The following is a 113,756-nucleotide window of genomic DNA, read 5'->3' as shown; positions in this document are numbered from 1 at the left end:
CAAGCCCGAGGGTCGTCTCGTCTTCGACGACGTGCATTTTCGCTACTCGGATTCGCCGAGCCAGTACGACGACCTGCTCGACGGGATCGACCTCGAGCTCGAGCCAGGGGAGACGATGGCGGTCGTGGGTCTCACCGGCTCTGGCAAGTCCACCCTCACCGCCCTGACCACACGGCTCTACGATGTCACCGGGGGCTCAATTCGACTGGACGGGGTCGACATCCGCGATCTCGCCAGGCTCGACCTGCGCACCCATATCGCCATGGCGTTCGAGGACGCGACGCTGTTCTCGGCATCCGTGCGCGACAACGTGATGCTCGGCCGCCCAGAGGGATCGGATGCCGACCTCGCAGAAGCACTCGACATCGCGCAGGCGGACTTCGTTTACGACCTTCCGTTCGGAATCGATACCAGGGTGGGTGAAGAGGGGCTGAGCCTCTCCGGCGGCCAGCGCCAGCGGCTCGCGCTCGCCCGCGCGGTGGCGGCCCGCCCGGAAGTGCTCGTGCTCGACGATCCGCTCTCTGCGCTCGACGTGGATACCGAGGCGCTCGTCGAGGCCGCGCTCCGCCGGGTGCTCGCCTCCACCACCGCGCTCATCGTGGCGCACCGCCCCTCGACGGTCATGCTTGCCGACCGGGTTGCGCTGCTCGAACGCGGCCGCATCACTGCCGTCGGTCGGCACAGCGACCTACTCCTCTCGAGCGACCACTACCGGTTCGTCATTTCGAGCCTCGAAGATGAAGAGAAGCGCGAAGCCCAGGAGGTCAACGCATGAGTACCGCTAATATCACCGGTGTCGAGGGCGAGGAGCGCAACGACTTCAGCAAGGTGGAGAGCCGTCAGATCAGGGACCGGTCGCTACGCCTGCTGAATTCCTTGCTGCGGCCGCTCTGGGCGCGGGTCACCCTCACGATCATCGTGGTGGTTATTTCGTCGGCGGCGCAGGTCGCAGGTCCCGCACTCATCGCGTTCGGAATCGATACCGGCCTGCCTGCCCTCGTGAAGCACGACTGGGTGCCGCTCGGCTTCGCCGTCGGGGCCTACCTCTTCACCGGGGTGATCGGGGCTGTGCTGATCGCCTGGTACACCGTGCTCACGGCGCGCATCAGCCAGGCGATCCTCATCGACCTGCGTAAACGGGTGTTCCTGCACACGCAGCGCCTGAGCCTCGAATTCCACGAGAGCTACACCTCCGGTCGCATCATCGCGCGCCAGACCAGCGACCTCGATGCCATTCGCGAACTGCTCGATTCGGGAATCAACCAGCTGATCCAGGGTGGGCTGTACATGGTCTTCATCGCCGTGGCGCTGTTCTCGATTGACTGGGTGAGCGGAATCGTGTTGTTCGGTTCGCTTGTCCCTCTCGGCTTCCTCATCCGCTGGTTCCAGGTGCGCTCGCAGAAAGCGTTCCGCGAGACGCGCACGACATCAGCTCGCCTCATCGTGCAATTCGTGGAGACGATGACCGGCATCCGTGCGGTGAAGGCGTTCCGTAAGGAGAAGCGAAACGAGACCGAGTTCGCGGGGCTCGTGGAGGACTACCGACTGGCCAACCTGCGCACTATCAAGCTCTTCGGAGTGCTTGACCCCGGCCTCGTGCTGATCGGCAACGTGGCACTTGCCGTAGTGCTGCTCGTCGGTGGCCTGCGTGTGGCGGGCGGAGGCCTCGCGATCGGCGTGCTGCTCGCTGCGCTGCTCTACACGAGATCGTTCTTCGCACCCGCGCAAGAGATGGCGATGTTTTACAACTCGTATCAGTCCGCGACGGCAGCGCTCGAAAAGATCTCAGGCGTCCTCGAGGAACAGCCGAGTGTGCCCGACCCCACGCGCCCGATCGATCTCTGGCAGGCGAAAGGGGAGCTGAATTTCGAGGAGGTGGAATTTGCCTATCAGGCCGACCGGGTGATCCTGCCACACTTCGATCTGGCCATCCCCGCCGGACAGACCATTGCGCTTGTCGGATCGACAGGGGCGGGCAAGTCGACCCTGGCGAAGCTCATCGCGCGGTTCTACGACCCCTCGGACGGCGTCGTCTCGCTCGACGGCGTCGACCTTCGCCGGCTGCATCCGAAGGATCTGCGGCGAGCGATCGTCATGGTGACGCAGGAGGCCTACCTGTTCTCGGGCTCGGTGAGCGACAATATCGCACTCGGAAAGCCCGAGGCGACCGCCGAAGAAATCCGCGCAGCCGCACAGGCCGTGGGCGCGCACGAGTTTATCCAGTCTCTGCCGAATGGCTACGACACCGATGTCAACAAGCGCGGTGGTCGCGTCTCCGCTGGCCAGCGGCAGCTGATCTCGTTCGCGCGCGCGTTTCTCGCCGACCCGGTTGTGCTGATTCTCGACGAGGCCACCGCGTCTCTCGACATCCCGAGCGAGCGGCTGGTGCAGGAGGGTCTGCAGACCTTGCTGGCCGACCGCACGGCGATCATCATCGCGCACCGTCTCTCGACGGTGGCGATCGCCGATCGAGTGCTGGTGATGGAGCACGGAATCATCGTGGAGGATGGCGCGCCGCGTGACCTCATCGCGGGAACCGGCCGCTTCGCGAAGCTGCACGCGGCCTGGCGGGAGTCGTTGGTCTAACACGGTGGCGCTGGTCTTCGGCCGACTCGCAGGCAGTGCGCGGTGGTTCGGGGACAACACGCCCGGCGAGACTCACGTTCCACAGGGAGATGTCCTGCACCAGTGCGCTCCCGTTCTGCAGGACATCGTCCTGCGGAACGGGAGCGCGCTGGCGTTGTTCGTCCCACCCGCAGTTGCCGGGCGGCCCGGTGCCCCAACCACCGTGCATTGCCTGCGAGTGGTGAGGGTCGACCGCGGCAATCATAAATGGCACGCGCGGGATGACCGCTACGGTCGCCAGCGCGCGGTCGCGAAGTCCACCCGAAATGACCCGGATGCCGACCACGTCAGCGGCGTGCCCTCGGCCCGGAAATGCTCGAGAGCCCGCGACTCGTGATCGACCGCGGGGAGCCCGCTCGCCCGGATGACGCGCCACCACGAAACATCCGACCCGTAGTAGGCCATGGTCTGGCCGACCGCCCGTGCGGCGCGCGATCCTACGGCGGCGGCGACATCGCCGTAGGTCATCACCCGACCGCTCGGGATGGACTCGACCACCGCGAGCACCCGGGAGACGAAGTCGTCTGAGGGCCCGACTATGGCCGGTACTCCGGTGGGCGGGGCGTCGGTGGGCGGGGCGTCGGTCGGGTCGGCTCCGGGTTGCGACGTGAGAATCCAAGGAGCACGGCCGTGACGATCCGTATGAGCGATGCGCCGATGCCCGTCAGAAATCGGATCACAGCCCAAGCTCCCCGATCTTCTCGCCGTACTGCGTCTCGCCGACCACAGTGAAGCCGGTGTGCAGGAAGAATTGCTCCGGTCCCTCTTCGCCCTCTTCCCAGATCGCGGTGATGCGATCGAAGCCGCGTTGGCGGGCCTCCTCGGCGAGCGCCCACACCGCGAAGCGCCCCACCCCGGTGCCTTGAGCGTCCGCGGATACGGTGACGCGCCAAATGCAGCTGCGGAATTCCTCCTGGGTGGCCTCCGGGTCGAAATTGCCCCGGATGAAGCCGACCACCGTGTCGCCGTCGAGCACGACCCGCGGCCAGGATGTCACGGGGCTGAGGTACGCATCCGCGATCGCATACGACGGTGGAGTGACGAACTGCTCCTGCCCGCGTCGAAGTGTGAGGCTGTTGGCGGCAACGATTGTTCTCGCCGACAACTCTTCCAGTCTCAGTTCAGCCATGAGCACAGGGTAACCCCCGGCACCGATTCGGGGTAGTCCAAGTCGTCGTTGGTCCGAAAAGTATCTCGATGTCGAGATACTTTTCGGAAACCGGTAAGCTTGCACGCGGTGCGCAGAATGCCCCGTCGGGTAAGGAGAATCGGTTGCCGAAGAGCCAGGTTGAAAAGATCAAAGTAGTGGGGACTGTCGTCGAACTGGACGGCGATGAGATGACGCGCATCATCTGGCAGAAGATCAAGGACACCCTGATCCACCCCTACCTCGACATCGACCTCGAGTACTATGACCTCGGCATCGAGCACCGCGACGCGACGGACGACCAGGTCACTATCGATGCGGCCCAGGCCATCCAGAAGCACGGGGTCGGCGTCAAGTGCGCCACCATTACGCCCGACGAGGCGCGCGTCGAAGAATTCGGTCTCAAGAAGATGTGGAAGTCGCCGAACGGCACGATCCGCAATATTCTCGGCGGCGTGATCTTCCGCGAGCCGATCATCATCTCGAATATCCCGCGCCTCGTTCCCGGATGGAACAAGCCGATCATCATCGGACGCCACGCGTTCGGCGACCAGTACCGCGCCACCGACTTCCGCTTCCACGGAAAGGGCAAGCTCACTGTTGAGTTCACCCCCGAGGATGGCTCGGAGCCGCTCAAGTTCGAGGTCTACGACGCGCCAGGCGACGGCGTCGCGCAGGTGCAGTACAACCTCGACGACTCGATCCGTGACTTCGCCCGCGCGAGTCTCAACTACGGCCTGACCCGCAACTACCCGGTGTACCTGTCGACGAAGAACACGATCCTCAAGGCCTACGACGGCCGGTTCAAGGACATCTTCGAGGAGATCTTCGAGGCGGAGTTCAAGGGGAAGTTCGAGGCAGCCGGTCTCACTTACGAGCACCGCCTGATCGATGACATGGTGGCTTCCGCCATGAAGTGGGAGGGCGGATACGTCTGGGCCTGCAAGAACTATGACGGCGACGTGCAGTCCGACACCGTCGCACAGGGCTTCGGCTCTCTCGGTCTCATGACCTCGGTGCTCTCAGTTCCGGACGGATCCGTCGTCGAGGCCGAGGCTGCTCACGGAACGGTGACCCGTCATTACCGCATGCACCAGCAGGGAAAGCCAACCTCGACCAATCCGATCGCGTCGATCTATGCCTGGACTCGCGGCCTCTCGCACCGCGCAACCCTCGACGGCAACCCCGCTCTCGAGGAGTTCGCCACGACCCTCGAGGATGTCGTCATCAAGTCGGTCGAGGCCGGCCACATGACGAAGGACCTCGCGGCCCTCGTCGGACCGCACCAAAAGTGGGAGACCACGGAGGAGTTCCTCGACACTCTCGACAAGAACCTGGCTGCCCGCCTGGGCTAGTTGCTCGGTGATCCGGAGATCGTGGTCTCGCCGCGGACGAAGTGTCCCCCGATTGCTCCCACTGTGGACGAACGGGGGACATTCCTGTAACGGAAGGGTAACGAGCTATCCCCGAAACAGGGGTAGAACTCTAGGTTGAAACCACCACGCGCAGTTCCCGTCTGCCCGGCAGAGATTCACCTTCCACGAAAAGGACCTATCTGTGAGCATTCGGAAAGTACTGAGCATTCGGAAAGTACTCTCGACCCTCGGCGTCGCCTCCCTCATGGCGGGAGGGGCCCTCAGCGCCTCAGCAGCCCCCACCGGAATCGGAGGGCAGCACCAGACCACCTTCACGCCCGGACGCTACATCGTGACACTGGCCGATCCGGCCGTCGCAACCTATCGCGGCGGGGTCAATGGTTATGCGGCAACCAAGCCGGATGCGGGCAAGCAGCTCAATGCACGGGCCACGGCCGCCCAGACCTATTCCCAGTACCTGGTGACTCGGCAGAAAGATGTCGCGAACGCCGCGGCTGTGAAGATCGACCAGTCCTACACCCTGGCTCCGGATGAGCTCAAGCACGTGACGGCCACTCCGTCCACTTCGTTCCTCGGCCTCGACGGCACGGGCGGCGTCCGGGACAAGATCGGCGGTCTCGACAAGGCGGGCAATGGCATCGTGCTCGGTGACCTCGACACCGGAATCGCACCGGAGAACCCCTCCTTCGCCGGCTCGACGAGCCCAACGAAGCGCTACGTGGTCATCGTCTAACCGCTCCATCGACGGGGGCGTGTTGCTGCGCCCCCCTTCGTAGGCTTTACTAACAAACATGACGCAGCCAGTGGACGGCACGGAATCGCCGCGCGCGCGTGTTTCGTTCCTCTCCCAGAGCAGCACAGCGGCTTCCGGGCGGGCCTTGCGGCCCAGCGCCAAGGTGCTGCCGGAACACGCTCGCGGACACAACCGTGCCCTGGTGCTTCAGTCGCTCTTCACGACCGGACAGCGGAGTCGAGCGGATGTCGCACGCAGCACCGGACTCACCCGCGTCACCGTGTCCGAGCTCGTCACCGAGCTCATGGCCGAGGGGCTTCTCGTGGAGATTGGCCAGCGTGGGGGTGCCCGACCCGGCAAGCCGGCGATCCTGCTTGACATCGATCACTCCTCGTTTCAGGTCGTCGGCGTCGATCTCAGTGACTTCGCGGTGTTCCGCGGTGCGGTGCTCGACCTCCGCGGTAACATCGTGCGGCGAGCGGAGCTGCCTCTCACGGGGATCACGGGGCAGGCCGCGCTCGACCGGGTCGTCGCTCTTACGGAGCGTTTGCTGGCTCTCGTCTCGGCGCCTCTGCTCGGTATCGGGGTGGGGTCGCCTGGCATCGTGGACCTCGCCGGGCTCGTGGTGACCGCGCCGAATCTCGAGTGGACCAACGTGCCGCTCCAGGCGTATCTTTTCGAGCGATTCGGGGTTCCGGTGGTCGTCGCGAACGATGCGAATGCGGCCGTTCTCGCGGAACACAGCTTTGGCGACGCCCGGGAGGACCTGATGCTCGTGCGAATTGGCCGGGGTGTCGGCGCCGGATTGCTGCTGGGCGGCGGCCCGCTCTACGGCAGCCGTTTCGCCGCGGGCGAGATCGGTCACGTCGTTGTCGGCACTGATGGCGGCCAGCAGTGCAGTTGTGGCAAACAGGGGTGTCTCGAAACCTGGATCGCCGTGCCAAGGCTTGAAGCGAAGCTGATGGATGCTCCCTCCGAGGCGGGACGCGATGACGTGTTGCGCGAGGCGGCCGGCCGCCTTGGCATCGCACTCGCTCCGATTGTCGGCGCGCTCAACCTTGGCCAGGTTGTGCTGAGCGGTCCGGGACAGATACTCGGCGGTCTGTTCGTCGACGCGACCCTTGAAACGATCCGCAGTCGCACGATGGCCCCGTTTCATGGGGACCTGACGTTGCGCCTGACGACCCTCGGGGATGACATCGTGCTGCGCGGTGCCGCAGTGATGGTGATCTCGGCCCGGCTGGGTGTCTCCTGACCTTTCGCTCGAACCATCCACGTTAGTAAGCTCCACTAACAAATACATCGCAGAAAGGAACCCGGTGTCCAAAACCGTTACGGTGAACCCCCTCGGCGCCATCCTGCTTCCTGGCTTCACCGGAACGACCCTGCCCGATTGGCTGGCGGCACGTCTCCGCGACGGTCTCGCCGGAGTCTGCCTGTTCGGGCCGAACATCGCCTCCCCTCGGCAACTCCGCACGCTCACCGCCGCTATCCACGCGGCGAATCCCCTCGCGATCATTGCCATCGACGAAGAAGGTGGCGATGTCACGCGGCTCCACGACCGTCTCGGTTCGCCGTATCCGGGCAACGCGATTCTCGGACGCATCGACGACGAGGAATACACTGCGGCGGTGGCGACCGCTGTGGGCTGGGAGCTCCGTGGGGCGGGGTGCACTCTGGATTTCGCTCCGGATGTCGACATCAATTCCAACCCGGACAACCCGGTGATCGGGGTGCGCAGTTTCGGTACCGATCCCGAGCTCGTCGCTCGTCACAGTGCCGCGTGGGTGCGGGGACTTCAGTCGACGGGTATCGGGGGCACTGCAAAACACTTCCCCGGACACGGCGATACCGCGCTCGATTCTCACCTCGACCTGCCGGTGATCACCCGGTCGCTCGACCAGTTGCGCGGACGCGAGCTTGTGCCGTTCGTGGCGGCCATCGCCGCGGGGGTGCGGACGATTATGACCTCGCACATCAGCGTGCCCCTGCTTGATCCGGTCTTTCCTGCGACATTCTCGTCCATCGTGCTGCAGGGACTGCTCCGCGACCAACTGGGGTTCGAGGGAGTGATCGTGACTGACGCACTCGACATGGTGGGAGCAAGCGGTGAGATCGGAATCCCCGAGGCCGCGGTGCGTGCGGTGATCGCGGGCTGTGACCTGCTCTGCATCGGCACGGAAAACTCCGGCGAGCAGCTCGATTCGATTGAGCGGGCGCTCGTTTGCGCGCTCGATGACGGCAGGCTGGACCCATCCCGTCTTGCTGATGCCTCGGCACGGGTCATCGGTCTGGCGCAGGAATTGGCCGACGAAGTATGCCGCATTCCACTGCCGGAATATACGAAGCAATTGGCGTTCCCGCGTGACCGCTCTCGCGCGGTTTTCGAGACTGCGGCCTACGAGGTCTCCGGGCTCGCAATCGAGCCGCGGCGCTCCATCGTCATGATCGAGACCGCGGCTAACATCGCCGTCGGGGGATCCCCCTGGGGTCCTGCAGCGGCGGGGGCCTCGGTGCACATCGTGCGTGAGGGAGACGTCATCGACCTGCCAGAGGGCATGCAGCCGATAGTCATTGGCAGGGCGAATCATCGGCGAGAGTGGGTGCGAGAACTCATCGACGACACCCGTCGGAGACATCCGAGCACGATTGTCGTAGACATGGGCTGGCCGGGCGAGGGACGACACTACGCCGATATCGCCACCTTCGGAGCCTCGCGGCACCTTGGTCTTGCGCTGCTCGACTGGCTGGAAGGGCAGGTACGATCATGAGAGTCGGAGTGGATGTCGGCGGCACCAAGACGGATGCCGTTGCCATCGACGAAACGGGCGCGGTCCTGCACCGGGTGAGGGTGTCGACCGGCTTCGGCCCGGCTTCGGTGATCGAGACGACCGCGGGGGTCGTCAGCGCCCTTGCCAGCACCCTGCGGGTGCCCGTCAGCGCATTCGAATCCGTGGGTGTTGGGGTACCAGGAGCCGTCGACAGCGCCAGCGGGCGGGTCTCCCACGCGGTCAACCTCGGCGTGGACGAGCTCGAACTCGGCGAGGAGCTCGCGCGCGTACTCGGAGTGCGAGTGCGCGTCGAGAACGACGTAAACGCCGCAGCCCTCGGGGCATTTCACCTGCTCGCGCTGCCGCCCCGAGCATCCATGGCGTATCTCAATCTGGGTACAGGCCTCGCCGCCGGCCTCGTGCTCGACGGCCGATTGTGGCGAGGGGCGCGCGGCACGGCGGGGGAGATCGGGCACATCCCGGTCGATCTGGACGGCCCGCTCTGCCAGTGTGGGCAACGCGGATGCCTCGAGATGGTCGCTTCAGGATCCGCTGTCTCGCGGCACTGGCCGAGCGAAGCGGCCTCGCCCGTTCAGGCACTCTTCGAGGCAGCGGAGGCCGGAGAGCTTCTCGCAATAGAGGTGCGGCAGCGGTTTCTTGCGAATGTTGCCTCCGCCGTGCGGGTGCTCGTGCTGAGTGTAGACGTAGAGACAGTCGTGATCGGCGGCGGCATTAGCTCCCTTGGCGAACCCCTGATCGCGGGAGTGCGCGCTGCGCTCGACGGCTGGTCGGTGAGTTCGCCGTTTCTTGCATCACTTCGACTCTCCGAGCGTGTGCGATTGGTCCCACCGGGGATCTCCGTGTCGGCGATCGGGGCGGCACTCGGGGGCGCCGACCCCGATCAGGGATGACAACAACGAAGGGTACCGACTGATGGCTGAGATCGTGATTGTGGATGGCACCGAGGCGGCCGGCGAGCTAGCGGCAGATGCCATCCTCGCGCTCGTGACGAAGAGACCGGACGCGGTGCTTGGCCTTGCGACCGGATCGACTCCGCTCGGGGTGTGGCGAGCTCTCGCCGCGCGAAGGGCAGACCTCTCCGGCGTGCGCGGCTTCGCGCTCGACGAATACGTGGGGCTCCCGGAGGGGCATCCCGAGAGCTACCGGGAAGTCATCACGCGGGAAGTCATCGAGCCGCTCGGGCTCGACGCGTCGCTGGTGGCTGTGCCCGGGCATCTCGGGCCGATCGAGACCGCCGGTGCGGACTACGAGCGGGCGATCCGTGCGGCCGGGGGAGTGGACCTTCAGGTGCTCGGTATCGGCACAGACGGACATATCGGCTTCAACGAACCGGGGTCGTCATTCGAATCTCTCACTCGTGTCAAGACACTGACACAGCAGACCCGCAGTGATAACGCGCGGTTCTTCGCTTCGGTCGAGGAGGTACCCGTGAACTGCATAACGCAGGGACTCGGCACCATCCGCCGGGCTCGACATCTGGTGTTGCTCGCGTTCGGGGCTGGCAAAGCCGCGGCGATCGCGGCTGCGGTCGAGGGGCCGGTGACCGCGAGTGCGCCGGGGTCTGCGATCCAGCTGCACCCGCACGTCACCGTGATCGTGGATGAGGCCGCGGCATCCGCCCTCGCCAGCATCGACTATTACCGGTACGCCTGGGCGAACAAGCCGGGGTGGGAGGGGCTGTAGGCCCCTACTGTTTCACGCCGGCGGCCCAGACCTCGGTGACCCCCCAGTGGTGGTCGAGCAGCACCGCATCGGCGGCGTAGCCCGGCGCCAGATAGCCGAAGCGGTGCCCGTAGCCGAGGGCAGTCGCGGGTGTCGTCGTCAGGGCCCTGACGGCGTCCTGCGGTGAGACACCCGCCGATTCGATGGCGCAGCGCAGGGCGGCGTCCTGGGTGAGGGTGGAGCCAGCGATTGTCGAGGTGCCGGAGAGCACGGCAAGCCCATCGCGCACGGTCACATTGAGGGAGCCGAGGCGATAGTCGCCGTCGTCCGAGGCCGCGGCCGCCATCGCGTCGGTCACGAGAGCCACGCGGCCCGGTGCAGAACGGAACACGAGGGCCGCGACATCCGGATGCACATGGAGCCCGTCGAGGATCAACTCGAGAGTGACCCGATCATCTTCGAACGCGGTGATGATCGGTCCGGGTGCCCGATGGTGGATGCCCGGCATGGCGTTGAACACATGGGTGAGCAGGCGCGCACCGCGGTCGAACGCCTCGCGGGCGAGGTCGGCTCCGGCATTGGTGTGGCCAATGGCAACTGTTACGCCGTTCTCAACCAGCACGTCGATGGCTTCGAGTGCCCCCTCCCGCTCGGGGGCGATCGTGATCTGCCGAAGGGTGCCGCCGGCCGCGCCAAGCAGCTCTTCGATCGCCCAGGGCAGCGGGTCGAGAAGAAATTGCGGGTTGTGGGCCCCGCGGCGGTCCGAGGAGAGAAAAGGGCCCTCGAGGTGTGAGCCGAGCACGAGCGGGTCCGAAGCGACGAGTTCCGCGATCACGCCGAGGCTCTCCCGCAACTGGGCGACAGGGTTGGCCACCAGGCTGATGACGGAGCGGGTGGTCCCGTGCGCGCGGTGCGCGGCGAGTGCTGCCGAGATCTCTTCCCCGCCGTCGTCGAAGGAGTGTCCGCCGCCGCCGTGGGAGTGGAGGTCCACGAAACCGGGGACGAACCAGTGCCCGTGCACGTCCACTCGATGATCGGCGTCGGGATGCGGTGTGCCAGAACCCACCGATTCGATGGTGTCACCGCGCACGAGCATCCAGAAATCATCGATCTGGCCGTGCGCGTCGAGCTTCTGCGCCCCGTGAAAGAGAGTGGTCATTGTTCTGGTGCCTCCTGTGGCGTTGCCCGTGCTGTCGCTTCGGAGGCGATCTCCGCGCGACCGTTCAGTACGCCACTGATCGCGGCGAGGATGCCGAAGGTCACGCCGACGACGGGGTAGCCGATCATGAACCAGACCGCGACCGCGGCGCCCATCACGAAGATCTCCACGAGACTCCGACCGACGATATCGAGCGGAAAAACCGCCTTCGGCGAGCGGAACATGGCCCAGACGACGGCGGCGAAGACGGGGGCCCCGACGAGGAAGAGTAGACCAGGCCAGGGGAAGGGCCAGGCCAGATAGCCCCAGAATCCGAGGGAGAAAAGCGCGAAGAGTTCGAGGGCGAAGCGGAGCACGTTGGTCGGCCGGAGCCGAACTGCGGAAGCCCCTGGCATCGTCACCCTTCAACAGTAGCGACGCATTGGCAGGCTGTCGTCAGTGTCGCGGGCGTATGCTGATGAATTGAACAGGTCTGAACAGGTGCACTACAGGGCCGCGATGAACACCAGGAGGAATTCCGTGAGCAAGACCGATACCCCCCGCGATACCCGAGACGTGCGCGGCATCGAACTCAACGGCATCAACACGATCCATGAGTCGGAACGCAAGGGCACAGCCTCTAGCCTGTTTTGGCCGTGGTTCGGGGCGAATGTCTCGGTGCTCGGTATCGGCTACGGCGCATTCGTGCTCGGATTCGGTATCTCGTTCTGGCAGGCCACACTCGTCGGAGTGATCGGCATCGTCGTCTCTTTCCTGCTCTGCGGCATCATCGCTCTCGCCGGAAAGCGCGGCTCCGCGCCGACGATGGTGCTGAGCCGAGCGACCTTCGGCGTTCGGGGCAATCGTGTGCCCGCTGTGCTGTCCTGGGTGCTAACCGTGGGCTGGGAAACCGCGCTCACCGCATTGGCCGTACTCGCGACATCCACCGTTTTCACCGAACTCGGCTGGGATGGCGGGATTGCCACGAAGATCGTGGCTCTCATCGTGGTGGCGGCCCTCATCGTCGCGGCTGGCGTCGTCGGTTTCGACCTGATCATGAAACTGCAGGTGTGGATCACGGTGATCACCGGTGTGCTCACCGTCGTCTACATCGTGCTCGCGCTGCCGAACATCGACCTTAAGGCGATTGCGGCCATTCCCGCCGGTAACCCACAGGCCGTGATCGGGGCACTCGTGCTCGTACTCACCGGCTTCGGACTCGGCTGGGTCAACGCGGCCGCCGACTACTCACGGTACCTGCCGCGCAGCACGAAGAGCTCGTCTGTGGTGGGATGGACGACCTTTGGCGCCTCGGTCGCGCCGGTCGCCCTTCTGGTGTTCGGCCTGCTCCTTGTCGGATCGTCGAAAAAGCTCAGTGACGGCATCCTCATCGATCCCATCGGTGCTTTGACGACGATTCTGCCGGTCTGGTTCCTCATCCCGTTCGCCATCGTCGCCGTTCTCGGACTCGTCGGTGGTGCAGTGCTCGACATCTACTCCTCCGGGCTCGCTCTGCTGAGTGCCGGCATCCGCATCCCGCGGTATGTCGCCGCCGGTGTCGACGGCATCGTCATGATCGTCGGCGCGGTGGTCGTCGTCTTCTTCGCCACCAACTTCATCGTGCCATTCCAGGGATTCCTGATTACCCTCGGCACCCCGATCGCCGCGTGGTGCGGCATCATGATCGCCGACGTGATCCTGCGTCGAAAGAACTACGCAGAGGCCGACCTGTATTCGGCGTCGGGCCGCTATGGCGACATCCGCTGGCTGCCCATCGGCCTCATCGTGGTCGGCACAGCACTCGGCTGGGGGCTTGTCACCAACGCCGCCGCCACCTGGCTCACCTGGCAGGGCTATCTGCTCGGGCCGTTCGGACTCGGGGGGCGCGAAGGACCATGGGCGTATGCCAACCTCGGTGTACTGCTTGCGTTGCTCGTCGGATTCTTGGGAATACTTGTCTTCGGCCGGGGTGCCATTCGGCGCCAGGAGGCGCTGCCGATAGAGGAGCCTGCCCAGCCGGTCGAAACCGCCCGTCGATGACCGAGCCCTGGCTTGTCGTGATCGACATGCAGGTGGTGTTCGGTGACCCGAGCAGCGCCTGGTTCACCCCGGGCTATCCCGCAATCGAATCGACCGTCGCGAAACTGGTGGAGCACTTCGGCGAGCGGATCGTGCTCACACGCTTCATCGCCCCGGAGCATCCCACTGGCGCATGGGTGCCGTATTACGAACTGTGGCCCTTCGCTCTCGTGCACCACACCGATCCGCTCTACGACCTGATGCCAGCCTTCGCCGGCACGGGGCACCCGGTGATCTCCCGCACCACCTTCGGCAAGTGGGGCGACGAGCTCTCCACGATCATCGGACCGGATGCCGCGGTGGTACTCGCCGGCGTCTCGACCGACTGCTGCGTGCTCTCGACCGCCCTCGCCGCGGCGGATGCCGGTGTGCGAGTGCTCGTGGTGCGGGATGCCTGCGCCGGACTCAGCGACGTCGACCACCAGCGTGCTCTCGATGCGATGGCACTTTACGGGCCGCTGATCGAGATCACGAGCGCTGATGCGGTGCTCTCCGTATGAGGGTGACGGGCAACCCGAGGGTCTCCGGGCTCAAGCACGAGGAGATTGCCCGCATCCTCACCGACGAGGTCCGTAGCGGGCAGGTTGCTTACGGGGTGAGGCTGCCCGGCGAGACAACCCTCGCCGAACGTTTCTCGGTGAGCCGTAACACCGTGCGTGCCGCGCTCACCGAGCTGGGCCGAGCCGGGCTGATCAGCACGCGTTCGGGCAAGGGCTCGTTCGTCACCTACGACGGGCGACCCCTGAACGTGCGCCTCGGCTGGGCGCGCGCACTCCAGGAGCAGGGCCTCGACACGATCGTTCGGGTCGAGCGCGCCGAAGAGGTCGAGGATGCCGCGCTCGCCGCTGACCTCGGTGAGCCGAGTGAGCGATTCATCGCCATCGACCGCCTGCGTTCGATCGTGGACGGACCGGTGATCTCTTACGAACAATCCCGCGTGCGGGCGACCCCCCGGGTTGCTGATGCCGTTTCGGCGGGAAAGGCCGCGGGATCGCTGACCCGAATGCTGCTCGAGACCGATCTCATCGCGTCCGGCGGCGAGCAGTGGGTTGAGGTGCGGATGCTCGATGAGGCCGAGGCTGCGTTGCTCGGCCGCGCCACTGGCGCCGCCTTCCTCTGGTCACGCTGCGTCACCCGCAACGCGGTCGGTGAGCTGGTGGAGCAGGTGGAGAGTCTGCTCGATCCCGCGTATTTCAGCCTGCACTTTCAATTCTCCTCACAAGACTGAGACGGGCATGACGCAGCGCGATCGGGCGGTTGGCGCCCTCTATGGACTGGCGATCGGCGATGCTCTCGGCATGCCGACACAGTTGATGTCCCGCACCGGGATCGCCGAGCGATACGGGGTGATCGATCGGTTTCGAGCAGCGGATGCCTGGCATCCGCTCGCCGGCGGATTGCCCGCCGGGCACATCACCGACGACACCGAGCAGGCCCTGCTGCTGGCGCGGCTGCTGATCGAGGGTCACGGCCACGTGGCCCCCGGCATCTTCGCCCGTGCTCTGGTGGAGTGGGAGGACGACATGCGCGCGCGCGGCTCGCTCGACCTGCTCGGCCCCTCCACGAAACGTGCCGTGCAGGCCGTGCTCGACGGGGAGCCGCTCGCGACGGCGGGGCGATTCGGCACTACGAACGGTGCGGCTATGAGAGTAACGCCGGTCGGCATCCTTCGGACGTGGCAGCCTACTGACATCTTTGTCGACCTGGTCGCTGAAACCAGCTTCGTCTCCCACAACACCGGTGTCGCCATCGCCGGGGCGGCCGCGGTGGCCGCGGCAGTCAGTGCCGGGATCGATGGTGCCAACCTCGAGGGGGCCGTCGAGGCGGCAGTCGAGGCCGCGCAGATCGGCGCGAAGCGGGGCTACTGGATCGCCGCAGCGGATGTCGCCAGCCGCATCCGTCTCGCGATCGACCTCGCCGACCCCGCCGACGTCGACGGAAGCCTCACCCGTCTCTACGAGATCGTCGGCACGAGTCTCGCGACGCAGGAATCCGTTCCGGCCGTGTTCGGTATCCTCGCCACTTTTCCGGATGACCCGTGGAGTGCCGTCTGCTCCGCTGCCTCGCTCGGCGGGGATAGCGACACTGTCGCGGCGATGGCCGGGGCGATCGGGGGCGCCCTGCACGGCACGGCCGGCTTCCCGGCAGAGGCGCGGGAGACCGTGGCCACCGTGAACTCGCTCGACCTCGAGCCGGTCGCCGACAGGTTGCTGGAATTTCGATGAGGGCGCCCCGGCTGGTGAGCGTCGGAAACGTGATAATCGACGTGACCCTGCGCATCCCCGCCCTGCCCGAGCGCGGCGGGGACGTAGTCGCCCGCGATACGGGCTCTACCCCCGGAGGCGCGTTCAACACACTCGTGGCTGCCGTGCGCCAGGGCGTGGCCAGCGCCTACGGTGGTGGGCACGGCATCGGTCCGCTCGGCGACCGGGTGCGATCGGCCCTCGAGGCCGAGGGAATCGATGTTTTGCTCGATCCGTCACCAAACGCCGACACCGGCTTCGATATCGCACTCATCGACGACGAGGGGGAGCGCACCTTCGTGACTGTGTTCGGGGCGGAAGCGTCGCTCAGCGCGGACGATCTGGCGGGCATCCGCCTTGGCGGCACTGACCTCAACGAGCATGACCTCAACGAGCATCACCTCGTGCATGTGTCGGGCTATGGGCTGCTCGCAAGCACTAATGCGGCGGTGCTCGCTCCGTGGATCGCAACGATTGCCCCAGGGCACACCGTTCTGGTGGATCCGGGCCCGCTCGGCTCTGACATCCCCGGCGAGGTGCTCGCCTCCGTCGCCGTGCGAGCGGACTGGTTCAGCTGCAACCTTCGCGAAGCGCTGGTGTTGACCGGTGCGGTGGATGCCAGGGGTGCCGCCACCGCCCTGCGCGAGACCTGGCGCGCGGTCATCATTCGCCTCGGACCGGAGGGCTGTCTAGTCGCGGTCGACGACGTTCTGCATGTGCCCGGATTCGCCGTGGAGGCGATCGACACGAACGGGGCGGGAGATGCGCACACCGGCGCATTCCTCGCGGGACTCGCGGCGGGGGAGTCGCCGACTGCTGCCGCACTTCGGGCGAACGCCTGCGCGGCCCTCGCCGTCACCCGCCGTGGACCGGCGACCGCCCCGACCGCCGCAGAGGTGCAGCAACTCCTCGATAGCGCGAGCTAGGGCTGAAGTCGCTCGAGCGTCCACCCACCGTCGACGGCGGTGAACACCAACCGGTCATGCAGGCGCGACGTGCGCCCCTGCCAGAATTCGATTGTGCTCGGCACGACGCGGAATCCGCCCCAGTGCTCCGGGCGCGGCACGACCGAGCCCTCCGGGTAGCGCGACTCGAGCTCACGCATTCGATCTTCGAGAACCTGCCGTGACGCGACCGGCTCCGACTGCTCGCTCGCGAGGGCCGCGAGGCGCGAACCGTGCGGTCGTGTGGCGAAGTAGGCGTCGGAGGTGGCGGCATCCGCGCGGTGGGCGAGCCCTCGCACGATCACCTGGCGGGTCAACTGGTACCAGGGAAAGAGCAGGGACACGGCCGGATGCACCGCCAGCGCCTGGCCCTTGTGCGAACGGTAGTTTGTGACGAACTCGAACGCGTCGCTGTCGAGTCCCTTGAGCAGTACGGTGCGGCTGCTTGGCGTGCCGTCAGCATCCACCGTGCTCACGACCATCGCATTCGGCTCGAAGATGTCAGCCGCTTCTGCCGCGCTAAGCCAGGCGGCGAACTGGGCCATCGGGTCTGCCAGTACCTCCGACTCCGACAGGCCGGTCGATCCGTAGTCCGTGTGTCGTTCGAGTGAGCTCATGTGCCGATCCTAGGCACATCGGCTGGCAGCGCTCTCGCGATGTCGCCGGGCTTCGTCCCGCCTAACTTCTGCACTCTATCGGGGCCGCAGGAAACACACCGCCCGGTAGCCGGGGGGCTCGTCCGTCCACCCCGAAGTGCGGGAACCCGGACGGGAGTGGTCAGGCGTGCCGCGCGCGCACCTCTTCCGCGTGATCGGGAACATGGCGTTGAAGTTCTCGCGGCGGTCGGTCGTAGCCCTCCGCCTGCGGCCGAGCAGGGATCTCCACCGGCTCGTGCTCCACATGCTCGTAGGGAATCATCGATAACAGATGACTGATGGTGTTGAGCCTCGACGAGCGCTTGTCATCGCTCTCGATGGTCCACCAGGGGGATTCGTCAATGTCGGTGTGGGCGAACATCTCGTCTTTGGCCCGCGAGTAGGCCTCCCAGCGGGTGATGGAGAGTAGATCGGTGTCCGACAGTTTCCAGCGGCGCATCGGATCCTCCAGGCGCGAGCGGAATCGCTTCTCCTGCTCGGTATCGGACACCGAGAACCAGTATTTGACGAGCATGATTCCGTCTTCCACCAGCATCCGCTCGAAGATCGGAGTCTGGTGAAGGAAACGCTCGTGCTCCTCGGCGGTGCAATAGTCCATCACCCGCTCGACTCCTGCCCGGTTGTACCAGGAGCGATCCATCAACACGATTTCCCCGGCTGTTGGAAGTCGTTCGATGTAGCGCTGGAAGTACCACTGGCCGCGCTCCCGCTCGCTCGGGGTTGGCAGGGCGACGACCCGGGCGGTTCGCGGATTCAGATACTGGGCGATGCGCTTGATCGCGCCGCCCTTGCCGGCCGCGTCCCGACCCTCGAAGATAACCACCACTCGCGCTCCGGATACGGTGATCCACTGCTGCATCCGCACCAGTTCGACCTGAAGCCGCTCGAGTTCGAGCTCGTAGTCGCGTCTGGAGAGGCGCTTGCCCGACTTTTTCTGTTTGCCCGACATGGGGTGTTCCTCTCGCTCTCGAATAACGGCTACTTGAAGATGATCGTGCGGGCCCCGTCGCGCAGTACCCGGTTCTCGGCGAACCACTTCACCGCCTGGGTGAGGGTGCGAGACTCCTCGTCCTGTCCGATCGCCATCAGCTCGTGCGGCGTACGGGAATGATCCACCCGCACAACGTTCTGTTCGATGATCGGTCCTTCGTCGAGCTCGCTCGTCACGAAGTGAGCGGTCGCGCCGATGAGCTTGACCCCGCGCGCGTGCGCCTGCCGGTAGGGATTGGCGCCGGTGAACCCCGGCAGGAAGGAGTGATGGATGTTGATGATGCGCCCCGAAAGCCTCTCGCAGAGAGCGGGCGAGAGAATCTGCATGTACCGCGCCAGCACTACGAGCTCGATGTCGAACTGCTCGACCGCGTCGAGCACGCGGTCCTCGAATGCCAGTTTCTGGCCGTCGGATGCCACGGGGTGCGACTCGAACGGCACGCCGTAGAACTCGGCGAGCCCGCCGAGATCGCGGTGATTACTCAGAACGAGGGGCAGTTGAACAGGAAGCTGCCCAGCACGTTCGCGGAAGAGCAGGTCGTTGAGGCAATGAGCGGCCTTGGAGACCAGCACGAGCGTGCGCACCGGACGGCCAACGACATCGAGCGTCCAGGTCACGTCGTAGTGTGCGGTGACGGGTGCGATCGCCGCCTCGAAGGCGTCACGGGTCGCTGCGGATTCCACCTGCAGCCGCATGAAGAAGGTGCCGGTGTCCGCACTCGAGAACTGTTGCGATTCGGTGATGTTGCCGCCCGCGGTCACAATTGCTCCGCTGATCGCATGCACGATGCCGGGGCGGTCAGAGCAGACGAGGGTCAGCACCCAGTGGGTCGATTGCGCGGAGGTCACCTGCTTAGGCTATTGCCTCAACTGCCCCTACTCTGGAGGAGATACCGCATGAGCCGCGGTCTCCCGCGGACGGCGTTACGATCCACCACTTCCTCGAACGGACCACCGGTCTCATGACCGCGCCACGAACGACTGCACCCTTCCCCTATTTCGCCCTCGTCACCGTCGCGGTCGCTATCTTCCTCAGCGTCACCACCGAGATGCTGCCCACCGGACTGCTCCCCGAGATGAGCGCAGAGCTCCGAGTGAGCGAATCGCTCATCGGACTTACCGTTTCGGTATTCGCCTTCACCGTTGTGCTCTCGACCGCTCCACTCACGGCCCTCACCCGGCGCATCCCGCGTCATGCGCTCGTGGTCACCGTGCTGCTCGTGCTCGCCGTGAGTACCGTTGTCACCGCGAGCGCTCCCACCTACGGCGTGCTCGTTGCAGCGCGCATCGTCGGGGGGCTCGCCCATGGCGTGTTCTGGTCGGTGGTCGGGGCCTATGCCGCGTACCTCGTGCCTCGATACCAGGTCGGTCGCGCGGTCTCCATCACCCTCGGTGGCGGTTCGCTCGCCTTCGTGCTGGGTGTTCCCCTCGGAACCGCCCTCGGCCATGCCATCGGCTGGCGCGCGAGCTTCTTCGTGCTCGGGATTTTGCTCATTATCGGGGCCGGCTTCGTGTACCGGTTTCTGCCCCGTGTCGATCACCTCGCCGGCGCCGCCGTGGTGGGCACTGCAACCGGCGGCATCACGGTTCTCGACGATGAATTCCGTCAGTCGAGTGTTCCGCGGCGGGACCATTCAGCCATGGCCGTCGTCTTCGTCTGCGTGATCACCGCGATCATCATGATCGGCGAATACTGCTTTTACACCTTTGTCGCGCCGTACCTCACTCGGGCCGTCGGTCTTGGTACATCGGCGGTGAGCCCCGCCCTCTTCGCGTTCGGTATCGCCGGGGCGATCTCGCTCGTGATCGTCGCCTCCGTACTCGGCCGCCGACCGCGGCTCGGACTGATGATTTCGCTCGTTGTTCTCCTTGCCTCGGTACTCGTGCTCGGCTTCGTGCCGCGAGTGCTGCCCGTGTCGCTGCCTGCGTTCTTCCTGTGGGGGTTGGCCATCGGCATCCTCCCTCCGCTTCTCCAGACCAGGATGCTGCACGCGGCTCCCGCACGCATCCGCGATACCGCAAGCGCGTTTTACACCACCGCGTTCAACGTCGGCATCGGCGGTGGTGCGCTGCTCGGTGCGGTGTTGCTTGGAACGCTCGGACTCGGATCGCTACCCTTCGTCTTCGCGGGCATCCTGGTGCTGTCGATCGTGCTCGTGCTCATCTCGGATGACCTGCTTCGGCAGCGTCCACCGCGCCGCGTTCTCGACCATTAGGCAGACCGGGAGAGGGCTCAAGGAGCGGTCGTGGGATCCGAGAGCCCGAGGCGTGGGTAGAGCACGCGGTAACCCTCCTGCAAGCCGCCGATGAGGGCACCGATCACATGGCCACCGTCGGGGACTTCGAAGTACGTCGTCTTCCAGCCCGATAAGTGGGCCGCGGCCTCCACCGTCTTCGCCTGCGCCATGTATTTGGCATCGTTAGAACCAACGGTGAAGATGCCGACGGTGTTGGAGTAGTGGTGGGCCGCAAGCACGGTCAGGGGCCGGGAGGCCAGGTAGGCGGATGTATTGCCGGCGAAAGCTTGCGCCAGGGTCTGTATCGGCCGGTCCGATCCCGGGTACTCCTCGCCGGAGATGTCGAGCACGTTGCCCCAGATCTTGGGATGCTTGGCCCCGAGTGAGACTGCGCACTGCCCGCCGTTCGAGAAACCGGCAATCGTCCAGTGGGCGGCATCGGGCAGCACGTGCAGGTTCGCTCGAGCCCACGCCACCACATCGCCCACGAGGAAGGTCTCGGACTTGCCATACAGGGCAGTGTCGAGGCACAGGGGATCTGTCGTGGGATCACCGAGCTGGTCGGGCACCAGTACGATCGGCGCCAGCCCGTTGTGGCGGGCCGCGAAGGCGTCGAGGACCAATTTCTGGGAGGTCGGGTCGGGGTTGCCCGGCTGCCCCATGAGCATGATGACGAGGGGTAAGGCCGGGGGGTTTTTCACCAGCGCTGCGGGCGGCAGATAGATGGCGGCGGGGCGGGAGTGGAAACCGGAGAGGGTGTTCGGGATGATCAGGGTGCCGGTAGTCCCTTTGGCGCGCTGGTCTTTCGGTGCCACCCAAGTGGACCACAGCGCTTCTCCGGCAAGGGGAGTGCGACTCGCATCCGGCTTCGGCAGTGAAATGGGCTTCTCGATGGAAATGCCCGCCAGGTCCGCGACTGTGCGATCGAGGCCGAAGTCGGCGTTGATCGCGACGGTACCGGTGACGGCGAACAGCACGATAGCGACCGAAGCGATCACCCTCCGTACCCAGTTCGACCTCCAAAGATTGACGACGGCGAAGCAGATCGCAGCGAACGTCAGGATGACCCAGATCGAGGTGGTTGTGCTGAGATCGACACCGAAGGCATTTGTCGCACTCACGATCCAGAGCGTGACGAGGGCCGCCACCGATGCCGCAAGCAGCGCGGCGACTCCGGCGATGATCCCGTGTCGCGTCGGCCGACGCACGACGAGGTAGATCAACGCACCGAGCGCCAGAGTGTAGACAACGCCGACGGAGGGCCCGTCGATGATGTTCATTCGCAGGAATGCATCCATGGGTGTCCTTCGATTCGGGTCTGGTGACGCATAACTTTAGCGCCCGCAGCGTCCGAGCACGCCGTGGATTAATCCGCATTTTCCACTGCACCGATGGTTCATTCTGCCGGTCAGCCGAGCAGGCTAAGATTAAGTGGTCGCGACTGACGTTGAGATGGGCATCCATCGGGGAACGACCGACATCGATTCGGCCGTTCGCCTGGGCCGAACCGGATACCTTAGATTCATCCGGATATGTCCCCAAGGAGCAACGCCAGTGCCTTCACCCACCTTCACTTCCCTCCATAGCTTCACTTCACCCCTCAGTGAAGTCGACCCCGAGATCGCCCATGTTCTCGAGCAGGAGCTCGATCGCCAGCGCGGCACGCTCGAGATGATCGCGAGCGAGAACTTCGTTCCGCGCGCCGTGCTGGAGGCCCAGGGCTCGGTTCTCACCAACAAGTACGCCGAGGGATACCCCGGTCGCCGCTACTACGGCGGCTGCGAGTTCGTGGATGTCGCGGAGACCCTCGCCATCTCCCGGGCCAAGAGCCTCTTCGGCGCGGCCTACGCCAATGTGCAGCCGCACTCCGGGGCATCCGCCAGCGCGGCCGTGCTCGCGGCGATCGCGACCCCTGGCGATCGTATCCTCGGACTCGAACTTTCGCACGGTGGCCACCTCACCCACGGCATGAAGCTCAACTTCTCCGGCAAGCTCTACGAGGCCCACGCCTACGGCGTCGACCCGAAGACCTACCTCGTCGACATGGACGTCGTGCGCCAGAAGGCTCTCGAGATCCGTCCGAAGGTGCTCATCGCCGGCTGGAGCGCCTACCCGCGCCAGCTCGACTTCGCCGCCTTCCGTGCAATCGCCGACGAGGTGGGAGCCACCCTCTGGGTGGATATGGCGCACTTCGCCGGCCTCGTTGCCGCTGGCCTGCACCCGAATCCCGTGCAGCACGCGCATGTCACCTCCTCCACGGTGCACAAGACCATCGGCGGACCACGCTCTGGCTTCATCCTCAACAACGACCTCGAGCTGCAGAAGAAGATCAACTCGAACGTTTTCCCTGGCCAGCAGGGCGGACCGCTCATGCACGTGATCGCGGCGAAGGCGACGGCATTCAAGCTCGCGGCCGAACCCGAATTCAAGGACCGCCAAGAGCGCACTATCCGCGGCGCCCAAATCCTCGCCGAACGTCTCACCGCGCCGGACGCGACTGCCGCGGGCATCGATGTGCTCACCGGCGGTACTGACGTGCACCTCGTGCTCGTTGACCTGCGCAACGCCACCATCCACGGCCAGGAGGCCGAGGACATCCTGCACTCGGTTGGCATCACCGTGAACCGCAACGCTGTACCGTTCGATCCGCGCCCGCCGATGACACCGTCTGGCGTGCGCATCGGAACGCCGGCTCTCGCGACGCGCGGATTCGGCGACGAGGAGTTCACCGAGGTCGCCGACATCATCGCCGCAGCACTCAAGCCGTCCCTCGATGTAGCGGCCCTCCGCGCCCGCGTGCTGAAGCTGACCGACGGCTACCCGCTGTACCCGGGGCTCGTCTCGCCCGGAACCTGGTCCTGACCCCTCGATAGCACGCGAAGGGTCAGCTTTGTACCGTCCCGGTCACATCGGGCGCGCGAGGGTGATCCTTAGGACGAGCAAGACTGTGCGGATTTCGTGAAAGGACTGAACTCATGACCGCAGTACGCATGGACGGCGTCACCACCGCAACGGCAGTCAAGAACGAGTTGGTCGGACGCATCGACGCACTCAAGGCCCGCGGCATCCATCCCGGACTCGGCACGCTGCTCGTGGGCAGCGATCCGGGATCACTCTCCTATGTCGCAGGCAAACACCGCGACAGTGTCGAGCTCGGCATCGAGTCGATCCGGGTCGACCTTCCGGCGGATGCGACGGAGGATGAGGTGCGCTCCGCCATCCGAGACCTCAATGAGAACCCGGCCGTGACCGGCTACATCATCCAGTTGCCGCTGCCGGCTGGCATCGACGAGAACGCGATGCTCGAGCTCATGGACCCGGCAAAGGACGCCGACGGGCTGCACCCGACCAACCTTGGCCGACTCGTGCTCGGCGTCAGTGGTGTGCTCGATTCGCCCCTGCCGTGCACTCCGGCCGGGCTCGTCGAGATGCTGCGACGCTATGACGTACCGATAGCTGGCAAGCACGTGGTCGTGATCGGTCGTGGCCTCACCGTCGGCCGCCCGCTCGGACTCCTACTCACCAATAAGGGGGTGGATGCCACAGTCACCCTCACCCATTCGCGCACCGTCGATCTCGCCGGGGAGGTACGTCGCGCCGACATCGTGATCGCCGCCGTCGGCGTGCCCGGTCTGGTGAAGGCCGACTGGGTGAAGCCCGGTGCCGCGGTGCTCGATGTGGGGATCACCCGGGTGATCAGTCCCGACACAGGAAAGGCGAAACTCCTCGGCGACATCGATCCCGGAGTCGCCGAGGTCGCGGCGTTTCTTTCGCCGGTGCCCGGTGGGGTGGGCCCGATGACCCGCGCCATGCTCATGTACAACGTCGTTGCCGCGGCGGAGCGGTTGTGAGCGGCCCCGGTCACGCCAATCCGGCTCGTGTGCCGCCTCCGGCCCGTATGCCGCCTCCGGCCCGCATGCCGGAGAAATTCGCCGCACCGGATCTCGCAGCGCTCGCCGCGCTGGTGCGTGATGCGCGCGTCGGGCATTTCGCCTTCGTGGAAGACGGCCAGCCGCGGGTGCTTCCGATCGCGATTGTGACGGATGGCGCGCACATCCTGCTGCACGGGTCCACCGGTTCCCACTGGCTTCGACTGCTCGCCACAGGTGTGCCCGTCGCCCTCTCGGTGACCGCGATCGACGCTCTCGTGATCGCCCGATCCGCCTTCGAGTCCTCGATGAACTACCGCAGCGCGGTGCTCTTCGGCAGCTGCGCGACTGTTCTTGACCAGGTCGCAGCCCTCGATCTCGTGACCGAGGGACTCATCCCCGGCCGCGTCGTCGAATTACGCTCTCACTCGGCGAAAGAGCTCGCGGCGACGCTCGTGCTGCGGATGACCGTTGACGAGTGGACGCTGAAGGTATCCGACGGGTGGCCGGAAGACGGCCCGGCGGATGTTGCTGGCTCGGCCTGGGCGGGTATCCTGCCGCTCCGCACCGGATACGCCGAGGCCATCGCGGCCCCGGACCTAGCCGGCGGCATTTCGAAGCCCGAGTCCGTGCTCGCGATGCTGGACGGGTAACTCCCCGTCCCGGGCCGCCGTCCCGGGCCCCGTGCCGCCGTGGCGGGGGATATGCCCGCTCGTGGAGCTGAAAAGTTCTCGCGGCGGGAGTTACGCCTCCCTCCGCGAGGCGACAGTCCCTCCGCGAGCCACCAAACTCCCATCTCCTCCGCGAGCCACCCGACGCTCATCCCCTCCGCGAGCCACCCGACGCTCATCCCGTCCGCGAGGTAACAGTCCCTCCGCAAGGCGATAGCCCCTCCGCGAGGCGACAGCTCCCTCCGCGAGGCGTTAGCGGCACCCGCATACTGCGACTGGCGTTACCGCCCGGCGGTGAGCGACTACTCGCCGACGTACCCGATTGTGCAGGCGTAGCCGGTCGCGGATTGGGCAGGATCCCAACCGGGCACATCGGCGACTACCGTCTTCGCGTTATCCGTGAGCGTCACCTTGCAGGCCTCGATCGTGGATTTCGATTCCGCCGGCACACTGAAGCCGTAGAGGGCATACTTCCAGCTGCTGAGGGCCGGGCCCGGATTACCGCTCTCGAAGTCGGCGATCGCGTGAGCGCTGCCCGATGTCGACCAGGTGAAGCCACTCGAACACGGTTGCGCGGCTACTGTCGCGGCAATCCCCTTGCCGATCACGGACTGGCCGTAGTAGACATTGCCAAGCGTGACATTGATCGGGGAGACGAACTGCTTGCCGGGCGTGCTCGAGGTCAGGTCCATCGCGAGCAGGATGCTTCCGTTGGCGGCCAGCGTGTCGGCGGTGATCGGGGTCGTGCCGACTCCGGTGCCGCAGGTGCTCACGAACTCCTTGATGAGGGATTTGGCCGAGCTATCGCTGTAGGGCAGTGGCTTATGGGCGGTGAGCCCGATCGCGATGGTGTTGCCGGTCTTGTCCCGCACATTCGCCGTGATCGTGAAGAGCACGTCCTTTGGCGTCGACGCCGCGCTCGAGCTGGCCGAGGGACTCGGCGTCGCCGTCGGTCGCAGGGTCGGATCGGCGTTGGTCGTCGGCCCGCTGCATGCTGCCAGCAGCGCCACCAAGAATGCACCGGTGACCGCACCGAACATCGTCTTGGCTCTCACTGGTGGCTCCTGAGTGCTCGGGGGATCAGTTTTCGCGCGAGGCTCCCTGCGCGGCCGTCACCACGAAGGTATCAGGCTGGCCAAAACCATGTTCCGCGAATGCGCCGTCGATCGCAACCTGGAGGCGGGAAAGTTCATCCGAGCGGATGAGGGCGATCGCCGCTCCGCCGAAGCCGCCTCCGGTCATCCTGGCTCCGATCGCGCCATTCGACTGTGCCGTTTCCACGGCGAGGTCTAGCTCGCGCACCGAGATTTCGAAGTCATCGCGCATCGAGCGGTGTGAGGCGTCGAGCAGATCCCCGATACCCACCGGCCCGAGGTTGCGGAGCACGTCGACGGTGTCGAGCACGCGCTGGTTCTCGGTGACAACGTGACGCACCCGACGGAAGGTCACGTCGTCGAGGATCTCGCGCGCGCGCGGAAGAGCGTCGACCGTCACGTCGCGCAGTGTCTCGACTCCGAGCATCCGCGCTCCAAGTTCGCAGGATGCTCGGCGCTCCGCATAGCCGCCGGTGGAGTGGTCGTGGCTCACGCCGGTATTAATGATCAGCACCACCAGGCCCGCGGCTTCGAGACCGAGGTCGACGATCTCCGACTCCAGGCTGCGGCAATCGAGAAAAACGGCGCAGTCCTTTTGGCCGAGCAGCGATGCGGACTGGTCCATGATGCCGGTGGGGGCACCGACGACCACGTTTTCCGCCCGCTGGCCGACCTGAGCGAGGACGGGGCGGGAGAGAGTGAGTCGCCAGACGTCATTGAGGGCGATCGCCACCGCGCTCTCGATGGCAGCAGACGAGGAGAGCCCCGCTCCGACCGGTACGTCGGACTCGATGAAGATGTCGACGCCGGGAACGGTGGCGAGCTCCGCCCCGTGTTCGCTGAGGGCCCAGGCGATCCCGAGCGGGTAGGCACTCCAGCCGTGCAGCGCCTCGGGGGCGAGTTCGGCGAGGGGGATTTCCACGACCTCGTCGGCGAAGGAGCTTGCGACTCGGATCACGCGGTCCTCGCGCAGTCCGAGCGCGACGAATGTGCGGCGGTTGATGGCGAAGGGTAGCACGAAGCCGAGGTTGTAGTCGGTGTGCTCGCCGATGAGATTCACTCGTCCGGGTGCTGACCACTGTCCCGCAGGCTCGTAACCGTAGAGCGCGAGGAACTTCGCCTGCACGTCGTCGCGAATGTCGATTTCGGTCACTGGGGGTCCTTTACTCGAGTGAGGGCATCCCGAATGAAGCCGGCCGTCTGTTCGGGGGTGACGTCGCCGATCCAGGCACCCATGGCGGCTTCCGATCCGGCAAGATACTTCAGTTTGCTCTCTGCCCGGCGGGGCGAGGTGACTTGCAACATCAAGCGGATGTCGTCACGACCGGTCGTGACCGGTGCTTGGTGCCACGCCGCGATGTAGGGAGTCGGAGTGTCGTAGAGCTCGTCGATGCCGCGCAGCAGCCGCAGGTAGAGCCCGGCGAGCTCATCGCGCTCCTCGGTCGAGGTGGCCGCGAAGTCGGGCAGGTGCCGGTGTGGCAGCAGGTGAATCTCGATGGGCCAGCGGGCGGCGAATGGCACGAACGCTGTCCAGTGCTCGCCGCGCAGAACGACCCGCTCAGACGCAGACTCGAACTTGAGGATCGACGCAAATAGTCCCGGTCCGAAGCGGGCGATCGAGTCGAGCAGCCGGGTCGTGCGCGGCGTGATGTACGGGTAAGCGTAGATCTGGCCGTGCGGATGCCGCAGGGTGACGCCGATGGCCTCCCCGCGGTTTTCGAATGGAAAGACCTGTTGCACGCCTGGGAGGGCCGACAAGGCCTCCGTACGGTCGGCCCAGGCTTCGATCACCGTGCGGGCACGCGAGCGGCTCACGCTGCCGAAAGCCCCCTCGTGTTCGGGACTGAACGAAACCACCTCGCAGCGCCCGATCGAGGGCAGGCTGCGGCCGAGACCGATGCTCGTGAGCTCGGCGCTGCTGAAAGCGGCCGCGATCTCCGGGCCGAAGCTCGGGGAGCGATTCTCAAAGACAGCGACGTCATAGTCATCCGGAATCTCCGAGGGGTTCGTAGAACTCGCCGGTGCGAGTGGATCCTGGTCTGTCGGTGGCAGGACTACGCGATTCTGGCGGGCCGCGGCAATGGAGATCCACTCGCCGGTGAGCGGATCCTGGCGCATACGGGCGCTGTCTGGCCGCGGATCGAGGTGACGGGCATCCGGAGCACGATTTGGCGAGAGTGTCGTGTCGGCATCGTCGAAATAGATGAGCTCGCGACCATCAGCCAGCCGGTATTCGCGTTTGATGATCGATGGCATAGCGACTCTCTGCAGGCGAACCGGGGTGGCATGTCGAAGACACGGGTTTCGAAACCAAATAAACGATACCTGCCATTGACAAGAAAACACAAGTAATCGAAGATGAGCCCATGCCTGATCCGAGATCCAGCCCGCCTGCAGCGGCCCGTCGGGAGCGGATACTGTCGATCATCGAGGAGCGTGGGTTCGCGAAGGTGGCGCAACTGAGTCAGCTCTTCGATATTTCGGAGGTCACCGTGCGCTCCGATCTCGATGCCCTCGCCGAGGCTCACGCGGTTCACCGCGTGCATGGCGGGGCAGTGGCAGGCAGCGGCGCAGTCATCGTCGGCCGGCACGGCAGCCTTGAGCGTGCCTTCGAGCACTCCATGCTCGCGGGTCAACAGGAGAAGGCGCGCATCGGGCGCGAAGCCGCGTCCCTCGTGCAGTCTCACCAGGCCATCGTGCTGGACGTGGGCACCACGACCACCGCAATCGCGTCGGCTCTCCTCGACCGCGACGACCTTCAGGGTGTTGTCGTCATCACTAACGCGCTGAATATCGCGCTGCTGCTCGAACCCGTGATCCCACGATTCACCGTGGTCGTCACCGGGGGTACCGTGCGCCCGCTGCAGCATTCACTCGTCGACCCGCTCGCCGGTGTGGTGTTCGACCGCATCCGAGCCGACCTTGCCTTCATCGGCTGCAGCGGGGTGCATGCCGTCTCGGGCGTCACCAACGTCAACCTGCCGGAGGCGGACCTGAAGCGACGGATGCTCGAGGCATCCGCCCGCTGTATCGTGGTGGCCGACAGCTCCAAGCTCGGGATCACGCAGCTGAGTCGCGTTGCGCCGATCGACGAGATAGACACCCTCATCACCGGGGTAGAGGCGGACGCGAGCGAGCTCGGGCTGCTCGCGGCCACGGGTCTCCGCATCGTTCTGGCTCGCTAGGCTGGCCGCATGCGTGCCCCCACCGGAGTTCAGTTCGTCCTCTCGAAGTCCACCCCGCACGGCGAGGCGGTCGCCGTGATCACCGAAGTCGCCGCATCGCTGCGAGTGCTCTCGATCGGCGGTATCGACCTCACCGAGCCCTACGCCGAGCACGCGGTACCACCATTCGGTGATGGCATCGTGCTCGTGCCTTGGCCCAATCGGGTCGAAGACGGCCTGTGGATTCACGAGGGCTCAGCGCAGGTACTGGACATCACCGAACCCGCCATGCACAACGCCCTGCACGGGCTTCTGCGGGATCGCCCGTACTCTGTGGTGGAACGCACTCCGGATGCCGTGACGCTGGCCGCGACGGTGCATCCGACCCGTGGGTATTCCTTCATGCTCGACACGACGGTGCGATATGAACTCGTGGACGATGGCATCCGCGTGACCCATGGCGTAGTCAATGTGGGTGAGAAAAGCGCCCCGTATGCGGTTGGAACGCATCCGTTCCTGCGCCTCGGCAACGTGCCGACCTACGAGCTCACCCTTGCGGTGGCCGCCGGAACCCGTTTTGAGACGGATGCCCGGCTCAACCCGATCCGCGAGAGCTCTGTCGACGGCACCGGCTATGACCTGCGCGCCGGTCGGCTGGTGGCCGACCTCGATCTCGACGATGCCTTCGGCGGAGTCACCTCGGTGGACGGGGTGAGCCACCACCGACTCACCGCGCCGGACGGACGTTTCGTGGAGCTGTGGCAGGAATCCGATTTCGCGTATGTGCAGGTGTTCACCACCCGCATCTTTCCGAAGGACGGCGGTCTCGGTACGGCGATCGCCGTCGAACCGATGACCGCTCCGCCCAACGCCTTCAACAGCGGGCAGGGCCTGCGCTGGCTAGAACCGGGCGAGAGCTGGTCGGGGTCGTGGGGTATCCGCTACTCTGGGAGCAACGAAGGGGAGTAGTTCCCTCGCGCCGGGTCACGATGACCGGCGTATTCGGGAGTATCGACATACTGGCAGGTCACAACGACCGGCCCGGTACCCCACCGCAGCGGCGCAGGTTGTCGCTTCGGCGAACGAGACCTTCGGTCCGACAGGAACGTCCCGCGACGCTGGGCGATTCCGAGACCGAAAGGATCCCCGTGAGCGCCACGCGCCCGGACTCGCCTCCCGCTTCCCCCTCACCCTCTGATCTGCGCCGCTGGCGCCAGTACCTCGCCGACGAGAAAGCCGAGGCCGCCGTCTATCGCGATCTCGCCGGCCGTCGTGCCGGGGAGGAGCGGGAGATCCTGCTCGCGCTCGCCGAGGCGGAGGGTCGGCACGAGCAGCACTGGTTCGACTTGCTCGGCGACCAGGTTGGCAAGCCGCGCCGTGGCGACTTCCGTACCCGATCGCTCGGGCTGCTCGCCCGACGGTTCGGATCGGTCTTCGTGCTCGCCCTCGCACAGCGAGCGGAAGCGCGTTCCCCCTACGAGTCGGATTCGGATGCGACAGCGGCCATGGCCGCCGACGAGCGTATCCATGCCGAGGTGGTGCGAGGCCTCGCTGAGCGCGGACGCACCCGGCTCTCCGGTACCTTCCGCGCCGCTGTCTTCGGAGCCAACGACGGACTCGTCTCTAACCTTGCCCTGGTGATCGGAATCAGTGCAAGCGGGGTGCCCAATCACGTCGTGCTCATCACCGGCGTTGCAGGCCTCCTCGCCGGTGCCCTGTCGATGGGTGCGGGGGAATACGTATCGGTGCGGTCCCAGCGAGAGTTGCTCGAAGCGTCGACGCCAGATCCCGAGAGTAGCCGGGCGCTTCCCAACCTCGACGTCGACGCCAACGAACTTGCGCTGGTGTATCGGGCGCGCGGCATGACGTCGATCGCGGCGGCGGCGCGAGCATCCGCGATGCTCGACGCGCACAACGTCGACGACCACAGCCTCGCCGACGGGGATGACCGGAGAGACCCACACGAGTCCATCGGCACCGGCTTCGGTGCGGCAATTTCGAGCTTCTGCTTTTTCGCCTCTGGCGCGATCATCCCCGTGCTCCCATACCTGTTCGGACTTCAGGGCCTCGCCGCCCTCCTGGTTGCAGCCGTGCTCGTGGGCCTCGCACTGCTCGGCACGGGTGCCGTCGTCGGGCTGCTCTCCGGTGGACCGCCCCTGCGTCGCGCCCTTCGCCAGCTCGGCATCGGCTACGGCGCAGCGGCAGTCACCTACCTCCTCGGCCTGCTCTTCGGCACGACGACGGGGTAGCCGCGGTTTGCCGCCCGTGCAGTCCGCGTGACTGCCGTGGCGGGGGATACGTCTGCTCGCGGCGGTGTCACGCCGCCGTGGCGGGAGGCGTGCTTCCCTCCGCGAGGCGCTTTGCCCGCCGAGACCTAATGGCGTGGCGTCCGTGACTGGCGTGGCGGGGGATACGCCCGCTCGCGGCGGCGTCACGACGCCGTGGCGGGAGGCGTGCCTCCCTCCGCGAGGCGCTTTGGCCGCCGAGAGGGCGACCACCTGGACCTCGCCGTCCGCCGTGCATGCGCTCGGTGTGATCCGTGTGGCGGGGGATACGCCTGCTCGCGGCGGTGTCACGCCGCCGTGGCGGGAGGCGTGCTTCCCTCCGCGACGCGCGCTCCCCGCCGAGAGGCGAGCCTCCCTCCACGACGCGCGTTCCCCTCCGCGAGGCGCCTTCCCCGCCGCGACCTGATACGCCTGCTCGCGGCGGTGTCACGCCGCCGTGGCGGGAGGCGTGCCTCCCTCCGCGACGCGCGTTCCCCGCCGCGACGCGCTTTCCCCGCCGCGACCTGGTGGCGCCCGCCGCGACCTGGTGGCGCCCGCCGCGACCTACTGGCGTAGCATCCGGGACGTCATCGTGTGGTGCCCCCTCGCTAAGGGGTATCCGCGATCATGCCTTACGGCTTGAGGATGCGAACCCGGCTGAGCGCGAAAACCACTAGTCCGAACAGCACAGTGAAGACCGCGATCGCGATGCTGTAAGCGGCCACCGAGCCATACCCGGTGGCGGGGTCGAGGAACGGATAGGGAACCCAGCCGTCGGTCGCACCCCGGATCAGGATGACGACCAGCCAGACGATCGGATAGATCAGTACGATCCAGAGCTTGTTGAACGGCAGTTTCTTGCGGTCGGCGAAGAGCACCCAGTCCACCAGTGCGTAGATCGGGATGATGATGTGCAGGATATTGCTCGACCATTTCAGGTCGAAAGAGCCCGCGAGGGATGCCCCGGCCAACAGGGTGTTGTAGACGATTCCGACGATCACGATGATCGTGGTGGCGACCGCGCGCAAGTAGATGACCCAGGTCGGTTGCTTCTTTCGGCTGAGGATGAAATAGGCGGACGCGAGGAAGGCAACCATCGTGATGATGTTGCTCTGGATGGTGAAGTACCCGAAGAAGTTGAACGGATTGATGGACACGCGCCCGGCGGTGTAGACGAACTGGCCGATGATGGCACTGAGGATCGCGAGCCCAGCCACGAGCCGCAGTAGTCCGAAGAGTCGCTTCACAGAGGTCCGCCATTCCGAGTAGGGAAGCGGTCCTGTACTGCTTATGACCGAGCGTCTCGTGTCGAATCATGTGGGCAAGACAGGTGTCGCGCTGTGACGAATACACAGAGATGCTGCCCCGTCAACCCCGCAGCGCCTTGTTGATGCAACCCGTAGTGTTCGAGTCGTTGCCGCAGACTTCGGCAGCCTCTGGCTTTCCCACATTGAAGGACACGGCGCATGGCCGACAACAATAAGGATGCCGGGACGACGGCGACTGCGCGGGCTGTACTCGACGGCTTGCTGGCACGAGTGGCCGGGGGCGACGACGCGGCGTTCCGGAAGCTGTACGACCTGTTGGCTCCGCGCGTCTACGGCCTGATCCGACGCACCCTCGTGGACGATGGACAATCCCAGGAAGTAGCGCAGGATGTCTTCCTCGAAGTGTGGCGGTCGGCATCCCGATTCGATGCCGCCCGGGGCTCCGCCATAAGCTGGATCATGATGATGGCTCATGGTCGCGCGGTCGATCGGGTGCGGGCGTCCCAAGCCAGCCGTGATCGAGATCTGCGCATCGGAGCGCGCGATCGCGAGTTTCATTTCGATCCGGTCTCCGAGGCGGGCGAGCTGTCGGTTGAATCGGCGCGGGTCACGGTCGCACTGGCTCGTCTGACTGTTATCCAGCGCGACGCGATCTCGATGACCTACTTCGAGGGGCTCAGCGGTCCCGAACTCGCTGCGCGCCTCGATATCCCGGTCAGCACGCTGAAGTCACGCCTGCGAGAGGCACTCATCCGCCTGCGTGACGAACTCGGCATAGTGCCGTCGCTCGAAGGGTCGCTCGCGTCGTAGGACCGGTCTTTCCAGAGACTTTTGTCTATGGGTAGGAGGGCCGGATCGGCGCGCGAACTCACGCTGCTCGCCGACCCTACCCGGGCGCGGATCACGATGCTGATCCGGGGCAGCCCGCGGGCACGGAAACTCGTCGTCGATCTCGCGGCGCAGCTCGGCCTGCGCCAGCCCACCGTGAACCACCACGTGAAGGCACTGCTCGATGCCGCGCTGCTCGAGAGGAAGCCGCAGGGCCGCACGGTCTGGTATTCGATCGCGCCCAACCAGGCTGACCGTGTCGCCGAGCTGGTACCTTGGCCGTCGGAGATCTCGATGTCCCGAGCCCTGTTGGACCGCATCTCTGCCGATCTCGCTACGCGCTTCTCCGGCGCCTTCCCTCCGTTACCGCTCGGTTCGCCGGTGACCGGCTAGCGGCACTCGCTGTAGGGCAGCGCCGCACGCTCGATCACGTGCCCGAAGTGCTCTTCGTGTGGGTGCAGAACGCGGGTCGGTCTCAGCGGGCGGCGGGCATCCTGCGCCAGCTCGCTGGGGAGCGCGTCACCGTGCGCACCGCCGGTTCGGCACCGGCCGGCGCAGTGCGGTCGATCATTGTCACCGCCCTCGACGAGATCGGTGTGTGGATCGACGGGGAATATCCGAAGCCGCTACGGATGAGGTGGTGCGTGCTGCCGACGCGGTGGTGACAACGGGATGCGGCGACGCCTGCCCGATCTACCCCGATCGCCGCTACCTCGACTGGGACATTGAGGATCCGGTTGATCTGCCGCTTGCCCACGTGCGCGACATCCGTGACGACATCGATGCCCGGGTGCGCCAGCTGCTCACCACGCTCGCGATGGCATCCCCCTCGATAGTCATTGGCTTTTACCCCCAGACTCCGGGGACGACCATGCTTGGCACGCCCGCCGCGACTCGTCATCTGCATCCGCAATGCACGCCTGCACTGCAGGAGGAGGATGGGCAGTGGGGTGGCGCTAGCTACTCTCCGGGCACTGCGGGTATCGAGGGTGAGTATCCGACTGTGCGTCGTTGCATGGGGAACGCAAACTCCCCGACTCGGCGACGCCGGTCGGGGGGTTCGCGGGTGCTGTTACTCGCAGCAGACGCAGCCGTCGGCGCAGCCTGCGTTGCAACAGCTTCCTTCGCAACAGTCGTTCATCGTCGCCTCTTTCCCCACCCGTTGTCTGCGGGTGACCTATTCGCAGCAGCCAGGGACTGTGCAGGTGTCATCAGTACAGGGTGCCGCGTCGTCCACGGCGAGAACAACCTCGGTGAGCGCCCAGATAGCGCGTGTGAGGTGAGGATCAGCGATCTCGTAGCGAGTCTGTCGACCTTCGGGAACGGCGACGACGAGGCCGCAGCCACGCAAACAGGCGAGGTGATTGGAGACATTGGATCTCGTCAGCTCGAGAGCATGGGCCAGCCGGGCCGGATAACCCGGTGAGTCGAGGAGGCTGACCAGGATCCTCGCGCGAGTCGGATCGGCCATGGCGCGGCCGAGCCGGGCCAGGACGTCGATTCGAGACGCAATAGTCAGCATCCAGTGACTATACAGCCACAGCTGAACGATTTCAATGGTCTCGTGACTATGCCGATAGTGCGCGTCCGGATAGTGCTCATGGCTGTGCGTAATCGCCTATTGAGTGTGCGAGTTTCGGTGACGGATGTCCGGCCCCACCGGTTCGGGATGCTCGTGTTGATGACGTTCATTGTGTGCGCGAGTGAATCGTGTGTGGTCGCCTCGTGGCGCTCGGTGAGGTGAAGCCAGACTCCCCGGCCCATCAGCAGGGCGGCGATCACCTGGATGACCGTGACCGGCGCGGGCCGTGCCCACGTGCCGCATCGCAACGATGAAGAGCACGAGGCTCACCCCGCAACCAAAGAATCCGACCACCATCACGACGGCTCCGGCGACGATGGCCGCCATTCCGAGACACCGAACATCAGCAACACGGGACCGACGATGCCACCCAGCCCGACAGCGCCGGCGAGTGGCAGCATTTCCGAACGCAGGATCCGAACGCCCGGACTCCGGCGGATGAGGCGGAACAGCCCGAGCCCGAGCCCGGACCCGAGCCCGGACCCGAGATAGAGCAGCCCTGCCACAAGGCACGGACTCACGCTGTCGAGCAGCAGTTTGGCGATCGGTGTTCCCGCGCCGAACAGTACGCCGAGACTTACGCGGGTGTGCGGGGCCCTGGCGGTCCGCGGGGGCGGCCGCTGCCAACGTCTCTGGTTCCGGGTGCGGTTGACGTGCAAACGGATGCCGCGGGAATACGGCTCACGCGCTTCTTGCCCGGGTGACGGAGTGAGTCCGCTGACATCGTAGGCGAGAGGGACGTCTGCACTAGATGAGGGATCGTTTGTTGGGTGCTCCGATGAGCCAGTCGTGCCATATTCCGGTGGCGAGGGCGCGGGCGAGGGCGCGTCCGGCGACTCTGGGAGTAGACGCCGGGGATGGTGGGTCTGCCGAGTTTCCCCAACCTCGGTTTTTCTTCTTTTCCGGCGGAGCCCTCGTCGGCGGCTTCGCGTTCCCCGATCTTCGGGTTCGCTAGTCCCCAAACGACAGGTATTCGCTCTGGTGTGCAGCTCAGGTAGAGGCGGAATCCCCAGAAGTAGCGGGAGTGAAATGCGCAGTATCCGTATCCGTATCCGTATCCGGCATGCCCGGCCAGGTCGGCGCGCTTCACAGTCTCGTGGGATTTGCCGCACGGCAGCGGGGTGGAATGGATCAGTCTCGTGATCTCGCCCCAGGATGGTGTGTCGTGAGCCAGCTCGGTGATCGCGGGAAAAGCCGAGCCAGGGCATGACCCGGTGTCGGGAAGTCCACACAGCTGGTCGAGCTTGCCCGACGGGGTCACGAGACAATCGATACCGATTACGGTGACCGGGAGAGTCCGATCGAATTCTGCCGCACCTGTGATCTGAGGGTCACGCGTCCAGAAAGTCACGCGTCGACGAGAGGTCGCACCTCACTCGCAATGAACTCGATAAACCGGATGGGATCCGGGTCGTCGGAAGTCGGCTGGAACACAACCGTATCGGCGCCGGCATCCGCCCATCGCTTCACGGCAGCGGCGAACTCGGGGGCGTCCCCAGCAACTCCGACATCGTCTGCGGGGTCGAAATTCCAGCGGCGACACTCCGCCTCCCATCGGACGAGCGCTCCCGGGCCGGTCGCGGCCAGCACGTAAACGGTCACCCGGTGGGCATCCGTTCGGCCAGCACGTGCGCGTCCTTCGTCGATTCGGGCGCGAGCGTGGCGCACACCATCAGGGGTAGTTCCTCCCGTGAGAATCGTGCCGTCTGCCAGTTCTCCCGACAGGGCCAGGCCCTTCGGCCCTCCAGTTCCCACCAAGATCGGAACGGTCTCGCTCGGCGGCCAGTCGAGCTTGACCCGATCGAGCTTCACGAATTTGCCCTCGACCCTGACCTCCTCACCCCGCAACAGGGAGCGAAGGGCAGGCACGTATTCCCGCATCAGGGTGAGCGGCGAGGAGACTCCGGCGCCCACCTGCACCATCCAATCAGGGACTCCACTGCCCACTCCGGCGTGAAATCGACCAGGGAACAATCGCTGAACGGTCGCGATCTCCATAGCCGTCACTGCGACATTGCGCAGGGGAATGGGCAGCAGGCCAATCCCGACCCGCAGTCGTTCCGTCCATGCCAAAGCCGCGGTCGTTGCAGTCAACCCGCCCTCGAGGAAACAGTCTTCCCACAGCCACAACTCCTCGAGTCCGGCGCGATCCGCCGCGACAGCGACGTCCCGCAGTCGTTCTGGTGGAAGCTGCGGGAGGAACACGGCGCCGAGCACAGTCATTGTCCTACGTTTACACGCGTGACCGGTGCGCGCAAGTAACGGGTCGGGGTGGGAGGACATCATCAAAGACGAGACGAGACGAGACGAGACGAGACGAGACGAGACGAGACGAGAGACGACAGACGATAGACGACGAACCGTGGCGGACGTATCTCTTTCGACCGACGCTGCCCTCGAATTAGACTCTCTGTGTAAGCACGTCCGGGAATATGCAGCCAGGGCGGTCGAAACCGCACTCGCGCAGTCCTCTCAGGGAGAAAATCATGCCTGCAGTTACCGATACCTTCACCCTGTCGAACGGTGTCGAAATCCCCCGAATCGGCTTCGGCACGTGGCAGATCCCCGACGGCCCGGTGGCCTACGACGCAGTCGCCGCCGCCATCCATGCCGGTTACCGCCATATCGATACCGCGCGGGCCTATGGCAACGAGCCGAGCGTCGGCCGGGCGATTCGCGACAGCGGGATCCCACGCGACCAGATCTTTGTGACCACCAAACTGCCGGCCGAAGTCAAGAGCCGCCGCGAGGCGGAGCTCAGCTTCGAGACGACGATTTCGGCTCTGGGCCTCGACTACGTTGATCTTTATCTGATTCACGCTCCCTGGCCCTGGTCAGAGATGGGGAAGGACTGCCGAGACGGGAATATCGAGGTGTGGCGGGCATTTGAGAAGATTCTTGCCGACGGCCGTTCGCGCTCCATCGGCGTCTCGAACTTCGACCCCGCTGACCTCGAGTCGCTGATCGGTGCGACCGACGTGACACCCCACGCGAACCAAATCCGCTACTTCGTCGGCTATACGCAAAAAGAAACTGTCGGCTACTGCCGCGAGCGAGACATCCTGGTCGAAGGCTACTCGCCCCTCGCCACGGGCGCGATCCTCGACAATGAGAACGTGCACGGGATCGCAGCGAAGTATGGGAAGTCGGTGGCCCAGATCTGCATTCGCTACCTTTTGGAGAAAAACATCCTTCCGCTGCCGAAAACGACGACGCCCGGCCGCATGATCGAGAACGCCGACGTTGACTTCACGATCTCGTCCGATGACCTCAAGGCCCTCGACGCGTTGGTCGACACTGCGCCCTAAGGTGTGCTGATCAGCGTCAGGCCGACGGCCGATCGAACTCATCGAACATGCCGATACGAACTGGCGTGTGACACGACTTCTCGCAGACCCGCCGGGCGCGTGATGAGTGCAGGGCGAGCACAGCGGTTCGTGTCGGTCGTTTCAGCAGAGAGTACGGGAACGGCTTACCCAGAGGTTGCCACCCCTCGCCCGCGGAGAGCCGCACGGCATGACCCACAATGAGCAGTGAGTGGAGGACTCGTCGGCCGGGTTCACGACAGTGTCCCTTCCGTGTGAGCGGGTACTGCAGGAACTACTTACTCGTGACAATTTTTGAGCCTACGAGAGTCCGATTCGGCACAGGACGGGGTTTCTCGTCCTACTGATCGGTCGGAGTACCTCATGCACACCCGACCCACACGTGTCGCCGGCACTGGCAAGTACAGCTTCAGTCAGCCCCAGGTCGAAGCTTCAGTAGGATTCCTCATTTTTTTGAAAGCGGATCTCGCATTCTTTGACGGGGGAGCAGACCACGAGCTGAGCCGGGGCCTGTGCGCGGTTCCGGCGACTCCCAGATCATCATGACGGGGAAATCGTGGCTCCGACGTTCTTCGAGCACCACGTAATCAGAGGCAAGACTGCCGTCCACGTTGCTCGGATCGTGTCCGGCGCCGCCCCCGGGGGAAGCCGTTTCACGGCCGCATAGTGCTTCAATCGGAGCAACTCGATTGCGGGGTGGTCCCGGTCGAAGCCACGCGGGGCTGTTTTCAACGACGGCCCCGCCACCTCAAAACCGCTCCGCGTGAGCTTGCCCAGGATGTCGCCGAGATGCTTCGCGACTAGCGGTCGGCTGTCAATGGCGTGACGGGCCCTGGCCAGTTGGTCACGGCTGGGATCGTAAAGCCCTCCCCCGACCTCGAGCCCGGTGGCACTCAGGCTCAAGTACACCCCGCCCACGTCGCCCGCCCACATGCTCGCCGTGGTTTTGTAGGGCGACTTGTCCGCGCTGAACCGAACATCCCGATTGGGCCGCATCACCCGACCAGGACCGTATGTGTCTTGCACCTCGCCCAGCAAATCCTCGAGAGGTTGCCGAATGCTCGCGATGTACTCGTCACGATGCGCCTCGAAAAACGTCTTCGTGTTGTCTTCTGCCAAGCCGGACAGAAAATCGCTGGCGTCTGCGCCAAACCCTGTGAACGTCATAGACAGCATCTTCCTCCCTACCGAGTAATCGAGCCAGAGAAAGGGAACGGATGCCGAAGAGCGCTCTGATCGGTTCGTTCCGATCGACTGACTCGACGAGGATGACGGCGCAAAGGGTGACACAGACCAACGGAGTCGGAGAGGTGACGATCGAGGCTCCCGTCGCGATGACCGCTGCGAGATGCACACCGTCTCGGGGGAGACGCTGATCCTCGACACCTCGCCGACCATCGCCGACCATCGACGCCCGGAGCCCGGGCACAATCGTGACTGCCGTCGGTTCAGGACGCCAGCCACTCCCGCACGTGGCGCGTCATGAATTCCAAGTCGTCGGGGATGTCGGCGGGGCTTCCGGCACGGTGGCCCCAGATGCTCTGGATGACAGCGAGCTTGCCGTGGCGCAGGTGCTCCAGTTCGGCCTCGTTGTCGGCGACGCGGAAATAGAGGTCGGTCTCGCTCGGCATGAGGAGGACGCGGGCCTGGATCCCGGCGAGGGCCGCGGCGAGGTCGCCCTCGTAGACCGCTCCCCGGCTAATGTCGGCCTCCTGCCAGGTGACCGCCGCGGCGTAGAGGTTCGCCGCGTGATTCTCGCCGAACGCCTCCTCCCAATCGGTGCGGAGGAACGTCTCGAGGTCGGGCGCGCCGAGGGCCGTCTCGAACAGGCGCTCTCGGTAGAAGTCCTGGCTGAGGCCCCAGCCGGCGTAGACGTGCCCGAATGCCTTGAGCGCCGCGACCGGCTCGGCGCTGAAGCGTCCGCCGCCCAGGTGCTCCGGCGCCGCCTCGAGGATGCGAAGCAACCCCGAGAGGAAGACACGATTGTGGATCGACGTCCGGCTGCTCCCACAGACCACGATCGCGCGCTCAACGAACTCCGGGAACAGCGCCGCCCAGTGGTAGGCCTGGCCCGCGCCCATCGAGAAGCCGTAGGAGGCCGCAACTCGCGTCACGTCGAAGAACTCCGTCAGGAGGCGGTACTGGGCGCGGACGTTGTCGGCCATCGTGACCGCGGCCGGGTAGTCATCGGTGTTCGACGGGCTCGACGAGAACCCGTTCGAGAACATATCGGGCACGATGATGAACCACTCGGTCGGGTCGAGGACACCGTCGGGACCGATCAGCCAGGCCAGGTCGTCGTGCGTGGCGGTGTAGCTGCACGGGTACACGATCACGTTGTCGCGCGCTTCATTCAACGTCCCGTGCGCCTGCCACGTCAGTTGCGCATCCTGAATCGTTCCGCCAAGTTCGACGTCGAGGTCACCGAGCGAGAAGACGCCGTCGGTGACGGGCCAGGCGGCGGTCACCGCAGGATTCCGTCGCGGTGCACCGCGAGAGCAGTCGCTGTGTCGGTGTCATGGAGAACGCTCATCCAGGTAACCCTACTGTCCAGGTCACCACCAGTCGCTCTGTTGCGGGCATCGCAGCTGGCTGTGACCCGTGAGAATTTGCGGCGGTGAAGAGGTGATCAAGCAGTAGCTCCCATCCTTAACAGCAAGCAACATCAGGATCCTGCCGGTAGGCAACGAATCCGGCCGCATCATCGGCGCCGACCGGGGTGATGGGCAGCCTGGACGTCGTCAGCGGATAGGTCATCGAATGAAATGTGCTGGTCGACAGAAGATCAGGGGAATAGCTGACCGGTCTCGCGGATGGCACGTCCGTGAGCGGGACCAAGGATCACGGCCGAGGATTTCGAGCAGGTCACCGAGGAACGACGCCCCGCGATCGGTTATTTCAGCAGGCCGTTCTTCGTGAGCCAGTCCTTCGCCGCCGTTGCGGCCTGAGCCTTCTCCGATCCTTCGACGCGGTCCCGCAGCGCGATCAGATCCTTGGTGCTGAGAGCGGCCGAAACCCGGTCGAGTACCTTGGCGAGTTTCGCACTGTAGATCTTCGAGTTGAGCAACGGCAGCACGTTCTGCGCAGCGATCAGATTCTCTGGATCCTTCAACACCAGGAGCTTCTTGGCGACGAGATCAGGAGAGGTCGTGTAGATGTCGGCCACCTGCACCGCGTTGTCGACGAGAGCCTTCACCGTGTCTGGTCCGCCGAAGTCCTCGATCGGTACGAACGTCACAGCCTTGATCTTGTAAACCGACTTCAGGCCGGGAATGCCGTACCCGAGCTCGCCGAACTGCGGATTGGACCCCAGACTGAATGGCTCAATCTTTGTGAGGTCACCGATGGACACGAGTCCCTTGTTTTTCGCGAGCTCCTGAGTGACGACGTAGGCGTCTTTGTCCTCGGCCGGCGCTGGGGTGAGCACGCGGAACCCCGCTGGCACCTTGGTCGCGAGCGCGGCATTCACCTCGGATGTAGTGCGGGCGGTGTTCTTCGTGTCGTAGAAGAACAGCAGGTTGCCGTTGTACTCCGGCATGAGGTTGATCGACCCGTCCTTGAGCGCCGGAATTGTGGTCTGGCGTGGTCCGAGATTGAACTTCGTCTCGACCGAGAAACCCGCGTTCTTGAGGGCAAGGGCATAGATGTTGCCGAGGATCTCGCTTTCGGGAAAGGCGAATGAGCCGACGACGATCTTCGAGCCTTTCGCGGAGTCGGTCGATGAAGTACCGGTCGGGTCGGAGGTGGCGCACCCGGCCAGTGCAAGGAGCGACCCTGCTGCGATGACCGCGGTGGCGATCCGTGTTCTGCGGTGTGCTGCGAACATTAGTTGTTCCTCTCGTCGGCGGGAGTTTCCGCCACCGTGACCGGTCTGAGTGACCGGCCGCGGACGTGTGTTTTTTGCGCGCGTGAACCGGAGGATCCACGTCTCCTGGTCAGGCGCTGGGCGAGCGCGAAGATCCCATCGACCACGAGCGCGAGGACCGTGACGAGAATGGCGCCGCCGAGGATGCGATTGTTGTCGTTGAGTCCGATACCGCTCGAGATGATGGATCCGAGGCCGCCGAGCGAGATGTACGAGGCGATCACGGCGGTCGCGATCACCTGCAGCGCGGATGCACGAACACCACCAATAATCAGCGGGAGGGAAAGCGGTATCTCGATCTGCGTGAGCACCTGCAACTCGGTCATGCCGCTCGCGCGTCCGGCATCCACCGTCTGGCTGTCGACCGATTCGACACCGGCATACGCGCCGGCCAGAATCGATGGGATCGCCAGGATGACCAGTGCGATTATCGAGGCAACGAACGCGGCCCGTGTGAACGGCACTGTCGCCCCGACGATGACGAAGAGGGCCATCAGCAGGCCAAGTGTCGGGAGTGCCCGCATCCCACCGGTGAATCCGATCACCAACTGGCGGCCGCGCCCGGTGTGTCCGATGTAGAAACCGAGCGGAAGCGCGATGCTCGCTGCGATCACGACTGACACGACCGTGTAGAGCAGGTGCTCGCCGATCCGATCCTGGATCGGAAAGGGGTTCTGAGCCCCTGGGACGTAGTTTGCGGGATCCAACAGCCAGCGGAAGGCGTTCAGAAAGAATTGCACGGGTCAGCCCACCTGTCCGACGGGAAGGACACTTCGGCGCCGGATCCAGCCATCCCGCCGCGTCCAGGGCATGACCACCCGGCCGAGAATAACGAGCACCACGTCGAAGACGAGGGCGATGACGAGGCTCGCCACGATTCCGACGATGATCTCCTCGAGGAAGTCGCGTTGTTTGCCGTTCGTGAACAGGTAGCCGAGGTTCGCTGAACCGATGATCGCACCGACCGAGACGAGCGCAATCGTGCTTGCCGAGACTACGCGGAGGCCCGCGAGCAGGACCGGGCCAGCGAGAGGAAATTCCACCAGCCAGAATCGGGTCCAGGTGGAGTACCCCATGGCCGTGGCGGCCTCGATCGCATCCGCCGGCGCGGCCGCGAGGGCGTCTGCCGCGGTGCGAACCATCATCGCAATCGCATAGAGGGTCAGCGCCACGACGATGTTCCGGTCATCGGTGATCTTCGTCCCGAGCACGTAGGGCAGGATCACGAAAAGCGGAAGCGAGGGGATCGTGTAGAGGAGACTTCCCCCGCTGATCACGACCGACCGCAGGGCCGGCCGCCTGTTGGCAATCCAGCCGAGTGGTACAGCGATCGCGAATCCGAGCACAATCGGAACAATGCTGAGTGCAACATGATTGGCAGTGAGCCCCGTGATCAGGCCGAAGTTCTCGATGAACCAGATCATCGGACTTCCCTCATCGATCGGCCCCGAGAATTCCCGCGGGCCGCCCGTCACCATCGACGATGAGGGTCGCGCTGTCTCCCTCGCGATGCTGGAGATGCAGGGTGCGCTTTCCCCTGTCCGCACCGATGAAAGTCGCGACGAAGTCGTCCGCTGGGTTTGCCAGAATCTCGGCCGGAGTCCCCACCTGCGCGATCACACCGCCGGTGCGGAAGATCACCACCTGGTCGGCGATCGCGAACGCCTCGTCGATGTCGTGTGTGACAAACACTGTGGTCTTGCCGAGCTCACGCTGCAAGCGGTTGAGTTCGACCTGGAGTTCCGCCCGGACAATCGGGTCGACCGCCCCGAACGGCTCATCCATGAGAAGGATGTCCGGGTCGCTCGCGAGAGCGCGCGCAACTCCGACGCGCTGCTGCTGGCCGCCAGAAAGCTGGTCCGGATACCGCTCTGCGAGCGATCGGTCGAGTCCAACCGTGTCGAGCAGTGTGAGCGCGTCCTGGCGGGCCACCCGCTTCGGCACACCGTTCAACCGAGGTACCGTGGCGATGTTGTCCACCACCCGCCGGTGCGGGAGGAGTCCGGTGGCCTGAAGAACGTAGCCGATCCGTCGGCGAAGCAAAACCGGATTGAGGCCGGATATATCCTCACCGTCGATCAGGATGCTACCGGCGGTGGGGTCGATCATCCGGTTGATCATCCGGAGCAGTGTTGTTTTGCCTGACCCGGACGACCCGACGAATACCGTCGCCTTGTGCGAGGGAAGCACAAGGGAGAAGTCATCGACAGCAAGGGTGCCACCCGGAAACCGCTTTGAGATGTTCTGGAATTCGATCATGACGGGCGGTTCATTCCTGGGTCTGCTGCACGATTAGGTGACATCTGAATTGGCTTGCCCGATTGGGTGGCCAGGAGGGATGTTTTTTTGCCTCAGCCCTATCCCATGAGTTCCGTGAAAATGTTCTCGGTGTTGCGCGTGATCGTGAGCATAATGTGACGAATCGAGCAGATCGCGAAAGATTGGGATGTTCACAGGATGACGTTGAAGCAATGGTTGGCGTGCTGCAGTCGATGGTGGGGCTAGGCCTGGCCAGAGTCGGAATCGCGCACAATGCGGTTGGTTCTGCGGCAATTGTGAGTAAAACCTAGGCAAACCCGTCCAAGGAGTCGCGCTGAGTCGCGCTGAGGCCTCGGCGTCTGATCTACGGTCCCGCAACTAAGGAGGTTGGGGAGGGGTGGGCCCCGTCGGGCTCGAACCGACGACCCACGGATTAAAAGTCCGATGCTCTACCAACTGAGCTAGAGGCCCCTTCGGTTAAATCTAGCGTGGATTGCGCGGCCCGCGAACGAGCCGTGTGCACAGCAACGGCTGGCTTAGGCTTGGGCGGATGACCGACGAGTTCCATAAGCCGACCCAGTTTTCGGGTGCAAAGTTCGAGAGCTTCGTAGGCGGGGAGGACCCCGCCCAAATCAGTCGCGTTGCTCATGAGACCGCGGGCGCGCTGCTCACTCGCGTGCGGCAGAGCAGCGACCAGGGGGTGGTCGACCGGCTCGTGGCCTTCACCGACGAGCATGGCATCGATGCCGTCGCCGAACTCTGGGCGCGTGCCAGCCCGCGCAGCCTTCCCGGCGCCCTCTGGCGCATCTACCTGATGCGCGCACTCGTGCGCCAGGATGCCGAGGGCACCGCCTACCTGTTCCAGCGCGGCACCGAGACCGCCACGACCATCGACCCGGTCGTTGCCGGCGCGACCGCACCGACCGGTCCCGCGGAGATCATCGCTCTTGCCGACCAGATCCTGCGAGGCATCTTCCAGGGCGACTTCGGGGTTGCTCTTGACCGCGCGGCCGCCTTTTGTCGCATCATGGCGTTGGGGGCCACGAGCGTCGCAGATGATTCCGACCTCACGTCGCCGGAGCGGGCATCCGATCTCACGATTCGCGCCCTCCGCCTGTCGCAGACGGCCCTCGAGTTCGTCTCGTGCGCGCGCCTCTGGCGGGCCGGTTCGCTCGACTGACTGACTACGAGCGTTGTACTCAGCTCGCCCCCGTGCCACCTTCGCAACCGGTGGCCGGGTATGCGCCACGAAAGAGAAAGCACCCAGAGTCGGTTGGTACACTCGTCAACGGCTCGCAAGGGCCATCGCCGGGCCGCAGTAACCCCGGGCTCCAATATTCGCCGCTCCGAGCGGCCTAGCGCCGAGAGGCGTTTCTGCGGCCTGGCACCCCCCCCCCGGTGCGGCACCGGCGACGATTCCGCCCACTCTGCGTGCCGATGCGTCTGAGACCAAACCGTTTTCGCCTCGGTCGCGAACTCAAGTTGTGACCCGCACAGTCGGAACGACCTTGGAAGCGAACCGAAGACTTCCCGCCTGCGCAGGCCGCGGACAATCGAATATGGAGATGCTTGTTTCGATGCTCGCAGTGAGTGTCTTTCCAGCACCGCGCACGATCGCACGAATTGTTTGCAATGCTTAGACTCGTGCCCCGTGAAACCGACCGCAGCCAGGACAATGACTCCCTGGTCAAACCTGCGACGAAGGAGACCTTGCTTGCGCAGATCGCGGGCGGCGACCAGGCGGCTTTCGGAGCACTGTACGACGAAGTCTCCCCGAGAGTGTTCGGGCTGATCCGCAGACTATTGGTCGATCATGCGCAATCGGAGGAAGTGACCCAGGAAGTATTCCTGGAGATCTGGCAGAACGCGTCCCGATATGAGCCGAGCAAGGGCGGGGCATCCACCTGGATCCTCACCATAGCTCACCGTCGCGCGATCGACCGGATCAGGTCATCGCAGTCCGGTCGCGATCGAGACGTGAAGATCGGCATCAGGGATTATGTTTCCGACTACGACAACGTGGCGGACATGGTAGAAACGACCATCGAGCACGAAAGGGTAAAGGAAGCCATGACGCAATTGACCGAATTGCAGCGTCAGGCGGTTTCTCTGGCGTACTACGGCGGCTACAGCCACAGTGAGGTGGCAGCAATGCTCAGCGTGCCCATCGGCACGGTGAAAACACGACTGCGTGACGGGATGATCCGTCTGCGTGATGAATTGGGGGTGGCATCGTGACTGATCGCGAAGAATTACACCTCCTCAGCGGCGCGTATGCGCTGAACGCACTTGAGGGCGAAGAAAAAAACCGGTTCGAGGCATACCTGCTGACATCCGAAGAGCTACGAGCGGAGGTGGATTCATTGTCTGACACAGCGGTATCGATCGGTCTCGCGACCGAGCCGGTCTCTCCCCCGGCCGACCTCAAAACACGTCTCATGGCGCAGATCGCCATCACTCCGCAGCTCGCACCCCTTCCGGTGGCGCGGCCCACGCTCACGGCAATGTCGGCGGCATCCCCCGAAGCGATCACGACGCAACTTTCATCGACGCAGGGGGGCGCGGCCGAAGACATCCGCACAGCAAGCCTCGGGGCGCCGTCCCGGGCGACCGCGCGAGCTGCTGCTCGCTGGTACACCCGCCCGATTGTGATCCTGGTCGCCGCCGCAGCAGCCGTCACTCTCTTCGTCGGGGGTAATATCCTCGGGCTTTCCGCAGCTGACGAGTCGCAGCAGCAGGCGGCGGCCGTCTCGGCCATCGTCTCGGCGAAAGACTCTCAGCAGGCCAAGGCGGCTGTCGCCGGAGGCGGCACGGCCACTTTCGTCTGGTCCGTGGGTCTCAGGCAGTCCGCCGTGGTGATCGACAAGCTTCCGAAGCTCGCCGGTGATAAGACATACGAGCTCTGGTACATCGACAAGGGATCACACGCGATATCGGCGGGAACTTTTAGCGCGGCATCCTCGGGCACAACCGTCAGCGTGCTCGCCGGTGCGATGAGCGCAGGGGATACTTTCGGCATCACGGTCGAGCCGAGTGGCGGCTCAAAAAAGCCGACCACCGCACCGATCGTCGCAGTACCCAGCGCCTAGCGACTGCGCATCGAGGCCAGGACTACCCGAACTTACCCGACACGTAGTCTTCCGTCGCCTGCACGCTTGGCTTGGAGAAGATGGTGTTCGTGTCGTTGTACTCGATGAGCTTGCCCGGCTTGCCCGTGCCGGCGATGTTGAAGAAGGCGGTGCGGTCGGACACCCGAGAGGCCTGCTGCATGTTGTGGGTCACGATGACAATTGTGTAGTCGAGCTTGAGTTCCTCGATGAGGTCCTCGATGGCGAGTGTCGAGATGGGATCGAGGGCCGAGCACGGTTCATCCATGAGCAGCACGTCCGGCGAGACGGCGATGGCACGTGCAATACAGAGTCGCTGCTGCTGGCCACCGGAGAGGCTCATCCCCGGCTTGTCGAGGCGGTCCTTCACCTCGTTCCACAGGTTGGCTCTCTCGAGTGAGCGCTCGACGAGGGCATCCCCATCGCTCTTCGGTAGCTTGCGATTGTTCAGGGTGACGCCAGCGAGCACGTTGGCACGGATCGACATGGTGGGAAATGGATTGGCGCGCTGAAATACCATGCCTACCTGGCGGCGCACGAGCACCGGATCCACCCCCTCGCCGTACAGGTTGTTGCCGTCGATGATGACCTCGCCCTCGACATGCGCGCCGGGGATCACCTCGTGCATGCGGTTGAGAGTGCGAAGGAAGGTCGACTTGCCGCATCCGCTCGGGCCGATGATCGCGGTGACGGTGCGGGGTTCGATCGAGATCGTGACGTCTTCCACGGCGAGGAAGTCGCTGTAAAAGATGTTCAGATGATTTACTTCGATGCGCTTTGACACAGTTTTCCTTCGGGTCTGTTCGTCGTGCCGCTATCGGGCGATCTTGGGGGCGAAGATCCGAGCGATGATGCGGGCGATGATATTGAGAATAACGACGATGAGCACGAGTAGCAGAGCCGCACCCCAGGCCGACGCGTTCGATGAAGCGATGTCTTGCCCGGGGAACTTGTAGCCGGCGTAGGCGAGTACCGGCAGAGTCTGCATCGGCCCGAAAAAGGGGTTGAAGTTGAGGTTGTCGGTGAAGCTCGCCGCGATGAAGATCGGCGCGGTCTCGCCGATGACCCTGGCGATAGCGAGCATGATGCCGGTGATGATGCCAGCGATCGCGGTCGGCAGCACAATTTTTACGATCGTGGAAAAGCGCGATACTCCGAGAGCGAAGGATGCCTCGCGCAGGTCATGCGGCACCAGCCGAAGCATCTCTTCGCACGCGCGCACGATGATCGGAATCATGAGTACCGACAGGGCAACCGAAGCCGAGAAACCGCTGAACGCCTTCGGCCCGACGACGAGAGTAAAGAGCGCGAACGCGAACAGCCCGGCGACGATCGAGGGGATGCCCGTCATCACGTCAACCAGGAAGGTCACTGTACGCGCCATCCACTGCTGGGGCTGGGCATATTCCACCAGGTAGATCGAGGTGAGCAGGCCGATCGGGATCGACATGAGCGCCGCGATGCCGGTGATCTCGAGGGTGCCGACGATGGCTTGAAGTGCGCCGGAGGTGACCGCGACCTTGAGAGTCGTTGGATCGAAAACGGCGCCACCGGTCTGGGAGATGAATGCCCAGTTGAGCTGGCCGATACCTTTCGCCGTCACCGTAAACAGGGTGGAGATGAGCGGTGCAATCGCCAGCAGGAATGCGATCGTCACGAGACTGCGCACGACGCGATCGACGGCCTTTCGGCGGTTTTCGGCCACAGTGGAGAGTGCGGCAAGCCCGATGAGGTAAACGATGATGGAGACGAAGATCCAGCCTCCCCAGTTGAACCCCATCAGCGCAAGGGCACCGCCGCTGATGACGAGGGCTCCGACGAGCACGTAGAACTCGATGAAGCGCGGCAGCTGGCCAGTAGTGAGTGCGTTGGTCATCGGGCCTCGCGGCTTGCGAATCCCGGACTGCGCGGTTGCGGTCATCCCTCGCCTCCAGCGGACTCAGAGGAAGCAGCAGCGGATTCCGAAACACGAACCCTGCGCGTTTTTTGGCTCTTCTTGCTCGACCCGGTGCGAGACACAATGAAGCGCGCGATCATGTTGACCGCGAGCGAGATCACGAACAGCATGAGCCCACTGCCGATGAGAGCCTCCCGCTGGAGAGTGTTCGCGATGGGAAAGTTGAGCGCGATGTTGGCGGCGATCGTCTGCGAATTCTCTCCCTCGGTGAGAATGCGGGTGGAGACCTGGATCGATGGCGAGATGATGAGGGCGATCGCCATGGTTTCACCAAGCGCACGACCGAGGCCGAGCAGCGTGGCGCTCACCACGCCGGAACGAGCGTAGGGGAAGACCGCGAGCGTGATCATTTCCCACTTGGTGGCGCCGAGCGCGAGCGCAGCCTCCTCGTGGAGTCGCGGCGTCTGCAGGAAGATCTCACGCGAGATCGAGCTGATGATGGGCAGAATCATCACCGCCAGCACGACGGCTCCGGCCAGAATGGTCGAACCGGTGGTCGAGACCTGACCGCCGAAGATGGGGATCCAGCCGAGATTGTGGTTGAGCCACTCGGAGAGCGGTAGAAGCAGGGGGCGAATCACGATGATGCCCCAGAGGCCGAACACAATTGACGGTACGGCGGCGAGGAGGTCGACGAGGTAGCCGAGCACGCCAGCGATGCGGCGGGGCGCGTAGTGGGAGATAAAGAGTGCAATACCGATCGCGATGGGCGCACCGATAATCAGGGCGATGGCGGAGACCCACAGGGTACCCCAGATGAGCGGTCCGACATAAGCCCAGAAGCTGGTGTAGCCGCCGGTGAAGCCGGAGCTGAGCTCGGGGTTGGTCGCCCAGTCCGCGACGATTGCGGGCACCGCCTGCACGATCAGGAAGAGAGCGACACCGGCGAGGATCACCATGATCGACACCGCGGAGCCGAAGCTGAGGCCGAAGAAGATGCGGTCGGCTGGCCTGGACTTTACGCGGGCTGGCCCCGATCCCTTTAACGGGGAGCGAGGACCGGTTGACGCAGCAGCACTCGGGAGGGAGGGAACAGCTTCTGTGGTACTCACTGGTTGCTTTCTCGAGGGTGCCTGACACGTCGTGAGCCAGCCCGTGGCCTGATCATTTGCACTGGTGAGTGCAATTCGACCAGACCACAGACTGGCAGAACAACGACTACTTGACCAGAGCGAGGCTCTTCTGGATCGACGCGAGCATACTCGCCGGGATCGGAGCAGAACCGGCGTTAGCGGCGGTGATCTTCTGGCCGATGTCGCTGGCGATGTAGCCGACGTATGCCTTCACGAGCTTGGCCTGGGCGGGGGTCTTGAAGGCGCTGCAAACGATCTGGTAGGAGACCAGCGGGATCGGGTAGGCCGACTTGTCAGTGATCTTGGTGTAGTCGAGCTTCTGCGCGAGGTCACCCTTGACTGTTGTGGGGGCTGCAACGGCCGCCGCGGTGAACGCGTTGGTCGCGCCCTTCGGGCTGAATGCAACGAAGTCCTTATCGGTACCGACCTGGATTGAGGCGGCGGTGAGGGTGCCGATGGCGCTGTGGTCGGCGTAACCGATGGTTCCGTTACCGGCCTTGACGGTGTTCACGACACCGGAGCCACCCTGCTGGGCGCTCGATCCGGCGATCGGCCATTTGTTGCTCGCCGGCGAGGTCCAGACCGTTGGCTGCACGGTGCTGAGGTAGTTGGTGAAGTTCTGGGTGGTGCCCGATCCATCCGAGCGGGTCACGGTGGTGATCGCGGTGGCGGGAAGCGTGACGCCGGGGTTGTCGGCGGCGATTGCCGGGTCATTCCAGGTCTTCACCTGAAGGCTGAAGATCTTGGCGACCGTTGCCGAGGAGAGGTTGAGCTTCGATACTCCGGTGAGGTTGAAGACGATCGCGACGCCGTCGAGGTAGACCGGCAGGTTGAGCGCTCCGCCAGCTCCACAGAGCGTAGCGGCAGCGGTCTGCTGCACGGGGCTGAGGGGCGAGTCGGAGCCCGCGAAGTCGTAGCTGCCGGCGAGCCAGTTGGTGACTCCACCACCCGAGCCCTGCGACTTGTCGTAGTTGATGGTGACGCCAGCGGCCTGCGTCTTGAACGCGGCGATCCAGGCTGCCTCGGCGTTGGCCTGTGCGCTTGATCCTCCGGCGGTGATGGTGCCGGTGAGGTTCTTATCGATCGCTGCGGAACTCGCCTTTGGCGTGTTGCTGGCGGCCGGCGTGCTTGGGGTGCTTGCACAAGAGGAGAGTGCGAGTGCGGCGACGAGCGCGAGTGCGCCCGCCGAAGCGGCGTGAGTGAACTTCACTGTGTTCCCTTCGGGATGGTGACTCCGGCAGGCGAGCAGCTTGTGGCTCGGCCGCCGGGAAGACCGGTGCTGGTCCAAGAGAAGACGCTATGTGCGGCGAGTGTCCACGATCGTCCTAGAAGGTGAACAAGAGGTTAACGAGCTTCGAATTATCACGCGGGTCGGGGCCCTAGAGAAAGGCCGGACCGTGCGTTTCTATGGCCACGAGCGGGGCATCCGGATGATCGGACGAGACATGCATCACCGTGAATTCCGAGGTAGATAACATTCCGGCCCGCCGCAGGGGCGCATCGAGCGGCGTGTTGGTGAGCGCGGCCGTCTCGTCGATGATCTCCGGGATCACGGGTCCATGGCTGCACAGAACCACCGCGATGCCGGCCGCAAGTCGTTTGCGCACGGTTTTGCGCACGCGGGCGGTTCCGTCTTCGTAGGCGTCCTGGCTGATGCCGACAGACCGCTTCACGGTAAGTCCGGTGATAACCGCGACGGGTTCGATCGTGGCGAGGCAGCGCACCGCCGTGCTGCTGATGAGTTTCTGCGGCGCCCAGGCGGCGATGGCCGGAGCGACATTGTGAGACTGCTCGATGCCGCGGTGCAGCAGGGGGCGCGTGGCATCCGGTCCATCCCAGCTGCCCGGTGGCACCGCGCGGGCGTGGCGCAACACGATGATCGGGAAGGTACGGATGGTGCCGGCTTCCACGCGGGCCGAGAACCGATCGAGCACATCACGGTCGAGGTCGTAGCTGAGCGCCGCACGGGCCGCCGTGACCGAGAGCCATTGAACGGCGGCGACCTCCTTGTTTGCGACGAAAGTTGATTCGGAGATCGCGGCATCCGAAACTTCCGCCGACCAGTAGTGCACGATCTTCTCGCGCCCCCCTGGCATGGTGTATTCGGTCGTGCCGAGCGGGGCACCGAGGGCGATCACGAGCCCGGTTTCCTCGGCGATCTCACGAACGGCGGTCTGGGGCGGGGTTTCCCCCTGGTCGACTTTGCCCTTGGGGATGGAGACGTCTGCACGGTCACCGCGATGCACCACGAGCAGTTCGATACCGTCGGCGGTCTCGCGCCAACAGACTGCTCCAGCGGCTTGCACGACAGCGGGGCCGGTGAGGGTCAACGGACTACTCCGGTGCGCTTTCTCTGGGAAACCTGTTGCATGATCACGTTCTGCATGTCGTCGAGCAACGAGCCGTCATCCGCCCGGTAGTGACGCGTCCAGCTGCCGTCGGCCGCGAGCTTCCAGTGGGCGGTATCGTCAGACATCGCGAGATCGAAGAGGTCTTCAATCTCGCGCAGGTGCTCGGGGTTGGTGAGCCGCACGAGCGCCTCCACCCGGCGATCCAGGTTGCGGTGCATCAGGTCGGCGCTGCCGATATAGACCTGCGGATCCCCGCCATTGATGAATGAGAAGATGCGGGAGTGCTCGAGATAGCGCCCGAGAATCGACCGAACGTCGATGTTGCCGCTGAGTCCCTCGACTCCCGGTTTCACGCCGCAGATGCCGCGCACGAGCAGTTCGACGGGCACACCGGCCTCACTGGCCCGATAGAGGGCATCGATGATGGCCTCGTCGACGATCGAGTTGAGCTTGATCCGGATGCCCGACGGCATACCGTTTCGTGCGTTCTCTGCCTCGATACGGATGCGTTTGATCAGACCCTTGCGCAAGTGCAGCGGCGCCACGAGCAGTCGCTTGAACTTCTTCTCAATCGCGTAGCCGGAGAGTTCGTTGAACAGCCGAGTGAGGTCCTTACCGACGGTACCGCTTGCGGTGAGGAGTCCGAAGTCCTCATAGATTCGACTCGTCTTGGGATTGTAGTTGCCCGTGCCGATATGGCTGTAGTGCTTGAGCACGCCGTTCTCCTGGCGGATCACGAGCGCCAGCTTGCAGTGAGTCTTCAGCCCCACGAGACCGTAGACAACGTGCACGCCGGCTTTCTCGAGCTTGCGCGCCCAGGAGATGTTCGCCGACTCGTCAAAACGAGCCTTGATTTCGACCAGGGCGAGCACCTGCTTGCCGGCTTCGGCGGCCTGAATGAGGGCTTCGACGATCGGGCTGTCGCCGGAGGTGCGGTAGAGGGTCTGTTTGATGGCGAGCACGTTCGGATCGGTCGCGGCCTGTTCGAGAAAAGCCTGCACGCTCGTGGCGAAGGACTCATAAGGGTGGTGAAGCAGAATATCCTGCCGCGCTATCGACCCAAAGATGTCCGGTGCAGCGTTCGGTTCGATCGGCATGAGCTGAGCCGCAGTCGTCGGCACGTGCCGACGGTACTTGAGCGTCGGGCGATCAATCTTGTTCAGCTCGAAGAGTCCGCCGAGGTCGAGGGGAGCGGGAAGCCGATAGACCTCCGAGTCCGTGATATCGAGCTCCCGCACGAGCAGGTTGAGCGTGCGGTCATCCATGTCATCGGTGATCTCAAGGCGGATGGGCGGACCGAATCGCCGACGAAGCAACTCGCGCTCGAGGGTCTGGATGAGGTTCTCTGACTCGTCTTCCTCCAGAACGACGTCCTCGTTGCGGGTGACGCGGAACTCATGGTGGTCGAGCACTTCCATGCCGGGAAACAGGTCACCGAGGTGGTTGGAAATGAGGTCTTCAAGTGGGATGAAGCGCAGAAGGCCGCTGCCGTCATCCGGTAGCTGCACGAAACGCGGCAGCATCGGCGGCACCTTGAGTCGAGCGAACTCGTCCTTACCGATCCTTGGGTTTCGTACCCGGATCGACAGGTTGAGCGAGAGTCCGGAGATATAAGGAAACGGATGCGCCGGGTCGACTGCCAGTGGCATCAGCACCGGGAAGATGCGGGCCGCGAAGATCTCGTCGAGGGAGTCACGATCGACCTGCCCGAGATCGGCCCAGGTTTCGATGTGGATCCCGGCGTCGTCGAGCTCCGGCTTGACGAGCTCGCGAAAGGCGAGAGCGTGGCGAGCCTGCAGCTCATGGACACGATCCTGAATCACGGCAAGTACTTCGGTCGGCGCCGCCCCGATGTTGGTGGGAACGGCAAGACCGGTGAGGATGCGGCGCTTGAGCCCTGCGATGCGCACCATGAAGAACTCGTCGAGATTGCTCGCGAAGATCGCGAGGAAGTTAGCCCGCTCGAGAAGGGGGAGTTCCGGATCTTCGGCGAGTTCGAGCACCCGGGTGTTGAAGGCCAGCCAGCTCAGCTCGCGGTCGAGGTAACGATCGGGCGGCAGGGTGCCGTCGTCGACCCAGGTGGACTCGTAGTCGTCGTCGTCGAGACTGTCGGTGGCCAATCCGGCGTCGCCTATATAGGTCTCGTTGCTCATACATTCATCATTGCACCTCGCCTCTTGCCCACATCGCGGGCCGTGTTAACGCGGGGTAAACGACTCAGGCGCGGGCGTACTGAATATCCAGTGAGTGCTCGCTGAATCCGAGCGAGCGGTACAGGGCAACGGCAGGCACATTGTCAGACTCGACGTACAGGGCGGCGGTGCGGATGCCGCGGGCGGCGAGCCGCGCGAACCCGGCGTCCATGAGCTGGCGGCCGAGGCCCTCACCCTGCCGCTCCGGGGCGACACCGACCACGTAGAACTCGCCGATCGGCTCCTGGATCTTCAGCCAGCAGTATCCGATCAGGGCGTCTCCGTCCCGAAGCACGAGGAAGTCCTCGGCGTCGAACCACGGCTCGCGCATCAGCTCCTCAAGGTCGGCCTGGGATACCAAACCCTGTTCGGGGTGGAAGGCGAACGCGCGGGAGTTCAGCGCCAGCCAGGCCGCATCGTCGACCCCAGGGCGAAACGTGCTTCCAGCGGTCTGTGCGGCGGGGGTATCCTCCACCGGTGCACGCAGCTGGAGCAGGCGTCGCACCGGCGCGAACCCGTGGCTGGCCGCGAGAGCGCTGGCGGCCGGATGATCGCCGTGCGCCCAGATTTTTACGGTGGGATCGCTCTTCTTGAGGATCTCCTCGAGTACCCCGGTGCCGATCCCCCTCCCGCGCACAGCAGGATCCACCGCGAATTCAGCCTCGGTGGCGGAGTAGACGGCCGCCGCTCCATCCCGCTCGAGCAGCTGCTTCTCGCCGCTGCGCAGTTGCACGAGCGTGCCGTCCGAGAACGGCGGCTGGCGGTCGGCATCCCGGCATCGCTCGATGAGTCGAGCGAGCGAGTCAGGAATTGACGGCCTGGGCAAGGCGCTCGGTGTCGTCTTCGTAGAGGTTGAAGCGATAGCCGACGTTGCGCACGGTGCCGATCAACGATTCGAGGTCGCCGAGCTTCGCGCGCAGGCGCCGCACGTGCACATCCACGGTGCGGGTGCCGCCGAAGTAGTCGTAGCCCCATACCTCGCTGAGCAACTGCTCGCGGGTGAAGACGCGGGACGGATGCGTCGCGAGAAACCGCAGGAGCTCGAATTCTTTGAATGTGAGGTCGAGGGGTCGCCCATGCACCTTCGCCGAGTAGCTCGCTTCGTCGATAACCACGCCAGAGGCGTGGATTTTGTTGCTGGTCTTGTCGAGTGCCTGGCGTCCGACGACGAGGCGGATGCGGGCATCCACTTCGGCGGGCCCCGCTGTCTCGAGGATCACGTCGTCCACGCCCCAGTCTGCACTCACGGCGGTGAGACCACCCTCGGTGAGGATGAGCATGAGGGGAACGTTCACACCGGTTGTGTTGAGGATCTTGCACAGTGACTTGGCACTTGCCAGGTCTCGCCGCGCGTCCACGAGAATGAGATCACAACTCGGCGCGGTGATGAGCGACGCCGGCTCGGCGGGGATCTGCCGCGTTCGGTGACTGAGAAGTCCGAGGGCGGGCAAGACATCGCTGTTGACGGCGGAGGTCAGGATCAATATCTGCGCCAACGAGTCCTCCAAGTGCCGATCAACAGTCTAAAGGCACTTGTGGGCCCCGTCAGGCGCGGGTAGGGCAGAATTAGGGCGTGACCCTCAACCAGCCCGCTACCCGCCTCGCGCTCACGAGCGTGGTTCCGGTGTGGTCGCTTGCGGTCGTCGGCTCTGTTCTCATCGGCTTGATCGCGCCCCGCCCGCAGTACCTTGACTGGTTAGCTCTCGTGCTCGCGGCGGATGTTCTGCTCACCTTCTGCATCCAGCTCGCGATAGTGCAAAAAGAAGGCCTTGTCGACCGCATGATGGCCTGCCTCGGCGGCTCGGTGCTGATTCTCGGCATCGCAACCCTCGTGCTTGGCACTCTGCAGCTGCGCGCCGCGTAGGATCGAAGCATGTATCTCGGTCTTGAGCTGTTCTTCATCGGCCTGCTGATTCTCACCACTCTTGCCATCGGTTATGTCTCCGTCGTGGTGCTGTTCAACCTCTTCCGCGGCCAGCGCTAGTCCGGGCCGCCGTGATCGATCTACCGGTCAACCTGCCTGCTGAGCTGGTACCGCTGTCCTGGCTGATCGGTGTCTGGGAAGGAACCGGTGTCGTCAACTACGACGTCGGGGGCGAAACCCGCAATTACGAGTTCGGGCACCGAATGAGTTTCACCCACGACGGACTCCCGCACCTCAACTACACCTCGTACACCTGGCTGCTCGATGACGATCTCACTCCTCTTGCCACCGAAACCGGCTACTGGCGGCTCAGCAGGCAAGCAACCGAGGGCGATCCGGGGCCGGGGCTGCTAGCGGGGGTGGGAATCCAGCCATTCACGACCGCGCGCGCGGTCGAGACCCTGCGTAACGCGACAGACGGGTTCGACATCGAGGTATCGATTCTGCATCCGGGCGGGGTGAGCGAGCTCTATGTCGGCCAGGTGAAAGGCCCACGTATCGACCTGGCAACGGACGCGGTGATGCGTTCCGTGACCTCGAAAGAGCACACCGCTTCTACCCGTATCTACGGCTTGGTCGACAACCACATGCTCTGGGCGTGGGACCTGGCTGCTCTCGGCCAGGAACTCGCCACCCATGCCTCCGGAAGGTTGGCTCGCCTTGAGTGAGCTCACGCGAAGCGGTGCAGTGGATGGTACCGGGGCGGATGCCGGCGTGGCCGCGCACTACGGCAACCCCCTCGCTGAGCAGCGCGCCCTCGCCGCGGGCGATGCGGTCGTCGACCTCTCCCATCGAGCAGTGCTTTCCATCTCCGGCGCCGATCGTCTCACCTGGATCAATTCGCTCACCTCGCAGAGCGTCACCGATCTGAAGCCGGGCCAGTCGAGCGAGACACTGCTCCTCGATGCGACCGGCCGCCTCGAGTACGCCGTGCGACTGCTCGACGACGGTGTCGATCTCTGGCTGCTTCTCGAGCGCGAGGAAGCGCCCGGCCTGTTGGCCTGGCTCTCCACAATGGTGTTCATGCTGCGCGTCGAGCTGCGGGACCGCACGAACGAGCTCGCGACGATCGGCGCTTTCGGGTCGCCGCAGATTCTCGTCGCCTCACCCAACGGCGTGCCGCTCGTGTGGAACGACCCGTGGTCGGCCGTGACTCCCGGGGGTTGGCAGTATGCCGCCGTCGAGCATCACCCGGCGGTGCAGTGGACGTACAGCGAAATGCTCATTCCTCGCGCAACTCTCGCCGAACTCGACCTGCCGTTAGCCGGATTTCTCGCCCTAGAGGCCCTCCGAATTGCCGCGTGGCGGCCACGGCTGGCCACCGAGGGCGACGAGAAGACCATCCCGCACGAACTCGACTGGCTGCGCTCGGCCGTGCACCTCACCAAGGGCTGCTACCGCGGGCAGGAAACGGTCGCCAAGGTGCACAATCTGGGGCATCCGCCGCGTCGCCTGGTGATGCTGCACCTCGACGGCTCCGACTCCGTGCTGCCGTCGCGCGGAGATGAGGTGCTGCTCGGCGAGAGCACGGTCGGGCATGTGACATCCGCCGCCCAACATTTCGAACTCGGTCCGATCGCGCTTGCGGTCGTCAAGCGCACCACCGATCCGCTGGCTGAACTTGCGGTGCGATCCGAGGGCATCCTCGTGCCAGCCGCCCAGGAGATCGTCGTGCCGCCCGACGCGGGAGCCGCTGCGAACGTGCCCCGACTGCCCCGTCTCGGCGCAGTCAAGCGCTGAGGATGAACGCGAGCAGCCTGCGCTCGGCGGTGCCGCACCTGTTCGACTTGCGGTCGTCGGGGGAGCGCGCCATCGATTCCCTGGTGCCGGCGCTGCAGATCGCGATCGCCGCCACCCTCTCCTACGCTTTCGCCCATTTCGTGCTCGGGCACGCGTTGCCCCTGATCGCGGTCACTGTCACGATCTCGAGCCTGGGATTCGTGCGGGATGCCCGCCCGCTACGGGTGCTCGAAACGGCCGTGGGAATGGTCATCGGTATCGCACTGAGCGAAGTGATGGTGCTCCTCATCGGTCAGGGCACCTGGCAGATCGCGGTCGTGCTGATGATCACTCTGGTGGTGGCGCGAGTATTGTCCTCGAGCAATGCGTTCGCGATCGCCGCCGGGGTGCAGTCGATGCTGGTCATCCTGCTTCCGGTCCCGCCCGGTGGACCGTTCGTGCGCAGCATCGACGGTATCGTCGCCGGTGTCGTAGCGCTAGCCGTCACCGCGCTGCTCCCGAGAGATCCGAGACGTTTCGCTAGTCGGGACGCTCGCCGCCTGTTCGCCTCACTCACCGACGCGCTCGCCTCCCTCGTCATCGCACTGGAGAAGGCGGACGAACCCGCCGCGGAGCACGCCCTCGAGGGCCTGCGCGCGACTCAGCCGGTCATTGATAGCTGGGCGGCATCCCTCGACTCGGCGGCAGCCATCGCGCGCATCTCACCGTTCCTCCGTCGGTACCGGCCCGACCTGCTCGCCCAGGTTCGGGTGCTGCGCGGCATGGATCTCGCCACGCGCAACCTGCGAGTGATCGCCCGGCGCATCGACTTCCTCGTGCGCGACGGGGTGCCGCGGCCCGTGATTGCATCGATCATGGCGAGCCTCGGCACCTCGGTCGAGCTACTCGGCCAGAGCCTCGACGACCCATTGCTCGGGGACACCGTGCGAGTCGGACTCGTGGCGGTGGTCGAGAGGCTGCGTCCGGACACCGCCGTCAAGGGTGCGCCGGTAACCGACTCGGTCGTGATCCTGATGATGCGACCGCTGCTGGTCGACCTGCTCACCGCGGCCGACCTGCCGGTCGATAAGGCCCGCGCGCTGCTTCCCGAGGTGTAGCTGCGGGGTCTTCTCACCAGGTAAAACCCTGGGGTGCCACCGCAGCCCAGTCCACGGTCAGTTCACCGAGCTTCCAGCGGGAACGGCCGGCCTGCACCGGCCAGCCCGCTTCGACCAGTCCCTTGGCGGTGGCGATCCACCGCTGCGATGGGCCGTAGGCCGAGAGGGAAGCGTTCAACTGCCAGTGTCGATCAAGGTCGAGAAGAAACTCGTGCACCCGTTCGCCCGGCACGTTGCGATGGATCAGCACCTTGGGAAGCCGCTCCGCCACGATGGACGGCCGTTCGAGGTCGGCGAGGCGCAGGCTCACCGTGAGGGTGCGCGGGCCGTCGGCCGCGACATCCACCCAGCTAGCCACAGAACCCACCTCATTGCAGGTGCCTTCGACCAGCACCCCGCCCGGCTCAAGGCGGGAGACCATGTGGTGCCAGGCGGCGAAAACTTCGGATTCCCGATACTGCCGCAAAACATTGAGTGCGCGGATGACCGTTGCCGATCGTCCACCGGGCAATGGAACCTCGAATCCGCCAAGAGTGAAGCGCACGCCGGGCCGGGCGGAGATCGCTGCCAGTTTCACCCGCGCCGGATCGATCTCGAGGCCGACCACCTCTACCTTCGGCAGCACCCGGCCCAGGCGTTGGTGTAATTCGAGAGTCGTCGTCGCGGATGCTCCGTATCCAAGGTCCACCACGAGCGGATCGGTCGCGCGGCGGAAGGCCGGAAGCTGCGCGATCCACCGGTCGACTCGGCGAAGGCGGTTGGTGCCGGTGGTCCCTCGCGTGATCGAACCGATGGGCATGACTCCAGTATCCCAGTGACTTTCCGCGCATCACTGCGGCGATTCTTGGGCCGAGGGAGTCCGGGCGCCGCGAATTGCAGGAGTCCCGGGGTGCAGGGCGCTCGGTAGAGTTGGCGCATGACGTACACGCTCATTCTTCTGCGCCACGGCAACTCCGATTGGAATAAGAAAAACCTGTTCACCGGTTGGGTGGATGTCGACCTGAGCGACCAGGGACGCGCCGAAGCTCGACGTGCGGGCGAGCTTCTCGCCGAGTCCGCAATCCTGCCGGACATCCAGTACACGAGTGTGCTCAAGCGCGCGATCCATACCGCGGACATCGCCCTGGATGTCGCGGATCGCGACTGGATCGACGTGAAACGCAGCTGGCGGCTGAACGAGCGCCACTACGGCGCGCTGCAGGGAAAGGACAAGGCGCAGACCCTCGCCGAGTATGGACCGGAGCAGTTCCTGACCTGGCGTCGCTCGTTCGACGTGCCGCCGCCGCCGCTGGCGGACGACAGCGAGTTCTCGCAGGCGCACGACCCGCGCTATGCCGGGCTCGGCGCGGATCTTCCGCGCACAGAGTCCCTCAAGTTGGTGATCGACCGGATGCTTCCCTACTGGGAATCCGAAATCACCGTCGACCTCGCCGCGGGCAAGACGGTGCTCGTGACCGCACACGGCAATTCACTTCGCGCTCTCGTGAAGCACCTCGACCACATTTCGGATGACGAGATTGCGGAACTCAATATCCCCACCGGCATCCCGCTCGTCTACACGCTTGACGAGACCTTCGCGCCGGTGAAACCGGGCGTGTACCTCGACCCAGAGGCCGCTGCCGCCGGCGCTGCCGCGGTCGCAGCGCAGGGGGCTCAGAAGTAGCTCGCGAGCGATCCCACCCGACCACCTCGGCTTTTTGCGACCACCTCGCTGTGTGAACAGCGAGGTGGTCGCAAAAACGGGAGATGGTGGGTGGCTGGCGTTACGACCCTCCGGGGTGGATTCCTGCGGCTACCCAGTCGCCAGTGGCGAGGTACTGCACCTTCTTGGCGATGGACACGGCGTGGTCGGCAAAACGCTCGTGATAGCGCGACGCGAGAGTGGCATCCACTGTGTCAACGGCCCCACCCTTCCAGCTCTCGCCGAGCACCTTCTCAAACACGCTGAGGTGCAACGCGTCGATCTGGTCGTCTTCGTTGCGGATCTCCTCTGCGAGCCGTACGTCTTCGGTGCGCAACAGTTCCGTCAGCTTGCGAGCGATCTGAACGTCGAGCCGGCCGAGTTCGGCGAAGGTGCTGCGGAGCGACTTCGGTACTACCTTGTCGGGAAAGCGGTATCGCGCGAGTTGGGCGATGTGTTCAGACATGTCGCCCATCCGCTCGAGCGAGGCGCTGATTCGCAGAGCGCTCACCACGATACGCAGGTCGCGGGCGACGGGCTGCTGCCGAGCAAGGATGTTGATGGCGAGCTCATCGAGTGCGATAGCCGCTGTGTCGATCCTGTCGTCGGCGGCGATGACGGCCTCGGCGAGAGACACGTTGGATTCATTGAAAGCGCGAGTGGCGTTGTCGATCGAGTTCTCTACGAGAGTCGCGATCTCCACTAGGCGTTCCTGCACCTCCGCCAGTTCCTGCTGAAATACCTCGCGCATCGTCTGAATCCCTTTCGCTGCGAGCCTTGGATTCCCGCACAGTTCTGCTCCAACCCTCTCCCGCGCAGGTGAACAGCGGGGGAACCGCGTCTGAACAACACGCCAAGTGCCGGAGCCGCATGTGGTGCGGGGGTGAGCCAACCTGCCGGATGTTACTAATCTAGTCGCTATGGACTCCGCCCTGTTGGTGCCGCTCGCGCTTGCGTTCGGCGTCGTCGTCGGCGCGGGCGTCACTGCGGTACTCGTTACGTCCGCACGCCGCGGCCAGCGGGCGGTGGATGTCGTGAGCACGGCGGTTCCAGACGGTGTCGACCAGGTGATCGAGGCCCTCGAATCCGCGGGAATCGTACTCGACCCGTCCAACACGGTGGTGAAGGCGAGCCCGGGCGCGATGGCGTTCGGACTGGTGTGGAACCAGTCGCTTGTGCATCCCGAACTCGTCACGATAGTTGACCGGGTGCGACGCTACGGTGAGCCGATCACCCAGGAGCTCGAGCTCGCCAGGGGACCGTTCGGCGACGCGAATATCTACCTGTTCGTGCGAGTTGCGCGCCTCGGTGCGCGCTACATCCTGTTGCTCGCGGAGGACCGTACCGAGTCCTACCGGCTCGACGAGGTGCGACGGGACTTCGTCGCCAATATCAGCCACGAACTCAAGACACCGATCGGCGCGGTCGGCCTGCTCGCCGAGGCACTCGAGGCGGCATCCGATGAGCCGGACCAGGTGCGCCGTTTCGCCAAACGTCTCACCAAGGAAGCGGATCGGCTTGCCCGCATCACCCAGGAGATCATCGAGCTCTCCCGGCTGCAGGCAGCGGATGCCCTCACAAAGCCCGAGGTCGTGGAGATCGATCGTGTTGTCGCGCTTGCCATCGACCAGAACCGGGTCGCCGCGGAATCCAGTCGGGTTACGATCGTCAGCGGCGGGGATGCCGGCGCGGAGGTCTACGGCGACGAGCCGCTCCTCGCGGTGGCCCTTCACAACCTCATCGCCAATGCAATCCAGTATTCGCCCAAGGGTTCCAGGGTCGGAGTGGGAGTGAAGAATTCCGACGGTATCGTCGAGATCGCGGTCACCGACCAGGGCATCGGTATCCCAGACGAGGAACTCGACCGGGTGTTCGAGCGCTTCTTCCGCATCGATCCCGCGCGTTCTCGCCATACCGGCGGATCGGGACTCGGCTTGAGCATCGTCAAGCACGTCGTGCAAAACCACGGCGGGGACATCCGGGTGTGGTCCCAGCCTGGCAATGGTTCGACCTTCACCATCCGACTGCCCAAGGCGTCTCTCGCTGTGGCAGCATCCCTGAAAGAGGCCTGAGTTGCGCATCCTGATCGTCGAAGACGAACCTTCCCTGAGCGAGCCGCTCGCCTTCCTTCTCGGGCGGGAGGGATACGAGACCTCGATCGCGGCGGACGGTAATTCCGCCCTCGCGGAATTCGACCGCAACAGTGCCGACCTCGTTCTCCTCGACCTGATGTTGCCCGGTATCGCTGGCACCGAGGTGTGCCGTGAGATCCGCACCCGCTCGCAGGTGCCGATCATCATGCTCACGGCGAAAGACAGTGAGGTGGATGTGGTGGTCGGCCTTGAGCTCGGGGCCGATGACTACGTGACGAAGCCCTATTCCACTCGTGAGTTGCTCGCCCGTATCCGAGCGGTCATGCGCCGTCGCGTAGAAGCGGACGAAGAAGACACCGCCATCCTGGAGTCCGGGGACGTGCGAATGGATGTCGATCGCCACACCGTCGCGGTGCGCGGTGTCGATACGGCCATGCCGCTCAAGGAATACGAGTTGCTCGAAGTGCTTCTGCGTAATTCCGGTCGGGTTCTCACTCGTGGGCAGCTCATCGACCGGGTCTGGGGCTCTGACTATTTCGGAGACACCAAGACGCTCGATGTGCACATCAAGCGCATCCGTTCCAAGATCGAAAAAGAACCGTCAGACCCGCAGATGCTTCTGACGGTGCGCGGACTGGGCTACCGCTTCGAACCCTGAGGGTTACAGGTTCTGCACAAACCGCAGCGCCGGGCTACTTGGTCGTCGTCGCCGATGGCGTGGGAACGGGGATGAGGGTCGGCTTCGCCGGGGGAGTCGCGGAGGGAAGAGGCGACGGTAACAGCTTCGAGTATTCGGTCAGGGATCCGTCGAGCACCGGAACGAGAAGTTGCTCGCCGGTCAGCGTGCCGTACTGGACGAACACTGGGAGGAGCGATCCGGCCTTCGAGTTGATGCCGCTGAAAAGCAGCTGGCGCGTGTCGGACGAGCCGAAGGTCTTCACCTCTCCCGCGTCGAGCTGCACGCGGGTGTCGACCTTGCCCGGTGTTCCGCTTGCGGTGGTGCCGTCGTACTGGATGAGCACGTTCACCGTTTTCTCGCCGTCGTTGATGAGGTTGACGAGGAAGCTCGCCTCCTGGCCGTTCTTGGTGAGGAGGAGTGCATTGCGCACCTTCACCTGGCCAACGGTGGTGCCGACTCCGTCGCTGGGGTCGTAGTGCTTTAGCGTTGCCTGCGGCGCGAAGAAGCTGCATCCGGCGGTGGAGAGCAACAGCGAAGCGGCCACTACGACGGTTGCGGCGATGCGAGCTCTCACGGGACCCTCCAGAACGAACGAAGACGATGGGAAGACGCGGCCGGGTGCCTCACGAAATCCTTTCGAAGTTTAGCCTACGGCCGCAGCCGCGGAGGCCAGAGCCCTTCACGCCAAACGCTCTGTGATAACCTCGTGGCCATTGAATTGGAGTGCTAGCAATGCTTTTCGAGGTCGATGAGACGGTCGTTTACCCGCGCCACGGCGCGGCGACGATCACCAATTTGTTGTCGTACCCGGTTACGGACGGGCAGTCCAATTGGTCGTGCCGCTACAGGACCGACGAACAGAAGGCCTCGACCGTGCTCGATGAGGTTTTTGCCTCCTGACACCGCGGGAACTGGCGCCCACTCCGGGATCGTCGTCGGCATCGTCGTCGTCGCGGCGGGAAGTGGGTCGCGGCTGGGGCATCCCGATCCGAAAGCATTCGTGCCCGTCGCTGGCCGCTCCATCCTCGCCCACGCCCTCGAGGGGGTATTCGGCAGCACTGAGCGGGCGCAGGTGGTGATTGTCGCCCCGGCAGACTGGGTCGCCGAAGCCCGCGATCTGGCCACCGCGGTCGCCGGTGCCGCTCACGAATCGGTGACCGTCGTCGTCGGATCGGCCTCTCGCCAGGGCTCCGTTGCCGCGGGGCTCGCGGCGCTCGCGCCGGGCATCGAGATCGTGCTGGTGCATGATGCGGCACGGTCATTCACCCCGTCAGCGCAATTCGACGCGGTCATCAAAGCCGTGCGCCAGACCGGGGCGGGCGTCATTCCCGGACTTCCGGTCTCCGACACGATCAAGCGGGTGGGAGACGGGCGTGCGACAGCCACCATCGATCGGTCCGATCTCGTCGCTGTGCAGACTCCGCAGGGTTTCCCTCGCGCGCAACTCGCTTCCGCCTATGCCGAGGCATCAGCGGACCACACCGATGATGCGGCACTGTTCGCGGCCGCCGGTCACGAGGTTCGGGTGATCGAGGGCGACTCCCAGGCATTCAAAATTACGACACCGTGGGACCTCCGCCGCGCTGAGTCCCTCATCCCCACGGTCGAGCGGGTCGAGCGGGTCGAGACCCGCACCGGCATCGGTATCGATGTGCATGCCTTCGACACCGCCCGCCCTCTCTGGCTCGGCGGCGTATTCTGGCCGGGCGAAGTCGGCCTTGCCGGCCACAGCGACGGGGATGCCGTGAGTCACGCCATCTGCGATGCACTGCTCTCCGCAGCGGGCCTCGGTGACCTCGGATCGAACTTCGGCACGGCCGAACCCCGGTTTGCGAATGCCCGTGGCGAAGTCTTCCTCTCGGCAACCGTCGAACTCGTGACCGCTGCGGGATTCATGATTAATAATGTGTCCGTGCAGGTGGTGGCCAACCATCCGAAAATCGGCACTCGCCGCAGCGAGATCGAAATACGGCTCAGTGACTGTGTGGGCGCACCGGTGAGTGTCGCGGCAACGACCTCCGACCGGCTCGGATTCACCGGGCGGGGCGAAGGCCTCAGCGTCATCGCGACCTGCCTCCTCGAGCGCAACCGAGAGAGGCGTACTCGGTAGGCTGGTGGGCGTGACAGTGCGCCTTTACGACTCCCGCTCGCAGGGGCTTCTCGACCTCGTGCCGATCGTCGAAGGGCACGTCGGCATCTATGTCTGCGGGCCGACGGTGCAGTCCTCGCCGCACATCGGACACTTGCGGTCTGCCCTCGTCTACGACCAGTGGCGCCGCTGGCTCAGCTATCGGGGCTTCTCCGTTACCCTGGTGCGTAATGTCACGGACATCGACGACAAGATCCTCGCGAGCGCGGCCACCGGCACGGAAGAGTGGTGGGCGCTCGCTTACCGGTACGAACTCGAGTTCAGTCGCGGGTACGAGCACCTCGGCATCCTCGCCCCCACCTACGAGCCCCGCGCGACCGCAAGCATCCCTCAAATGCAGCGCCTGATCGCCGAGCTGATCGAGCGCGGGCATGCGTACGTGTCCGATGACTCGTCGGCAGATGTCTACTTCGATGTGGCGTCCTGGCCGACCTACGGCGAACTCACCAACCAGAAATCCGGCGATCTCGCGACCTCAGCGGATGTCCTGGGCCGCGGCAAGCGCGACCCCCGCGACTTCGCCCTATGGAAGGGCCATAAGCCGGACGAGCCATCCTCGGCCTCCTATTCCTCGCCCTGGGGCGATGGACGGCCGGGCTGGCACATCGAGTGCTCGGCGATGGCGCAGCAGTATCTCGGCACCCGGTTCGACATCCACGGCGGCGGTCTCGACCTGCGCTTTCCGCACCATGAAAACGAATTGGCCCAGTCATCCGCCGCCGGGCACGGCTTCGCCAACGCCTGGGTTCACAACGGACTCGTGAATGTAAACGGGCAGAAGATGTCGAAGTCACTCGGCAACTCGATCTTCGCCGCCGAATTCCTCGAACGAGCCCGTCCGCTCGTGGTGCGCTACTACCTGGGATCCGCGCACTACCGCTCGACCATTGACTATCACGACGGCGCACTTCTCGAGGCGGAAGCTGCACTGGATCGCATCGAGGTCTTTCTCGATCGCGCCGCTCGACGCCTCGAGGGCACCCAGTTTGCGGGCAGTCGCCCGCAGCGAATTCCCGATGAATTCGCCGAGGCGATGGATGACGATCTGGCCATCCCCCAGGCCATGGCGGTACTCCACGAGCAGGTTCGCGCCGGCAACGCGGCCCTCGACGCGGAGGATCTCGGCAGCGCCGCGGCCCTTCAGGGCCAGGTGCTGGCCATGACCGAAGTTCTCGGAATCAACCCGATGGCCGTAGAATGGCAGACTGCTGCGGGTGATCCGGCGAGTGTAGCGCTCGCAATTCTCGTCGAGAGATTGCTCGAGGACAGGGCAGCGGCACGCAAGGCGCGCGATTTCAGTTCCGCCGATCGCATTCGCGATGAACTTGCCGCAGCCGGTATCCAGATCGAAGACACGCCCTCGGGGTCGCATTGGAGTCTTGACTAATGAAGAGCAGTGGAGCGAACAAGCCGCGCGCTGGAGCCGTGCGCAAAAGCAGCACCGGCAAGCAGGTGGGTTCCGGCGGTCAGGGCCGCCAGGCGCTCGAGGGCAAGAAGCCCACACCGAAGGCGTCCGACCGTCCCTATCATCCCGCGGGAAAGCGCAAGGCGGCGAACGACCGTTTCGCCGCGGCTGGCGGGAAGCGTCCGTCGAGCACCGGTGCACCGCAGCGAACCGCGACTCGCGTGAGTAACCCCAAGCAGTCGGACGAGTTCGAGGTCGTCACCGGCCGCAACTCCGTGCTCGAGGCCCTCCGCGCCAAGATCCCGGTGACCGCCCTCTACATCGCGACACGCATCGAATATGATGACCGCGTCAAGGAGGTTATGCAGATCGCCACCAAGCGTGGCCTGCCGATCCTCGAAGTCATGCGCCCTGAGCTCGACCGTCTCGCGGGATTCGACTCTGTGCATCAGGGGCTCGCGCTCAAGGTGCCGCCGTATGAGTATGCGCATCCCACCGACCTTCTCGACAAGATCGTCGCCAGCGGCCGGGTGCCTTTGCTGGTCGCACTGGACGGAGTGACCGATCCGCGCAACCTCGGAGCGATCATCCGCTCGGTCGCCGCCTTCGGCGGTCATGGTGTGATCGTGCCGCAGCGTCGTTCGGTTGGGCTCACCGCCGCGGCCTGGAAGACCTCTGCCGGAGCCGCCGCGCGCACCCCCGTCGCAATGGCCTCGAATCTCACCCAGACGCTCAAGGCCTTCAAGGAGCGCGGCGTCTTCGTGCTCGGCCTCGACGGTGGCGGGGACACCCCGCTGCCTGAGCTGTCCTGGGCGAAGGAACCCCTCGTCGTGGTTGTGGGCAGCGAGGGCAAGGGTCTTTCCCGCCTCGTCACCGAAACCTGCGATGCGATCGTGTCGATCCCAATCAATTCCTCGACGGAGTCCCTCAACGCCGGCATTGCCGCGAGCGTAACCCTCTACGAGATCTCTAAGCAGCGCGCGCGGAAGAAGTAGCCCCACTTTTTTGCCGATCGAGCAGGTCATGCCGATCGAGTATCGAGCGCGAGTCAGACCTTCGAGCGCCAGTCGTCCTCGGCAATGATGTCGACCGGTAATGTGATCGTGCCGGTCGCAGGTGCGATGACCGTGGCCTCGTCGCGACGATGGCGCAGCACGGTGTCCACATAGGAACTCACGGCCTCCGCGAGCGGAACGTCGCGGTTCTCGTTCTGCGACAGGTACCAGCGGTGGTCGAGCAATTGGTGAAACACCTCCGCGGGCTCAAGCCGACCCTTGAGCTCGCGCGGGATGGCACGGATCACCGGTTCGAACACCTTGGCGAGCCATTCGTGCGCCACCATCTCTTCGTCCTCGCCCTGTTTGTTGAAGGTCGCGGTATAGGAGTCGAGGTCGTTGAGCAGCCGACGGGCCTGGTTTTCCTGGGCATCCAGCCCGGTGAGTCGCAGCAGGCGGCGTTGGTGGTGACCGGCGTCTACGACCTTCGGCTGGATGCGAACCTGCGAGCCGGTGTCATCGGTCTTGATGGCCAACTCTTCGATATCGAAGCCGAGTTCGTTGAGTCGCTCTACTCGCTCGTTGATGCGCCAGCGTTCGGAGGAGGAGAAGGATTCGGATCCGGTGAGCTCGATCCAGAGGCTGCGATACGCGGCGACGATACCGTTCGACACCTCCACTGGATCCAGTCCCTCCTCCAGTCGCCCACCCGCGGCAAGGTCGAGCAGCTCGCCCGCGATGTTCACGCGCGCGATCTCGAGGTCGTTCTCGCGCTGGCCGTTTGACAGCCCGTTGTAGAGCTGGCCGGTCTCAGCATCCACAAGATAGGCGGCGAACGAGCCGGCATCGCGACGGAAAAGAGTGTTGGAAAGCGAGACATCACCCCAGAAGAAGCCGATGATGTGCAGGCGTACCAGAAGCACGGCCAGTGCGTCGACAGTGCGCGTGGCGGTGTCGGGGCGAAGGGTCTGTGAGTACAGCGCTCGATAGGGCAATGAGAACTTGAGATGCCGGGTGATAAGCACGGAGTCGAGATCGTTACCCTCGTCATCCGTGCGATTCGTGATCACCGCGACGGGGTCGACGCACGGCACATCGAGCTTCTGCAGGGTGCGCAGCATCTCGTATTCGCGGCGGGCGAGCTCCGCGGATGTCTCCTTGATCGCGATCACGTAGCCGCTGAGGTGCACGAATCGAACCAGGTGTCGCGAGATACCCTTCGGCAAAGCGGCGATCACGCTGTCCGGCCACGTGTCGAGCGGCAGGTTCCATGGCAGGTCGAGGAGAGTGGGGTCGACCGTCGCCGAGGTGATGTTGAGGGAACCGCTCATGTGCTCTGCCTATCGGAGTCGCGCGTACGAAGGTGACAAAAAAATGCGGGCGACGACACAAGATCGTCGCCCGCACTCTCGGGTATTCGACGGGCTAGTCGACCACGGCCTTGCTCAAGCGGTCGCCCGACGCGATGTCGAAGGCGTGCACGTGCGCCGGCTCGGGAAGGATGAAAACCGTGTCACCGGCGTTCGGGTGCGAACGTCCATCGACGCGAGCGACGATGTCGACGCGCGAGCCGTCGATGTCGGTGTGGCCGTAGAGGTAGCCATCCGCACCGAGCTCTTCGACCAGGTCGACCGCGACCTGGAGGCCCTCACCCGAGGTGGAGACGCGCACGTCTTCCGGGCGAACTCCGATGGTGACCTTGGTGTTGTCGGTCTTTCCCATGGTGGCGCGGTCGAGCGCGGCGACCGCCGTGCCGAACTCGAGGCCACCCTCGACGAGGTCCGCTGTGAACAGGTTCATCGCCGGGGAGCCGATGAAGCCGGCCACAAAGACGTTCCTCGGGTTGGCGTAGAGGTCGCGGGGCGTTCCGACCTGCTGGAGCACGCCATCCTTCAGTACCGCGATGCGGTCACCCATGGTGAGCGCCTCGGTCTGGTCGTGCGTGACGTAGACGGTGGTGACGCCGAGTCGACGCTGGAGGGATGCGATCTGGGTGCGAGTCTGCACGCGCAGCTTGGCGTCGAGGTTCGACAGCGGCTCGTCCATGAGGAATACCTGGGGCTGACGCACGATCGCACGACCCATGGCGACGCGCTGGCGCTGACCGCCGGAAAGAGCCTTCGGCTTGCGGCCGAGATAGGGCTCGAGGTCGAGGAGCTTGGCGGCTTCGAGTACGCGGGTGGCGCGCTCGTCCTTGTTGACACCGGCGATCTTGAGCGCGAAGCCCATGTTCTCGGCAACGGTCATATGCGGGTAGAGGGCATAGTTCTGAAACACCATCGCGATGTCACGATCTTTCGGCGGCACGTCGGTGACGTTGCGATCTCCGATGAGAATATTCCCGTCGTTGACCTCTTCGAGACCGGCCAGCATGCGCAGCGACGTGGACTTTCCGCAGCCCGATGGTCCGACCAGAACAAGAAACTCGCCGTCGGAGACGTGGAGGTCGAGTGCGTCGACCGCCGGTTTCGTCGAGCCGGGGTAGAGGCGGGTTGCTTTGTCAAAAGTGACAGAGGCCATGGTTGAACAACTCCTTCACCGGCAGGTACGTGCCGGACGATCCGTAGTGAATGGATGATGGTGCAGGGCCATTATGACACTGGAACTGGGCACACGCGCAGCACAATTCCTCTGGAGAGGCCGGAATCTGTGGCACTGTAGCTTTTTCCCAGACAGCGTGTCTAGGGTTCTTAGGGCCCCGCTCACAGCAAACTGCAGCGGCTGACGGCCACGGCATTGATGGATAGCGAGTGAGGTTCGATGACCTACGACGGTTCGAGTGACAGCGGTCTCAGTAAAAACGAGAGGCGCGAGGCCGCGCGCGAGAAGTCCCGTGTGCTGCGCGAGCAGCAGAAGAAAAAGGATCGGCGTAGTCGCGTAATCCTGCAGGGGAGCCTTGCTGTGCTGGTGATTGCCATAGTCGCCGTCGTCGGTCTCGTGATCGTCAACAGCGTGCGTCCACCCTCGCCCGGCCCAGCGAATATGCTCAGTGACGGCATCAAGATTGGCGAGGGCTTTAAGGCCATGCCGACCGGCGCCCTCCAGCCGGATGATTCCCCTATCCCGTCCAAGACGAATGCCAAGAACGTGATCGACCTTCGCGTCTACATCGACTATCAGTGCAAGTACTGCGGCAACTTCGAGGCGACCAACGCTGCCCAGATCAAGAAATGGGTGTCAATCGGGGCGGCCACCCTGGAGATCCATCCGCTCGCCATCCTCGACCAGGCCTCGCTCGGCAAGAAGTATTCCACGCGATCTGCAAACGCGGCGGCATGCGTTGCGAACTACTCGCCCAACCAGTTCTTCGACTTCAGCGCCCTGCTCTTCACGAACCAGCCGAAGGAGAACACGGAAGGCCTTACCGATGACCAGATCATCGCGCTGACTCGAAAGGCCAAGGTGAGCAAGGCCGATTCGATCACAACCTGCATCACCGATCAGGAGTTTAAATCCTGGACGAATGCCGCGACGGAGCGTGCGACGACCGATCCTTTGGCCGGCACCGACGTGAAGAAGCTCGCCGGTACTCCGACGGTCATCATCAACGGCAAGAAGTATGCCGGAGCTATCGACAGCGCCGCCGACTTCGCCAGTGCGATGTCGAAGGCCTCGGGTGACAGCTTCAGTGAGGATTCAACGGCCACGCCAAGCCCGAATCCCTCGCCGTCTGCCAGCGCCGGCGAATAGGACCCCGATAGGCAAGAAGGGCCGGGCCGAGAGGTCCGGCCCTTCTTCTGTGGTCAGTCCCGCAGCGCCGGCACCGGAGCCGAGGTGATGATCTTGCCCGGGTTGAACGTGTTCGTTGGGTCGGCCGAGTCGAACAATCCCTGCATCACCGCGACCCCACTGGTCGAAATATCCTGCTCGAGCCACGGGGCATGTTCGAGACCGACACCATGGTGGTGGGACACCGTTCCACCCGAGTCGATGAAAGCCTGCTGGATGGCGCTCTTGACCACGGTGTACTGGTCGAGCGAGTCTCCACTCGGCAGGTAGGCGAAGGTGAAATAGAGGCATGCTCCGGAGTGATACGAGTGGGAGAGGTGGGCCATGATCCAGCCCTTCACCCCGATCTCGTCGAATGCGGCGTTGGCAGCAGCCATCACGTTGTCATAGAGAGCGGGGAGCTTCGACCACGGAGCCGAGGTCTCCGAGACATCCGCAGATCCGCCAAGGTCGAGCAGGAAGTCACGAATGTACGGGGTATCGAATTTCTTCTGGTCGTAGAGTGCGCCGGGACCCTTGCCAACGCCGATACCGCCGTGCCGTTTGACGATGCGCCCGACGAGCTTCTCATTGCGGGCGACATGCTCATCGCTGCCTTCGTAGCCGATGAAGGAGAGGCACATCTTGTCGGTGTCCCAGCCCTTCGACTTGAGGAAAACACCGAGGCCCTTGGTCACCAGACTCGAGATGCCCTTGCTCTCCTTGCTCGTAGCGAACGAGAACACCGTCTCCCGGCCGTCCGAGACTCGGGTGACGGAGGGGGTGGCATCGCTCTCCGAGATCTCCTTCATTGAGGCAAGCCCGTCACTCCAGGTCGGGTAGAGGTAGGCCTGGATTTCGCGCTTAGCCGGAATGCGGTGCACCTGGACGGTAACCTCGGTGATCACGCCCAGACGGCCTTCGCTGCCCAGGATCATCTCGCGAACACTCGGGCCGGTGGAAGCGCTCGGGATGGCGCGGATGACCAGCACGGTTCCCGGCCGCACAACGCGGAGGCCCTTGGCAATGTCTGCGATATCGCCGTACTTGTCGGACTGCATTCCGGAGGAACGGGTGGCTACCCAGCCACCGACGGTCGAGTGCGTGAAGCTGTCGGGAAAGTGGCCGATCGTCCAGCCGCGCTTCTCGAGCTGGGCTTCGAGGTCGGGGCCCTGTGCGCCGGCCTCGATGCGGGCCAGACCCGACCCTTCGTCGATGTCGATCACGCGGTTGAGTCGTCCGAGGTCGAGGGAGATCACGGTGCGGGTCTCATCGGCGAGTGGCTCAAGACTGCCCACGATGTTGCTGCCACCACCGAACGGAATAATCACGGCGTCGGCCGCGACGGCGGCATCCACCACCTGCTGCACCTCGGCCTCATCGGCCGGGTAGACCACGACATCGGGGGTTCGGGCGAGGGACCCGGCTCGCACCCGGATGAGATCGCGGATGCTCTTGCCGAAGGTGTGCACGACGCGGCTGAGGTCGTCCGTGATCACGTGGTCGTCTCCGGCGATCGCTACGAGCTGCGCCAGGAAGTCTCTGCTTGCACGGCTGGCCGGCACATCGAGGTCGTCGAAGGACGGGGCCGCGACCGTGGGCGCTCCCGGCTCAAGGCCGAGGGCGAACGTGAGGAAGGGGGCGAAGCCGGGCTTGTCGTCGTGATGGAACGCGACGCCATCCCGTCCCCAGCCCCACCACTTCATGTGCTGTACATCGGTCACTTCTGTGCTCCTCTTGTTGCGTATGCCCGCGGCTATTTTCGCCGCGGCAGTTCGTGCCGACCGAGAATATCGGCCGAATGCAGTTCTCTCAGACGCAGGATCTCCTGGCGCGCGCGCTCGGCGAATTCTCCTTTGGACTCGCCCTCGGCGACGCGAAGCGGATCCCCGAAGACCACACCGACGGGAAATCTGCCGCGCTTCGGCCAGTTCGTACCGCGCGGGTGAGCGATGTGTGCTCCGATAAGGGCCACCGGGATGCAGGGCACATCACATGCCGCGGCCAGTGCTGCCGCGCCCGGCTTGAAGCGACCGAGCTCGCCGTCTTTCGATCGCGTGCCCTCCGGGAAGATCAGCACCGGGATGCCGCGCATCAGCAGCGAACGTGCGCTCGTCGACGAGGTCTGTGTCCCCGTTCGTCGCACCGGGAAAGCGTTGAAGAACAGCGCGGTGAGGCCACGACGCCACCAAACGTTGAAAAAGTAATCCGCAGCGGCACCCGCGGCGAGGTACCGCGCGAGGGGACGGGGTAGCGAGCCGACGATGAGGGGAGTGTCGAGGTGGCTGGAGTGATTCGCCACAACGACGAATCCTCCCTTGACATCCTTGAGTTTCTCGCTTCGGATCACGGTGACGCGGGTGAGCGACCAGATGAGAGGTTTGAGGAGGGCACGCTGGGCAAGGAAGCGGGCGATCGCCTGGTACGGCGAGTTGAAACGATCGTGAAGCCGCTTGGCTGCGGATCGCGGGAGGAAGGGGCGGGAATTGAGTGGCATTCGCACCGTCACCGTGCCACAGGCTTCCGTCGCGATGACGAAATCGCGCCGGAAAAGGAACGGATGGCACCCTTCGGAGCGAGGCGGGCCAAGCCGATGAGAGCTCGGTAGCGAAGAGTAGGTATGGAAATCACAGTGCCTCGATCCACGTCGCGCAAGGCTGCGCTCACCAACTGTTCGGCGTCGAGCCACATAAAGTTTGGGATGCTGCTCGAACGGATGCCGGCCCGATCATGAAATTCCGTGCGAACCCATCCCGGGCAGAGGGCTGTCACGCCCACGCCGGTGCCCCGCAGTTCGACCGAGAGGCCCTCGGTGAACGAGGTGACCCACGCCTTGATGGACGAGTAGCTGCCCATGGTGAGGAAACCGGCGGTGCTCGAAACGTTTACGATCTTGCCGGAGCCTCGCTCCACCATTCCGCGGGCGGCGGCGCCGGACAGCACAAACACCGCGCGGCACATCACCTCGAAGCCGCGATCGAATTCGGACACGTCGATATCGAGGAGCGAGGCATGCATGCCGAATCCGGCATTGTTCACCAGAATTTCGATGGAACGACTCGGGTCGCTGAGGCGATCGACTACTCGAGCGACGTCACCACGGTCCGCCAGGTCGGCCGACAGCACCTCGACGGTGCGACCGATGGCCCGCAACTCGGCAGCCATCTCGTCGAGGCGATCGATCGATCGAGCGACGAGAACGAGATCGTATCCACGCGCAGCGAGGAGTCGGGCGAACGCGGCACCAATGCCCGACGTCCCACCGGTGACGAGAGCTACACCCATGCCGTTAGGTTACGCTGCTCACGGGGGACCGGTTGCCTAAACGGGGGCTCCGATGGTAGCAAGGGCTTGAAATCATGACATTTGCGAATGGAGATTCCACCACGCACTTTCCGGCGGGTTCCGACAGGGCATCCCCGGCAAGATTCGATGTACGCGCCTTTGCCCGTAGTGCGCAGGGCAATCACCGCGAAACGCTCCGGCTCGACGAATTCGCCACCGACCCACTCTCTGGTGAAAGCCTCCGTGCGGTGCGCTACCTTGCTCGCCTCGAGAGCGGAACAATGGAGCAGTTGCGCAACCTGCTCGTGACGGCGACCCATAAAGATGCGCGAATCACCGCATTCCTGGTGACCTGGGCGTTCGAGAAGTTCTGGATCGCCGATGCCCTTGACGCCGTGCTCGAGGCGAACGGGCAGCGGAAGTCCCACGAGGCTGCCGAGGGGTCGACCCGTCGATCCAGAATCGAATCAGTGGAGCGCCGCGGACCCATTCGCCGGGCTATCACCGGACTGATCCAGGGCGTTCCGATCATCGGCGTGCACGTGACCTCGGGCCTGGTCGACGAATGGATCACCCGTGCGGCATATGACCGGCTCGAGACTGCCAGCGCGAACCCAGCCCTCTCGTCGGCAATCTCCACCATCCTCGGCGTGAAGGCACGACATGTGGCCTTCTTCGACCACGAGGCACGTGAACGACTGGCGGATGACCCGCGCGCCGCCTCCCTCACCCGCAGGTCGCTCGAGCGCCAGGTGTGGCCGATTGGCGCCATCGATCGTGCCGACGACGACCGCTCGTTCTTCGAGTCGTTCGTGTTCGGCTCTGACGAGGGCCGCGCTCGTGCCGCGGATATCGGGCGCCGCGTCGCCGAGCTGCCCGGCATGGACTCTCGCATCGGTGACGCCGTCGCCCGTAAGCTGCACGCGTGACTGCCGCCGACGAGACCGCGAAGAAGGCTCCCGCTCGCAAGTCAAGGGCAAAGCCGAAGGTCGCGACTGCGCTGGCGTCAAGCCTCGGCTCCTCGCACATCTTCCTCACCGGTGGCACCGGTTTCGTGGGGCAGGCGATCCTCGAGCGGTTGCTGTCGTCGCACCCGGACACCACGATCTCGTTGCTCATCCGCTCCAAGGGCAGTACGAGTGCCACCGATCGCCTGGGCACCCTACTGCGCAAGCCGGTGTTCCGACTTTGGCGCGAACGGGTCGGGGACGACGAGGTAGAGCGTGCCGTGCGAGATCGGCTCCGGGTGGTCGAGGGCGACCTCGGTTCAGTGCCAGCGCTCCCGTCCGATGTGGATATCGTGATCCACAGCGCTTCGTCGGTGTCGTTCGACCCTCCCATCGACCAGGCCTTCGAGACGAATCTCGGAGGAGCGGTCTCGCTCTACACGGCCCTCCAGGAGAGCGGCGCCGATCCGCACGTCGTGCACGTGTCTACGGCGTATGTTGGCGGCATCCGCAAGGGAATCGTGCCGGAGGCCCGTCTCGCTCACTCCGTGGACTGGCGGAGCGAGTTCGAGGCGGCCCGCGATGCGCGGGTCCGCGTCGAAATGGCCTCACGCCAGCCGGAGACCCTCCGTCGCCTGATCGGGGATGCTCGTGCCGAGCACGGCAAGGAGGGTCCACAAGCCGTCGCGAGGGCTGGCGAGGCCGCGCGAGTGGAATGGGTGCGTTCGCGTCTCGTTGACTACGGTCGCACGCGGGCAGAGAGCCTCGGCTGGACCGATGTCTACACGCTCACCAAGGCATTCGCCGAGCGCGCAGCGGAGGAGCTGTGGGGGGATGTCGGTCATCGTTTGTCCGTGGTTCGCCCCGCGATTATCGAGAGTGCCTTGCGGCATCCTTTCCCCGGCTGGATCGACGGTTTCAAGGTGGCCGATCCGCTCATCCTGGCCTACGGCCGTGGACTTCTTCCCGAATTCCCCGGGCTTCCCGACAGTGTGCTCGACGTGATCCCGGTGGACTTCGTGGTCAATGCGATCGTTGCGATTGCCGCGCGCCCTGCCCCGGTCGCCCAGTACGTGCACGTGAGCTCCGGCGCGAGCAACCCGCTGCCGATCCATCGCATGCTGCAGAACATGAAGGAATTCTTCACCGCGAACCCGATGCCGCACGCCAGCGAAGGCCAGGTGCGCGTTCCGACCTGGAGTTTTCCGGGGGACCGCAAGGTGGAGCGTGCCCTGCGCAGCCAGGAGCGCTGGAATGACCGGCGAGAACAACTGCTGGAACGATTCCCGTCGACTGCCCGCACCCGCGCGCAGATCGCGAAGGTCACGTCCCGCCGCAGCGATCTCGAATCGCTGCGCAACTTTGCCGAGCTGTATCGCGCCTACGTGCAGACCGAGATCATCTTCGACGATCGACAGCTGCGTGCCCTCGGGAATTCCCTCGCACCTTCGCCAGAAGAGGACACCGGATTCGACGTGACGACGATCGACTGGGAGGACTACCTCCAGCGCGTTCACTTCCCGGCCATCACGACGCTCACTCGCGCATTCGCGGTGCGTCCCGCGGCGGCAGAGAAGGTGCAGAAGGCGCTTCCGGAGCGCACGGATGTCATGGCCGTTTTCGACCTCGAGGGCACTGTCGTCGACTCCAACATCGTCGAGCAGTACCTGTGGGTGCGCTCGGCCGGATTCCGAAAGGCGGCCTGGCCCGCCGAGGTAGCGAGCCTGCTCGGATCGCTCCCCGGCTACCTGAGCGCCGAGCGCAGAGACCGAGGCGAGTTCATCCGCGTCTTCCTTCGTCGGTACAGTGGCATGCCGGCAGCACGCCTCGAGAGCGTCGTCTCCGGCGGCTACCGCGAGACGCTGCTGCGACACACCATGCCCGCCGCCATCGCCCGTATCAAGGAACACCGGGCCGCCGGCCATCGCACCGTGCTCGTCACGGGATCCATCGGCACGCTCGTAGCGCCACTTGCCGATCTCTTCGACGAGGTGATCGCCGGGTCGATGCACGAGCGCGATGGTGTGCTCACCGGTTATCTCGCCCAGCCGCCGCTTGTCGACGAGGCCCGCGCTGCCTGGTTGCTGCGGTACGCCGAAACCAACGGTTTCGATCTCTCACAGAGTTACGGCTACGGTGACAGTCATGCCGACCTGGTCTGGCTCGAGCTGCTGGGAAACCCCAGCGCCGTCAATCCGGACACCAATCTGTCGCGCGAAGCGCAACGAAGAAAGTGGAGCATCCACAACTGGAAACGCGGATCCCACCCCACTGGTTCGTAACAGCTCGAAAGGAGCGGGAGAGTAGCCGCCTGGCCTCTTCCCACAGCACATGGCATTCGATGTAGACAAGTACACCGCGACCTCGGTCTCCGTGAATTGGGACGATCTCGACCTGGAGCGTTTTCACGAGCATCCGCTTCCCGAAGGATCCCTCCGGACGCTTCGATATATGGCGGATGTGGAATATCACACCGTTTGCTACACCCGCGACCTGCTCACCACCCCCTCCCATAAGGAAGCGGACATGAGCGCCTTCATGACAATGTGGAACCGCGAGGAGTTCTGGCATGGCGAGGCGCTGGCGACAGTTCTCGGCATCCACGGAATCGTTGTTGACTTCGATGAGATCAAGGCCGATCGGTTGAAGCTCGGGTGGAAGGACAAGCTCGACCCGATCAAGCAGTCCATTGCCGGTAAGCTCGTTGGCACGGACTTCGTGGCCGTGCACATGGCCTGGGGCGCCGCGAACGAGTGGTCGGCGATCACCGCCTATAACCGCATGGCCGAGCTCGAGGAAGACCCGGTGCTCGCCGAACTGCTCAAGCGGATCGCAAGGCAGGAGGCGCGCCACGTGGCGTTCTACACCTCCCAGGCCCGCGATCGCCTCGCTAAGAGTCGCAAGGCGCAGGTGCTCGCGCGCTTCGCGCTCAAGAACTTCTGGGCTCCGGTCGGCTCAAGCATCATGGACCGCACCGAGGTCGTGCACGTGATGGGTCACCTCATGGGCGGACCCGAAGGCCGAAAGGGCGCCCGTAAGATCGACGCAGCCATCGCGGGCCTCCCCGGAATGGAAGGCCTCACGATCGTCGAAGACTCCCTGAACAAGCTCGGCGTCGCCGCCTGATCCCGCGTTGCCGCTCTCGGCATCCACCTCCCGTTTTTGCGACCACCTCCGTGTGCAAACCTGCGGGTGGTCGCAAAAACGGGTGATGGATGTGGGGTACGCGGCGCGGCGAGGGGGCTCGGCTTCGTTGCCGGGAGCGACCTCTCGTAGAGGAAATCTGCCGACTGACTGCCGTCGGCGCAAACGGGCCGGAGGGCGTGGAGTCGTTGCGAAAATCGGACCCGCATCCGGCAGCGAGGAAATCCACGCAGGCACAGGTCGAGGGCGGCATCCGTTACGCCTCGTTTGTTGCGGATGACGGGCCGCCCGCGCGCAGGGAGCTGACGGTGTAAGGGCTCCGATTCGCCCAGACGCGCACAAGGCCCTGCGAATCCGCCGGACCGCACATCCACCTCCCGTTTTTACGATCACCTCCCTGTGCAGACCTGCAGGTGCTCGCAAAAACGGGAGGTGGTTGCCGGGCGGTGTGGAGCCCCCTGTCGGATTCGAACCGACGACCCCCGCTTTACAAGAGCGGTGCTCTGGCCAACTGAGCTAAGGGGGCGAACGGGTATTCATATTACTTGCCGTGTGCGGGTCGTCGCGCCGGGGCCGATAACGTTGGACCTCATGACACTCGTGCACCCGGCCCACTCGCGAACCGCCGTCACGCTCGGGCTTCTCGGGGCCATCATCGTTGGTGTGCTCACCGCCATCCAGTCCCGGGTGAACGGCGAGTTCGGTCGGGCACTCGCGGACGGTTATCTCGCCGCCGTCATCTCTTTCGGTTCGGGTCTCGTCATCCTGCTTGTTGCGCTGAGCGTGTGGGCTCCGGGGCGGCGCGGACTGCGGGTGGCATTCGGCTCCGTGCGCACGGGTACCACCCCGTGGTGGTACCTCTGCGGGGGAGCGGGCGGCGCCCTGTTCGTGCTCTCGCAGGGCATCACCGGGGCGGTGCTCGGGATCGCGCTGTTCACCGTTGCCGCCGTCTGCGGCCAGACGCTCAGTGGACTCGCGATTGATCGCAACGGTATCGGCCACACCCCGCCAGCCGCGATCACCTTTACCCGCCTTGTCGGCTCCGTGCTTTCGCTCGCGGCGGTCGGAGTAGCCGTCTCGGCGGGCTTCGGCGGCGACATCCCGGCCTGGATGCTTCTGCTCCCCTTCGCGGCGGGGTTCGCGGTGGCCGTCCAGCAGGCCGTAAACGGGCAGGTGCGCCGCGTCGCGGGATCTGCGCTCGCGGCCACCTTCATGAACTTCCTCGTCGGCACGATCGTGCTGCTCGTCGTCTGCCTGGTGCACGAGGCCATCGTCGGGCTGCCCGAGCGGATGCCGACCAACCCGGTGCTCTACCTCGGCGGCCTCATCGGCACGATCTTCATCGGCGGCGCGGTGATCGTCGTGCGAGTCACCGGGGTTCTGCTTCTGGGGCTCGGCTCAGTTGCCGGCCAACTGGTGATGTCGCTCGTGCTCGACGTCGTACTTCCGACGCGGGGCCAGGTAATTGTGACCTCTACCGTAATCGGCACTCTGCTCACGCTCGTGGCGGTCATGATCGCCGCACTCCCGTCTCGCACGCTCGGAAAACTGCCGATCAGAGGACGCTGAGGTATTGCTCTGAGGGGAACGGCTTGCGTTCGCCAGCTTTCTCGCCGCCGTCGCGACCGCCGACATAGAGCCAGCCGAGCAGTTGCTCGGTGTCGGCGAGACCGTGCATCACGCGCACCGGCAGCGAGCGGGTGAGGTGGCCGGAGCGCCACATGACACCCCAGCCCGCCTCATCCAACAACAGGCTGAGCGTGTGGGCAACGCCGGATGCCGCGACCTCCTGCTCCCAGTCGGCCACTTTGTGACTCGGCTGGAATGATGCGACCACGGCGATGAGCAGGGATGCCCGCAGCGGCTTGTCGGCGAGCTTCGCCGCATCCTTCGCGTCGGCCCCGCTCGCCTCGGTGAACGCTACTCCGAGGCGGGCGCGAGCATCCCCGCGCAGTTCGATCAGCCGCCACGGACGCAGCGATCCATGGTCGGCGACGGAGGCCGCGGCCGCGACGAGGGGCAGCAGCTCGGCGTGGCTAGGGGCGTCAGCCGTCACCCTTGGTTGCGAGCGGCGGCGGGTGACGGCTTCCAGGATCGACATCGACGGCTCAGCTTTCTTCGGTGAAGTCCAACGAGAGCGAGTTCATGCAGTACCGGTCGCCGGTGGGCGTCTGGTAAGCGTCGTCGAAAAGATGCCCGAGGTGCGAACCGCAGTTGGCGCAGAGTACCTCGGTGCGGGTCATCAAGAGGCTCTTGTCGGTCTTGAGGATCACGGCATCGGGGTTGACCGATTCGTAGAAGCTCGGCCAGCCCGATCCGGACTCGAATTTCGTGTTGCTGGCGAAAAGCTCGGCCTGACACGCGCCGCAGGTGTAGACCCCGGCGCGCTTCTCATCGAGCAGTGCTCCCGACCAGGGGCGCTCGGTGGCGGCCTCGCGCAGGATCGAGAACCGGGTGGGGTCAAGTTCCGCACGCCATTGTGAGTCGCTCTTGGCAACCGGGTAGGAGGTGGAGTCGGTGTTCTTGCTCATGAGGAGTCCTTAGGGGATAAGACGGTCAAGATGAAACCTTCATCTTATTAAACTCGGCACCATGCCCGAATGTTCCGTCGTCCAGAAATCGTGGAGTGAACTCACACTGGAGGTGCTCTACTCCTTCGTCAAGCTGCGTACCGATGTCTTTTTCGTAGAGCAGCGAATCGATGAGGAAGAACTCGACAACCGCGATCAGGAACCTACCACCGAGCACCTCTGGATCGCGGATGCCACTGGCACGGCCGCCTACCTGCGCGTGCTGTTCGATGCCGAAGCCTCCCATCTCGACGCCAACCTCTGTCTCGGCCGGGTGGTCGTGCGGGCGGATCGTCGCGGCGAAGGCCTCGCGCAGGTGCTCCTTGCCCGCGTGATAGAGCAGCACGGCCACGAGTCAATGCTGCTGCACTCCCAGGAGTACATCGCCCCGCTCTATGCCAAGTTCGGCTTCGGATCCTTCGGCGGGAGCTACATCGAGGCGGGCATCCCGCACATCTCGATGTACCGCGCGGGTCATTAGTGGATACCTCCACCTGGTACCGCGACTTTGGTGAGCTCGAGGCGCGTGGCCAGTCCGCGATCTACGAGCAGTGGGCGCTGGGTGTGGCGGATGACCCAGCGCTGATCACTCTCATCGAGGAGCTTCCCCTGCAAAAGCGGCAGCCCAATCTCGTCTTCGCCTGCGCACGCCTGCTCGGGGCGCCAGAGAGGGACTACCCGGCCTTCCGACGCTGGCTCATGCCGAACTGGTCGGCAGTTGTCAGTGAGGCTCTTGCTCGCAGCACGCAGACCAACGAGGCCAGGCGCTGCGCGTCACTCTTGCCGGCGCTGTCACTGATCCCCGGTCCGCTCGCCCTGCTCGAGGTCGGTGCGAGCGCCGGCCTGTGTCTCTTCCCCGACCGCTACAGCTACTCCTACGACGGCGGCGCGCCCCGTGATCCCCCGGCCGGACCGAGCACGGTGTTGCTCGAGTCCACGACGACAGGAGGAATGCCGCGGCCGAGATCGGTGCCGCGGATCGTCTGGCGGGCCGGCCTCGACCTCCATCCCCTCGATGTGCGCGATGCCGACGACATGTACTGGCTCGAGACGCTGGTCTGGCCGGAGCAACACGAGCGCCGCGCACGGTTGCGTGCCGCCATCCGCATTGCCGCTGAAAATCCGCCGCGTATCGTGCGGGGGGATGCCTCGGTGCTCGCGTCTCTCGCCGCGCAGGCTCCGGATGACGCGACCCTGGTCGTGATCACGAGTGCAGTACTCGTCTACCTGCCGTTCGCCGCGCGGATGCGTTTCGTGGAGTTGGTGCGCTCCCTCGATACCCGCTGGATCTCGCTCGAAGGCGTGCGTGGCCTGCCGACCGTGCGAGCGGCATTGCCCGACGACGGGGGCTCCGACGGACGATTCGTGCTCGCGCTGGACGAGGTACCGCTCGCGTTCACCGGACCACATGGACAATCGCTCGACTGGATCGCCGTCCTGTAGCCATCAGCGGCGCCCTGCCGCCCAAATACGCGGCATGCCCGCGGGCATCGACTTTTTTACAGCGACCGAGCCCTAGTATTGCGGCAGAGCGGAGGGAGAACCGTGCCAGCCTCGTCTGACCGGTCTGAGATCCCGTCAGCGACTCCGGGTGTGTCATCGCTCCCGTCGCGCGAGCAGCGCATTCTGGTGTTCGAACGACAATGGTGGAGCCACGCCGGAGCGAAGGAAGCGGCGATCCGCGCGGAGTTCGCCCTCCCGGCGGCCCGGTACTATCAATTGCTGAACGCGGTGCTCGACCTCCCGGAGGCCATTCTCTTTGATCCGATGCTGGTGCGACGGCTGCAGCGGATGCGTGATGCCCGAACCGAAGCGCGATCTGCTCGGGTTTTCGGCAGCCCCGATTCCACACACCAGTAACCCAATCAACGAAAAGAACTGATGGCGACCAAATCGACTGACCGCTTCGACAGCGTGCCTGACGACCTGCTTCGGAACGGCGCCCACCGTTCCGCGCCGAAGAGGGGTCGCGGATGGATCGCTTTCGCCTGGGCCGCTCTCGCCACCGGTGTGCTCGTCGCGGCGGGGTTGTTTGGCCTTGCGGTGATCCGCGGCACCATCGAACTCCCCTTCGCCACCGCGAGCGCGCGCGCGACCACCAAACCGACACCGACTCCCACACCGACGCCGAGCATTGAGGTGAAAATCAACCCGGCGCTGGCAATCACGATTCTCAACGGCACGAAGACCAAGGGCCTCGCTGCGGCGGTCGGCGACAACCTGGTGAAGCAGGGATGGAGCGGCGCCGCGCCAGGCATCGGGTCTCGCACCAACGCCGGCTCGAGCGATATCACCAAGACCGTCGTGTACTACGCAGATGCCGCAAACGAATCAGCCGCACGCGCCATGGTGCTCTCGCTCAAGATCGGCGAGATCCGCCTCTCCCCGGCGTTCCCCGGGTCCCCGATCACAGCGGTCATTGGCAGCGATTACGTTCCCCCGGCTGGTTGAACCCAAGCTGCTGTTCACCCGGCTCCAAATTTGTGTTTTGTCACGGGTTGAATCGTCCCGATTTGTTTGGATCCCCACTGTTATCTGGGATTGATTGCTGACAGCAGCGGCGCGCGGCGACAACCGGGGAGTATTCGATGGCGAACGGAACCGTCAAGTGGTTCAACGCGGAAAAGGGCTATGGCTTCATTACGGTGGAGGTGGGTGGCAAGGATGTCTTCGTTCACTACTCGGCGATCGACATGGGCGGTTTCACAGCGCTCGAAGAGGGCCAGAGTGTGACCTTCGAGGTCGGTTCCGGCAACAAAGGCCCCCAGGCTGAATCCGTGCGGCTGGCGCAATAGGATGCCACCGCCGCCCGCGTGATCGAAGGGCGCGCCCCGAGTAACGATGTCCGGGCTCCCGGACGCCGTTAGTCTGAGGCCGTGGGGGACTCTAGGGCGCGGTCGTGCGTATGCGCTCGCGCGCTGGTCTCGGTGACGCTCGCCGTCTTCCTGGGGTTCACCACCGCGGGGTGTGCGCCGGAGAAAGTCGCGCCTTCTCCCACCCCGAGCCCTACTCCCACCTTCACGACTCCGCCGCCCACCGCGATCGCCCCGCTGCGCGGTACGACAGTGCCGGCCGGTTCCCTCGACCACGCGTCGATCGCCGCCAAGATCGACAACCTGCCAGTAGCGCGGCCGCAGGTCGGCCTCGAGAGCGCCGACCTCGTGTACCAGGAACTGGTGGAGGGCGGCCTCACTCGCTACGTCGCAGTGTGGCAGTCTACGATCCCCGCACTGCTCGGCCCCGTCCGGTCCATCCGCCCGATGGACCCGGACATCGTCTCGCCGCTCGGTGGCATCATCTGCTACTCCGGCGGCCAGCAGCGCTTCGTCGACCTGATGCGTAGGACGCCCGTCTACAACGCCATCCACGGTCAGGCGGACACCGCAAGCACCTTCTTCCGCACGCCCACCAGGGCGGCACCGCACAATGTGCTTGTGAGGGCCAAGGACCTTCTCGCCCAGCACTCGAGCATCCCCGCCCCCGCGCAGCAGTTCGTGTACTCCCTCACCACGCCCGCGTCGACCGGGGCGAAGGACGGTACCCCCACGGCGGTGGTCAACTATTCATTCTCCGGAATCTCGACCGGCAGCTGGACCTGGGATGCTGCGCGCTCGGTGTTTCTGCGCTCGCAGGGCGCCGGGCCCGACCTGGACAGCGCGGGAGCACAGCTTTCTGCCACGAACGTCGTCGTGATCCGCGTCGCAGTAACCGACGACCAGGGCGTGCCCAAGACCAACCTGATCGGCTCGGGTGAGGCCTGGATATCGTCCGGCGGCGGCACCGTGCACGCCGCGTGGTCGAAGTCCTCAGCGACCGATCCGATTCATCTCGTCGACGGGGCGGGGGCGGCGGTGCGTCTCGTCGCAGGTAACACGTGGATAGAGCTTGTTCCCACGGCGGGGTCCGTCTCGTTCGTCGCTCCCGGTTAGCTCTCCGACCGTCGGCAGCTCACTTGCACTCTCAGGGGGAGAGTGCCAGAATCATCTAGCACTCCCTTCTTGAGAGTGCCAATAGCTGTTGCTTTTATGACGTCCCGGAAGGACGAAAAACACACATGGCAAAGATCATTGCTTTCAACGAGGAGGCCCGTCGCGGCCTCGAGCGCGGCCTCAACATCCTGGCTGACGCTGTCAAGGTGACCCTCGGCCCGCGCGGTCGCAACGTCGTACTTGAGAAGAAGTGGGGCGCCCCCACCATCACGAACGACGGTGTCTCCATCGCCAAAGAGATCGAACTCGACGACCCCTACGAGAAGATCGGCGCGGAGCTCGTCAAAGAGGTAGCCAAGAAGACGGATGACGTCGCCGGCGACGGTACGACCACCTCGGTCGTTCTCGCTCAGGCGCTCGTGCGCGAAGGACTGCGCAACGTCGCGGCCGGCGCGGACCCGATCAGCCTCAAGCGCGGCATCGACAAGGCCGTCACGGCCGTCATCGCCGCCCTCGTCGCCGGGGCCAAGGAAATCGAGACCAAAGAAGAGATCGCGGCAACCGCATCCATCTCTGCTGGTGACCCCGAAATCGGAGCACTCATCGCGGAAGCGATCGACAAGGTCGGCAAGGAGGGTGTCGTTACCGTAGAGGAGTCGAACACCTTCGGAACCGAGCTCGAGCTCACCGAGGGCATGCGCTTTGACAAGGGTTACCTTTCGGCGTACTTCGTCACCGACCCCGAACGCCAGGAAGCGGTCTTCGAAGACCCCTACATCCTCATCGTCAACTCGAAGGTCTCCAACATCAAGGACCTCCTCCCGATCGTCGACAAGGTCATCCAGTCGGGCAAGCAGCTCCTCATCATCGCTGAGGATGTGGATGGCGAGGCCCTCGCTACCCTCGTCGTCAACAAGATCCGCGGCATCTTCAAGTCCGTTGCCGTCAAGGCTCCGGGCTTCGGCGACCGTCGCAAGGCGCAGCTGCAGGACATCGCGATCCTCACCGGTGGACAGGTCATCTCCGAGGAGGTCGGCCTCAAGCTCGAGAACGCCACCCTCGACCTGCTTGGTCGCGCCCGCAAGGTCGTCGTCACCAAAGACGAGACCACGATCATCGAAGGTACCGGCGATACCGAAGCCATCGCTGGCCGTGTCAAGCAGATTCGTGCCGAGATCGAGAACACCGATTCCGACTACGACCGTGAGAAGCTCCAGGAGCGCCTCGCCAAGCTTGCCGGTGGGGTTGCCGTCATCAAGGCGGGCGCCGCGACCGAGGTCGAGCTCAAAGAGCGCAAGCACCGCATCGAGGACGCCGTTCGTAACGCTAAGGCTGCCGTCGAAGAGGGCATTGTCGCCGGTGGTGGCGTTGCACTGATCCAGGCCGGCGCTGTTGCTTTCGCCACCGAGGGCCTTTTGGCGCTCACCGGGGACGAGGCCACTGGCGCGAACATCGTCAAGGTCGCCGTCGACGCACCGCTCAAGCAGATCGCGCTCAACGCCGGTCTCGAGGCTGGCGTTGTTGCCGAGAAGGTTCGCAACCTGCCGAGCGGTCACGGCCTCAACGCCGCGACCGGTGAGTATGTCGACATGCTGGCCGCCGGAATCAATGACCCGGTGAAGGTCACCCGCTCGGCACTGCTCAACGCAGCGTCGATCGCTGGACTGTTCCTGACCACCGAGGTCGTCGTCGCCGACAAGCCCGAGAAGGCCGCGGCACCGATGGGTGACCCCTCGGGTGGCATGGACTTCTAGGTCTCACCTGCACAAACCCCGGAAGGCGGTCCCGAAAGGGGCCGCCTTCCGTCGTCCGTGCGGTCTCGGTCATCTCGTGCCTCACTGCGATCCCGCCCGCACAGCCGCCGAAGAATCGGGCCACCTTCCGATCAGTGAGCGAACAGCCGCGTGTTCGCCGCTTCGATTTCGGCGTATTGTTGCCCGGCATGGCCGAGCGCTGTTCCCATAGCGGCGAGAATTTCTTCCACACGCTGTTCGAGACTCTTCCACTCGATCACCGCGCCTTGGAAGGCGGAGGCTGCGGGCCCTGACCAGGACGCCTGCAGATTGGTGAGCTGGCCGTGCAGTGCACCGACCTCGCCTTGAATGCGGCCGATAGTGCTCTTGGCTGCCGATGTCGCGCCAAGTACCGCTTCGCTGTCCACCTGATAGCGGGTCATGTGTACCTCCTCTGGTTCGCGTCCGGGCGCCGTCTGTGCCGGATCGAGAAGTCCGACGCTAGCCGCCGCCGGCCAGGAGGATGCTGGCGTCAGCTGCGCTTGGGGGCAATGGGCGGGGTGTAGCCCTCGGGGAGGAGCGGAACGCTCACGCGGAAGGTTGCACCACCCCCGGGAGTCTCCTGGACAGTCACCTCACCCTTGTGCGACGCGATAATGCCAGAGACGATTGCCAGCCCCAGTCCGCTGCCGCCCGTCTCTCGAGTGCGTGAAGAATCGGCACGCCAGAACCTCTGGAAAATCTTCTCGCGAATCTGCGGAGGAATGCCCTCGCCATGGTCGACGATCTCGAGCACGCCCACCCGGTGTACGCGATCGACCGAGACGATGAGCTCGAGTGGGCTGTCGTCCGGGGTGAATCGCATCGCGTTTCCGATGAGGTTGGTGACCACCTGGCGGATTTTGTTCTCTTCCGCCAGCACCACCGCAGGTTGCTCGACAGCGTCTACTAGCAGCGGCGCAATCTCGATTGGCATGGTGGTCGTCAGTTCACCGCGGGCCTGGCGGCGACGCAGGCGGGCAAGTTGAGCTCCGGCGAAACGAATGGGGCCGGCCGCGGCTGGCGCGCCAACCGAGGCAGCGGGGCTACTGGGGGTGACCGTGACCGGTGGGGCATCCGTCGCCGGTAGGGAGGGGGAATTGGCCACGATGACGCTCACGGTGCGCCGGGGGGCGGATGCCATCGCGTCCAGGGCGGCGTCGTGGGCGATCGGCACAAGGTCGACGGGACCGAGCTGCAGCGGCTTTGCCTCATCGATACGGGCGAGTTCGAGCAGGTCGGAAACCAGTTCGCCCATGCGGATCGCCTCCTTCTCGATGCGTTCCATGGCCTGGGCCACATCCTCTGGCTTCTGCAGCGCGCCCATGCGATAGAGCTCGGCATAGCCTCGAACCGAGACGAGCGGAGTGCGCAACTCGTGGCTCGCATCGCCGACGAACCGGCGCATCTGGTCGATGGTGCGAGCGCGATCGGAGAAGGCTCGGTCGATGCGGTTGAGCATGGTGTTGAGCGAGCGGTTGAGGCGCCCGACCTCGGTGTTCGGGGTGGCGCCCTGCAGTCGCTGGCTGAAGTCGCCGTCCGCAATCGCGGCCGCGGTGGCTTCGACCTCACGCAACGGGGCGAAGGTGGAGGTGACCAGTAGCCGGGTGAGCGCGGCACCGAGCACGATCACCGCGAGCCCGAAGCCAAGGAAGATCACAAGGAACTGGTTGATCAGCCGGTCAGAGCTCACCAGGTCGACGGCCACCACCACGGTGACGTAATCCGCTGAATCGACGATGTTGCGCGGGACGGCCACGACGCGCCACTGGTCGTCGTGCTCTTTGTCCCAGACGGTGAAGGGCACACCGCCGACCTTGATCACCGTGTTGAACGGCATCGGCGGCATGTTGGGAGTCGAGTGCGTCAGGGCGCGGTTGTTACAGAGTTCGTCACCGTTGGTATCGAGCACGGCGAGGTAGTAGTTGTTAATCCCGGGGAGGACGTCACAGGTTTTTGCCCCGGTCTTCGTATAGCCAGGAACGGCCTGCGCGTACTTGGTCATTTTCGTATCGGCGTCGGCGAGAAGGTAGGTGCGCAGCACTGTCATCGTGCCGACGCCCGCCACGAGCAAGCCGAGGGTCACCAAGAGCACGGTGACACCGGTGATCTTGGTGCGGAGGGAGACCCCGCTCCACCAGCCCATGAGTTTGACGTGCATTAGAAACTCAAGATTACGGCGCTCACCCTGAGGGTGTGCCCCATATCGCTGGCTACCGGGGGGATGCTCAGACCCGCGCGGCCTTGAGCATGTAGCCGAAGCCGCGCTTGGTCTGGATTACCGGCTCCTCAGAGTACTGATCGAGCTTGCGGCGAAGGTAGGAAATGTAGCTCTCCACGATGCCGGCGTCGCCATTGAAGTCGTACTCCCACACGTGATCAAGGATCTGGGCCTTGGAGAGCACGCGGTTCGGGTTCAGCATGAGATAGCGGAGCAGCTTGAACTCGGTGGGGCTCAGCTCGATCTGTTCGGATCCGACAGTGACCTCGTGAGTGTCCTGGTCCATCGTCAGTTCGCCGGCGCGGATGATGGCATCTTCCTCATCCTGCATGGTGCGGCGCAGTATCGCCTTGATGCGGGCCACGATCTCGTCCAAGCTGAACGGCTTGGTCACGTAGTCATCACCGCCGACGGTGAGGCCGGTGATCTTGTCTTCGGTGTCATCCTTCGCAGTGAGGAAGAGAATCGGGGAGGTGTACCCGCTCGACCTCAGGCGCTTGGTGACTCCGAAGCCGTTCATGTCCGGCAGCATCACATCGAGAATGATGAGGTCCGGCTCTTCTTCGAGCACCGCAGAAATGGCTTGCGCTCCGTTCCCCACGGCGCGCACCGCAAAACCGGCGAATCGCAGGCTCGTCGTCAGCAGGTCGCGGATATTTGGTTCATCATCAACAATCAGGATTTTCGGGCCATCGCTCATGGCACTAGTATCTGCGCGTTAGCTGTGCATTTCCTGAGCACGGGTCCCGGATGCTTCGCGCCCACGGTTCTCGGCGAGAATGCGGCTTTCCGTGGTTAGTCTGTGAGGGTGAATCGCATTATCGGAAGACGCACCTTCGATTTCGACCGCCAAGTCGCAGTGATGGCGATTATCAACCGCACCCCCGACTCCTTCTACGACAAAGGAGCGACCTTCGCGCTCGATCGGGCGGTGGACGCCGCCCTCGCAGCGGCGGCCAACGGCGCCGACTGGGTAGACATCGGGGGAGTGCCCTTTGGTCGCGGTGATCCGGTGAGCCTCGCCGACGAAATCGACCGCGTAATACCGGTAATCGCCGCCATCAATCACCGCAGCGACGTGGTGATTTCAGTCGACACCACTAACGCGGAGGTCGCACGGCGCAGCATCGAGGCCGGGGCATCCGTCATTAATGACACGAGTGGTTTCTCTGACCCGGAGATGGCGAGTGTCGTGGCGGCGAGCAGCGCCACCCTCGTGATCACCCACAGCAATGGGGTACCGCGCAGTGAGCCGCAGAGCCCGCAATACGACGATGTGACCGGAGAGGTGGTGGCCTATCTGCGCGAGCGGGTCGCGCAGGCGGAGGCTGCCGGTATCCCCCGGGATCGCCTGGTGGTGGACCCCGGACACGATCTCAACAAGAACACCATGCACACCCTGGAGATCACCCGGCGCCTGCAGGAGATCGTGGCGATCGGGTTACCGACGCTCGCTGCGGTGTCGAACAAGGACTTCATCGGCGAATCGATCGATCGTGAGCAGGGGCAGCGTCAGTCGGGCTCCATCGCCGCCGCGGTCATCTGCATCATGAACGGCGCGCGAATCGTGCGGATGCACGACGTTCCCGCGGCGGTCGATGCGGTGCGACTCACCGAAGCCGTACTCGGATTCCGCCAGCCTGCCCATGCGCGACACAACGTCTGATGGCCACTGTGCGCCTAGACAGCGTGTATCCGGTGGCGGCATCCGACCTGGCCGACGATGCTCTCTCTTCGCTCTATGCGCGGGCGGACCGGTCCGAGACCTGGTTGCGGGTCAACTTCGTCTCGAGCGTTGACGGTGCTGCGACGGTCGACGGGGTATCCGGCGGCCTCGGGGACGACGCCGACCATCGGGTCTTCGACCTGCTGCGTGAACTCTGCGATGTCGTGATCGTCGGCGCTGGTACGGTCCGGGCGGAGTCTTACGGTCCGATGCGGCTCCAGCAGCCGTCGGCGGATCGGCGGATTGCCAGGGGGCTGCCGCCGCATCCGGTGTTCGCGATCGTCTCACGCGGTCTCGACCTCGACCCGGCCTCTCGCATCTTCACCGACGCTCCGGTTCGGCCGATCATCATTACGACGGATGCCGCGCCGCGCGATCGCCGAGACAGGCTCGCAGCGGTGGCCGACATCGTGATCGCGGGAGTAGACGAACTCGACCCCGTCGCGATGACGGTTGCCCTCGCCGAGCGAGGCCTCACCCAGCAGCACTGCGAGGGCGGTCCGTCGCTCTTCGGCACGCTCATCGCCGCCGGCGTCGTCGACGAGCTGTGCCTCACGATGAGCCCGCAGCTGGTGGCGGGCGACGCCAAGCGCATCGCCGCCGGGGAACTGGCCCATCCGAGCGAGCTGATTCTCGGGCACGTGCTGGTCTCCGGCAACACCCTGCTGCTGCGCTACGAGGTCGCGCGCTAGCCGCGGCTGCCGCCCGGCCCGGGCGCCGGCCGCCCGCCGCCCGGCGCCCGGGCGACGGTGAGCCGATTTCGGCGCGAAGAGCCGTTTCGCTCCGAGTCATCCCGCCGGAACGGGCTCACTGGCCGCGCCGCTCGAGGATCTGCGACTGCCTCAGGCCGAGATCGCGTCCCCGTCGAGGATTGTGTAGCTGTAGCCCTGCTCGGCGAGGAAGCGCTGGCGGTTCTGGGCGAAGTCCTGGTCAACGGTGTCCCGCGCGACCAGGGTGTAGAAATTGGCGGGGAGCCCACTCTCCTTCGGACGCAGCAGCCTTCCGAGACGCTGGGCCTCCTCCTGGCGTGAACCGAAACTCCCGGAGACCTGGATGGCCACCGTCGCCTCGGGCAGGTCCACTGAGAAGTTTGCGACCTTTGACACCACGAGCAGGGTGATCTCACCCTCGCGGAAGGCTTGATACAGCCGTTCACGCTCCTCGATCGGGGTGGACCCGGTGAGCTTGGGGGCGTCGAGGGTTTCTGCGAGGGTATCGATCTGGTCGAGGTATTGGCCGATCACCAGGATGCGCTCGCCCGCGTGCTTTTTCACGAGATCCCGCACCACCTGCAGCTTCGCCGGGGCGGTTGCGGCGAGCCGGTAACGCTCGTCGTCGGCGGATGCGGCGTACTCGAGTCTCTCCTGCGCGGGCAGGTCGATCCGCACTTCGAAGCACGAGGCGGGGGAGATGAAGCCCTGAGCCTCGATCTCCTTCCAGGGTGCGTCAAACCGTTTTGGACCGATCAGGCTGAAGACGTCGCCCTCGCGACCGTCCTCGCGCACGAGTGTCGCGGTCAGGCCGAGGCGGCGACGGGCCTGCAGCTCGGCGGTGAGTTTGAAGACGGGGGCGGGCAGCAGGTGAACCTCGTCGTAGATCACGAGACCCCAGTCGAGGGCGTCGAGCAGCGCGAGATGGGCGTACTCGCCTTTGCGCTTCGCCGTGAGGATCTGGTAGGTCGCGATGGTGACCGGCTTCACCTCTTTCACCTGCCCGGAATACTCGCCGATCTCATCCTCGGTGAGTGTCGTGCGCTTGAGCAGCTCGGCCCGCCACTGCCGGGCAGAGACGGTATTGGTCACAAGAATCAGTGTCGTGGTCTCGACCCTGGCCATCGCTCCCGCGCCGACGAGTGTCTTGCCCGCGCCGCAGGGCAGCACGACAACACCAGAACCGCCATCCACAAAGCTCGAGATCGCCTGATTCTGGTACTCCCGCAGGTTCCACGCGCTGGTATTGAGGGAGATCGGATGTGGCGTGCCCGGTGTGTATCCGGCAAGATCCTCGGCCGGCCAGCCGAGCTTGACCAACTCCTGCTTCACCTCTCCACGCGCCCAGGGCCGAATCTCGTACCGGTCGATCTCGGTGCCTTTGCCCCGCTGGTCGTCAGGCAAAAAAAGCAGTGGGGCGATGCGCTTGGCCCGCACGATCTCGCTCAGTACCGCGGCATCGCTCGACCTCAGGATGAGCGTGCCGTGCTCGTCGCGCTCGATGACGAGCCGGCCATAACGCCCGACGGTCTCGGCGATATCGATGGACACACTCTGGGGAATCGAAAATTTGGAGTACTTCTCGAGGGTGTCGAGCATGTTCTGAGCGGTGTGGCCGGCGGCACGGGCGTTCCAGAGACCGAGCCGCGTGATGCGGTAGGTGTGTATGTGCTCTGGCGCACGCTCCAGTTCGGCGAAGACGGCGAGGTCATGGCGGGCATCTTCTGCGGCGGGATGCGCGACCTCCAGCAACACGGTACGGTCGCTCTGCACGATCAGGGGTCCAGACAGCGCATCCACCTCGTTAGCCTAGGTCACGTGGGTGGGTGGTCGTCCGTGGTGCCTGGTTCGCGGCATCCGCGGGCCTCGTACGCTGGCGCTGACACCGGCGCTCACTCTCGCGAGGTCGACCCGGTGCGCGGATCAGGCCGCACAGGAAACGCGTCGAACGTGCCGACCCCGCAGTGCGGCGTGTCGGTCGGATGCTCTGATCGGCGAACACGATTACCGCGGCGGCCCCAGCCGCCCATAATCCAGCCGTCCATAATCCAGCCGCCCATAGTCCTGCTGACGAGGACCCTTGCGCGAGTCGAGAAAAGCCCTATTTCGCCGGGGAGATGCCCGCGATGCGCGACAGCGGCAGGGTTCGCTCGATCGCGGCGCGGTTATCTCGACCGCGCAGGCGGCCGCCGGCCACGCTCGTCGGCTCAAGCTGGTAGTCCACCAGTGTGCCGTTCGGCATTGTGACGCTCACGGTGAGGGGCATCTTTGCCTTGATCGCGGCATCCAGCTGGCGGATCAGCCACGCATGACCGGTCTCTTCACCTTCGGGCTCACCGCCGAGGCGCAGGCGTTCGATGAGGGCATCAATCGGGTGCGGTCCGTCCGCGGGAGCTGGTCGGGCGGTGCGCTGCCGCCGCAGGGCCACGATCTCGCCGTCGGCATCCTCCGCAGCTACCGGGTAGCGCGCATCGCTCACCGTCCAGAAGACCACATCAAGGGGGAAGCGACTCTCGGCGCGGTTCCCGGAGGTGCGCTCGAAGCCGAGGGACGACAGGTTCTGGTCGACGACGATCGTGCCGATAAGCAGTTCGTCGTCGGAACGGATGTAGCTGCGGGCATCCGGACGCGGGTCCGTCACGCTGCCTGCCCGCACCTGCCCGTAGCGGCTCGATGCCTCGCCGATGAGGTAGTCGAGAGGCTGCGGGATGCCCGTGAGCGAGATGCTGCCGAGAAACTCGAGGATCGACTCCGCCGTCTCGCCCGAGGCCATCGCCCGATTGACGCTCGAAGTGGAAACGCGGTAGCTGGAGGCCAGGGCGCGACTCTCCACGTCGGCGAGCGACCGTAGCCGGGCATCCACCCGCGGGGTAAGCGGCCCGGGAGCGACCACCGAGAGATCGTGCTGCAGGTAGACCTGCTCGACTTCGGCGGGCAAGAGGGCGGTCATCGCCTCCTCAGCCGGGCGGATGCCGTCGGCGAGCAACAGGGATCCGGGCCCGGTTGGCGCCTGATTGGCCGTGATACCCAGCAGCTCCGCGTCGCGGGTGTAGGCGCCGATGCGCTCGTCCATCCAGTCGCCGCCAGCCGGATACAGCCAGTCGATGTAACCCCGTAGCCCGGAGCCCCACAGAGCGTGTGTGCGCTCGCCAAGCAGCGCGCGGATGTCGATGGGCAGGCGTTCGAACCAGGCCGAGCCGAGCGTGGCCCAGCGGGCGCCCGTTGAGCGCAGCATCCAGGCGCTGCCGTTCTCGGTGATCATCCACGACCCGGTCTGGCGGGCGACAAGTCCGGCGCGCTCGGCGACGGCGAGGAAGACGGCCACCGATTCGAGGTCGACGCTCATCGCGTGGGCGAGCCGCTTGCTGTCGGGGAGGGCGACGCCTCCCTTCGCGAGCTGACGGGCGGGCTCGCGCTCCACTTCCAGGAGAAGCTCAGTGATAGCCGTGATGGCGGCGAAAGCGCGCTCGGCACCGAGCCGGTCGATGAAGCGGTGGTCAACGTCCGGCACCGGTTCTAGAGCGGCAGGGGCGCTCGCCGCCGTGAGGTCGGCGAGTGAGGGGAGGCCGAAGGCCGGCCAGGAGCGCAGCTGGTCGCGCACACTGTCGTACGCGGCGAAGCGGCCCGACTCTTCGTCGAGCAGCAGCAGCCCCGCCACCGCTGCGACGCGATCGGAGACGGATGCTGCGGAGACCTCGCGATCGGAGAGTGCCGACAGCCGCGTGGCGAGATCCGCGGCCGACGGCGGCCCGGCCTCCTCGGTGAGCTGGCCGATCGCGGTGAGCACCGCGAGGGTCTCCCGGTCCCGTCGCGTGAGAATCTGTTGGATCGACGCACGGTCGACGAAGGCCTCGGCGAGGTCGAAGAAGTCCTTGATGCCGGATGGGCTAATGTCCCGAGCCCGCATCGCAGCAGCGATCGCAGCGTCGTCCATCGCGCGGAGGCGCGTCGCCATTGACAGGGTGTCGCTCATGTCTACCCGCCCGTTCCTGTGTCCGGCGGCACCGCCGAATCGCTGCGTATTACTTCTTGGTCGAGCTGGAGTTGCGGGGTACTGAGGCGGCAGCATCGCGGCCGCGACGACGCGCGCTGATGACGAGCAGTGCGATGATCAACAAGAATCCGATCGGCAGCCCTACACCGGGCAGGAGCGCTACCGCCTGCCAGAACCCACCCTGGAACTGGTTGGCTGGCAGGCCGGACGCAGGCGCGATCATTAGGGCGAAAAGCGCCACGATGGACAGGCCGACGATCCCTGCGATCATGAAGGCCAACACGCGTTCGTTACGATGAATGGTCACCGGGGTTTCTTTTGCCACAGTTATAAGGATACGGCCCCCGACTCCCCGTAGTCTTACGGGCATAGCCAAGCGAAAGAGGTACCGCCATGCCCACCGGCAAGGTCAAGTTCTACGATGAAGAAAAGGGCTTCGGCTTTATCAGTTCTGATGACGGCCAGGAAGTTTTCCTGCATGCCTCTGCACTCCCCGCGGGCACGACAGTCAAGGCGGGCGCCAAACTCGAATTCGGTATCGCCGACGGCAAGCGCGGAGCGCAGGCACTCTCGGTGCGCGTGCTGGAGGCACCGCCGAGCCTCGCCAAGCTGAGCCGCAAGCCAGCGGATGACATGTCGATCATCGTCGAGGACCTGGTGAAGCTGCTCGACGGCATCGGTACCAACCTCAAGCGCGGCCGCTACCCCGACGGCAAGCATGGCAAGACGATCGCCGCGATGCTGCGCAAGGTAGCGGACGAACTCGATGCCTGATTCGGTGGCGCCTGATTCGGTGGCACCGGACTCCGACTTCGAGCTCGGTCGTGGCGCCCTGCTCGAGATCACGTCAGCCGAGTCGATCGGTGCCCCCGCTGGATCGATCGACGAGGGCGACGGCGTCACGACGGTCTACTTCGAGACGCTCCTGTCCGGGTACCCCGGATGGCGCTGGACGGCGAGCATCGCCCATGTGCACGAGACCCCCGCGAGCGTGCTCGAGACCGAGTTGACCCCGGGCGATGCCGCCCTGCTCTCTCCGGCCTGGGTGCCGTGGGTCGACCGCCTCGCCGACTACACCGCCGCGCAGGACACCGCGGCGGAGGATGACGAGAGCAACGACGAATTCGACGACGATGAATCGGATGATGACGATGACGAGTCGGACGATGACGATGACGATGACGACGAGAGGGACGACGACGAATCTGACGACGAAGACGACGATGACGACCTCAGCAGTGACGTGCTGCACAGCGGCGATCTCGACGGAGTCGACATCGATGAGTCGGATGACGACGACGACACTGATGACGACTACGTCGACGATGAGCCCGCAGACGAGCACGAGCGCTCGGTCTGAGCACGTAGACAGGTCGCGCGCCGGGGCACCCTACTTCGGTCGTTTGGCCGCATAAACCAGACCGGCGAGTCCCAGCACGATTCCGACGACGCAGGTCGACAGCAGTCCGCTGTTGCCGGAGCCGCTCATCGGTGCGAAGAACAGCACGACCACGATGGTGGCGATCACCCACACGGCGAGACCGATGAGGATGGGCCGGCGGTCATCCGTCTTCACCGGTACCGGATCGGGGCGGCGCTCGGAATCCCTCAGGAACACGCGCATGATCAGCTGTTGCCCACGACGTACTCGATGGAGGACACGAGGGCGCGCACGTCATCCGGTTCGATCGCGGTGAAGGTGGCGACGCGCAACTGGTTGCGGCCGAGTTTGCGGTAGGGCTCCGTGTCGACGATGCCATTGGCGCGCAGGGTCTTCGCGATGCCGGCGGCATCGATCGTGTCGTCGAAGTCGATGGTGACGACCACTTGCGAGCGGTGGTCGGGATTCGTGACGAAGGGGGTTGCGTAGGCGACCGACTCGGCCCAGTCGTACAGCACGGCGGATGATTCCCGGGTGCGGGCATCAGCCCAGCCCAGTCCGCCGTTGTCATTGATCCAGTCGATCTGGTTCTCCATGAGCAGCAGGGTCGAGAGCGCCGGAGTGTTGAGGGTCTGCTTGAGGCGCGAGTTGTCGACGGCGTTCTTCAGGCTCAGGAATTCGGGGATCCAGCGCTCGCTCGCGGCGATTCGCTCCACCCGTTCGATCGCGGTGGGGGAGAACAACCCGAACCAGAGGCCGCCATCCGAGGCGAAGTTTTTTTGCGGTGCGAAGTAATAAACGTCGGCCTGCGCAGCATCGAAGTCGATGCCCCCCGCCGCGCTCGTGGCGTCGACGACCGTGAGTGCACCGTCGTCACCGGCGGCACGGATGACCGGGGCCATGACTCCCGTCGAGGTCTCGTTGTGCGGCCAGGCGTAGACGTCAATGCCGGAGGTGATCTCGATCTCGCTGCGGGTTCCGGCGGGAGCGTCGATCACGATCGGCGCTCTGAGGAACGGTGCGCCTGCAGCCTGGGCAAACTTGGCGCCGAACTCGCCGAAGGTGAGATTCTGGCTGCGCTTCTCGATGAGGGAGAAGGCCGCGGCATCCCAGAAGGCCGTCGATCCGCCGTTGCCGATCACGACCTCGTAGCCGTCGGGAAGGCGGAAGAGCGCAGAGAGGCCGGACTGCACTCGGCCGACGAGGTCTTTCACCGGTGCCTGGCGGTGCGAGGTGCCGAGGATGTTCACTCCGGCGCTCGCGAGATGTGCGAGCTGTTCCGGCCGCACTTTGGACGGGCCGCAGCCGAATCGTCCGTCAGTGGGCAGGAGGGACGAGGGAATGGTCAGAACCGGCATAATTTCGATTCTATTGGCTCGGTTTCGTGCGAGATGCCGGGCGTGCACCGCAGGTTAGGCTTACCTGACAAGCATGCAGCGTTAGGAGGCGACGATGGCCGATCTCATTGACACCACTGAGATGTACCTCCGCACGATCTACGAACTCGAAGAAGAAAACATCTTCCCCCTGCGTGCCCGGATCAGCGAACGCCTCGGCCACTCCGGTCCAACGGTCTCGCAGACGGTCGGCCGCATGGAACGCGATGGACTCGTCGTCGTCGAGGGTGACCGTCACCTCGCCCTTACCGCGGAGGGCCGGAGCAAGGCCATCCAGGTGATGCGCAAGCATCGACTCGCCGAGCGGCTCCTCGCCGATGTGATCGGCCTCGACTGGACCCTCGTTCACGAGGAGGCCTGCCGCTGGGAACACGTGATGAGCGAGTCGGTGGAGCGCCGGATCATCGAGATGCTCGAGCACCCCACGCACTCGCCCTACGGCAACCCGATCCCGGGCCTCGACGAATTCGGTGATCACAGCGCGGGCAAGTTCTCGGACGGTGTGGTGAATATCGTCAACTTCACGCTCGGGGCCGTTGGACCGATCGTCGGCGTCATCCGGCGCCTGGGTGAGCCAGTGCAGTATGAGGTCGAGCTTCTGGAGCAACTGCGTTCCGCTGGCGTGATGCCCGGAGCGAGGGCGAGCTTCTCTGCCTTTGGTTCGTACGTGCGGGTGCAGGCGGACGGTCATGAAGACGGCCTCGAATTACCTAACGAGGTCGCGATTCACGTTTACGTGGGAATCTAACTACGCGTTAACGGTTACTTTCGTGGTGCGTCACGCTTCGGGTTGCGCAGATATTCTGGGTTACGCTGGGATTCTTGCAATTCTGAGAGTCGTTTTCGAGAAAGAGCCAGATGTCGAAATCACGAGCCATCCAATCCGTGGATGCGCGCGCGCTTTTCTACATACGGCACTGCTGTCAGCACCGGGCGGTTTTCTCCGCGCGCAATCATCAGGCACTGTCTCACTGACAGTGCCTTTTTGTTTGCCCCGGCGCCTCACCGCACGCTTTCCCTGACTTCTCCCGGAATCCAAGGTGCATCGAACTGCCTGGAAGCCGTCCAGGCATCGTCGAAAGGATGACAATGCGCACGCTGGTCCTGAATGCGGGCTTCGAGCCCCTCGCCGTTGTGTCGTTCAAGCGAGCGATCGTGCTCGTGATGAACCAGAAGGCGACGATCGTCGCGGCGGATGCCGAGCATCCGGTGTGGGCGGCATCCGGCTCCTACGCCCGCCCCTCTGTCATCCTATTGACACGCTACGTGCGCATCCCGAACAGTCGGCTCATCCCGGTGTCGCGTCGCGGTGTGCTTCGCCGGGACGGGCAGCGCTGTGGATACTGCGGGGGCACGGCCAACACCATCGATCATGTCTTCCCGCGCTCCCGTGGGGGCGCCGACAGCTGGGAGAACCTCGTGGCCTGCTGCTTGCGCTGCAACAACCTGAAGGGCGATCGCACTCCCGCCGAGATGAACTGGACTCTGCGAGTGCGCCCGAAGCCGCCGCACGGCACGGCCTGGCTGGTGCGCGGGGTCGAGCGAGCCGAGGCCGAGTGGGAAGAGTTCCTCGCGCCCGCGGCGTGATTCTGCTGGCCGGTCTCAGCCGCCCGCTTTCTTTTTAGATCTCCCATGGTCCCCTCCCGCCCATGACTATCGACGACGACACCCTGCCCACGCTTCCGAGCGCGCAATTCTCGCTACTCATCGCCCTCCGGCTAAACTTGCGACGCCAGCCTCTGTAGCTCAATGGAAGAGCAGTTCCGTCCTAAGGAAACGGTTGGGGGTTCGAGTCCCTCCAGGGGCACTCAGGTTCCGCGTCAGGTTGTTGTCACGTCGCATCCATTTCTGGGTTTTTCGCACGTAACTCTGGACTAGTCCGACTTTCGCGGGTGCCGATTCCCGTCGTTTCGCTCGCATTTGCTGATACTCCCTGAGCAGCCGCTTTCGGCTCGATGCTTGGTTCAGCGGCCAGCTCGTCGTATGCGCAACTTGAGTTGGGTAAACCCACTCCACGAACTTGGCTGTCTGCCCTCCTAGCTGGAAGCACGGATGGTTCTTTCGTGGTGCTGGTGTTAACAGGCACAGTGCAAGAGCGATTAGACCGCCACGGCTCACAGTGATACTCGGGGTTCTAAGAGGATCCATTCGGACGTCAACGAACGCGACAGTGTGTCGTTTCTTGGGGCACAAATCGCGAGCACTGAGGGCAAGCCTGACTTTTAGAGGATGGCCGCGGTGGCGTGATTGGGCTTTACTGGACGGAACGCGTGAGTCTCGAATCTATGGAAGCAGAGACGATCCAAAACAAGACGAACAGTGTCTCCTTCCAAAAGTGATCACGCCGAGTGGAATCGGCACGTTCGAAGTTTCCCCGAGGCCCCGTGAGCGGGGCGGTGAACGGGACAGCTCATGGGCCAGTCCAGCTCTGCGCCAAGCGCGCCGGCGCTGTGTCATTTGGGAACCATCACCGGGAACTTTCTCGGCCTGAATCCTGTCTTTTCACCAAGAAGAACGCGGCAGAAAATCCGGGACGATTCAGGCTCTGCTGCGCCTGCTCAAGGGTGAGCTCGTCGGGAAGGTTTCGCCACCACCGTTGGGCTGCAGTGTGGTTGTTCTTCTCCACCACCCCTTTCCTGTTCCCCGACCGGGGCCGGCAGGCGACCACGCTGACCGCATGATGTTTGGAGAACGCGGCAAACATCGGCGTCAGGTCAATCGTCCCGGCCTTCAACACAGTGCTCATCCGATCGAACCGCCAAGTGGCCGTCACCCCGCCGAGCAAGCTCAGCAGCAGCGTCATCGCGGCCAACAGATGGGGCAGGTCCATCGATGGGGAGATCACGGCCCGCCAGACGCCGGAGTGCGCCAACGATCCGACGAGGACGAAGGCGCGTTTGGTCGGGAACGCCCACCCGAGTGGGGCGTCGGGCAGCTCGACCCAGTCGAACTGGGTCTCTTCTCCCGCGGGATGTTCGATGATCGCGTTGGGGCGTTTCGTCACATGCGCGCATGCGGTGCACGCCGGGCGCAGCTTGCGATCGCGAACCTGTCGGGTCAACGTCGGATATGACCGCGTGAAGCCCAGTGGCCGCAACTCCTCGAGCAGTGTCGCGGCCCATAAATGCGGATCTTCGGTCAGCCTTGCTGTGACGTAATCGACGAACATGTCGAACGTGTCTGGTTCCGCACGTTCCCGCTGTCCCGGGACCCGATCCCCGGCCAGATAGGCGCGAATCGTTTTACGGTCATGATCAGTGCGGCGAGCGATCTCACTGATTGTCATCCCTTGTCTTTTGAGCGCGTGGATATCCACGTCGTCCTCCTCTGAAAGCATAGGAATAGGGCCTTTCTCGAGCTGGTGTGTGGTCGAAGACCATCAGCATCGAGGAAGGCCCGTTCCTATGAACGGAAGCGACCCGGAGTGGGGAATTTCAGTGAGCAGAACTGGGGAGATTCAGTGAGCGCCGTCAGCCCGTGTTCGGCGATAGAAAGTTGCTCGAGACATTCCAAGAACGCGGGAAACCGTTGTTGCAGTCTCTCCAGCGTCAATGAGTCGACGGGCATTGCGGATTTGGCTGTCGGCGATCCGCTGCGGCCTCCCGTCGAGATCCTTGCCGGCCTCGCGGCGTTTCGCGATGGAGTCGACAACACGCTCGCGCTTGATTTCGTGTTCCATCTGTCCGAGCGCGGCCATGATCGCGAACAGCACAGACCCCATCGGTGTCGCAGTATCAACATCACCGCCGCCGAGGTTGAGCACGCGGAGGCCGGCTCCACGACCGCGAAGCTCTTCAGTGAACGCGAGCATGTTCTGCGTTGACCGACCCAATCGGTCCAGGGTCGTGATGACGAGAGTGTCGCCGTCGTGGAGTGCGTCGAGCGCACGGTCGAACTGGGGCCGTGATGCTCGAGCACCGGAGATTCCGTGGTCGATGTAGAGGTCGTCACGCCGGACGCCTGCGGCGAGGATGTCGGCTTGTTGCCGGTCGGTGGATTGCTGGCGTGTGGATACGCGCGCGTAGCCGATCAGCTTTGGCACTGTGCTCCTAGGGTGTCTCATAACTAACGGTGTGTTCCGCAACCACAACAGGAGGTTATGCGACGTAGTTATAAGACTCGCTGTGCTCGCAGATTCCGACGATTTCAAGGATGCTCAGCTCACGGCAGTGAGACGCCTTGTATGCCTAGGGTTACGACACACGACCAAAATATCTAAGGTTCGCAGACTCATGGCCGAGGCGGTGGAATGAGCGCGCGCTCTTGGATCTCAGCGCTTCGGTTCCAAGCGCGGCTTCATACTCCCAAAGCCTCGGAGATATATGAATAACCGAACCAGACAACCGGGTAGAAAGTAAAAATAACTAAAAAAACATCGGGGCCCATAATCAGACAGGTGACGGCGGTTGGCCGGTGGAATCCCGGATGACCAGAGTCGGCTCGAGCGAGATGCGGCGGGGCAGTTCGCCCTCCACTAGACGCGTCAGTTCGTGGAACGCTTGCGCGCCGGTTTCTATGAAATCCTGATGAATCGTGGTGAGTGTAGGCGTGAAATGCTGCGCGTCGGGAATGTCATCGAATCCGACCACGCTGAAGTCGCGAGGCGCGCAGAGACCTGCATCCGAATACGCGTGCATGACGCCAAGCGCCATCTGATCGTTGGCACAAAAGATCGCGGTCACGCCCACATGCCGCATCAGTTCTTGCCCTGCCCGGTAGCCGCTCGCCGAGCTGAAGTCGCCATGTAGGTGTCGCTCGAGCGACTGGCCTCGCCTGTGCAGGGCGTTTTCGATACCCGTCAGCCTTTCGCCCGCATAGCCCTCATCGGCGGGCCCATCGACAAAGGCGATGCGACGGTGGCCGAGGTCAAGGAGGTGCTCACCAGCGAGTACGCCACCATGTACGCCATCAGTTCCCACACTCGAGATCCCCGCGGCGGGGTTTCGTGACATCTCCACGACAGGAAGGGTTGCGGCGATTTTCTGCGGCGCGGAGTAGCGTTGGGACATCGGCGTCGCGAGAATGATTCCTTCGACGCGTTGACCGAGTAATCGGTCGAATGCTCGGGCGACAGCGTCTTCAGAGGCGTGGCCCGTCTCAGGTTCGAGCACTGTGGCGAAGATCGTTGCGATTCCGGCAGATTCGGCAGATTGTCCGATCCCGAACTGGCTTTGGCTGAGGGACACGTTCATCGGAATGCCCAGGTTGATGACTCCGATTGATTCGGACCTGCTCAACACGAGGCTTCTGGCGATCCGGTTTGGCTGGAAGCTGAGGGCGTCAAGGGCTTCGCGTACTCGGGTGAGGGTCGGCTCCGCGACGTTGTTTTTGCGATTGACGACGCGAGAAACGGTCTGAGCAGAAACCCCCGCCAACCGGGCGACGTCGGCAAGACTCGCGTGTCCGTTTCCCAGTTGGTTCTCCGAGGAGATCAACCTGCTGGTCAAAGCGTCCGTCGCCATATTCCACACTCCGTCCTGATGTCTAAAAAAGACTCTACTCGCTGCGATGGCAGCGCTAACAACAATTTCATTGTTAGCGTTGACATTGCGTTCTATATATGCGCAAGATGACTTACCCAGCTGCATGGCGATCGACTCCAGCTAGCCAAGAGTCGGCACTTCGCCCGCAAAGTGCGCGAGCGATGAACCCTGAAGCATCTATGAGAGGACCCCAATGATGAGGTACAAAAATCTGCGCTTGCTTGGCGTATTCGTCGGCGTCGCAGTGGTGGCGTCCGGACTTCTTTCGGCTTGCAGTACGGGACAAAGCCCGGCGGCCTCGTCGACCTTGAAAGTTCTTGCCTGGAAGGGCGGTGGAACGGAGCCGGCGGGGATTGCTGAGATCAACGCGGCTTTCGAGAAGTCTCACCCTGGAGTGAAGATCGACTTCACTTATATGCCCGCTGGCGACTCGTACACGCAGAAGCTCTCAGCCGAGCTTCTCGCCGGTAATGCGCCGGATGTCTTCATGGGCGACCCAGTGAGCACCAAGACGCTTGCTTCTTCCGGATATCTGGCCGATCTAGGAAAGCAGTCGTGGGCGTCGGACGTGCTTCCGGACCTGAAGTCCTTCACCCAAGGGAGCGACGGGAAGGTCTATGCCGCTCCCACGGAACTGATCGGCATCACCACATACGCGAACATGGATTTGCTCAAGAAGGTCGGCATTACCGAAGTCCCGACTACTCGGTCCACCTTTCTTGACGACATGGCGAAGCTGAAGGGTGCGGGCATCACCCCCCTCTCTCTCCCCGACAAGTCGGCATGGACGGCGGAGTCCACGCTCCAGCAGATCGCCTCTACGCTTGTTTATCGCGACGATCCCAAGTGGGATCAGAAATTCATCGCGGGGAAGACCAGTTTCGTTCGCGATTGGTCTTCGAGCGCGAAGCAGTTGGTGGACTTGGATTCTCTAGGCTACGTAGCTTGGAAGTCGGAGCTTGGCATCGATGAATGGAGTCAGGGCCTTCAGGATTTCAAGGCCGGCAAGAGTGCGTTCTGGGTTCAGGGTGCATGGAACCTGTCTGGCGTTCACCAGGCCGGCATCAATGCGCAGATCTTCCCCTGGCCCGCAGATGATGGCAAGCAAGTCGCGACTCTGTTCGGAGGCGTGATGTGGCAGGTGAACAAGGCTTCCAAGGCCGACACGGTCGCAAAGGAATACGTCGACTACTGGTCTACCGGTCACTCTGCGCCGTTCGTGAATGCGGAGAACGCCATCAGTCCGTTCAAGTCCGTTAGTACTCCGAAGTCGGATGCGACGGCACCTTTCAACGCCGCATACGCTGCGGGTCAGTACCGGATTCTGCCCTACAATACCTGGCTGAATGGCAACGGGGGGCAGCTCGGGCAGGCGGTCCAGGGGATGTTGTTGGGGCAGAGCACACAGCAGCAACTGCTCGCTACTTATGACACGTTGGGCCGCAAAGCACTCACCAGCAAGTAAGCGCCCATGATCGAAGGCGGGAGGTGAGACAACTCACCTCCCGCCGGAAAGAGGAACATCGTTGTTCGCGAACCGAAAGCTCACCGCCATTGGATTTCTTGCCCCGGCGATTGTCATCTACGGGGCGCTGATCATCTATCCCCTGATCCGTGGGGCATATCTCAGCTTGACGGACTCGCGCGGTGGTCCGGTGGCGAATTTCATCGGGCTGCAGAACTTTGCGGAGGCGCTGACCGACCCCCTTGTGCTGGGAGCGTTCAAAAATACGATCATTTACGCGGTCGTCGTTGTCGTGTTTCAGACAGTGTTGGGTGTCGCGCTCGCACGGGCGATATTCAGTCGGCCGAGGTGGCGGCGTCCTCTCAGCATCGTGATGCTGCTGCCGACCCTTGTTGCCCCAGTGCTCGCAGGGTTCATCTTTTCCTACATTTATGCTCCTGATGGGCTTCTCAATCGGACACTCGATGAGGTCGGCCTGGGCGGGTTGAAACATATCTGGCTCGGTGACCCTTCCACGGCGTTAATGTCGGTCGCGGCAGTGAACGTGTGGATGTTCGCTGGCTACTCTGCGGTGATCTTCCTGGCCGGGTACCTATCGATGCCGGGCGACCTCATCGACGCGGCCCAGATGGATGGGGCGGTTGGGTGGAAACGGTTTGCTCTCATTGAATGGCCACTTCTTGCGCCATCGCTGACCGTGAACACGACGCTGTCCCTCATCGGCTCGCTTCGGGTCTTCGAATTTCCGCTGGTACTCACCAACGGTGGTCCGGCTAATTCGACTCAGACCCTATCCCTTGTCATATTCCAGAAAGTGTTCTCCGGCGGCAATCAGTTCGCCTACGCCGTCTCGATCTCAATCCTCTTGTTGTTGACCGTTGTCATCATCACCGCCAGCATCAACAGGGCCCTCCAGCTTCGCGAAAGGCGGATGTCATGAATCTCGTAGCTCACTCATCGAAGAAGCGCGGGGGCACTGGGTCGCGGTCGCGCGTTTCTCCCGCGCGAATCCTTTCCAACATCGGGCTGACCTTCGCCATCGTTGCGCTGATGCTTCCGTTCGTTCTGACGTTGTCAGTCGCGTTCAGACCGGCGAAAGACGTCGCATCGAATGCCATCGCCATCCCCACGCACCTGACGTTCTCGAATATCACCGACACTTTCACCAAGCTGGACTACGGCATTAGCGTATTGAACACGGTCATATTGGTTCTCGGATCCACGGCTCTCACGATCGTGATCGGCGCAATGGCGAGCTATCCGCTCGCGCGCATATCTCGCCCATGGACGAGCGCCGTCTATCGGTCCTTTCTGCTCGGAACATCCATTCCGATTTTCGTGTTGCTCGCCCCTCTGTACTTGCTCATCCGCGACATGGGACTGCTCAATACCCACCTCGGAGTTGTCTTCATCTACACGGCGTTGAACCTGCCGCTGGCGATCTTCTTCTTCACCAGCTTCTTCCGGCAGATCCCCCTCGAGCTGGAGGAGGCAGCGGCCCTCGACGGGGCGGGGCCCCTCCGCAGTTTCTTCTCGATATTGCTTCCCCTGCTTCGGCCTGTCACGGCGACACTCGCGACCTTCATGACGCTGAACATTTGGAACGACCTCCTCATCCCATTCGTGTTTCTTCAGGACACCGGAAGTCGCACAGTGATGGCAAACGCGTACGCGTTGGTGGATCCGAAATCGGTGGAACCGACTGTTCTCTTCCCAGCAGCACTCCTCGGGGTTGCCCCGCTTCTCGTGATATTCCTTCTCCTTCAGCGAAACGTCGTTGAGGGATTGACCTCGGGGGCGGTGAAAGCATGATCGCCGAGCAGCTCACCCGTGAGGGCACGGTACTCGAGTGGGGCAACGGCCTACTTCGTCTCCGGCTGACTCACGGAATGGATCAACCCGTCGTCCTCGAGGACATCATGTGGGGCGTCGCCGACGCCCCCGCGCGAACGCCCAAGCAAACGTTGGTCGAAATCTTGATCCCCAGTCTCGGGTTGACTGACACCCCCAACCGTATGGACAAGACCGCCTTGGGGGCACGCCTTCGGTACCGAGCTCATAGCGAGGAGCGAGACGCGGATACGCTCCGTCTGATCGTCGAGCAACATGATGATGTGATCGGGCTGATCGTCGTCACTGTCTTCGAAACCGTCGAAGGGGCGGCCGCCTTTCGCACCCGGAGCGTTGTCAGCCTTGAACCGGGGCGGCCGGCGATACGAATCGCCGCGGTATCGAGCTTCGCCACCGGCGCGATCCTGTCGGATGACTTGACCAGCTTGAAAATTTGGCGTGCCCGGAGCAGTTGGTCGGCGGAGAACCGCTGGGAGGTCGTGCCCCTTCGGGACCCAGCTGCTCAACTCATAGCCCCTCATGACCCTGCCGAATATCGGCGCGGATTCACATCAGCCACCAGCTTCGGGACGTGGTCGTCCGGCTCTTTCGCGCCCGCTGCGGTTGCCGTGAACTCGGTGCGCGCCCTCGCCTGGCAAGTGGATAGCCCCAGCCCGTGGCGATGGGAAGTGGGGGAGCGAGCCTGGGACCGATCGGCGCTTCCGCGATTTATGGAACCTGAACCGATCGGCCAGATCGTGCGCCGGGACATCGACGACGGTGCCTATTTGGTCGTCAGTGGGCCGACTGACGACTTTCATCAATGGACGCATGCGCTTGTACAAGGAGACGCATTCGAGTCGGTCACGGTGAGCGTCGGCGTCGGGCAGAGCACGGAAGATGCCCTCGCTGGGCTCACTGAAATACGACGCGCCTGGCGTCGAATGCGAGGTGGTGCCGCTGAATATCCGGTTATCTATAACGATTTCATGGGAACTCTCGAGGGAGACCCCACGGAAGAGAAGTTACTCCCTCTCATTGAAAGCGCCGCACGCGTTGGTGCCGACTATTTCTGTATCGACGCCGGATGGGCCGATAACGGTGAGGGTTGGGCTGATTCGGTCGGGGACTGGAACCCTTCCGTCTCCCGCTTTCCGCGCGGGATTTCGACAACCCTGGACGCTATCCGGGCGCGCGGCATGAAACCAGGGCTTTGGTTGGAACCGGAAGTCGTCGGTGAAACGAGTGACGCAGCCATCGAACTTCCCGAGGAGGCTTTTCTCCACCGATTCGGTGGCCGGATCCGCGATCGCGGCCGCTTCTACTTGGATTTCCGGAGTTCCGCCGCTACACGCCATCTCGACCGGGTCTTGGACCGACTGGTCGTCGAGCTCGGAGTCTGCTTTTTCAAGTTCGATTACAACTCCATGCTCTCTCCTGGGCCCGACGGAGATGGCGGCAGCGCTGGCGGTGGATTGTTAGAAAATGCGCGGGCTCACGTAGCTTGGCTCGCCCGGCTTCGGCAGCGTCATCCGGACGTGCTCATCGAAAACTGCGCCTCGGGCGGGATGAGGTCCGACTTCGGGATACTCGAGAACGTACATATCCAGTCGACGTCGGATCAACCAAATCCACTTCTTTACCCGAGCATTGCGGTCGGCGCTCTGGCGCACATCCTGCCCGAGCAAGCCGGCAATTGGTCATATCCCCAAGCGGATATGACCGACGAGATGATCTGTTTTACGATTGCCAACGGTCTTGCGGGGCGTCTTTATTTGGCTGGGGTGCTGAGTCGAATGGATGACCGTCAGCTGGAACTCGTCGCCGCAGGTGTCTCCGTTCATAAGCGTCTGATCAAAATCCAGTCAAGCTCTATTGTCAGGTATCCGACCGGTATGGCTCGGTGGGGCGAACCATGGTCTACCGTCGCTTTCGACAACGCGGAAAGTGGCGAGGTCGTCGTCATGGTTTGGCGCCAGAGTGGTGCAGATCCCGCTGTCGTTCTCGAGATCGGAGTCGATGACGGCGCAACCGTCGAGCAGGTTTTCCCGCCGCCGGAAATCGGTCGTCCGTGGACGGTGGAGTTGAAGAACAGGCGGCTTCTCATCACGGGGTCGGGTGATGAGCCTGCTGCGCGGGTTTATCTCGTGACGAAGACGGTCGGCTGATGCCGTACTTGTTCTCGTACTTTACAACTCAGGATGAATCCCTGCATCTTTCCCTCAGCTGGGATGGCATCGTGTTCGAGCCCGTCGCAGGCGGCGGTTCTATCGTGACCAGTCCGATCGGGGACCGGACTCTCCGCGATCCCTTCATCGGGCGCGCATCCGACGGGCTCTTCCATCTCCTAGCCACAAACGGCTGGGCAAGCACGAGCATTATCCACGCCAGAAGCGCCGACCTTCTCGAGTGGACCGATTTTGAGGCCATCCCTGTGATGTCGAAAATTGCCGGCGCGAAGAATGCCTGGGCGCCTGAGTTCTTCTCTGACCGCGACGGAACGATCAATATCATCTGGTCGTCCTCGGTGCGACTGGAACCCGACGCTGGCGTCGACTGGCTGGCCAGCGAGCAGTACCACTCCATCTGGAGCTGCAAAACGCCCGATTTCCGCTCTTACACCGAATCGACGGTTTACCTTGATCCGGGGTTCTCGTTGATCGACGCGACCGTGTTCAAACGACCCGACTCGTCAGGCTTTTTGGTCGCCAAAGATGAAACTGGAACCAACGAGACACCCCAAGCCCGAAAAGATCTGCTCATCTGGGCACTGAGCCCAGATGGACGGCCGGAAGGAACAGGCGTGCGCTTTGGAAGCCCATCATTTGTCGAAGGCCCCACGGTTTTTGAAAGCGATGGCCGTCTCGTCATACTGTTCGACCCATTCCTCGAGGACGGCTATCAAGCAATGACTTCCGTGGACGGGCGGGATTGGGCGCCTGTCCGGCTGGACTTACCACGAGACGCACGCCACGGATCCGTGACGGTGATTAATGATGCCGAGGCCGCTCGGCTTCATTCAATGAAGGAAAGGTAGACCAATGTCTCAACGGCGAGCAGTACTGATCAAAATCGCGTCGGTAACGACCGCGATTCTCCTCGGCATCACCAAACCCACTCCGGCGTTCGCGGGCACGGGCACGGTGACGACCGCTCCGGTACCCGCGGGCGCAACGTCAAGTAGCGACTTCTCGGTATCAGCCAACGGTCAAAGCGCCGGCGTTTATGGCGCCGGTTCGAATGCCCGGGGCAATACCGCCTCATTTTCTGAGCTCGATTTCGCCAACGGCAACGTGACTGTCTCGATCATCGTAAATTTTGCCTTTAGCTCTTACAAGTTGGTGCTCAACTCGCTTGGACTCGCCTCAACACGTTCCGGCAATACCGCTACATTGAAGCGCGCCGGGTTTTCTGCCGCTCCTATGCGGGGTGCGGCTCTCGGTTGAGGGTCGCGTAGTGGGCTTGCTCGAACTCGGCTGGCGGCACGTAGCCGAGGCTTAAGTGAAGCCTAGGGATTTGAGACGAAGAAGATCTTTGCAGTGGCCCTCTCTAGCTCCGAAAAGCAGCGCTACGACCCTGCCAGCGTAGCTACGCCGGCAGCCTTGTGAGACGAGCTGCTGTGGGCTGGGAACCACAGTGGGAGAAACCGAACTGAGTTGGTCACGTTGCCAACGAACCAGCGCTGTCAGAATGACCCTGTGGACACAGCGTCGTTCGTATTGTCAATCGTTGGGGTCGTTGTCAGCGCTGCGGGCGTGCTCATCGCACTTTTCATCGCGCAACGCCAAGGTAAACAATCAGGCGTGCAACAACAAGTCCTCATTGAAGTCTCCGTCCTCACGCGAGACAACGCTCGTGTGCTGGTCGAGCTCCGTGATCGAACGATTGCTTCAGACCCCTCGATCGACGAGGGTCCGGATGCTGAGCCCGGCGCGGATTTGCCAGCGAATATTGATTCGCTGATCGCCGAGCTCAAAGCACATAACGCAAAACTCGATTTCGAACGCTTGAAGTGGAGGAAGAAGACAACCATTCCACCGACAAGGGGCAACTATGGATGGTTCGTCTACAGCGACACTGATGGCGAACGTTGGTTTGTTCATTCCGGTCGCACCACGTCTGCACGTCCGGCAGTGCCGATGGAGCGCATCGAAGCCTGGGAGCGAAAGACCCTGGGGTTCTCCCCGGCTGATATTCGTCTCGATTATCGCATCGGCACTGGAAAGGGCAGTCATGCCTGGTTTATTGAAACCTACGATGGCCGCAGCTTCAAACTTTCTAAGGGTGGCGCAGGCGTCAGTGGAGTAACCGTCACGCAGGTCGATACCGACTGAGACACACAGCGAACCACCTCGGGTCTGCTGCCTGCAAATACGTTGAGAGCGATCTTCCAACACAACAATCCACCACCGCACGCTCGATTTCGCTAGTCTTGCCGGCTTCTGCGTGCCCCGATTACTTGCCTCGCAACCCATGACTTCCGAGACGGTCTACAGCGTCGAACTGGTGTCGCGTATGACGTACCTGAGCGCGAATTCCTCACGGGGCACCTATACGGGCACCCTGCGCCGAAACGTGCCGTCGATCCCAGTAACGACGGGGGAGTGTCCGTTCAGCGTCCCGCCTGCGGGCGCCATATTTGTCGGAATTCAGATTCGATCTACCTTTCATGGACGCGACGAACGCTTGAATGTCTGAGCTCGCCCGGGCCGATCGTGATCCGCTCTCATTCCCCAGAACGAAAGCGGCATGAAACCCGGGACGGTTCGACGTTCCCGTGGTAGTTGTTGAGTCGGTTCTTTTGACCGAAATCACCATCGACGCCGCAGCCACTATTGCGATAGTGAGTATTTGAGCTTTTGGGGGCCACCGATATTGACGTTCGGGGCCACTGGTCGATCTGGTCAGTAGCGCGGTGTGGGGCCACCGAGTATTTCCG

Annotated in this window: 113 protein-coding genes, 3 tRNA genes, 1 pseudogene and 1 riboswitch (1 of these 118 running past the window's edge); of the genes and pseudogenes, 64 read left to right on the top strand and 53 right to left on the bottom strand. The window is 64.1% G+C overall.

The window, feature by feature from the left end; translation table 11 throughout:
• Positions 1-775 carry the 3' portion of an ABC transporter ATP-binding protein gene (locus tag RCH11_RS07175; protein ID WP_327056542.1) on the top strand. It extends 944 nt beyond the left edge of the window, so the window shows 775 of its 1,719 coding nt (coding positions 945-1,719); the start codon falls outside the window, past its left edge; the stop codon is at positions 773-775.
• The gene (locus RCH11_RS07170) at positions 772-2,586 is read left to right on the top strand and encodes an ABC transporter ATP-binding protein (protein ID WP_327056312.1); all 1,815 of its coding nucleotides are present in this window, start codon (positions 772-774) and stop codon (positions 2,584-2,586) included. The genes RCH11_RS07175 and RCH11_RS07170 overlap by 4 nt, the downstream gene beginning before the upstream one ends.
• A gap of 267 nt (positions 2,587-2,853) precedes the next feature.
• On the opposite strand, the gene RCH11_RS07165 is transcribed toward RCH11_RS07170, so the two are convergent.
• Both RCH11_RS07165 and RCH11_RS07160 read right to left on the bottom strand, forming a co-directional pair.
• Entirely contained in the window at positions 2,854-3,312 is a 459-nt protein-coding gene (locus RCH11_RS07165; protein WP_327056311.1) for an MGMT family protein, read from the bottom strand.
• The gene (locus tag RCH11_RS07160) at positions 3,302-3,754 is read right to left on the bottom strand and encodes a GNAT family N-acetyltransferase (protein WP_327056310.1); all 453 of its coding nucleotides are present in this window, start codon (positions 3,752-3,754) and stop codon (positions 3,302-3,304) included. The genes RCH11_RS07165 and RCH11_RS07160 overlap by 11 nt, the downstream gene beginning before the upstream one ends.
• Positions 3,755-3,822: 68 nt before the next feature.
• Here RCH11_RS07160 and RCH11_RS07155 point away from each other — a divergent pair, with 68 nt between their 5' ends.
• From RCH11_RS07155 to RCH11_RS07130, 6 genes are all read left to right on the top strand, one after another.
• Complete coding sequence (locus tag RCH11_RS07155; RefSeq protein ID WP_327056309.1) at positions 3,823-5,127, top strand: NADP-dependent isocitrate dehydrogenase; 1,305 nt, start codon at positions 3,823-3,825, stop codon at positions 5,125-5,127.
• A gap of 202 nt (positions 5,128-5,329) precedes the next feature.
• Positions 5,330-5,881 (top strand): hypothetical protein, encoded by a 552-nt coding sequence (locus RCH11_RS07150; protein ID WP_327056308.1) that lies wholly within the window; start codon positions 5,330-5,332, stop codon positions 5,879-5,881.
• Between the two features lie 58 nt (positions 5,882-5,939).
• The gene (locus RCH11_RS07145; protein WP_327056307.1) at positions 5,940-7,136 is read left to right on the top strand and encodes an ROK family transcriptional regulator; all 1,197 of its coding nucleotides are present in this window, start codon (positions 5,940-5,942) and stop codon (positions 7,134-7,136) included.
• A 64-nt stretch (positions 7,137-7,200) separates the two neighbouring features.
• Entirely contained in the window at positions 7,201-8,652 is a 1,452-nt protein-coding gene (locus RCH11_RS07140; protein WP_327056306.1) for a glycoside hydrolase family 3 protein, read from the top strand.
• The gene (locus RCH11_RS07135) at positions 8,649-9,563 is read left to right on the top strand and encodes an ROK family protein (protein WP_327056305.1); all 915 of its coding nucleotides are present in this window, start codon (positions 8,649-8,651) and stop codon (positions 9,561-9,563) included. The genes RCH11_RS07140 and RCH11_RS07135 overlap by 4 nt, the downstream gene beginning before the upstream one ends.
• Positions 9,564-9,585: 22 nt before the next feature.
• Positions 9,586-10,356: a glucosamine-6-phosphate deaminase gene (locus tag RCH11_RS07130; protein WP_327056304.1), complete on the top strand. Its 771-nt coding sequence runs from the start codon at positions 9,586-9,588 to the stop codon at positions 10,354-10,356.
• 4 nt (positions 10,357-10,360) lie between these two features.
• Here the strand turns inward: RCH11_RS07130 and nagA are convergent, their stop codons facing one another.
• Together nagA and RCH11_RS07120 are read right to left on the bottom strand one after the other, a co-directional pair.
• Positions 10,361-11,494, bottom strand: coding sequence for an N-acetylglucosamine-6-phosphate deacetylase (gene nagA / locus RCH11_RS07125; RefSeq protein ID WP_327056303.1), 1,134 nt, complete (start codon positions 11,492-11,494; stop codon positions 10,361-10,363).
• Complete coding sequence (locus tag RCH11_RS07120; protein ID WP_327056541.1) at positions 11,491-11,889, bottom strand: YrdB family protein; 399 nt, start codon at positions 11,887-11,889, stop codon at positions 11,491-11,493. Before RCH11_RS07120 ends, nagA begins: the two co-directional genes overlap by 4 nt.
• A gap of 103 nt (positions 11,890-11,992) precedes the next feature.
• Between RCH11_RS07120 and RCH11_RS07115 the strand changes: the two genes are divergently transcribed.
• From RCH11_RS07115 to RCH11_RS07095, 5 genes are read left to right on the top strand one after another with little or no spacing between them, the layout of a single operon-like run.
• Positions 11,993-13,513: a purine-cytosine permease family protein gene (locus RCH11_RS07115; RefSeq protein WP_442789017.1), complete on the top strand. Its 1,521-nt coding sequence runs from the start codon at positions 11,993-11,995 to the stop codon at positions 13,511-13,513.
• Positions 13,510-14,052: a cysteine hydrolase family protein gene (locus tag RCH11_RS07110; RefSeq protein ID WP_327056301.1), complete on the top strand. Its 543-nt coding sequence runs from the start codon at positions 13,510-13,512 to the stop codon at positions 14,050-14,052. Before RCH11_RS07115 ends, RCH11_RS07110 begins: the two co-directional genes overlap by 4 nt.
• A gap of 2 nt (positions 14,053-14,054) precedes the next feature.
• Positions 14,055-14,780 (top strand): GntR family transcriptional regulator, encoded by a 726-nt coding sequence (locus RCH11_RS07105; RefSeq protein ID WP_327056300.1) that lies wholly within the window; start codon positions 14,055-14,057, stop codon positions 14,778-14,780.
• A 7-nt stretch (positions 14,781-14,787) separates the two neighbouring features.
• Complete coding sequence (locus RCH11_RS07100) at positions 14,788-15,777, top strand: ADP-ribosylglycohydrolase family protein (protein ID WP_327056299.1); 990 nt, start codon at positions 14,788-14,790, stop codon at positions 15,775-15,777.
• Positions 15,774-16,721, top strand: coding sequence for a PfkB family carbohydrate kinase (locus RCH11_RS07095; protein WP_327056298.1), 948 nt, complete (start codon positions 15,774-15,776; stop codon positions 16,719-16,721). Before RCH11_RS07100 ends, RCH11_RS07095 begins: the two co-directional genes overlap by 4 nt.
• On the opposite strand, the gene pdxH is transcribed toward RCH11_RS07095, so the two are convergent.
• The 3 genes from pdxH to purU form a co-directional block, all read right to left on the bottom strand.
• Complete coding sequence (pdxH, locus tag RCH11_RS07090; RefSeq protein ID WP_327056297.1) at positions 16,718-17,356, bottom strand: pyridoxamine 5'-phosphate oxidase; 639 nt, start codon at positions 17,354-17,356, stop codon at positions 16,718-16,720. The genes RCH11_RS07095 and pdxH overlap by 4 nt on opposite strands.
• A gap of 160 nt (positions 17,357-17,516) precedes the next feature.
• Positions 17,517-18,344: a polyphosphate kinase 2 gene (gene ppk2 / locus RCH11_RS07085; RefSeq protein WP_327056296.1), complete on the bottom strand. Its 828-nt coding sequence runs from the start codon at positions 18,342-18,344 to the stop codon at positions 17,517-17,519.
• A gap of 29 nt (positions 18,345-18,373) precedes the next feature.
• On the bottom strand, positions 18,374-19,234 hold the full coding sequence (purU, locus tag RCH11_RS07080) for a formyltetrahydrofolate deformylase (RefSeq protein WP_327056295.1): 861 nt from the start codon (positions 19,232-19,234) through the stop codon (positions 18,374-18,376).
• Between the two features lie 113 nt (positions 19,235-19,347).
• On the opposite strand from purU, the gene RCH11_RS07075 reads away from it, so the two are divergent.
• Positions 19,348-20,601, top strand: a complete 1,254-nt coding sequence (locus RCH11_RS07075) for an MFS transporter (RefSeq protein ID WP_327056294.1) — start codon at positions 19,348-19,350, stop codon at positions 20,599-20,601.
• A 17-nt stretch (positions 20,602-20,618) separates the two neighbouring features.
• Here RCH11_RS07075 and RCH11_RS07070 read toward each other — a convergent pair whose 3' ends face one another.
• Entirely contained in the window at positions 20,619-21,920 is a 1,302-nt protein-coding gene (locus RCH11_RS07070; RefSeq protein ID WP_327056293.1) for an alpha/beta hydrolase, read from the bottom strand.
• Between the two features lie 129 nt (positions 21,921-22,049).
• Positions 22,050-22,132: riboswitch (ZMP/ZTP riboswitch) on the top strand.
• A 44-nt stretch (positions 22,133-22,176) separates the two neighbouring features.
• On the opposite strand from RCH11_RS07070, the gene glyA reads away from it, so the two are divergent.
• The 3 genes from glyA (at position 22,177) to RCH11_RS07055 (ending at position 25,144) form a co-directional block, all read left to right on the top strand.
• Entirely contained in the window at positions 22,177-23,484 is a 1,308-nt protein-coding gene (glyA, locus tag RCH11_RS07065; RefSeq protein WP_327056292.1) for a serine hydroxymethyltransferase, read from the top strand.
• A gap of 113 nt (positions 23,485-23,597) precedes the next feature.
• The gene (locus RCH11_RS07060; RefSeq protein ID WP_327056291.1) at positions 23,598-24,473 is read left to right on the top strand and encodes a bifunctional methylenetetrahydrofolate dehydrogenase/methenyltetrahydrofolate cyclohydrolase; all 876 of its coding nucleotides are present in this window, start codon (positions 23,598-23,600) and stop codon (positions 24,471-24,473) included.
• Between the two features lie 65 nt (positions 24,474-24,538).
• Positions 24,539-25,144, top strand: a complete 606-nt coding sequence (locus RCH11_RS07055) for a pyridoxamine 5'-phosphate oxidase family protein (RefSeq protein WP_327056290.1) — start codon at positions 24,539-24,541, stop codon at positions 25,142-25,144.
• A 320-nt stretch (positions 25,145-25,464) separates the two neighbouring features.
• Here the strand turns inward: RCH11_RS07055 and RCH11_RS07050 are convergent, their stop codons facing one another.
• From RCH11_RS07050 to galT, 3 genes are read right to left on the bottom strand one after another with little or no spacing between them, the layout of a single operon-like run.
• Positions 25,465-26,217 (bottom strand): hypothetical protein, encoded by a 753-nt coding sequence (locus tag RCH11_RS07050; protein ID WP_327056289.1) that lies wholly within the window; start codon positions 26,215-26,217, stop codon positions 25,465-25,467.
• A 25-nt stretch (positions 26,218-26,242) separates the two neighbouring features.
• Complete coding sequence (gene galK / locus RCH11_RS07045; RefSeq protein ID WP_327056540.1) at positions 26,243-27,400, bottom strand: galactokinase; 1,158 nt, start codon at positions 27,398-27,400, stop codon at positions 26,243-26,245.
• Between the two features lie 5 nt (positions 27,401-27,405).
• Complete coding sequence (gene galT, locus RCH11_RS07040) at positions 27,406-28,512, bottom strand: galactose-1-phosphate uridylyltransferase (protein WP_327056288.1); 1,107 nt, start codon at positions 28,510-28,512, stop codon at positions 27,406-27,408.
• Positions 28,513-28,622: 110 nt separating this feature from the next.
• Between galT and RCH11_RS07035 the strand changes: the two genes are divergently transcribed.
• The 3 genes from RCH11_RS07035 to RCH11_RS07025 all read left to right on the top strand — a co-directional run bounded on the left by RCH11_RS07035 (position 28,623) and on the right by RCH11_RS07025 (position 31,669).
• Positions 28,623-29,441 carry a DeoR/GlpR family DNA-binding transcription regulator gene (locus RCH11_RS07035; RefSeq protein ID WP_327056287.1) on the top strand — a complete coding sequence of 273 codons (819 nt, stop codon included), beginning with the start codon at positions 28,623-28,625 and terminating at the stop codon, positions 29,439-29,441.
• Positions 29,442-29,450: 9 nt separating this feature from the next.
• The gene (locus RCH11_RS07030; RefSeq protein ID WP_327056286.1) at positions 29,451-30,389 is read left to right on the top strand and encodes an aldose 1-epimerase family protein; all 939 of its coding nucleotides are present in this window, start codon (positions 29,451-29,453) and stop codon (positions 30,387-30,389) included.
• Positions 30,390-30,568: 179 nt separating this feature from the next.
• The gene (locus RCH11_RS07025; RefSeq protein WP_327056285.1) at positions 30,569-31,669 is read left to right on the top strand and encodes a VIT1/CCC1 transporter family protein; all 1,101 of its coding nucleotides are present in this window, start codon (positions 30,569-30,571) and stop codon (positions 31,667-31,669) included.
• 647 nt (positions 31,670-32,316) lie between these two features.
• On the opposite strand, the gene RCH11_RS07020 is transcribed toward RCH11_RS07025, so the two are convergent.
• On the bottom strand, positions 32,317-32,931 hold the full coding sequence (locus RCH11_RS07020; RefSeq protein WP_327056284.1) for a Pr6Pr family membrane protein: 615 nt from the start codon (positions 32,929-32,931) through the stop codon (positions 32,317-32,319).
• Between the two features lie 219 nt (positions 32,932-33,150).
• Here RCH11_RS07020 and sigK point away from each other — a divergent pair, with 219 nt between their 5' ends.
• From sigK to RCH11_RS07005, 3 genes are read left to right on the top strand one after another with little or no spacing between them, the layout of a single operon-like run.
• Positions 33,151-33,762, top strand: coding sequence for an ECF RNA polymerase sigma factor SigK (sigK, locus tag RCH11_RS07015; protein ID WP_327056283.1), 612 nt, complete (start codon positions 33,151-33,153; stop codon positions 33,760-33,762).
• Between the two features lie 27 nt (positions 33,763-33,789).
• Positions 33,790-34,173 (top strand): ArsR/SmtB family transcription factor, encoded by a 384-nt coding sequence (locus RCH11_RS07010; protein ID WP_327056282.1) that lies wholly within the window; start codon positions 33,790-33,792, stop codon positions 34,171-34,173.
• Positions 34,174-34,211: 38 nt separating this feature from the next.
• Positions 34,212-34,445, top strand: a complete 234-nt coding sequence (locus RCH11_RS07005) for an arsenate reductase/protein-tyrosine-phosphatase family protein (protein ID WP_327056281.1) — start codon at positions 34,212-34,214, stop codon at positions 34,443-34,445.
• A 512-nt stretch (positions 34,446-34,957) separates the two neighbouring features.
• On the opposite strand, the gene cmtR is transcribed toward RCH11_RS07005, so the two are convergent.
• The 4 genes and pseudogenes from cmtR to RCH11_RS06985 all read right to left on the bottom strand — a co-directional run bounded on the left by cmtR (position 34,958) and on the right by RCH11_RS06985 (position 37,585).
• Positions 34,958-35,302, bottom strand: coding sequence for a Cd(II)/Pb(II)-sensing metalloregulatory transcriptional regulator CmtR (gene cmtR, locus RCH11_RS07000; RefSeq protein ID WP_327056280.1), 345 nt, complete (start codon positions 35,300-35,302; stop codon positions 34,958-34,960).
• A 356-nt stretch (positions 35,303-35,658) separates the two neighbouring features.
• Positions 35,659-35,883 (bottom strand): hypothetical protein, encoded by a 225-nt coding sequence (locus RCH11_RS06995; RefSeq protein WP_327056279.1) that lies wholly within the window; start codon positions 35,881-35,883, stop codon positions 35,659-35,661.
• A gap of 226 nt (positions 35,884-36,109) precedes the next feature.
• Positions 36,110-36,545 (bottom strand): annotated as a pseudogene (locus RCH11_RS06990) (IS982 family transposase); the annotation flags it as partial.
• Between the two features lie 164 nt (positions 36,546-36,709).
• Entirely contained in the window at positions 36,710-37,585 is an 876-nt protein-coding gene (locus tag RCH11_RS06985) for an LLM class flavin-dependent oxidoreductase (RefSeq protein ID WP_327056278.1), read from the bottom strand.
• A 263-nt stretch (positions 37,586-37,848) separates the two neighbouring features.
• Here RCH11_RS06985 and RCH11_RS06980 point away from each other — a divergent pair, with 263 nt between their 5' ends.
• On the top strand, positions 37,849-38,670 hold the full coding sequence (locus RCH11_RS06980) for an aldo/keto reductase (protein WP_327056277.1): 822 nt from the start codon (positions 37,849-37,851) through the stop codon (positions 38,668-38,670).
• Between the two features lie 558 nt (positions 38,671-39,228).
• Here the strand turns inward: RCH11_RS06980 and RCH11_RS06975 are convergent.
• From RCH11_RS06975 to RCH11_RS06945, 7 genes are all read right to left on the bottom strand, one after another.
• A complete protein-coding gene (locus RCH11_RS06975; protein WP_327056276.1) occupies positions 39,229-39,855 on the bottom strand; it encodes a DUF2461 domain-containing protein in 627 nt (208 codons plus the stop codon).
• A 281-nt stretch (positions 39,856-40,136) separates the two neighbouring features.
• Complete coding sequence (locus RCH11_RS06970) at positions 40,137-41,156, bottom strand: alpha/beta fold hydrolase (RefSeq protein ID WP_327056275.1); 1,020 nt, start codon at positions 41,154-41,156, stop codon at positions 40,137-40,139.
• 425 nt (positions 41,157-41,581) lie between these two features.
• A complete protein-coding gene (locus RCH11_RS06965) occupies positions 41,582-42,514 on the bottom strand; it encodes an ABC transporter substrate-binding protein (RefSeq protein ID WP_327056274.1) in 933 nt (310 codons plus the stop codon).
• Positions 42,514-43,293, bottom strand: coding sequence for an ABC transporter permease (locus tag RCH11_RS06960; protein ID WP_327056273.1), 780 nt, complete (start codon positions 43,291-43,293; stop codon positions 42,514-42,516). The genes RCH11_RS06965 and RCH11_RS06960 overlap by 1 nt, the downstream gene beginning before the upstream one ends.
• Before the next feature lie 3 nt (positions 43,294-43,296).
• A complete protein-coding gene (locus RCH11_RS06955; protein ID WP_327056272.1) occupies positions 43,297-43,977 on the bottom strand; it encodes an ABC transporter permease in 681 nt (226 codons plus the stop codon).
• 10 nt (positions 43,978-43,987) lie between these two features.
• Positions 43,988-44,812: an ABC transporter ATP-binding protein gene (locus tag RCH11_RS06950; protein ID WP_327056271.1), complete on the bottom strand. Its 825-nt coding sequence runs from the start codon at positions 44,810-44,812 to the stop codon at positions 43,988-43,990.
• Positions 44,813-45,210: 398 nt separating this feature from the next.
• Positions 45,211-45,283: transfer RNA gene (locus tag RCH11_RS06945), tRNA-Lys, on the bottom strand.
• Positions 45,284-45,362: 79 nt separating this feature from the next.
• Here RCH11_RS06945 and RCH11_RS06940 point away from each other — a divergent pair.
• The 3 genes from RCH11_RS06940 to RCH11_RS06930 all read left to right on the top strand — a co-directional run bounded on the left by RCH11_RS06940 (position 45,363) and on the right by RCH11_RS06930 (position 47,901).
• Entirely contained in the window at positions 45,363-45,992 is a 630-nt protein-coding gene (locus RCH11_RS06940) for a DNA-directed RNA polymerase subunit beta (RefSeq protein ID WP_327056270.1), read from the top strand.
• A 452-nt stretch (positions 45,993-46,444) separates the two neighbouring features.
• Positions 46,445-47,050: a sigma-70 family RNA polymerase sigma factor gene (locus RCH11_RS06935; protein WP_327056539.1), complete on the top strand. Its 606-nt coding sequence runs from the start codon at positions 46,445-46,447 to the stop codon at positions 47,048-47,050.
• A complete protein-coding gene (locus RCH11_RS06930) occupies positions 47,047-47,901 on the top strand; it encodes an anti-sigma factor (protein ID WP_327056269.1) in 855 nt (284 codons plus the stop codon). The genes RCH11_RS06935 and RCH11_RS06930 overlap by 4 nt, the downstream gene beginning before the upstream one ends.
• 22 nt (positions 47,902-47,923) lie before the next feature.
• Here RCH11_RS06930 and pstB read toward each other — a convergent pair whose 3' ends face one another.
• The 8 genes from pstB to RCH11_RS06890 all read right to left on the bottom strand — a co-directional run bounded on the left by pstB (position 47,924) and on the right by RCH11_RS06890 (position 56,988).
• Positions 47,924-48,703 carry a phosphate ABC transporter ATP-binding protein PstB gene (pstB, locus tag RCH11_RS06925; protein WP_327056268.1) on the bottom strand — a complete coding sequence of 260 codons (780 nt, stop codon included), beginning with the start codon at positions 48,701-48,703 and terminating at the stop codon, positions 47,924-47,926.
• Positions 48,704-48,733: 30 nt separating this feature from the next.
• Positions 48,734-49,840 carry a phosphate ABC transporter permease PstA gene (gene pstA / locus RCH11_RS06920; RefSeq protein WP_327056267.1) on the bottom strand — a complete coding sequence of 369 codons (1,107 nt, stop codon included), beginning with the start codon at positions 49,838-49,840 and terminating at the stop codon, positions 48,734-48,736.
• Entirely contained in the window at positions 49,837-50,928 is a 1,092-nt protein-coding gene (gene pstC, locus RCH11_RS06915) for a phosphate ABC transporter permease subunit PstC (RefSeq protein WP_442789016.1), read from the bottom strand. The genes pstA and pstC overlap by 4 nt, the downstream gene beginning before the upstream one ends.
• Before the next feature lie 106 nt (positions 50,929-51,034).
• On the bottom strand, positions 51,035-52,159 hold the full coding sequence (locus RCH11_RS06910; RefSeq protein WP_327056266.1) for a phosphate ABC transporter substrate-binding protein PstS: 1,125 nt from the start codon (positions 52,157-52,159) through the stop codon (positions 51,035-51,037).
• A gap of 169 nt (positions 52,160-52,328) precedes the next feature.
• Positions 52,329-53,279: an NUDIX hydrolase gene (locus RCH11_RS06905; RefSeq protein ID WP_327056265.1), complete on the bottom strand. Its 951-nt coding sequence runs from the start codon at positions 53,277-53,279 to the stop codon at positions 52,329-52,331.
• The gene (locus RCH11_RS06900) at positions 53,276-55,453 is read right to left on the bottom strand and encodes an RNA degradosome polyphosphate kinase (protein ID WP_327056264.1); all 2,178 of its coding nucleotides are present in this window, start codon (positions 55,451-55,453) and stop codon (positions 53,276-53,278) included. Before RCH11_RS06900 ends, RCH11_RS06905 begins: the two co-directional genes overlap by 4 nt.
• Positions 55,454-55,517: 64 nt before the next feature.
• Positions 55,518-56,318 (bottom strand): mycothiol synthase, encoded by an 801-nt coding sequence (mshD, locus tag RCH11_RS06895; RefSeq protein WP_327056263.1) that lies wholly within the window; start codon positions 56,316-56,318, stop codon positions 55,518-55,520.
• Positions 56,296-56,988, bottom strand: a complete 693-nt coding sequence (locus RCH11_RS06890; protein ID WP_327056262.1) for a response regulator transcription factor — start codon at positions 56,986-56,988, stop codon at positions 56,296-56,298. The genes mshD and RCH11_RS06890 overlap by 23 nt, the downstream gene beginning before the upstream one ends.
• A 77-nt stretch (positions 56,989-57,065) precedes the next feature.
• Between RCH11_RS06890 and RCH11_RS06885 the strand changes: the two genes are divergently transcribed.
• From RCH11_RS06885 to RCH11_RS06870, 4 genes are all read left to right on the top strand, one after another.
• Positions 57,066-57,356: a hypothetical protein gene (locus RCH11_RS06885; protein ID WP_327056261.1), complete on the top strand. Its 291-nt coding sequence runs from the start codon at positions 57,066-57,068 to the stop codon at positions 57,354-57,356.
• A 131-nt stretch (positions 57,357-57,487) separates the two neighbouring features.
• Entirely contained in the window at positions 57,488-58,084 is a 597-nt protein-coding gene (locus RCH11_RS06880) for an FABP family protein (RefSeq protein WP_327056260.1), read from the top strand.
• Entirely contained in the window at positions 58,053-59,156 is a 1,104-nt protein-coding gene (ygfZ, locus tag RCH11_RS06875) for a CAF17-like 4Fe-4S cluster assembly/insertion protein YgfZ (protein ID WP_442789015.1), read from the top strand. Before RCH11_RS06880 ends, ygfZ begins: the two co-directional genes overlap by 32 nt.
• A gap of 2 nt (positions 59,157-59,158) precedes the next feature.
• Positions 59,159-60,253, top strand: a complete 1,095-nt coding sequence (locus RCH11_RS06870; protein ID WP_327056258.1) for an FUSC family protein — start codon at positions 59,159-59,161, stop codon at positions 60,251-60,253.
• A gap of 13 nt (positions 60,254-60,266) precedes the next feature.
• Here the strand turns inward: RCH11_RS06870 and RCH11_RS06865 are convergent, their stop codons facing one another.
• Positions 60,267-61,052, bottom strand: a complete 786-nt coding sequence (locus RCH11_RS06865; RefSeq protein WP_327056257.1) for a class I SAM-dependent methyltransferase — start codon at positions 61,050-61,052, stop codon at positions 60,267-60,269.
• A gap of 117 nt (positions 61,053-61,169) precedes the next feature.
• Here RCH11_RS06865 and RCH11_RS06860 point away from each other — a divergent pair, with 117 nt between their 5' ends.
• Entirely contained in the window at positions 61,170-61,916 is a 747-nt protein-coding gene (locus tag RCH11_RS06860; protein WP_327056256.1) for a phosphoglyceromutase, read from the top strand.
• 100 nt (positions 61,917-62,016) lie between these two features.
• Here the strand turns inward: RCH11_RS06860 and phoU are convergent, their stop codons facing one another.
• Positions 62,017-62,685 (bottom strand): phosphate signaling complex protein PhoU, encoded by a 669-nt coding sequence (gene phoU, locus RCH11_RS06855; RefSeq protein ID WP_327056255.1) that lies wholly within the window; start codon positions 62,683-62,685, stop codon positions 62,017-62,019.
• 169 nt (positions 62,686-62,854) lie between these two features.
• Here phoU and RCH11_RS06850 point away from each other — a divergent pair, with 169 nt between their 5' ends.
• The gene (locus RCH11_RS06850) at positions 62,855-64,006 is read left to right on the top strand and encodes a sensor histidine kinase (RefSeq protein WP_327056254.1); all 1,152 of its coding nucleotides are present in this window, start codon (positions 62,855-62,857) and stop codon (positions 64,004-64,006) included.
• 1 nt (position 64,007) lies between these two features.
• Positions 64,008-64,685: a response regulator transcription factor gene (locus RCH11_RS06845; RefSeq protein WP_327056253.1), complete on the top strand. Its 678-nt coding sequence runs from the start codon at positions 64,008-64,010 to the stop codon at positions 64,683-64,685.
• A 34-nt stretch (positions 64,686-64,719) separates the two neighbouring features.
• Here the strand turns inward: RCH11_RS06845 and RCH11_RS06840 are convergent, their stop codons facing one another.
• A complete protein-coding gene (locus RCH11_RS06840; RefSeq protein ID WP_327056252.1) occupies positions 64,720-65,280 on the bottom strand; it encodes a hypothetical protein in 561 nt (186 codons plus the stop codon).
• Positions 65,281-65,438: 158 nt separating this feature from the next.
• On the opposite strand from RCH11_RS06840, the gene RCH11_RS06835 reads away from it, so the two are divergent.
• From RCH11_RS06835 to rlmB, 4 genes are read left to right on the top strand one after another with little or no spacing between them, the layout of a single operon-like run.
• Positions 65,439-65,606, top strand: coding sequence for a hypothetical protein (locus RCH11_RS06835; RefSeq protein WP_327056251.1), 168 nt, complete (start codon positions 65,439-65,441; stop codon positions 65,604-65,606).
• Positions 65,596-66,816: a 2-C-methyl-D-erythritol 4-phosphate cytidylyltransferase gene (ispD, locus tag RCH11_RS06830; RefSeq protein ID WP_327056250.1), complete on the top strand. Its 1,221-nt coding sequence runs from the start codon at positions 65,596-65,598 to the stop codon at positions 66,814-66,816. Before RCH11_RS06835 ends, ispD begins: the two co-directional genes overlap by 11 nt.
• A gap of 10 nt (positions 66,817-66,826) precedes the next feature.
• Entirely contained in the window at positions 66,827-68,242 is a 1,416-nt protein-coding gene (gene cysS / locus RCH11_RS06825) for a cysteine--tRNA ligase (protein ID WP_327056249.1), read from the top strand.
• Complete coding sequence (gene rlmB / locus RCH11_RS06820; RefSeq protein WP_327056248.1) at positions 68,242-69,255, top strand: 23S rRNA (guanosine(2251)-2'-O)-methyltransferase RlmB; 1,014 nt, start codon at positions 68,242-68,244, stop codon at positions 69,253-69,255. Before cysS ends, rlmB begins: the two co-directional genes overlap by 1 nt.
• A 53-nt stretch (positions 69,256-69,308) precedes the next feature.
• Here rlmB and RCH11_RS06815 read toward each other — a convergent pair whose 3' ends face one another.
• Both RCH11_RS06815 and RCH11_RS06810 read right to left on the bottom strand, forming a co-directional pair.
• Positions 69,309-70,586, bottom strand: a complete 1,278-nt coding sequence (locus RCH11_RS06815) for a DUF4032 domain-containing protein (RefSeq protein WP_327056247.1) — start codon at positions 70,584-70,586, stop codon at positions 69,309-69,311.
• A 94-nt stretch (positions 70,587-70,680) separates the two neighbouring features.
• Positions 70,681-71,775 carry an ABC transporter ATP-binding protein gene (locus RCH11_RS06810; RefSeq protein ID WP_327056246.1) on the bottom strand — a complete coding sequence of 365 codons (1,095 nt, stop codon included), beginning with the start codon at positions 71,773-71,775 and terminating at the stop codon, positions 70,681-70,683.
• A 240-nt stretch (positions 71,776-72,015) separates the two neighbouring features.
• On the opposite strand from RCH11_RS06810, the gene RCH11_RS06805 reads away from it, so the two are divergent.
• Complete coding sequence (locus tag RCH11_RS06805; protein ID WP_327056245.1) at positions 72,016-72,945, top strand: DsbA family protein; 930 nt, start codon at positions 72,016-72,018, stop codon at positions 72,943-72,945.
• A gap of 53 nt (positions 72,946-72,998) precedes the next feature.
• On the opposite strand, the gene RCH11_RS06800 is transcribed toward RCH11_RS06805, so the two are convergent.
• From RCH11_RS06800 to RCH11_RS06790, 3 genes are read right to left on the bottom strand one after another with little or no spacing between them, the layout of a single operon-like run.
• On the bottom strand, positions 72,999-74,687 hold the full coding sequence (locus tag RCH11_RS06800) for an FAD-binding oxidoreductase (RefSeq protein WP_327056244.1): 1,689 nt from the start codon (positions 74,685-74,687) through the stop codon (positions 72,999-73,001).
• Between the two features lie 32 nt (positions 74,688-74,719).
• Complete coding sequence (locus RCH11_RS06795) at positions 74,720-75,460, bottom strand: lysophospholipid acyltransferase family protein (protein WP_327056243.1); 741 nt, start codon at positions 75,458-75,460, stop codon at positions 74,720-74,722.
• A gap of 8 nt (positions 75,461-75,468) precedes the next feature.
• Positions 75,469-76,248 (bottom strand): SDR family NAD(P)-dependent oxidoreductase, encoded by a 780-nt coding sequence (locus tag RCH11_RS06790; RefSeq protein WP_327056242.1) that lies wholly within the window; start codon positions 76,246-76,248, stop codon positions 75,469-75,471.
• 74 nt (positions 76,249-76,322) lie between these two features.
• On the opposite strand from RCH11_RS06790, the gene RCH11_RS06785 reads away from it, so the two are divergent.
• Genes RCH11_RS06785 through RCH11_RS06775 form a run of 3 tightly spaced genes read left to right on the top strand, consistent with a single transcriptional unit; the run spans position 76,323 to position 80,321 of the window.
• Positions 76,323-77,177, top strand: a complete 855-nt coding sequence (locus RCH11_RS06785) for a hypothetical protein (protein WP_327056241.1) — start codon at positions 76,323-76,325, stop codon at positions 77,175-77,177.
• Positions 77,174-79,477, top strand: coding sequence for an SDR family oxidoreductase (locus tag RCH11_RS06780; RefSeq protein ID WP_327056240.1), 2,304 nt, complete (start codon positions 77,174-77,176; stop codon positions 79,475-79,477). Before RCH11_RS06785 ends, RCH11_RS06780 begins: the two co-directional genes overlap by 4 nt.
• 49 nt (positions 79,478-79,526) lie before the next feature.
• Positions 79,527-80,321 carry a ferritin-like domain-containing protein gene (locus RCH11_RS06775; RefSeq protein ID WP_327056239.1) on the top strand — a complete coding sequence of 265 codons (795 nt, stop codon included), beginning with the start codon at positions 79,527-79,529 and terminating at the stop codon, positions 80,319-80,321.
• Positions 80,322-80,788: 467 nt separating this feature from the next.
• On the opposite strand, the gene RCH11_RS06770 is transcribed toward RCH11_RS06775, so the two are convergent.
• Positions 80,789-80,865 (bottom strand) — tRNA-Thr (locus tag RCH11_RS06770).
• Positions 80,866-80,930: 65 nt separating this feature from the next.
• On the opposite strand from RCH11_RS06770, the gene RCH11_RS06765 reads away from it, so the two are divergent.
• Positions 80,931-81,908: a DMT family transporter gene (locus RCH11_RS06765; RefSeq protein ID WP_327056238.1), complete on the top strand. Its 978-nt coding sequence runs from the start codon at positions 80,931-80,933 to the stop codon at positions 81,906-81,908.
• Here RCH11_RS06765 and RCH11_RS06760 read toward each other — a convergent pair.
• Positions 81,895-82,440 (bottom strand): nitroreductase family protein, encoded by a 546-nt coding sequence (locus RCH11_RS06760; protein WP_327056237.1) that lies wholly within the window; start codon positions 82,438-82,440, stop codon positions 81,895-81,897. The two genes, RCH11_RS06765 and RCH11_RS06760, sit on opposite strands and share 14 nt — an antisense overlap.
• Before the next feature lie 7 nt (positions 82,441-82,447).
• The gene (gene msrB / locus RCH11_RS06755; RefSeq protein WP_327056236.1) at positions 82,448-82,870 is read right to left on the bottom strand and encodes a peptide-methionine (R)-S-oxide reductase MsrB; all 423 of its coding nucleotides are present in this window, start codon (positions 82,868-82,870) and stop codon (positions 82,448-82,450) included.
• Between the two features lie 61 nt (positions 82,871-82,931).
• Here msrB and RCH11_RS06750 point away from each other — a divergent pair, with 61 nt between their 5' ends.
• The 7 genes from RCH11_RS06750 to groL all read left to right on the top strand — a co-directional run bounded on the left by RCH11_RS06750 (position 82,932) and on the right by groL (position 88,592).
• Complete coding sequence (locus RCH11_RS06750; RefSeq protein WP_327056235.1) at positions 82,932-83,390, top strand: GNAT family N-acetyltransferase; 459 nt, start codon at positions 82,932-82,934, stop codon at positions 83,388-83,390.
• The gene (locus tag RCH11_RS06745; protein ID WP_327056234.1) at positions 83,390-84,352 is read left to right on the top strand and encodes a DUF2332 domain-containing protein; all 963 of its coding nucleotides are present in this window, start codon (positions 83,390-83,392) and stop codon (positions 84,350-84,352) included. The genes RCH11_RS06750 and RCH11_RS06745 overlap by 1 nt, the downstream gene beginning before the upstream one ends.
• Before the next feature lie 102 nt (positions 84,353-84,454).
• A complete protein-coding gene (locus RCH11_RS06740) occupies positions 84,455-84,769 on the top strand; it encodes a DUF3263 domain-containing protein (protein WP_442789014.1) in 315 nt (104 codons plus the stop codon).
• A 21-nt stretch (positions 84,770-84,790) separates the two neighbouring features.
• Positions 84,791-85,360 carry a LytR C-terminal domain-containing protein gene (locus tag RCH11_RS06735; RefSeq protein ID WP_327056233.1) on the top strand — a complete coding sequence of 190 codons (570 nt, stop codon included), beginning with the start codon at positions 84,791-84,793 and terminating at the stop codon, positions 85,358-85,360.
• A gap of 137 nt (positions 85,361-85,497) precedes the next feature.
• The gene (locus tag RCH11_RS06730) at positions 85,498-85,704 is read left to right on the top strand and encodes a cold-shock protein (RefSeq protein ID WP_327056232.1); all 207 of its coding nucleotides are present in this window, start codon (positions 85,498-85,500) and stop codon (positions 85,702-85,704) included.
• Positions 85,705-85,785: 81 nt separating this feature from the next.
• Positions 85,786-86,838, top strand: coding sequence for a DUF3048 domain-containing protein (locus RCH11_RS06725; protein WP_327056231.1), 1,053 nt, complete (start codon positions 85,786-85,788; stop codon positions 86,836-86,838).
• 125 nt (positions 86,839-86,963) lie between these two features.
• Positions 86,964-88,592, top strand: coding sequence for a chaperonin GroEL (gene groL / locus RCH11_RS06720; protein WP_327056230.1), 1,629 nt, complete (start codon positions 86,964-86,966; stop codon positions 88,590-88,592).
• Between the two features lie 131 nt (positions 88,593-88,723).
• Here the strand turns inward: groL and RCH11_RS06715 are convergent, their stop codons facing one another.
• The 3 genes from RCH11_RS06715 to RCH11_RS06705 form a co-directional block, all read right to left on the bottom strand.
• Positions 88,724-89,014: a WXG100 family type VII secretion target gene (locus tag RCH11_RS06715; RefSeq protein WP_327056229.1), complete on the bottom strand. Its 291-nt coding sequence runs from the start codon at positions 89,012-89,014 to the stop codon at positions 88,724-88,726.
• An 89-nt stretch (positions 89,015-89,103) separates the two neighbouring features.
• Positions 89,104-90,771 (bottom strand): sensor histidine kinase, encoded by a 1,668-nt coding sequence (locus tag RCH11_RS06710; RefSeq protein WP_327056228.1) that lies wholly within the window; start codon positions 90,769-90,771, stop codon positions 89,104-89,106.
• Between the two features lie 67 nt (positions 90,772-90,838).
• Positions 90,839-91,531: a response regulator transcription factor gene (locus tag RCH11_RS06705; protein ID WP_327056227.1), complete on the bottom strand. Its 693-nt coding sequence runs from the start codon at positions 91,529-91,531 to the stop codon at positions 90,839-90,841.
• A 108-nt stretch (positions 91,532-91,639) separates the two neighbouring features.
• On the opposite strand from RCH11_RS06705, the gene folP reads away from it, so the two are divergent.
• Positions 91,640-92,497: a dihydropteroate synthase gene (gene folP / locus RCH11_RS06700; RefSeq protein ID WP_327056226.1), complete on the top strand. Its 858-nt coding sequence runs from the start codon at positions 91,640-91,642 to the stop codon at positions 92,495-92,497.
• Positions 92,497-93,249 carry a pyrimidine reductase family protein gene (locus RCH11_RS06695; RefSeq protein ID WP_327056225.1) on the top strand — a complete coding sequence of 251 codons (753 nt, stop codon included), beginning with the start codon at positions 92,497-92,499 and terminating at the stop codon, positions 93,247-93,249. The genes folP and RCH11_RS06695 overlap by 1 nt, the downstream gene beginning before the upstream one ends.
• A gap of 150 nt (positions 93,250-93,399) precedes the next feature.
• Here the strand turns inward: RCH11_RS06695 and RCH11_RS06690 are convergent, their stop codons facing one another.
• From RCH11_RS06690 to RCH11_RS06680, 3 genes are all read right to left on the bottom strand, one after another.
• Positions 93,400-95,058, bottom strand: a complete 1,659-nt coding sequence (locus RCH11_RS06690) for a DNA repair helicase XPB (protein WP_327056536.1) — start codon at positions 95,056-95,058, stop codon at positions 93,400-93,402.
• A gap of 310 nt (positions 95,059-95,368) precedes the next feature.
• A complete protein-coding gene (locus RCH11_RS06685) occupies positions 95,369-97,240 on the bottom strand; it encodes a helicase-associated domain-containing protein (protein ID WP_327056224.1) in 1,872 nt (623 codons plus the stop codon).
• A gap of 49 nt (positions 97,241-97,289) precedes the next feature.
• Complete coding sequence (locus tag RCH11_RS06680) at positions 97,290-97,586, bottom strand: hypothetical protein (RefSeq protein WP_327056223.1); 297 nt, start codon at positions 97,584-97,586, stop codon at positions 97,290-97,292.
• Between the two features lie 68 nt (positions 97,587-97,654).
• Between RCH11_RS06680 and RCH11_RS06675 the strand changes: the two genes are divergently transcribed.
• Together RCH11_RS06675 and RCH11_RS06670 are read left to right on the top strand one after the other, a co-directional pair.
• Positions 97,655-98,035, top strand: a complete 381-nt coding sequence (locus RCH11_RS06675) for a cold-shock protein (protein ID WP_327056222.1) — start codon at positions 97,655-97,657, stop codon at positions 98,033-98,035.
• A complete protein-coding gene (locus RCH11_RS06670; RefSeq protein WP_327056221.1) occupies positions 98,028-98,621 on the top strand; it encodes a DUF3027 domain-containing protein in 594 nt (197 codons plus the stop codon). The genes RCH11_RS06675 and RCH11_RS06670 overlap by 8 nt, the downstream gene beginning before the upstream one ends.
• Before the next feature lie 30 nt (positions 98,622-98,651).
• Here RCH11_RS06670 and RCH11_RS06665 read toward each other — a convergent pair whose 3' ends face one another.
• The gene (locus RCH11_RS06665; protein ID WP_327056220.1) at positions 98,652-98,885 is read right to left on the bottom strand and encodes a DUF2530 domain-containing protein; all 234 of its coding nucleotides are present in this window, start codon (positions 98,883-98,885) and stop codon (positions 98,652-98,654) included.
• A 2-nt stretch (positions 98,886-98,887) separates the two neighbouring features.
• Positions 98,888-100,000 (bottom strand): phosphoserine transaminase, encoded by a 1,113-nt coding sequence (gene serC, locus RCH11_RS06660; protein ID WP_327056219.1) that lies wholly within the window; start codon positions 99,998-100,000, stop codon positions 98,888-98,890.
• A gap of 94 nt (positions 100,001-100,094) precedes the next feature.
• Between serC and RCH11_RS06655 the strand changes: the two genes are divergently transcribed.
• From RCH11_RS06655 to RCH11_RS06645, 3 genes are all read left to right on the top strand, one after another.
• A complete protein-coding gene (locus tag RCH11_RS06655) occupies positions 100,095-100,787 on the top strand; it encodes a metal-dependent transcriptional regulator (protein ID WP_327056218.1) in 693 nt (230 codons plus the stop codon).
• A gap of 341 nt (positions 100,788-101,128) precedes the next feature.
• Positions 101,129-101,626 (top strand): HNH endonuclease, encoded by a 498-nt coding sequence (locus RCH11_RS06650; RefSeq protein WP_327056217.1) that lies wholly within the window; start codon positions 101,129-101,131, stop codon positions 101,624-101,626.
• 148 nt (positions 101,627-101,774) lie between these two features.
• Positions 101,775-101,846 (top strand) — tRNA-Arg (locus RCH11_RS06645).
• 660 nt (positions 101,847-102,506) lie between these two features.
• Here RCH11_RS06645 and RCH11_RS06640 read toward each other — a convergent pair.
• The 3 genes from RCH11_RS06640 to RCH11_RS06630 all read right to left on the bottom strand — a co-directional run bounded on the left by RCH11_RS06640 (position 102,507) and on the right by RCH11_RS06630 (position 105,501).
• Positions 102,507-103,325 carry a hypothetical protein gene (locus tag RCH11_RS06640; RefSeq protein ID WP_327056216.1) on the bottom strand — a complete coding sequence of 273 codons (819 nt, stop codon included), beginning with the start codon at positions 103,323-103,325 and terminating at the stop codon, positions 102,507-102,509.
• Between the two features lie 171 nt (positions 103,326-103,496).
• Entirely contained in the window at positions 103,497-104,081 is a 585-nt protein-coding gene (locus RCH11_RS06635; protein ID WP_327056215.1) for a recombinase family protein, read from the bottom strand.
• A gap of 346 nt (positions 104,082-104,427) precedes the next feature.
• Positions 104,428-105,501 carry a LacI family DNA-binding transcriptional regulator gene (locus RCH11_RS06630; RefSeq protein ID WP_327056214.1) on the bottom strand — a complete coding sequence of 358 codons (1,074 nt, stop codon included), beginning with the start codon at positions 105,499-105,501 and terminating at the stop codon, positions 104,428-104,430.
• Positions 105,502-105,739: 238 nt separating this feature from the next.
• On the opposite strand from RCH11_RS06630, the gene RCH11_RS06625 reads away from it, so the two are divergent.
• From RCH11_RS06625 to RCH11_RS06595, 7 genes are all read left to right on the top strand, one after another.
• A complete protein-coding gene (locus tag RCH11_RS06625) occupies positions 105,740-106,987 on the top strand; it encodes an ABC transporter substrate-binding protein (protein ID WP_327056213.1) in 1,248 nt (415 codons plus the stop codon).
• 61 nt (positions 106,988-107,048) lie between these two features.
• The gene (locus RCH11_RS06620; RefSeq protein ID WP_327056212.1) at positions 107,049-107,927 is read left to right on the top strand and encodes a carbohydrate ABC transporter permease; all 879 of its coding nucleotides are present in this window, start codon (positions 107,049-107,051) and stop codon (positions 107,925-107,927) included.
• Positions 107,924-108,799 carry a carbohydrate ABC transporter permease gene (locus tag RCH11_RS06615; RefSeq protein ID WP_323513154.1) on the top strand — a complete coding sequence of 292 codons (876 nt, stop codon included), beginning with the start codon at positions 107,924-107,926 and terminating at the stop codon, positions 108,797-108,799. Before RCH11_RS06620 ends, RCH11_RS06615 begins: the two co-directional genes overlap by 4 nt.
• A complete protein-coding gene (locus tag RCH11_RS06610) occupies positions 108,796-110,985 on the top strand; it encodes a glycoside hydrolase family 36 protein (RefSeq protein WP_327056211.1) in 2,190 nt (729 codons plus the stop codon). The genes RCH11_RS06615 and RCH11_RS06610 overlap by 4 nt, the downstream gene beginning before the upstream one ends.
• Positions 110,985-111,854 carry a family 43 glycosylhydrolase gene (locus tag RCH11_RS06605; RefSeq protein ID WP_327056210.1) on the top strand — a complete coding sequence of 290 codons (870 nt, stop codon included), beginning with the start codon at positions 110,985-110,987 and terminating at the stop codon, positions 111,852-111,854. Before RCH11_RS06610 ends, RCH11_RS06605 begins: the two co-directional genes overlap by 1 nt.
• A 4-nt stretch (positions 111,855-111,858) precedes the next feature.
• Complete coding sequence (locus RCH11_RS06600) at positions 111,859-112,263, top strand: hypothetical protein (RefSeq protein WP_327056209.1); 405 nt, start codon at positions 111,859-111,861, stop codon at positions 112,261-112,263.
• 252 nt (positions 112,264-112,515) lie between these two features.
• Entirely contained in the window at positions 112,516-113,151 is a 636-nt protein-coding gene (locus tag RCH11_RS06595; protein ID WP_327056208.1) for a hypothetical protein, read from the top strand.
• The last annotated feature ends 605 nt before the right edge of the window (positions 113,152-113,756 follow it).

Origin of the sequence: Glaciihabitans sp. GrIS 2.15 (assembly GCF_035984695.1) — a bacterium.
Lineage (GTDB): Bacteria > Actinomycetota > Actinomycetes > Actinomycetales > Microbacteriaceae > Lacisediminihabitans.
This window is presented reverse-complemented; position numbering and strand designations above follow the sequence as displayed.

Coding starts and splice junctions, on each gene's coding strand:
- RCH11_RS06810 (WP_327056246.1), bottom strand. CDS start 71,775: ATGGCCTCTGTCACTTTTGACAAAGCAACCCGCCTCTACCCCGGCTCG.
- RCH11_RS06735 (WP_327056233.1), top strand. CDS start 84,791: ATGGCGACCAAATCGACTGACCGCTTCGACAGCGTGCCTGACGACCTG.
- RCH11_RS06705 (WP_327056227.1), bottom strand. CDS start 91,531: ATGAGCGATGGCCCGAAAATCCTGATTGTTGATGATGAACCAAATATC.
- RCH11_RS06600 (WP_327056209.1), top strand. CDS start 111,859: ATGTCTCAACGGCGAGCAGTACTGATCAAAATCGCGTCGGTAACGACC.
- RCH11_RS07110 (WP_327056301.1), top strand. CDS start 13,510: ATGACCGAGCCCTGGCTTGTCGTGATCGACATGCAGGTGGTGTTCGGT.
- rlmB (WP_327056248.1), top strand. CDS start 68,242: ATGAAGAGCAGTGGAGCGAACAAGCCGCGCGCTGGAGCCGTGCGCAAA.
- RCH11_RS07095 (WP_327056298.1), top strand. CDS start 15,774: ATGAGGGCGCCCCGGCTGGTGAGCGTCGGAAACGTGATAATCGACGTG.
- RCH11_RS06965 (WP_327056274.1), bottom strand. CDS start 42,514: ATGTTCGCAGCACACCGCAGAACACGGATCGCCACCGCGGTCATCGCA.
- sigK (WP_327056283.1), top strand. CDS start 33,151: ATGGCCGACAACAATAAGGATGCCGGGACGACGGCGACTGCGCGGGCT.
- RCH11_RS06750 (WP_327056235.1), top strand. CDS start 82,932: ATGCCCGAATGTTCCGTCGTCCAGAAATCGTGGAGTGAACTCACACTG.
- RCH11_RS07010 (WP_327056282.1), top strand. CDS start 33,790: ATGGGTAGGAGGGCCGGATCGGCGCGCGAACTCACGCTGCTCGCCGAC.
- RCH11_RS07115 (WP_442789017.1), top strand. CDS start 11,993: ATGAACACCAGGAGGAATTCCGTGAGCAAGACCGATACCCCCCGCGAT.
- RCH11_RS06695 (WP_327056225.1), top strand. CDS start 92,497: ATGGCCACTGTGCGCCTAGACAGCGTGTATCCGGTGGCGGCATCCGAC.
- RCH11_RS06835 (WP_327056251.1), top strand. CDS start 65,439: ATGCTTTTCGAGGTCGATGAGACGGTCGTTTACCCGCGCCACGGCGCG.
- RCH11_RS06765 (WP_327056238.1), top strand. CDS start 80,931: ATGACACTCGTGCACCCGGCCCACTCGCGAACCGCCGTCACGCTCGGG.
- RCH11_RS07070 (WP_327056293.1), bottom strand. CDS start 21,920: ATGGATGCATTCCTGCGAATGAACATCATCGACGGGCCCTCCGTCGGC.
- RCH11_RS06985 (WP_327056278.1), bottom strand. CDS start 37,585: ATGACTGTGCTCGGCGCCGTGTTCCTCCCGCAGCTTCCACCAGAACGA.
- RCH11_RS07075 (WP_327056294.1), top strand. CDS start 19,348: ATGACCGCGCCACGAACGACTGCACCCTTCCCCTATTTCGCCCTCGTC.
- RCH11_RS06790 (WP_327056242.1), bottom strand. CDS start 76,248: ATGGGTGTAGCTCTCGTCACCGGTGGGACGTCGGGCATTGGTGCCGCG.
- RCH11_RS06900 (WP_327056264.1), bottom strand. CDS start 55,453: ATGAGCAACGAGACCTATATAGGCGACGCCGGATTGGCCACCGACAGT.
- RCH11_RS06605 (WP_327056210.1), top strand. CDS start 110,985: ATGCCGTACTTGTTCTCGTACTTTACAACTCAGGATGAATCCCTGCAT.
- RCH11_RS06715 (WP_327056229.1), bottom strand. CDS start 89,014: ATGACCCGCTATCAGGTGGACAGCGAAGCGGTACTTGGCGCGACATCG.
- RCH11_RS06760 (WP_327056237.1), bottom strand. CDS start 82,440: ATGTCGATCCTGGAAGCCGTCACCCGCCGCCGCTCGCAACCAAGGGTG.
- RCH11_RS06860 (WP_327056256.1), top strand. CDS start 61,170: ATGACGTACACGCTCATTCTTCTGCGCCACGGCAACTCCGATTGGAAT.
- pdxH (WP_327056297.1), bottom strand. CDS start 17,356: ATGAGCTCACTCGAACGACACACGGACTACGGATCGACCGGCCTGTCG.
- phoU (WP_327056255.1), bottom strand. CDS start 62,685: ATGCGCGAGGTATTTCAGCAGGAACTGGCGGAGGTGCAGGAACGCCTA.
- RCH11_RS07145 (WP_327056307.1), top strand. CDS start 5,940: ATGACGCAGCCAGTGGACGGCACGGAATCGCCGCGCGCGCGTGTTTCG.
- RCH11_RS06850 (WP_327056254.1), top strand. CDS start 62,855: ATGGACTCCGCCCTGTTGGTGCCGCTCGCGCTTGCGTTCGGCGTCGTC.
- RCH11_RS06710 (WP_327056228.1), bottom strand. CDS start 90,771: ATGCACGTCAAACTCATGGGCTGGTGGAGCGGGGTCTCCCTCCGCACC.
- RCH11_RS06980 (WP_327056277.1), top strand. CDS start 37,849: ATGCCTGCAGTTACCGATACCTTCACCCTGTCGAACGGTGTCGAAATC.
- RCH11_RS07170 (WP_327056312.1), top strand. CDS start 772: ATGAGTACCGCTAATATCACCGGTGTCGAGGGCGAGGAGCGCAACGAC.
- groL (WP_327056230.1), top strand. CDS start 86,964: ATGGCAAAGATCATTGCTTTCAACGAGGAGGCCCGTCGCGGCCTCGAG.
- RCH11_RS06665 (WP_327056220.1), bottom strand. CDS start 98,885: ATGCGCGTGTTCCTGAGGGATTCCGAGCGCCGCCCCGATCCGGTACCG.
- RCH11_RS06935 (WP_327056539.1), top strand. CDS start 46,445: ATGCTTAGACTCGTGCCCCGTGAAACCGACCGCAGCCAGGACAATGAC.
- RCH11_RS06685 (WP_327056224.1), bottom strand. CDS start 97,240: ATGAGCGACACCCTGTCAATGGCGACGCGCCTCCGCGCGATGGACGAC.
- RCH11_RS06865 (WP_327056257.1), bottom strand. CDS start 61,052: ATGCCCATCGGTTCGATCACGCGAGGGACCACCGGCACCAACCGCCTT.
- nagA (WP_327056303.1), bottom strand. CDS start 11,494: ATGACCACTCTCTTTCACGGGGCGCAGAAGCTCGACGCGCACGGCCAG.
- serC (WP_327056219.1), bottom strand. CDS start 100,000: ATGCCGGTTCTGACCATTCCCTCGTCCCTCCTGCCCACTGACGGACGA.
- RCH11_RS07130 (WP_327056304.1), top strand. CDS start 9,586: ATGGCTGAGATCGTGATTGTGGATGGCACCGAGGCGGCCGGCGAGCTA.
- RCH11_RS07035 (WP_327056287.1), top strand. CDS start 28,623: ATGCCTGATCCGAGATCCAGCCCGCCTGCAGCGGCCCGTCGGGAGCGG.
- RCH11_RS07155 (WP_327056309.1), top strand. CDS start 3,823: ATGTCGAGATACTTTTCGGAAACCGGTAAGCTTGCACGCGGTGCGCAG.
- RCH11_RS06795 (WP_327056243.1), bottom strand. CDS start 75,460: ATGCCACTCAATTCCCGCCCCTTCCTCCCGCGATCCGCAGCCAAGCGG.
- RCH11_RS07060 (WP_327056291.1), top strand. CDS start 23,598: ATGACCGCAGTACGCATGGACGGCGTCACCACCGCAACGGCAGTCAAG.
- RCH11_RS06630 (WP_327056214.1), bottom strand. CDS start 105,501: ATGGCGACGGACGCTTTGACCAGCAGGTTGATCTCCTCGGAGAACCAA.
- pstA (WP_327056267.1), bottom strand. CDS start 49,840: ATGACCGCAACCGCGCAGTCCGGGATTCGCAAGCCGCGAGGCCCGATG.
- cmtR (WP_327056280.1), bottom strand. CDS start 35,302: ATGCTGACTATTGCGTCTCGAATCGACGTCCTGGCCCGGCTCGGCCGC.
- RCH11_RS06675 (WP_327056222.1), top strand. CDS start 97,655: ATGCCCACCGGCAAGGTCAAGTTCTACGATGAAGAAAAGGGCTTCGGC.
- galT (WP_327056288.1), bottom strand. CDS start 28,512: ATGCCATCGATCATCAAACGCGAATACCGGCTGGCTGATGGTCGCGAG.
- ygfZ (WP_442789015.1), top strand. CDS start 58,053: ATGCCTCCGGAAGGTTGGCTCGCCTTGAGTGAGCTCACGCGAAGCGGT.
- RCH11_RS07100 (WP_327056299.1), top strand. CDS start 14,788: ATGACGCAGCGCGATCGGGCGGTTGGCGCCCTCTATGGACTGGCGATC.
- RCH11_RS07160 (WP_327056310.1), bottom strand. CDS start 3,754: ATGGCTGAACTGAGACTGGAAGAGTTGTCGGCGAGAACAATCGTTGCC.
- RCH11_RS06870 (WP_327056258.1), top strand. CDS start 59,159: ATGAACGCGAGCAGCCTGCGCTCGGCGGTGCCGCACCTGTTCGACTTG.
- ppk2 (WP_327056296.1), bottom strand. CDS start 18,344: ATGTCGGGCAAACAGAAAAAGTCGGGCAAGCGCCTCTCCAGACGCGAC.
- RCH11_RS06655 (WP_327056218.1), top strand. CDS start 100,095: ATGGCCGATCTCATTGACACCACTGAGATGTACCTCCGCACGATCTAC.
- RCH11_RS07055 (WP_327056290.1), top strand. CDS start 24,539: ATGCCGGAGAAATTCGCCGCACCGGATCTCGCAGCGCTCGCCGCGCTG.
- RCH11_RS06955 (WP_327056272.1), bottom strand. CDS start 43,977: ATGATCTGGTTCATCGAGAACTTCGGCCTGATCACGGGGCTCACTGCC.
- RCH11_RS07120 (WP_327056541.1), bottom strand. CDS start 11,889: ATGCCAGGGGCTTCCGCAGTTCGGCTCCGGCCGACCAACGTGCTCCGC.
- RCH11_RS06610 (WP_327056211.1), top strand. CDS start 108,796: ATGATCGCCGAGCAGCTCACCCGTGAGGGCACGGTACTCGAGTGGGGC.
- RCH11_RS06615 (WP_323513154.1), top strand. CDS start 107,924: ATGAATCTCGTAGCTCACTCATCGAAGAAGCGCGGGGGCACTGGGTCG.
- msrB (WP_327056236.1), bottom strand. CDS start 82,870: ATGAGCAAGAACACCGACTCCACCTCCTACCCGGTTGCCAAGAGCGAC.
- RCH11_RS06775 (WP_327056239.1), top strand. CDS start 79,527: ATGGCATTCGATGTAGACAAGTACACCGCGACCTCGGTCTCCGTGAAT.
- RCH11_RS06640 (WP_327056216.1), bottom strand. CDS start 103,325: ATGACAATCAGTGAGATCGCTCGCCGCACTGATCATGACCGTAAAACG.
- RCH11_RS06805 (WP_327056245.1), top strand. CDS start 72,016: ATGACCTACGACGGTTCGAGTGACAGCGGTCTCAGTAAAAACGAGAGG.
- RCH11_RS06815 (WP_327056247.1), bottom strand. CDS start 70,586: ATGAGCGGTTCCCTCAACATCACCTCGGCGACGGTCGACCCCACTCTC.
- RCH11_RS06730 (WP_327056232.1), top strand. CDS start 85,498: ATGGCGAACGGAACCGTCAAGTGGTTCAACGCGGAAAAGGGCTATGGC.
- RCH11_RS06950 (WP_327056271.1), bottom strand. CDS start 44,812: ATGATCGAATTCCAGAACATCTCAAAGCGGTTTCCGGGTGGCACCCTT.
- RCH11_RS06975 (WP_327056276.1), bottom strand. CDS start 39,855: ATGACGTTCACAGGGTTTGGCGCAGACGCCAGCGATTTTCTGTCCGGC.
- RCH11_RS07030 (WP_327056286.1), top strand. CDS start 29,451: ATGCGTGCCCCCACCGGAGTTCAGTTCGTCCTCTCGAAGTCCACCCCG.
- RCH11_RS06650 (WP_327056217.1), top strand. CDS start 101,129: ATGCGCACGCTGGTCCTGAATGCGGGCTTCGAGCCCCTCGCCGTTGTG.
- RCH11_RS06940 (WP_327056270.1), top strand. CDS start 45,363: ATGACCGACGAGTTCCATAAGCCGACCCAGTTTTCGGGTGCAAAGTTC.
- RCH11_RS06670 (WP_327056221.1), top strand. CDS start 98,028: ATGCCTGATTCGGTGGCGCCTGATTCGGTGGCACCGGACTCCGACTTC.
- RCH11_RS06785 (WP_327056241.1), top strand. CDS start 76,323: ATGACATTTGCGAATGGAGATTCCACCACGCACTTTCCGGCGGGTTCC.
- RCH11_RS07135 (WP_327056305.1), top strand. CDS start 8,649: ATGAGAGTCGGAGTGGATGTCGGCGGCACCAAGACGGATGCCGTTGCC.